The organism is Phaeobacter sp. QD34_24, assembly GCF_028890115.1.
Taxonomy (GTDB): domain Bacteria; phylum Pseudomonadota; class Alphaproteobacteria; order Rhodobacterales; family Rhodobacteraceae; genus Phycobacter.
Map to the genome: position 1 here is coordinate 54895 of NZ_JARCJD010000010.1, position 98438 is coordinate 153332.

Sequence of the window (98438 nt, forward strand, 5' to 3'; positions counted from 1 at the left end):
GTGAGCCGTGGCGCGCCATGGTCATTGCGCCGCCTGCTCTTTCGGAACTGACACGCCCTTGTGCAAGCAAGCAGTCTCAAAGGTCATGATGTCCTCAAGCCGGTAGATGACCCGCCCGCCGAGTTTAAGATAATCGGGACCTTCACCGGTCCAGCGCCACCGTTCCAGTGTGCGGTGAGAGATCGCCCAGCGTCGGGCCAGCTCTTTTTGGGTGAGGCAGAGTTTTGACTGCATCTTTGTCTCCTGTCTTGGTTACCAGGAGACAATGCGAAACGTCGACGTGGGATGTCGTCGGGATCGCGGTGGGATGCAGTGCCGGATGAAGACCCTGAGAAATTTCAAAGCTCTAAAATGAAGTGGGGGATGGGCATCCGGCACTCATCCCCCAGAAAATCCCACACCCATCCCACAGCGAGGACAAGGGTGCCGTATTCAATCGAAGCGCAAACGGTAGTTCCCACGGCCGTCAGATTGAATCAATTCGCGCCATTCGGGCTTTGACTTAAAGACATCCACCATCTTCAAGCTGCGAGATCCGGCTGCCGTCAAAAGGGTCTTGCCGTTTTGCCAAGGCTGACCAGCTTCGGCTGAGGCATGGAGCACACGCACGACTTCGGCCTGAATGGCACCAAGCTGGAAGCAAAACCCGCGGCTGCGCACTTCACGATAGCCAACAGTGTGGATGAACCCTTGCTCTGGCGTCTGCCCATCGCCCGTGTGAAATCCTGATTTGATTTCATAGCGATCACGTTCATGGCGGCGCATCAAAAGATCACCAATAACAACATATTGCGGTGAATGTGTTTCTGGAAACGCCGCATAACCGCAACGATCATGGCGAAACTCATTCAGATGAGCCTCCCCACAGCGGAAAAGGTGAAACACATCGCAGGCATGTAGATCAAGAAGGCCGCTGAACACGCGTTCTTCATAGGGCACCCGGAACCGTGCTCCATCGATGTCAGCATCATAGTCACCAAACTCTAGGAGTTGATTAAAGACCCGAATGGAAAGGCGGACGTGGTTGTTTTCGGCGAGGTAGATCAGATCGTCTTCCTCAATAGACCAGCGCCGGAGGATCTCTGACAGCGAATAATACTCCTTCTCAATCCGCATGACTGCCTCCGACTCTCACCTCGCATGTTCTGCTATTGTTCTATCGCCTTGACGATCCCATATCAATCATGTCTTATCCTATTATATCCACAATCGGATGGGGATAAGATGACCTCGCATCATAGTTTGGCCGACCGACTGCAGGCACGCGCTGACCAGCTTGGGCTCAGCCCCGCACATGTTGCGGAGATGGCTGGGGTCAACCGCTCCTTCGTCTATGACATCCTGCGAGGCCGCTCCTCTCGGCCAGGCCTAGATCGCTTGATGGAGGTCGCGCGCGTCCTAAAGGTCGAAGTGGATTGGCTGATCCACGGCATCGGGAGCATCGAGGGTCCCTCCCCTTTCTTGGAAAACCCTGACGAAACCTTCGTGCCGATCGCACAAGCCCCCGTGCGGCCCTCAATGGGCGGCGGGTCCGTGGCGATCGATGACTCTGACGAACCAGGCCGCGCGTATCACTTCCGGAAGTCTTGGATCAAACAAGGTCTAAAGGCTTCGCCCTCCCAACTCCGGATCATGAAGGTCGAGGGCGACAGCATGGAACCCACGCTCTTTGACGGCGACACTGTACTCGTGGACATGGACCGTAAGGCCCCAAACCCACCTGGGATTTTCGTTTTAGATGATGGTATCGGGCTCGTTGCCAAGCGGCTTCAACACGTCCCAAACAGCGATCCGCCCGCCGTCCGTGTAATCTCAGACAACAAACACTATCCGGAGTATGAGCGCACAGCAGATGAAATCGTCATCATCGGCCGCATTCGCTGGTTTGCCCGGGAGATTTGAGGTGATTGAATTCCGTCCCCTTGCTGATGACGAGCCAGCCCTCAGCTATTCGCCTTTGCTCAGAGGCTGTCTCAAGACCTTCACCTATCTTGCTGAACACGGCGGCATCGGCCTCACAGCATCCAAGGGTTTTAAGCGTAATTTCGTGCATTGGGCTGCGCGCGAGTTCGACTGGCCTGGCCACACAGAGGCGGACCTCTTTGCCGTCAACAAAGTCCTGAATGAACAGGATTTCATGCCGCTCGTAGATATTCACTTCTTGCTGACAACCCTCAAAATGGGGCGGCATTACAAAGGGCAATTCAAACTGATCAAGGCAGGCACAGAAGTCAGCCAGCATCCCGGGCAGCTCTTCGGGATCATCACCCCGTTCTATCTCTTTGAAGTCGACCACAGCGTCTGGACCCGGTTTCCAGACACCGAGATCATGTTGAACTGGAATGTTTTCTTAAACGTGATCAACGTAGAGGCTGAAAACGGCGCCCTTGGCGCCGACCTGCGTCGAACCTTCTACGGTGACCCAACGCCAGAGCATTTTCCGCACTATGATGTCGCGATGGCTAATCTTTACACGCAAGTCTTGCGGCCCTTGATTTGGACCGGCCTCCTTCAAGAAACACGCCCTGCAAAATCGTTCCGTTCGCAAGAGAGTGTTTTTACGAAGACACCGCTTTGGAAAGCATCCCTCAAGTTGGAAATCGATTCCCAGGTCAAGCGCGCCACGCGGCATTGATGCCCTTCAGCTTCGATCCCTAGCACATACTCTCGACCCCGCAGGCTTTCACCAACCGATTATTTTGACTTGATTATCAGGCGCCGCCAAGGCCCAAGTAGGTTCACCAACCCGAAAGGCGCTCCCATGCTCGATGAACGTGAAACCCCAATTTCGGGGCCCAATCCCCTATGCCCTGAACGCATGTCGCCTCAAGCCCGACGACAAGAGATCAGCCGCCTCTTGGCCACGGCCGTAGTTCGCCTCGCTGGACGCGATTGCGACGATCTATCCAAGAATGCTGGAGACAGTTCGCTACACTTCCCGCGCAAACAGAGCGGTACTGCAACTCCAACTCAGAGGAGATCTGCATGACCACACAAGACCCCATCCTGGCACGCTTGGCTGCCTTGAAAGCCATGTCTGTGAATGACCTGAAGACCGAGTGGCAGACGCTATTTAATGCGCCTGCCCCAAATAATAGTCGCACCTTCTTAGAAAGCCGCCTCGCTTATAGGATCCAAGAGCTGACTTATGGTGGCCCCGACAAACAAACCCGTCGCCTTCTGGATCTTCTGGCCGACGAAGTTGAGGGCACTCTGACGCGCAAGGCCCAGATTGCTGACCCGCGCAACCCCGTGGTGGGCACCAAACTCATTCGCGAATGGGATGGCACCGCCCATACGGTGACTGTGCTGAAAGACGGCTTCGATTGGGGCGGGCAGCGCTACAAATCGCTGTCGGCTGTTGCCCGCGCCATCACCGGCACACGCTGGAACGGTTATCGCTTCTTTGGGCTGCGCGAACGGAAGCGAGGTGAGGCATGAAGGACGTGGCTGCAAAACCCACCCGCCGCCTCCGGTGCGCCATCTATACCCGCAAGTCGACCGAAGAAGGTCTCGACATGGAGTTCAACACCCTCGACGCTCAACGAGAGGCCTGCGAGGCCTACATCGCCAGCCAGCGGTCCGAGGGTTGGGTTGCCACCCGCGATCGCTATGACGATGGCGGGTTCTCTGGCGGCAATCTCGAACGACCTGGTCTCAAGCAGCTTCTTACGGATATCGACGATGGTTTGATCGACGTGGTTGTGGTCTACAAGATCGACCGTCTGTCGCGGTCGTTGATGGATTTCTCCAAGCTGGTCGAGATCTTCGACCGCAATGGTGTCACCTTCGTGTCGGTCACCCAGTCTTTCAACACCACAACCTCGATGGGGCGGCTGACGTTGAACATTCTGCTCAGCTTTGCACAGTTTGAACGCGAGGTAATCGGCGAGCGGATCCGCGACAAGGTGGCCGCGTCGCGTAAGCGCGGGATCTGGATGGGCGGCTATGTTCCGCTGGGCTACGATGTACAGGATCGCAAGCTGGTGGTGAACGACGCAGAGGCCGCATCTGTCCGTCGCATCTTCGAGCGGTTTGTTGAACTCGGCTCCGCGACAGTTCTGGCACGCGAACTTCGCCGCGAGGGGTTCCGAAACAAGCAGGGCACGCTGATCGACAAAGGTTATCTCTACCGGCTCCTGAAGAACCGCGTCTACCGCGGTGAGGCAGTTCACAAGGGCACTGCGTATCCCGGAGAGCACGACGCCATCATCGACGACAACCTTTGGGATCGGGCCCATGCCATCCTGCAGGAAAGCCCCCGCAAACGCGCCAACAACAGCCGGTCGCGGACGCCCGCTCTTCTGAAGGGGCTGATATTCAGCGACACCGGTGCGGCCATGACGCCCACCAGCACCAAGAAGGGTGCGAAGCTTTACCGCTACTATGTGTCGATGGACGTCATCCGGAACCGCGAGACCGGGGAAGAGACCGCACCTATGCGGCTGGCGGCTGGAATGGTCGAGGATGCTGTCGTGACCGAGGTCCGCCGCATTCTTCAGACGCCAGAGGTCGTGACGCAGGTGATCGCTGCCCTGAAAAAGGAACAGGGGGCAGTTTCGGAAGCCGACGCCGTCGCGGCGCTGCATGAGTTCAGCGCGGTCTGGGCGCAACTATTTCCAGCCGAGCAGGCTCGGATCATCCAGCTTCTCGTCCGGCGCGTCACCGTCAGCGCAGCAGGGCTTGAGGTGGACATTCGGCGCGAAGGCATTGCCGGGGTCGTCCGCGAAATGGTTGCGCCGCGCAGGGTGGAGGCAGCGGAATGACCAAGCCCGACGACACGATCCGGATCCTGATCCCCTTGAAGGTGCGTAAAAAGAACGGGCGGCCCAAGATCCTGCCGCCTACCGACTATTTACCGAGTGAGGATCAGGCCCAAGATCCGCACATTCTGCGGGCCATCGGCCGGGCGTGGGGCTGGCGGCGGCGCATGGAAGCCGGTGAGTTCAGCACCATCCAGGAGCTGGCCGAAGCCGTCGGTTTGGCCGAACGGCATGTCAGCCGTCAGCTGCGGTTGGCCTATCTCGCGCCCGAGGTGATGAAGCAACTGGTCTACAAGCGTGAGGTAATAGCGGTGACGGTCATGCAGCTGACTGAATGCTCAGCCTTGCCGTGGCAGGACCAGGCGGGGGTGGTGTTTGGCAGTGCGCCAGATACCGCAAGGCATTACCAAGGCTAGATTTTTCTCGCCTTATCGGCCACCTTCGGATCATGAGCAGCAACCTATCCTTTCAACAGCTTGAGACCTACATTCGCGAACAGATGCGGATGTCGCATGTTTATCAGCCGGTCATGCTTCAGGTTCTGCTGGAAAAGGGTGGCACTGCCTCGACGGAAGACGTTGCGAAAGCACTACTTAGCTACGACCGCTCACAGGTAGAATACTATGAGATCCGCATCAAAAATATGGTGGGCAAGGTTCTCACGCAAAATGGTGTCATTGAGCCGATCAAGCATGGGCGGCGCATTGTTGGATACAAGCTTGCAACCGGCGATCTGTCTGAACAGGAAATCGTTGCGCTCATTGATCTCTGCCAGCAACGTCTTGCCGCATACATCAACCAACGTGGGGATGGAATTTGGGGGCACCGGGGGATTGCAGATGGCTATGTTCCCGGCTCTGTCAGGTATGAGGTGCTCAAGCGGGCCAAGCACCGTTGCGAGCTATGCGGCGCCCATGAAGAACAGGCAGCCCTGCATGTGGACCACATCGTGCCCCGCGCCAAAGGCGGCAACGACGAATTGAGCAATTTCCAGGCGCTCTGCATCACGTGCAATACGAACAAACGCGATCGGGATGACACTGATTTTCGTAGTATTCTGGCCTCGTACGACGTTCGAGAAACAGACTGCCTATTTTGTGGGATAGACAGCGAAAGGATCATCGCAGAAAACGAATTGTGTTACGCGATCCGTGACGGATTTCCCGTTACCCCAATGCACACGCTGGTCATCCCCAAGCGGCATGTGGCCGATTACTTCGACCTCTATCAGCCCGAATTGAACGCGATCCAGGCGTTGCTCAAGGAACAGCGCGAGAAAATTCTTGCGGCAGACCCCGCCGTCACCGGCTTCAATGTCGGGATCAACGCCGGAGCCGATGCCGGTCAAACCATCTTCCATGTGCACGTTCACCTGATCCCGCGTCGGAAGGGCGACGTTGCCAATCCCCGCGGAGGCGTGCGAGGGGTCATTCCTGAGAAGCAGAAGTATTAGGATGAACAGCGATCAGTTTACCCCGCGATTTCCATTCGCAGATTGGCCCAACCCTGACGTCCCTGCGGTCGCCGCAGGCGTCTATGCGATCTGGAAGGCTAACGAACTGATCTATTGCGGCATGTCCGGACGAGAGATCGACAGCAAAGTCAAGGCCGCGCCAAAGAAGTACGGCTTGGTGACCCGCCTCAACAGCCACGCTAGCGGCAGGCTGTCAGGCGACCAGTTCTGCGTCTACGTGGCAAACCGGTTCGTGATCCCGTCTCTCAAGGCCGAGGAACTGCCACTGTTTGAGAGCGGCAAGCTTACACTTGATGCCCGCACGAAGACCTTTATCCACGACCATCTGGACTATGCCTTCGCCCTGGTCGAAACGTCTGCCGCCGCTTATGAATTAGAGCGAGCCGCTCGGCGCGGGGATGTGTTTGGCGTCCAACCGTATTTGAACCCCTTATGATTGAGATATGGCCGACCTGGCGCCGGAGGTGCCGAACCGGCTGACCTGCGGGCGCGATGCGTCGGTGGTCAGTCTTTACGACCTGTGCTTTCTGGCTTCAGAACCGTGGGGGGAGCAACGGCAGCGTCTATTCCATCACTGGCGTTAGCTGTAGAGAACCTACATTTTTTCATCCGAATTACCGCTGAGCTTTCCACGAACCCAGCTGGTGGCTGACGTAATTCCTGCTAAAGGCATCACAGCCGCTCGCTTGATGGAACTGTAGGTTGAAATCTCCTGATCCAGCGCAGCGATTATGCGTTCAATCGCCATTTCTTCCCGTTCATCGAACTTTCCATCTGCTTCCGCAATCTCGGTTAGCAGCGCCTTAAGCCCGTTCTGTATCTTGGAGAAGTCGCAATCTGGATTGGTACGAGCAAACTCGGCGAGGGTAGCAGCCATTTCGCTGACCCGTTGTTCATCTGTCGTCTCCTCCAGCAAGTCTAGTGCGTGAGACGTGTAGTCGGGATCATAGCCCCACTCATCCACAAAATACTCACTGATCACGCGACGTTCAACTTGGTCAATGTTCCCATCAATGGCTGCCACCTTTACAGCTAGGCTGCCAACAAGGTCCATGAAAGATGCCCCAAGAACATCTATCGGGGTGTTGAGGAACCGCGGTATCTCCTCGACGCGACTTCCGTAGTAGGATCTGTAAAGCCGCGTAACTCCGTAGAACATGCCCGCCGAAGCGACGCTAGCTCCAACAATGTAAGGCACCGGAGAAAAGGGGTTAAAAAGAGTCAACAGCGCTGCCACCCCTTTAGGAGCCAGGGCGGATGCAATCAAAGAGCCACCGCCCGCACCTGCGCCAGCGAAGCCCCCTGTTTTGCTAAGATCACCAAGCAAGTCTGCCATCTTGAGAGACGTAAATACGCCCGCTCCTGCGCCGACCTTAGCCTTAAACCTGTCTTCGTTCTCAACTACGCGTTCAACAAGATCGAAGCTTTCAATACGATCCTCTATGGTCGTCATTCTTCCTTAGACCTTTGCTGTAAAAGGGGAAAATTCTGCCTCTACTTCGTCCATCGCCTGTTTCAATGCCCCTTGGCGTATGTCCATGACCGCACCTTGTGCGAGCCCGAGAAGGACCAAAAGCTTGCTAAGAAAGCCACCAATTAGAGGCCAAGCAGCGATGCCAAGCAGGGTCGCCAGCGCCACCGCCACGATCACACCAAGGGTCATGTTGGGGAATTTCTTAATCAGTCCCATGGCGATGTCCAACACCCTCCGGCCAATCGCCACCACCACCTCACCAACCTTAATGGTGAACTTCGCAATATCGTAGAGTAGAGCCTTCATGTCTGCCGATAGATCGGTACGATCAACGAAATCCTTCACCTTCCGCAACGGTGGTGAGGTCCGGACACGCTCCAAGGCTTCCTCCATTGTGAACATCTCTTGAGCGCCAGAACCATTTTCTTTGACCATCGCCTTTTTCTCCTATCGTCCGGATAATCCTTGAATCTGTTATTCACCGATTAGAACAATTTCGCCATTGATTTCGGTCAATTATGCGCCCCGACGCTGGTTGTCACTTTGGGCATCGCGCAGCCTTACGAAGTTTTGCGCTGTGCCACGCCGCCTTCGGGTGTCTCTGTTCGCTTCGATAGCAGCCGAACTCACCTCAACTGCGGCGCAATCATATTTCCCTAACTATCTGATATATAGACAACTTTTTAATCCGCCTCGATCTGAGTGAAGGGCGGGTGGAAAGAGACGCGGGGCGTTCAGAGACTGATTTCGGCTAAACGACCAGTCTCCGAAAGTCGGATGGCATCGCTAAACCCCTTTGAACCAAAAAGAAAAAAGGCCCCGCTAGGGACCTCATCTCGGGTTTGCGATGTGCAAGTGGCGGAGACGAAGGGATTCGAACCCTCGAGACGGTTTCCCGCCTACTCCCTTAGCAGGGGAGCGCCTTCGACCACTCGGCCACGTCTCCGTCGGCCGGTATATGGGCCAAGCCCAAGGGAAACAAGGCCGAAAATCGCGGTTCGGGGCATTTTTCAATCCGGCATCGAAAAACCGCCAGGATGCAACTGGCGGGCGTTTCACGTCGGGGCTCTCTGGCATGCCTGTTGCACAGCACAGAAAAACGCCCGCCAGAAAGCTCTGACGGGCGCCATGTTTCAGCTGAAGGCAGGGGTCAGGTGTTGAACAGGAAGTGCATCACATCGCCGTCCTGCACGATGTAGGATTTGCCCTCGGCGCGCATCTTGCCTGCTTCCTTGGCACCCTGTTCGCCATTGTTGGCGATGAAGTCCTCATAGGCGATGGTTTCGGCGCGGATGAAGCCTTTTTCGAAATCGCCGTGGATGACACCGGCCGCCTGGGGCGCCGAGGTGCCCTTGCGGATGGTCCAGGCGCGGGCCTCCTTGGGGCCGACGGTGAAATAGGTTTCCAGGTGCAACAACTCGTAACCGGCGCGGATCAGGCGGTCGAGACCGGCCTCGGTCAGGCCCATTTCCTCTAGGAACATCTGCGCCTCGTCCGCCTCCAGCTGGCTGATCTCTTCCTCGATCTGGGCCGAGATGATCACATGGGCATTGCCCTGGGCCGCCGCCATTTCGGCGACCTTGGCGGAGTGTTCATTGCCCTCGACGGATTCGGATTCGCCGACGTTGCAGACATAAAGTACCGGTTTGGTGGTCAGAAGCTGCAGCATGCGCCAGGCCTTGGCGTCTTCGGCGTCGACCTCCACCAGGCGAGCGGGCTTGCCGTCTTCCAGCATCGCCTGGGCATCGGCCAGAAGGCGATCCTGCTGCTGGGCTTCCTTGTCGTTGCCCTTCAGCTTGCGCACCAGGCCCGCGCGGCGCTTCTCGATGCTTTCGAGATCCGCCAGCATCAGCTCGGTCTCGATGGTTTCGGCATCGGCCACCGGATCGACGCGCCCCTCGACGTGGGTGACATCGCCATCCTCGAAACAGCGCAGCACATGGGCGATCGCGTCCACTTCGCGGATATTGGCCAGGAACTGGTTGCCGAGGCCCTCGCCCTTGGAGGCCCCTTTGACGAGACCCGCGATATCCACAAAGGTCATCCTGGTCGGGATGATCTGTTTCGAACCGGCGATGGCCGCAAGTTTGACGAGACGCGCATCGGGAACGCCGACTTCACCCACATTGGGTTCGATGGTGCAGAACGGAAAATTCGCCGCCTGTGCCGAGGCGGTTTTCGTCAACGCGTTGAACAGCGTCGATTTGCCAACATTGGGCAGACCGACGATTCCCATTTTAAAGCCCATACCGGCCTCCTGATGCCACTTGGCTGCGCTTCTAGGCAGCAATGGAGTATGGTGCAAGCGGTCATGGAAAAAAGGCGCTGCCGAGATCTTGCTCACGGGTTTTCACGGTTTCTATCATTTGCTTGATTTTTCTGTCGGAACGAGACTTAAATGCACATGTTGCGGTCACCAGACGCAAACAAGCCGAGATTGATCATGAAATACATTGCCGCCCTGACAGCCGTTCTCCTGAGTGCGCATGCCGCCCATGCCGAAGACCGTGAGATTTCTATCGGAATCGGATATTCCGACTATTCCCGCCCCGGGTCAGAGAATGGTGCGCTGGTGTCACTTGACTATCGGCACAGCCCGTTCTGGGAAAAGGGTAACTTTGCGGCCCGTTTTGGTGCCGCGCTGGATGTTCAGGAAACCGGAGATGTCTTCATTGGGGCCGGTGTGGCCGGGAGATGGGATCTGGGCCGGGCCTGGTTCATCGATGCCAGCATCCTGCCGGGGGCCTATTTCGAGAGCGTGGCGTTGAACGATCTGGGCTCGACCTTCGAAATACGAAGCGAGATCGGGGTCGGGCGCGGCTTTGCCAATGGAACCGCCGTATCGCTGGCGATCTCGCATAAATCCAATGCCTCCACCGCCAGTCTCAATCCCGGCGTGAATTCCGTGCACCTGCGCTGGCACATTCCGCTTTAGGCGGCTTTGCGCGCCGGGGTTGGGATTGATTTTAGCCCCAACATTCGGCACACCGGGGCGAACAGTAAACACAAGGCCCGACCATGACCCGCATCGATGCAAAATTCGCTGACCTCAAGGCAGCAGGGAAGAAAGCTTTCGTCTCTTACGTCATGGCCGGGGACCCGGATTACGAAACCTCCCTGCAGGTGGTCAAAGGCCTGCCCGCCGCCGGTGTCGACATCATCGAGCTGGGCCTGCCATTCACCGACCCGATGGCGGACGGGCCGACCATTCAACTGGCCGGTCAGCGGGCGCTGGATGCGGGCATGACGCTGGAGCTTACGCTCCAGCTGGCCACCGAGTTCCGCAAGGAAGACGACACCACGCCGATCGTGCTGATGGGCTATTACAACCCGATCTACAACCGCGGGGTCGACACCTTTCTGCAGGATGCCAAGGCCGCCGGGATCGACGGGCTGATCGTCGTGGACCTGCCCCCGGAGGAGGACGAGGAGCTCTGCATTCCGGCCCAGGCCGCAGGGCTGAATTTCATCCGTCTCGCCACCCCGACGACGGACGACAAGCGCCTGCCGCGGGTTCTGCAGAACACCTCGGGCTTTGTATATTATGTCTCCATCACCGGCATTACCGGTGCGGCCGAAGCCGAAGCGGGCGACGTGGGACCGGAAGTGGCCCGGATCAAATCCGCCACCGATCTTCCGGTGATCGTCGGTTTCGGGATCAACACCTCGGAAAAGGCGCAGAATATCGCTTCGGTCTCCGATGGTGCCGTGGTGGGCAGCGCCATCGTCAGTCAGATCGGCGCCGGGAAGTCGGTTGATGAGGTGCTGGCCTTCGTGAAGTCCCTGTCGGACGGCGCCCACGCAGCTTGACGCCACTGCGCCTGACGGTGCCGACATCCTGAGTGGTGCTGGCCGAGGCTTCGACCGAAACCGCCAAGGTCTTCAGGTCGTGGTCCCTTTGCAGGGCAGCCGGTCATGGGTGTCGCACAAGAGGCGCGCAATCGCCGGGAAAAGGTCTGCCTTTCGGGTCGGCTTTGCCACGTGATCCGACATGCCGTTCGCCATGTAGCCTTGGACCTGGTGCAACATCGCATTGGCAGAGATCGCGATGATCGGAACCGGTTGGCGTTCCTCTTGGCTCTCGACCTCGCGGATCTTGCAGGTTGCGGTCACCCCGTCCATCACCGGCATGTTCACATCCATCAGGATCAGGTCAGCCCCCTCCGCCTGCCAGAGATCGAAGAGTTCCGCCCCGTCAGACACGATGGTCAGATCCAGGTCGAACTCTTTCAGCAGGTGGCGCAGCACCAATTGATTGGTCAGGTTGTCTTCCGCCGCCAGCACCCGCCAGCGCCGATCCGCCAGGACGGCACGGCTCCAATCGTTTTCTTCCTGTGCCGTTTGCTTCGGTGGTTCTGCCGCCTCCAGCACGAGCGAGACATGGAATTCGCTGCCCTCTCCCTCGGCGCTGGTGAATTCGATGCCACCGCCCATTTCCTTGCAGATCTGCTGTGCCACCACGAGGCCCAGCCCGGTGCCACCATGGCGCCGGTTCACGCTGGCCTGAGCCTGGGTGAAAGGGTTGAACAGCTTGCCGTGCTGCTTTTCATGAATGCCGGTGCCGGTGTCGCGAATGTTGAAGTCGAGCAGGATCGTCTCCTCTCCCAGATGCGCTGCCGATACCGAGAAGGACAAGGCGCCCTCTGCGGTGAATTTCAGCGCATTCGACAACAGGTTCCCAAGTACCTGCCGCAATCGGGTCGGGTCCAGTTTGGCCCAGACTTCGCCCTTGACCATCAGCCCGCTTAGAACGGTGGTAAAGGACAGCCCCTTGGCCTCGATGCGGGGGCGGTACTGCTGGCACAGCGACATGAAAATCTCGTTCACGTTGCTCGGCAGGGTCTCCAGCTCCAGCTTGCCCGCCTCGACCTTGGAGAGATCCAGAATGTCATCGACGATGGTGAGCAGCAGGTTGCCACTGTCGGTTATGGTGTCGAGGATCTCTTGCTGATCTTCCCGCAGCCCGCTGTCGGCCAGGGCCTCTGCCATTCCGAGGACACCGTTCAGCGGTGTCCTGATCTCATGGCTCATGACCGCCAGAAAGGCGGATTTGGCCTGATTTGCGGCCTCGGCTTCCTTGCGGGCGGTTTGCTCCCGCTTGAAGGCCGCGCGCATGTCAGCCAAGCTGCCCGCCTCGGGAAATGAAGAATCGAATTCTGTTTCCACGTTTGACCCGGTTTACCCCTGAAATTCTGTCCGCTCCCACGACAGCCAGGCAATCGTCCCCGGCGCAAACGGCGCCACCCCGACCGGCTGTCAGGAGAATCCTAGCAATGGCAAGTGATAAATCTAACGTAAAATGCCGAAGGGGGACATTTTGTCCAAGCGCAAAGGCAATCATTGCGCTGGCGCCACACAATTGGTAAAGAATGTTGACCAACATTAGGCGAGGACTGAACCAGTGCCTGTAATTACCAATATCAATGACTTGAAGCGCATCTACGAACGCCGTGTTCCCCGGATGTTTTATGATTATGCCGAAAGCGGCAGCTGGACCGAGCAGACCTTCCGCGAGAACACCTCGGATTTCGAACAGATCCGCCTGCGTCAGCGTGTGGCCGTGGACATGTCGGGCCGCTCTACTGCCAGCCAGATGATTGGCCAGGATGTCGCCATGCCTGTCGCGCTGGCTCCTGTCGGGCTGACCGGCATGCAGCATGCCGATGGCGAGATCAAAGCCGCCCGCGCCGCCGAGGCATTCGGTGTCCCCTTCACCCTGTCGACCATGTCGATCAACTCGATCGAGGATGTCGCTGAGGCAACCAACAAACCCTTCTGGTTCCAGCTTTACACCATGAAGGACGAGGACTACGTGCGCCGCCTGATCGAGCGCGCCAAGGCGGCCAAATGTTCGGCCCTGGTGATCACGCTGGACCTGCAGATCCTGGGTCAGCGCCACAAGGACCTGAAGAACGGCCTGTCCGCTCCGCCGAAACTCACCCCCAAGACCATCGCCAACCTGATGACGAAATGGGCCTGGGGCATTGAAATGCTGGGCGCCAAGCGGCGCGAGTTCGGCAATATCGTCGGCCATGTGGAAGGCATCTCGGATGCCTCCTCGCTCGGCGCCTGGACGGCGGAGCAGTTCGATCCCTCGCTCGACTGGGGCAAGATCGAAAAGCTGAAAGAGATGTGGGGCGGCAAGGTGATCCTGAAGGGGATCCTGGACGCCGAAGACGCCAAGATGGCTGCCAAGGTGGGCGCCGATGCCATCACGGTCTCCAACCACGGCGGGCGGCAACTGGATGGTGCGCTCAGCTCGATCCGCATGCTACCGCAGATCATGGATGCCGTCGGCGATCAGGTCGAGGTCCATCTCGACAGCGGTATCCGCTCGGGCCAGGACGTCTTGAAGGCGCTGGCGCTGGGGGCCAAGGGCACCATGATTGGCCGCGCTTTCGTCTACGGGCTGGGTGCCATGGGGCAGAAGGGTGTCACCACCGCGCTGGAGGTGATCCAGAAGGAACTCGACACCACCATGGCCCTGTGCGGCGAGCGCAACGTGAAGGATCTGGGGCGTCACAACCTGCTGGTCCCCGAAGGTTTCGAGGGCGTCTGGCAGGGCTGATCCGCCTTTGGCTTTTTTGCGCTTTGCATCCGGGGGATTCTCGGCTATATGCGCGGCTTCACGCGGGGTGACAGCCTTGGAGGCATCCCGCCCTAACATATTGGAGAATTCAAATGGCTGGAGAGATTCCTGATCTCGTTTGCCAGGAACGTGCGGGGACGGGCAAGGGCGCCGCTCGCGCAGCGCGTCGCGCTGGCATGGTTCCTGGTGTTGTTTTTGGTGGTGACGCTGAGCCGATGGCGATTCAGATCCCCTTTAACGAGCTGTTCAAAAAGCTGAAGGCCGGTCGCTTCAAGTCGACCCTGTGGAACCTGAAGGTCGAAGGCCAGGAAGACGTCCGCGTCATCTGCCGCGACGTTCAGCGTGACGTGGTCAAGGACCTGCCGACCCACTTCGACCTGATGCGCCTGCGCCGCACCACCAAGATCAACCTGTTCATCCCGGTTGAATTCACTGGTGAAGATGTGGCCCCCGGCATCAAAAAAGGCGGCATGCTGTCCGTCGTACGCCCCGAGGTGGAACTGGTCGTGACCGCTGGCGATATCCCGGAAAAGCTGACCGTGGACATCTCCGAGCTGCAGATCGGTGACACCGTCACCATCTCTGCGGTTGAACTGCCCGGCGGCGCCAAGCCGACCATCGACCGCGACTTCGTGATTGCAAACATTGCAGCACCTGCCGGTCTGGCTTCCTCTGACAACGAGGAAGAAGGCGAAGCGGAAGCCGCAGAAGAATAAGATCCACGCCGCAGGCCGGATCATTGAGCGGAGCCCCTTCGGGCTCCGTTTTCTTTTGCCCCTACGGATGACGCACCTCTGGATTTTCACCGGCTGAGCGGGCATGTATCCCCGCAAGACGTCTGCAAACAGCGAGAGACCCCATGAAACTCTTTGTCGGCCTTGGTAACCCCGGCGCAAAATATGCGCATAACCGGCATAACATCGGCTTCATGGCGCTGGACCGGATCGCCGAGGATCACGGCTTTTCACCGTGGAAATCGAAATTTCAGGGCGAGATCAGCGAAGGCACCCTGGACGGGACCAAGGTGCTGCTGCTGAAACCTCAGACCTTCATGAACAACTCTGGCCAATCCGTGGGCGAGGCGATGCGGTTCTACAAGCTGACGCCTGCCGATGTGACCGTGCTGCATGACGAGCTGGATCTGGCGCCCGGCAAGGCGCGGGTGAAACAGGGCGGGGGGCATGCGGGGCACAACGGGTTGCGTTCGATCCATGCCCATATCGGTGCCGACTATGCCCGCGTGCGCCTTGGCATTGGCCATCCCGGCCACAAGGATGCGGTCGCGGGATATGTGCTGCGCGACTTTCCCAAGGCCGATGAAGCCTGGCTGGATGACCTGATGCGCGGGATTTCCGATGGGGCTGCCCAATTGGCCAAGGGCGATGGCGGCAAGTTCATGAATGCGGTTGCCCTGCGCACCGCACCGCCGCGCAGTTCCACCTCTGCCGGGGGCAAGGACAAGCTCGCAAAAGAGGCAAAGCCGGAGGCGGAACCCGCCAAACCCGAGGATGCCCGCTCCCCGCTGGAACGGCTGGTCGACAAGTTCCGCTAGGCTGCCTTCCGTCGGGTCCGCTTTGCGCGGGGTCCTCCCCGCGGCTAGGCTGATGGCCAAAGGGAGGAAAGATATGCGCAAGTTCATGCGGATCGCCGGGCGGATCCTGGCTGTTGCAGTTGTTGTCGCCGTTGCAGGTGGCCTGTGGAAACGGGAAGAGATCATGCGCCTCTGGGCGGTGAACTCTCTGTTTTCAGAGGAAAAGATCGTCGGAAACTTCTCCAACATGAATGCAGCCTTCCTGACCCGGCCCGTGCCGCGCGGGGCAGGGGCGGTCTCTGCGCTGCCTCAGGGGGCCGAGATGACCCTGCCGGATGGTACGGGCAGCTGGATCGAAGATCGTGCGGTGACCTCTCTTTTGGTGCTGAAGGACGGGCAGATCCGTCACGAAAGCTATCACCTTGGCACCGGTGAGGATGACCGCCGCATCTCCTGGTCGGTGGCCAAGAGTTACCTGTCGGCTTTGTTCGGGGTGCTGCTGGAAGAAGGCGCGATTGCCTCCATCGACGATCCCGTCACCAAATATGCGCCGCTCTTGAAAGGCAGCGCCTATGATGGCGCCAGCATCCGCAACGTGTTGAACATGGCCAGCGGTGTCACCTTTGACGAGGATTACCTGGACTATGATTCGGATATCAACCGCATGGGTCGCGAGGTTGCATTGGGCGGCACGCTGGATCAATTCGCGGCCGATCTGAAGGAAACCTTCGCCACGCCTGGTGCCACCTGGCAGTATGTCTCGATCGACACCCATGTGATCGGCATGGTGATCCGCGGTGCCACCGGGCGCAGCATTCCCGACCTTCTGTCGGAGAAGATCATCGCGCCCCTGGGGTTGGAGCAGGAGCCATACTACGTGACCGACGGTGAAAGCGTCGCCTTCGTCCTGGGCGGGCTCAACATCACCACGCGGGACTATGCCCGCTTTGGCCGGATGATCGAGCAGGACGGGCACTATGGCGGCCAGCAGATCGTTCCCGCCGCGTGGATCCAAGACTCGACCCGTGCCTCGGCGCCGACTGAGGCGGGCAAGATCGGTTATGGATACCAGTGGTGGATCCCCATCGGCGCCCATGCGGGTGAATTCATGGCACGCGGGGTCTATGGCCAATACATCTATATCGATCAGGCCCGCGATGTTGTCATTGTCAGCACCGCTGCCGACCGGAAATTCCGCGACAAGGGCGTAAACCGCGCTAATATCGAGATGTTCCGAAAGATCGCCCGCGCATTATAGGCCAAGCACCCATGGAAAAAGACGACAGTATCAATGTTCTGGGCAGCGCCCTTCAGCCCTGTTCCAATGATCCTTTGACCGGCTTTTTCCGCGATGGTGCCTGCAACACCTGCGCGGCCGATCAGGGCAGCCATACGGTCTGCGCGGTGATGACGGGGGAATTCCTCGCCTATTCGAAATATGTGGGCAATGACCTCAGCACTCCCAGGCCCGAGTTTCAGTTTCCCGGCCTGAAACCCGGCGACAGCTGGTGCCTGTGTGCCGCGCGCTTCCTGCAGGCCGCGGATGAAGGCTGTGCGCCACGGGTGAAGCTGGCCAGCACCCACAGGCGTGCGCTGGATCTGGTGCCGCTGGAGATCTTGCGCGCCCATAGTGCCCAATAGCAGCCCCTGCGCGTTCAGGTCTCACCCGCTCTGCATTGACCGGACCGGGATTTCTCAGATACTGAGACCTATCGCCAGCCCGGGTGCGTGCTCTTGCCCGCCTTCGCCAGCCTTATGCAACCGCAGAAGAGAGGGCCAAGGGCACCATGACCTTTATTGCCATGAACCGCTTCAAGATTCGTCCCGGACGGGAAGGGGATTTTGAAACCATCTGGAAAAACCGGGAAAGCCGCCTGAACGAGATGAAGGGGTTTCAGGAGTTCCGGCTGCTGAAGGGACCGAAAACCGAGGAATACAGCCTCTATTCCAGCCATGTGATCTGGGACAGCCAGGATGATTTCGAGGCCTGGACCAAGTCCGAGCAATTCCGCAATTCGCATCGCAACGCGCGGCAGAACGAAGGCGAAAGCCCCTTTATCGGCCATCCGCAGTTCGAAGGTTTTGAAACCGTTCTGGAGGAAGGCTGAGCCTCCCGTTGCGCTGTGTAAGCGCTAGCTGGACAATGAAAAAGGCGCCCCAAGGCGCCTTTTTTGCATTTTTTGACCGGGGCAGGGCTCAGTCGTCCAGGTCGCGCCCCTCTTCGGTGTCGGACATGTCAAAGCCCAGGTGCCGTGCCACGGTGAAGATATCCTTGTCGCCGCGGCCACACATGTTCATGACGATGATATGCTCTTTCGGCAGGGTCGGCGCGATCTTCATCACATGGGCCAGCGCATGGCTTGGCTCCAGTGCGGGGATGATCCCCTCCATCGCGCAGGACAGCTGGAAGGCCTCCAGCGCTTCCTTGTCGGTGATCGAGACATATTCGGCGCGACCCGTATCATGCAGCCAGGCGTGTTCGGGGCCGATGCCCGGGTAATCCAGACCGGCGGAGATCGAGAAGCCTTCGAGAATCTGACCGTCGTCATCCTGCAGCAGGTAGGTGCGGTTGCCGTGCAGCACGCCGGGCCGCCCGCCGGTGAGCGAGGCGCAATGCTGCATCTTCTCGTCAACGCCCTTGCCGCCGGCCTCGACGCCGATGATGTTCACGCTCTTGTCGTCCAGGAAGGGATAGAACAGCCCCATGGCGTTGGAGCCGCCACCGATGGCCGCAATCACCGTATCCGGCAGGCGGCCTTCGCCCTCTTGCTCGGCCAGCTGCCAGCGCACCTCCTTGCCGATCACCGATTGGAAATCGCGGACCATCGCCGGATAGGGGTGCGGGCCGGCCACGGTGCCGATGCAGTAGAAAGTGTCACGCACATTGGTCACCCAGTCGCGCAGCGCGTCGTTCATCGCATCCTTCAGCGTGCCACGACCCGAGGTCACCGGGATCACCTCGGCGCCCAGCAGGCGCATGCGGAAGACATTCGGGGCCTGACGTTTCACATCATGGGCGCCCATGTAGACCACGCATTTCAGACCGAACTTGGCGCAGACGGTGGCGGTGGCCACCCCATGCTGGCCGGCGCCGGTTTCAGCGATGATGCGGGTCTTGCCCATGCGGCGCGCCAGCAGGATCTGCCCCAGCACGTTGTTCACCTTGTGGGCGCCGGTGTGGTTCAGCTCGTCCCGCTTCATGTAGATCTTGGCGCCGCCCAGGTGCTCGGTCAGGCGATTGGCGAAATAGAGCGGGCTGGGACGGCCCACATAGTGCTTCCACAGATCGTCCATCTCGGCCCAGAACGTGGGATCGTCCTTGGCGCGGTCGTATTCCTCTTCCAGGCTCAGGATCAGCGGCATCAGCGTTTCGCTGACGAAACGCCCGCCGAAGATGCCAAAGCGGCCCTTTTCGTCGGGTCCGTTCATGAAGCTGTTGAAAAGATCTTCGGCCATGATTGTTCCTCTCTGCGCGGCACGGCTAATGACTATAGCGCGTCAGGCGAGGGGTAAAGAGAGCAAGGCGCAAAACCTCGCGGGTCGCGTCGATAGGACCGTGTCAGCCGCGTGCGGCGTGGGCGGCAGAGACGAAGGCGGCGATCTTCTCGGCGTCCTTCTGGCCCGGTGCAGATTCAACCCCGGAAGAGACATCCACCTGCCGCGCACCGGTCATGCGGATCGCCTCGGCCACGTTTTCAGGGGTGAGCCCGCCGGCCAGCATCCAGGGTTTGCGCCAGTATTTGCGCCTGGCCAGCAGGCGCCAGTCGAAGGCCAGCCCGTTGCCGCCGGGCAGATCGGCGCCTTTGGGCGGTTTGGCATCGATCAAAAGCTGGTCGGCCACATCCGAATAGATATCGATCTGCGCCAGGTCCGCCGCATCGGCGACGCCGATCGCCTTCATCACCGGCAGGCCGTAGCGGGATTTTACCGCGGCCACGCGTTCCGGCGTTTCCTTGCCGTGCAGCTGCAACATGTCCAAAGGCACCGCATCCACCAGCGCGTCCAGCTCCGCATCTGTGGCATTGACCGTCAGGGCGACCTTGCACAGGCCCACGGGAGCCTGGGCCGCCAGGCTGGCAGCGGTTTCAACGGAGACATTGCGCGGCGATTTCGGGAAGAACACGAAGCCCGCATAGGCTGCCCCTGCACGCGCGGCGCAATCCACGTCCTGCGGCGTGCTGAGGCCGCAGACCTTGACTCGGATATCCGATGTCATTGGATCAGACCGCGTCATCCAGCAGGGCGAGGACCTCGTCCTTGCCTTCGTGCTTCTGCTTTTTCAGCTTCTGCACTTCGCGGGAGAGTTTCTTGACCTCGCGGCTGTGCTGACCGGCTTCCCGGCGATGCTTGTGCTCGCGCAGCCATTCCCAGATGAAGCCAACCACCACACCAACGGCGACCCCACCCAGAACCACCACGAAGAGCGGCAGCGCGATGGTGGGGTTCCAGTCGACCAGTTCCGCAAGGGCGGTGGGCATCAGCTTCAGCTCTACGACAGAGCGATTCGCCAGGCACACGGAGATCAGGACAATCCCCAAGGCGCCCAGGATGGCATAACGAAGATAGCGCATTTAGGCCTTTCCGTTCAGACGGTCCCTCAAGAGCTTTCCGGTCTTGAAAAACGGCACATGTTTTTCCTCTACATGGACCGTTTCGCCGGTACGGGGATTGCGACCAACCCGCGCATCCCGCTTTTTCACCGAAAAAGCGCCAAAGCCGCGCAATTCGACCCGGTCACCCCGGGCCATCGCGTTGGTCACTTCCTCGAATACCGTGTTCACGATCCTCTCGACGTCCCGCTGATACAGGTGCGGGTTTTCGTCTGCAATCTTCTGAATCAGTTCAGAGCGGATCATCCTTCCTGCCCTCCCAAGCCAACGCAATCCTTCGCCAAAGTACTCATGACTATAACAAGGAAAACGACGCGCCGGGAACAAGAACCGCCGATGCCGATCTCCATATTCCGGAAGATTGCCTGAAATTGCCATGTAAAACCAGAGATTTGCTGCGCAGGGTGGCTTCGCGTCGCACTGTGGGTGGGATTTTGCCGATCACGCGGCCTGCATGCGGGTTTGATTCGCGTCCTGCCTGCCCTGGTGGCACCCTGCCCATGGCGGCCCCTGCCAATAGAAAACGGCCCCGCCAGAGGCAGGGCCGTTCCCAAGATTTTCAGCGAAAAGAAGCGGGCGATCAGTCGCCGGTCTTCAGTGCGGCGCCAAGGATATCGCCCAGCGATGCACCGGAGTCCGAGGAACCATACTGTTCCACGGCTTCTTTTTCTTCCGCGATCTCGCGCGCCTTGATCGACAGGCCCAGACGACGGGTCTTGCTGTCAACGTTGGTGACGCGCACGTCGATCTTGTCACCGACCGAGAAACGCTCGGGGCGCTGATCGGCACGGTCACGCGACAGGTCGGAGCGGCGGATGAAGGACTTCATGCCTTCGTATTCCACTTCGATACCGCCGTCTTCGATGGCGGTCACTTCGACAGTGATCACGGAGCCACGCTTCACGCCGCCCACGGCTTCGGCGAACTTGTCGCCGCCCAGGGCTTTGATCGACAGCGAGATACGCTCTTTCTCGACGTCCACTTCGGAGACAACGGCCGAAACCATGTCGCCTTTGCGGTAGTTCTGGATCGCATCCTCGCCACGCTCGTCCCAGGACAGATCGGAGAGGTGAACCATGCCGTCGATGTCGCCGTCGAGGCCGATGAACAGACCGAATTCGGTGATGTTCTTGACTTCGCCTTCGACCTCGGTGCCCTCGGGGTGAGTCTCGGCAAAGAGCTCCCAGGGGTTGCGCATGGTCTGCTTGAGGCCCAGGGACACGCGACGCTTGGCGCCGTCGATTTCCAGAACCATGACGTCGACTTCCTGCGAGGTCGACACGATCTTGCCGGGGTGCACGTTCTTCTTGGTCCAGGACATCTCGGAGACGTGGACCAGACCTTCGACACCGGGCTCCAGCTCAACAAATGCACCGTAATCGGTGATGTTGGTGACGCGACCCTTGTGCACCGAACCCAGCGGGAACTTGGCGCCAACCAGATCCCACGGATCTTCCTGCAGCTGCTTCATGCCGAGGGAGATACGGTGGGTGTCCTTGTTGATCTTGATGACCTGAACCTTGACGGTTTCGCCGATCGACAGGATCTCGGAGGGGTGGTTCACACGGCGCCATGCCATGTCGGTGACGTGCAGCAGGCCGTCAACGCCGCCGAGGTCAACAAATGCACCGTATTCGGTGATGTTCTTGACCACGCCGTCAACCGCATCGCCTTCGGACAGTTTGCCGATGACTTCTGCACGCTGTTCGGCACGCGATTCTTCCAGGATGGCGCGACGCGACACAACGATGTTGCCACGGCGACGGTCCATTTTAAGGATCTGGAACGGCTGCTTCAGACCCATCAGCGGGCCTGCGTCACGCACGGGGCGCACGTCAACTTGCGAGCCGGGCAGGAAGGCCACGGCGCCGCCGAGATCGACGGTGAAGCCACCTTTGACGCGGCCGAAGATCGCGCCTTCGACGCGGGCATCGTCTGCGTATGCTTTTTCCAGGCGGTCCCAGGCTTCTTCGCGGCGGGCCATCTCGCGGGAGATGACGGCTTCGCCACGGGCGTTTTCAGCCGAGCGCAGGAAGACTTCCACTTCATCGCCAACAGCGATTTCAGGAGCTTCGCCGGGATTTGCGAATTCTTTCAGATCAACGCGGCCTTCCATTTTGTAGCCGACGTCGATGATGGCCTGGCCTGCTTCAATTGCGATGACCTTGCCTTTGACAACGGAACCCTCGTCCGGGGTGTCCATTTCGAAGCTTTCGTTTAGGAGGGCTTCGAATTCCTCCATCGATGTGTTCTGAGCCATGTGGTCTCGGATTTCCTTTTCATACGTCTTTGCTGGCCATGCGGTTGTCTCCGCCGGTCTGAATGGGTTGGTCGGTCCGAGATCACGCAGTTGGACGCTCTGGAGCAAACAAACACAAAGGGCCGGAGGTTGCCCCGACCCTGCTCAGAGTGTCTTTCGTGCGTTTTCGCATCTCTGTCGACAGGCGCCGTATAGGGGGTTTGCGCCTTCCTGGCAAGGGGAAAGGGACTCTTTGCGTCGGGAGGCAGGGACTCCGGCGAACTATTCCTGCCAGCAAAACGGGTGTTCTCACTTTGAATTAAGTTGACGTGCCGATTTGGTCTATTTCGTACTTATGGAGGGCATTGAGAACCGCCTCGTGATTCAACATGTAGTTCGGTCCGTGCCCGTCAAGAACCACTAGACTATCTTCATGTTGGATACGCCTATCCGTTGGTTTCGAAGGCGGCACATTTAGAAGCTCCGGACAGTTACTTCTCACGAACTTCAAAGCAGCCGAATACTCGTGCTCGCCACCACTACTCTTAAACAGACGACTCATTAAGGTTTCTGCTCTCTCCCTAGTCAATCTAGAACGTGGCAGAGCATCTTCGAATATCTTCATGTCAAATAACGGCGCTCCGACTGCATCCCGAACTGCATCCCGAAAAGCCAGCCAAACAAGAAGCGCATAGTCCAACGGAAGATTCTTGTAGCAGCGGATAGCCAATTCCACCCGTAACTTCACCCGCTCGATCTGCCGCATCGTCAAACCACTCAACGGCGCCATTTCACCAGCCAGCCGGGCCGCCCGCGCGATGGTGAACTCCTCCCCCTCACCAAAAGGGGTGCCTTCGGGCAAGGTGTTGAACACGTCCTCTGCCGCATTGGATAGGGCCTTTTCCGTTTGTGGCAGTTTCAGGCGGATGTTGACGAATTTGTCCAGATACCGCTCTCCCGCCTCCCGTTTTCCGAACCGATGCTCGGCCAGACCATTGAGGTAAGCATCATCAACGAACAGGCAGAAAACGAACCCCTCGTGAGAGAACACCAGTTTCATCGCCTCAAGGAAGGCAATGGTATAATCCGGGTGGCAGCGGTCCAGCTCATCCACCAAAACCACCACACGCGGATTCGGATTTCCCTCTGTTAGAGCTTTACGCAGCGCCTCCATCTGCTCTTTTAACTCGACATTGCGCACCCGCTCGGCCGTGACTTGCGCTGCGATCAAGGCGCCTGCCGCTTTTGAAATACCGACCCCGAACTTTTCCACAGCGCCTTGCAGGTCTTCGTAGCCTTCCAAAGCCTCGCTAGCCTCTCCCGAGACAACATCCACGAGAGCCCCCATGCCCTGTTTCGCGGCAACTCCAGCCAAAGTTTTTCCCAAGACACCGACGATTTTCTTTCCGTTCTCAATCGCCTTGTCCCGCTTCGGGTTGGCACTTTCAGGCAAGGCCGCGATAAGTGCGCCAATAAACGTCAAGACTGGATCGCCCGAGTGATCGGACATGTGGGCGTCGATTTCGATCACCACTTCGCCTTCGGCCTTCAACTGTTTCGCCCAACGTTCCCGAAAGAATGTCTTGCCCTGCCCGTATCCGGCCTCAATCGAGATCACCTTGGTATCGGAAATGGACTTGATAAGGGTGGTGAAGGTATCCCCCACCTCGCTGTACCCTAGGCGATCCCCCTCCCAAGGGTTTGCACCAGTTCCGCTGTCACTATCCGTCATCTAAGCTCTCTGGAAACGTCTTTTCATTCATATCATTCATACTTCAATCCTGAGTTGTTCAGGCGGTATCGGCAACAAAAAACGCGAAACAGATGATTGCTTTGTTCCGGCTCAGCCCCGCCGATCCTTGATGGCCGCTTCTATGCTCAACCCGTTGGTGTCGATCATCGCCGAATCCTCCGCCACCTTGGAGGCCACCTGGGCTATACGCAGGCCACCGGCCTGCAGACCCTCGGCCACCAGGGACGGCATGTTTTCCCGGCGGCTCCCTTGAATATTCAAGATTGACTTCTACGGGCGGCTCAGTCTTTTTCGGTGCGACCTGGTTTGGATGGGATTCCATCCAGCAAAAAGGGAACGGGGTACGGCACCGGCTGTCAAATCCCCGACTGCCCCCGCAACTGTAGGCGGCGAGCGAATTCGGAAGATGCCACTGTCCCGGCAAAAGGGATGGGAAGGCCCGCATGAGCTATGACCCGCAAGTCAGGAGACCTGCCAGGTTGTTCACCCTGTCCGGACGCGGGGCGCGTCACGGACAACGGACCTTCCGGAGTGGTGGCATATGCTTCACCGTCTGCGGAGACAGCCTCTCCAAGGACAATCTAGAATGGACGGCCTGACAGGGGCCTGTTTTGGGGAGTCGCAAGACCGGCTTCCGCGAAGGATCGAAAATGAAAACCACTCTACTGCGCGCCACCAGTGCGTTCGCGCTCCTGGTTGCACACCCCGCCCTGGCGGAGGACATCGTATATCTGGACGACATCATCGTCAGCGGCGGTCTGACCCCGATCGCGGAATCGGAATACGGGCGCTCGGCCAGTGTCATTACCGCAGCAGAGATCGAGGAGCGTGGCATTCTCACCGTGCAGGACGCCCTGCGTGCGGTCCCCGGCGTTTCGGTGAGTGGCGCGGGCGACAGCTTTACCCAGGTGCGCATTCGCGGCGGCGAGGGCAACAACACTTTGATTCTGATCGACGGTGTTCCGGCGGCTGCGGGCAACGACGAGTATTTTTTCTCGGGCCTGGAGACTGCCAATATCGAACGGATCGAGGTTTTGCGTGGTCCGCAATCGGCCTTTTACGGCTCCAGCGCCTCGTCCGGGGTTGTCAGTATCATCACCAAGAAGGGCGACATTGGCCAGGAGGTCTTTGGCAAGATCGAGGGTGGAGATGCCAATTCCGTGTCGGCGCGCTACTCCACCCGGACGCAACGCGGCGGGCTGGCGCTTGGTCTCTCCTATCTTGATGACGAAGGCTATGACTTCTCCGGCAGTGGCGGCGAAAAGGATGGTATCCGGCGCAAGACCATCAACCTGACCGGTGACTACCTGCTGACGGATGATCTGAAGTTGGGTTTCACCTTCCGCCACTCCGATGAGGATTACGACACGGATACGCAGAACTACGCTGCAACCACGGTGCAGCAATCGGTGACCGATGATCCCACCGGCACCGTCGACCGGTCCGAACGTTTGGGCAGTGTCTATGCGGAATACCTGATGATGGGGGGCCGCATGAAGCACCGGCTGACCTTTGAAAACAGCGATTTCGAAAGCACCCCCGGCGGCGGAGCCACCTCGCAGGCGGACCGCAAGACCGGGCGCTACCTGCTCAGCTATGCGCTGGACGGTGCCATGCTGGAGGATGCGGATCACATCGTGAACGTGATCGCGGAACATACGCGAAAACGCTCGAACACAAATGCAGGCTATCGGCCGGATCGCGATTCCTACGCCGTGGAGTATCGCGGATCCCTTGCAAACGGTCTGAATCTGCAAGCGGGCCTGCGCCGGGACAACAACAGCACATTCGAGGACGACACCACCTGGAACATCAGCGGCGCCTATACCCTGGCCAACGGTGTGCGGTTGCATGGCTCTGCCGGGGAAGGCAGCGTCGATCCCTCGTTCTTTGAACTGTTCGGAAGCTCCTTTGGCACTTTTGGCAATCCCAACCTGACGCCTGAAAAGAACAGGAGCATCGATTTCGGGGTCGAAGTCCCCTTCCTTCAAGGGCGCGGTATTGTGGATGTCACGCTCTTTTCCGAAGAGCTGACCGACGAGATCGAATGGTATTTCGATGGGGCGCTTGGCTATAGCACCTATCGCAACCGGGCGGAGAAATCGAAACGCGAAGGGGTGGAGATCTCGGCAATCCTGGAGGCCACTGACAGCCTGGATCTGCGCCTTGCCTATACCTATCTGAACGCCTCAAACGCCAATGGATCGGTTGAGGTGCGCCGCCCGGAACACGAGCTGCTGCTGAGCGCACGCCAGGCGTTCCTGAACGGACGCGGCAGCGTGAATGCGGATCTGCGCTATGTGGCGGGCAACTATGATACGCAATCCTTCGGCACCTTTCCGGTGGTGCAGCTGCCCGATTACACGACCGTCGATGTCGCCGCACGCTATGCCCTGTCGGATCGCGTGACCCTGACCGGGCGCGTGACCAACCTGTTCGACAAGGACTATTCCGATGTCTGGGGCTTCGCCAAGCGCGGACGCGCCTTCTACGTTGGCCTGGAATCGACCTTCTGAGGTGCGCCGCGCTTTCTGGATAGCTTTTGCAGCGGCCCTGTCTTTGTGCGGGGCCGCTGTCGGGAAGGAGAGGCCGGTGCCACCTGCGCCGCCCGCCCGTGTGGTGTCGATGAACCTCTGCACCGATCAGCTGTCGATGTTGCTTGCGGGCGCGGATCAATTGGTGTCGGTCTCCTTTCTGGCGCGGGATCCACGCAGTTCGGCGATGAGCGAGGAGGCCGAGAGCTACATCATCAACCACGGGCGCGCGGAAGAGATCTACTTGCTTAAGCCCGACCTGGTGATTGCCAGCGCCCATAGTCGGCAAGCCACGGTCTCTATGCTGCGCCGGTTGGATATTCCGGTGGCTGTGGTGGAACCGGCGCGCTCCCTCGAAGAGGTCAGCGAGCGGATTGCCGAGGTCGGCGCCCTGCTGGGCCGCGAGGGGGCGGCGCAGGCGATGATCAGCCAGTATGAGCGCGACCTGGAGATCTTGCGTGCAACCGGCACCCGCAGCGTTCGAGGCGTTCTTTATGCAGCGCAGGGATGGACCGCTGGTGATGCAACGCTTGCAGGCCAGATCCTTCGGGCGGCCGGTCTGCAGAACGTGGCGGATGAGTTGGGCTATGACTATGGCGGCGCCCTGCCGTTGGAGCAGCTGGTCATGGTGGCCCCCGATATGATCGTGCCCTCCACCCCCTATGCCGGACATTCCCGCGCTGAGGAAATCCTGCTACACCCCGTGATCGACGCCTATCGTCACGGCGGCGCAAGTGCCGCCATGCGCGACGCCGACTGGGTTTGCGGAACGCCGCATGTGCTGCGCGCGGTGGCGCGTCTGAGCGACGATCGCAAACGGTTCGAAACGGGAGACAAGTGATGCGCCTGGAACTGGGCCTGCTGGGCGTGATGCTTGGGCTTTTTGCGCTTTCGCTCACGGTGGGGCCCGCCGATGTGACCGCCATCGACAGCCTGCGGGCACTGTTTGATGACAGCTATGGCCCGCTGACGCTGGTGATGCAGGAGATCCGCCTGCCGCGTGCCCTTCTGGCGATCATCATAGGGGCGGGGCTGGGGCTGGCCGGGGCGGCTATGCAGGGCTATCTGCGCAACCCCTTGGCGGAACCGGGGCTGATCGGGGTCTCCGGCTCGGCGGCGCTGGGGGCGGTGCTGGCGCTGGCAACCGGGTTTGCCGCCAGCCTGTCGCTGGGCCTGCCGATTGCGGCCCTGGCAGGCGCCTTGGTTGGCGTGTTCCTGGTGATGACATTGGCCGGGCCGCGTGGCGGATCGCTGACCCTGATCCTCGCGGGCATTGCGATTTCGGCGCTGGCGGCGGCTTTGACGTCCCTGGTGCTCAACCTGTCATCCAATCCCTTTGCCGCCAATGAGATCGTGTTCTGGATGATGGGATCCCTGTCGGATCGCTCGATGGTGCATGTCTGGCTGTGCCTGCCCTTTGTCCTGATCGGGGCTGCGGCCCTTGCGGTCACCGCGCGGGGGCTGGATGCGCTGACCCTGGGGGAGGACGCCGCTCAGACCATGGGGATAGACCTTGGCCGCCTGCGGCTGCTAGTGGTCTTTGGCACCGCGGCGATTGTTGGCGGATCAACGGCCGTGGCCGGGGCCATCGGCTTTGTCGGGCTGGTGGTGCCGCATATCCTGCGCCCGCTGGTGGGGGCGCGCCCGTCGCGGCTGTTGTGGAGCTCGGCTATTGGCGGGGCGATCATGGTGCAGCTGGCGGATATCACCGTGCGTCTAATCCTGCCCGAACGCGATCTGAAGCTGGGGGTGGTCACTGCCATCGTCGGCGCACCCTTGTTCCTGCACCTGATCTACAAGACCCGGAAGGAACTGCCATGAGCCTTCTTTCCGTAACAGACATGAGCGTGACCCTGCGCCAGCGCGAGGTGTTTAAGGGCCTCTCCTTTGACGTGGAGCCGGGTGAGGTGATTGGCCTGATCGGTGCGAATGGGGCAGGCAAAACCACCCTGATGCGGGCCTGCCTCGGGCTGTTGCCCCATACGGGCCGCAGTTCGCTGGCCGAACTTGGCGCAGGCGCGCGGGCCCGCGCGGTGGCCTGGATGCCGCAGGCGCGGGAAATCGCCTGGCCGATCTCTGTCGAACGCCTGGTGGCGCTGGGCCGTTTGCCGCATCTGGCGATGGGGCAGAAGATGCCGCCGCAGGATCAGGCCCATGTGGATGCAGCCATCGCTCGGCTGGATCTCGACGCCTTTCGCGAACGCGCCGCCTCGCGCCTGTCCGGTGGCGAGCAGGCCCGCGCCCTGATTGCCCGGGCCCTGGCGCAGGACACGCCGCTCCTGATGGCGGACGAGCCGATTGCGGGCCTCGATCCCGCGCATCAGATCGCGACCATGAAGGTCTTTGGCGACCTGGCGGCAGAGGGGCGGTCGGTGATGGTCTCGCTCCACGATCTGGGCCTTGCGGCGCGTCACTGTTCGCGGGTGATGCTCTTGGCAAAAGGCAGGCTTCTGGCGGACGGGGCGCCGCGGGATGTGCTGACCCCGCCGCTGATGGCAGAGGCCTTCGGGATCTCTGTCTGGCACCAGGATACCGATCAGGGACCGGTGTTTCAGGCCATGGAGGTGGTGTCTTGAGCGCGGTCCAGCTGGATGCGCCCTGGCTGAGTTTCGATCTTGGCGCCGAGATGCAGGTGCTGAGCTGGTCGATCAATGCACCGGGATTGACCCGCGCATCGCGGATCCTTTGGCGGGAGGTTCACAACAGCGACCTGCCGCCTGACCTGGATGTGGGGGAATGGGTCGACCGGGAGCTGGCCGCAAAAGGGGCGGCGCAGACCGTGCTCATGCTGACCTCGCGGGATGTGCGCCGTTTCGAACATCGGCGTCGGCAAGTGGGCGCGGTGACGGTAGAGGCCCTGGCCACGGTGGGCCTGGCCAATGCCGAACGGGTCGGCAGCCGGGTGGATTACGCGGGACGGGACTGGGGCACCATCAATATCGGCGTTCGCATTGATCAAGGGCTGACCCAGGCGGGCCTCTTGGAAGCCATGAGCATTGCCGTGCAGGCGCGCACCGCCGCAGTCATGGACGCGCGGGTGCAATTGCCCACGGGGATAGCGACCGGCACGGGCACCGATTGCGTGGCGATCGCCGCGCCCGAGGGCAGCGCCATGTATTCCGGTCTTCATACTGAGCTGGGCGAGGCTATCGGAGGTGCCGTCTATGATGCGGTTCTTGCCGGTGCCCAGGTCTGGATCCGCGAAAACCAGCACAGGCTGCTGGGCAGGGCGTGATCCCCTTGGCTCAGGCCTGGGTCAGCTCCCGGCGCGCCATTTTTCAAGGATGTGGCGGCTGGTCATCAGGTCGAGATGGGCGCCGCCGCCGTTCTTGAACAGGGTGATGGCGGCTGGATCATAGGCGGGGAAGGCGTCCAGCTTGTAGAAATCCGCCAGCACATCGCCGCGCTGGATGATGCCCTCGGCCAGCGGGATCTTGAATTCGCCGATGTGATCCAGCGTGGTGTCGAAACTGTCGCAGTAAAGGCGGGCACGGCACAGCGCCTCGTCATCGGTTTCGCGCATGTCGGGGCGGTAGGCGCCAATGAGGTTCAGGTGCTGGCCGGGCTTGAGCCAGGCGCCCTTGACCACCGGGGTCGAGGACATGGTGGAGGTCACGATGATATCGGCCGACCGGACCGCGCGCTCCAGATCGTGGGCGACTTCGATCTGCGGGTAGGGGACCTTCATGTCCTCTGCCTTGGACTGGGTGCGGTTCCAGACCCGGATCTGGGCGCTGGGGTAGGCGGCGCCGAAGGCCTCGACCAGGGATCCGGCAACCGTTCCGGCGCCCACGATCAGGATGTCGCGACTGTCCGGGTTCGCGAGCCGCATGGCACCAAGCAGGCTGTCGCCCGCCGTCTTCCACTTGGTCACCAGATGGAAATCCACCAGCGCATCCAGGGTGCCGTCCTGGTCGGAGTACAGACAGACCCCGCCGTTGACCATCGGCTTGCCCGCCTCTGGGTTGCCCGGAAAGATCGTTGCGGTTTTCACGGCCAGCCCCAAGCCATCAATCCAGGCCGAACGGCTGAGCAGCGTGTCGGGATCGCGGTAGAGGAAGGTATCGCCGATCTCGGCCTTGGGCAGGTCATGCCCCTTGGCCAGCGCTTCGGTGAAGTCGATCCAGTCCAGCAGGGCCTCGCCTTCGGCAAATCCGATGGATGGGATGGTCATGCGGCCTCCTTGGGCGTCAACAGCCCCTCTGCCACCAGGCGCTTGGCCCAGGTTTCGGGTGTGGTGAAAAGATGGGTGTGCCAACCGCGGTGGGCGGCGGCTTCGATGTTTTCCGGGCGATCGTCGGTGAACAGCAGCCGATCCGGTGCCACGCCGGTGTCGCGCTCCAGATGATCGTAGATCGCAGGCTCGGGCTTGATGGTGCGCAAATGTCCCGACACGAAGGCACGGTCGAATTCATCGAAGAAGGGATAGGTCTTGCGAGCAACCTCGAAGGTGCCGATGCCGAAATTCGTCAGGGCAAAGACAGGGGTGCCCCGCGCCTGCAGGGCACGCATCAGCCGCACCGAATGGGGGATCTCCGGAGAGGCCATCTTGATCCAGCTGTCGTGCCAGTGGCGGATCTCCTCGGCCCAGTCCGGGTGGCGCTCGGCCAAGGCATAGACCGAGGCGCGGAAATCATCGCCGCGATCCACGCCCAGGTTCATCTCGTGAAGATCCACCTCCGCGAACAGCTGCTTGCGTCGTTCCGGGCCAAGGCGGGTGTCGAAAAAGCCTTCGGGGTTCCATTCGATCAGCACGCGGCCAATGTCGAATACGACGGCGTCGATGGGCATCTTGTCGGTCCCTGTCCTGTCTTCGTTCACCCGGCCGAGCGGGGGCGCGGGCGGGGCACCGGGCGGCTGCGCCGGGTTTCCCGCCAGACTGAAACAAGGCCTGCGCCAATGATCAAGGCCGAACCGGCCCAGACCGGCACATCGGGCCATTCATCGAAGACAAGAACGCCCCAAAGCACCGCCATGGGCATGGCGACATATTCAAAGGGCGCGGCCAGACCCGCCTCGTTCAGCCGATAGGCCTGGCTGACCAGGTAGCCGCCGATGGATCCGGCAAGGCCGACGCCGACGAACAGCCCCCAATCCTGCGGCGCGGGCCAGACCCAGGCGCGCAGGATGTAGTCAACGGCTGCGCTGTCACCACTGGCAAAGCGCCCGTCGCCGGTGGTGAGGCCGACCAGCGCGCTGACCACCAGAAAGCCAAGCGTGGGATAGAAGGACAGGGTGGAAGCCTTCTCGGCGCCGCCTGCCCGCCGGGTCAGCACATGCAGCGTGGCATAACCGCAGGCCCCCAGAAAGGGCAGGATCGCGGCGGCCTGAAAACTGCCGGGGCCAGGGCGCATGATGATCAGAACTCCCAGGAACCCCGCCGCCACCGCGCCCCAGCGCCAGGGGCCGACGCGTTCCTTCAGCACCACCACCGACAGGGCGGTGACGATCAGCGGCGTGGCAAAGGCGATGGCGACCGCCTCGGCAATCGGCATGATGGCAAGGCCGGTGAAAAAGCAGATATTGGCAAAGAGCACCGCGCAGCAGCGCATCAGATGCAGTTTCGGCTGCCGCGTGCGCAGGATGTGAAAGCCGCCCTCCAGCGGGATGATCACAGCGCCCAGCACCACGAGGGCAACGATCGAGCGCACCATGACCACCTGATACAGCGGGTAATCGCCGGACAGGAACTTGAAGATCACGTCGATGACGGAGAAACAGACGGCAGACCCCGCAGCGGCCATCAGCCCCAGAACACTGACTTTGATTTCCTGGCTCATGGGCACCTCTTCACGCTTGCCCGATCAGTGACGTAGTTGCTCCGCTTTCGCAAGGCTCGGAGTGAGACAGAACTGCCCGAAGCGGATTGCGCTCAGGCCCGCTTTGCTGCCCTGATTTCCCGCTCCAGTGCATCCAGAAACCGCGAGCGGTCCGCCTTGGTGAAGCCCTTGCCGCTGCCACCTGCGCCAAGCGGGTTGGCGGCGCGCAGGTCGGCCATGAGGTCGCGCATGGCCAGTTGCTGGCCGATATTGGCCTCGGTGAAGCGTTCGCCATTGTGGCGCAGCACGCGGGCGCCCGCTTCGATGCATTTCGCGGCCAGCGGGATGTCGCCTGTCACCACCACATCGCCGACGCCGCAGCGCTCGGCGATCCACATATCCGCCACATCGGCCCCTTCGGAGACGATCACGGTTTCCACCAGCGGGTTCTGAGAGGGGCGCAGGCCGCCGTTCGAGACCACGAACATCTTGATCCCATGCCGGGTGGCGACCCGCTCGGCCTCGGCTTTGACCGGGCAGGCATCGGCATCGATGTAGAGCGCGCTCACTTCGCCGCCTTTTTCGTGTCAGGTTTTCGCGCCTTCTTTGCCGGGTGTTTCACCTTGAACTCTTCCGGAATTGGCATCCGGTTGAAGGCATCGAGACCTGCGATCTTATAGGCTTCGGCCAGGGTCGGGTAGTTGAAGGTGTTTTGCACGAAGTATTCCACCGTGCCTTTGAGGTTCAGCACCGCCTGTGCAATGTGAATGAGCTCGGTGGCGCCTTCGCCGACGATCTGCACGCCCAGCACCCGGCGGGTCTTGAGCGAGAACAGCATCTTCAGCATACCATGTTCCAGCCCCATGATGTGGCCGCGCGAGGTTTCGCGGAAGCGGGCGATGCCCACCTCGTAAGGTACGCCGCGTTCCTGCAGCTCCTCTTCGGACATGCCGCAGGTGGAGATTTCCGGAACCGAATAGATGCCATAGGGGAACCAGGGGCTTTCGGGCACGGTTGGTGTTTCCAGCGCGTGACAAGCGGCGACACGGCCCTGTTGCAGGGATGTGGAGGCTAGCGAGGGGTGCCCGATCACATCGCCGGTGGCATAGACGTGCGGCACGGCGGTTTGATAGGTCTTGCGCTCGACGCTGATGCGGCCGCGGTGATCGGTCTCAAGGCCCACGGCCTTGAGGTTCAGGCTGTCGGTATTGCCCATGCGCCCGGCGGCGAACAGCAGCATTTCCCCGCGCACGTGGCGGCCATTGGCCATGCTGACCTCGATATGGCTGCCTTCATCCTCGATCTTTTCAATGGCCGAACCCAGCCGCAGATCGACGCCGTTTTCGCGGATCTGGTGGGTGAAATCCTGGATGATGGTGCGGTCGATGAAATCGAGGAAGGTTTCGCGCGGCTCGATCAGGGTGACGCGCACATCCAGCGCCGAGAACATGGTGGCATATTCCACGCCGATCACACCGGCGCCCACCACGATCAGCGAGCGCGGGATTTCTTCCATTTCCAGGAATTCATCGCCATCCACCACGGTCTTGCCGTTGAAGGGCACGTCATCCGGGCGATAGGTGCGGGTGCCGGTGGCGATCAGGAATTTCTCGGCCGTCACGCGGGTGGTATCGCCCGCCTCGGTTGCGACCTCGACCTCGTTCGGGCCGGTGAAGCGCGCCAGCCCCGCCAGCCACTCCACGTGGTTGCGGTTGAACTGATGCTCCAGCACGTCGACCTCGTGATCCAGGGTCATATGCAGGCGCGCCTTCAGATCCTCGGCATCGATCTGGTCCTTCACCCGGTAGGCGCGGCCATAGAAACTGCGCTCGCGCCAGCCGGTGAGGTTCAGCACGGTTTCCCGCAGGGTTTTCGAGGGCACCGTGCCGGTATGCACCGAAACGCCGCCCAGCCGGTCCTTGCGGTCGATCACCAGCACGCGGCGCTTGAGCTTTCCGGCCTGGATGGCGGCGGTGCGCCCCGAGGGGCCGGATCCGATGATAACGAGGTCGTAATCGTACTGGCTCATGGTGGTTTGGTCCTTTCGGGATCAGTCGCGGTAGAGCGCCTCGGCGTGGAAGGAGACGTGATCTTCCATGAAGGTGGAGATGAAGAAATAGCTGTGATCATAGCCCGGCTGCAGGCGCAGGGTGGCCTGCTGGCGGCGCTCGTTCACGGCCTGTGCCAGCGCTTCGGGGCGCAGAAGGTCGATGAACTGGTCCGCAGTGCCGGTGTCCACCAGAACGGGGCCGTCAAAGCCTTTTTCGCGCATCATCAGCGTGGCGTCATGCTTGGCCCAGGTCGTTTCATCGCTGCCCAGATAGGCGGTCAGCTGCTTGCGGCCCCAGTCGCTGGCGGTCGGGTTGCAGATCGGCGCGAAGGCAGAGACCGAACGGAAGCGCCCCGGCAGGTTCATCGCCAGCGTCAGCGCGCCATGTCCGCCCATGGAGTGACCGCAGATCGCCTGCCGCTCCAGGTCCACGGCAAAGTTTTCGCCCAGAAAGGCGGGGAGTTCCTCGGCGATATAGCCCCACATCTGGTAGTGCGGCGCCCAAGGCGCTTCGGTGGCATTCACGTAAAACCCGGCACCCTTGCCAAGGTCGTAGTTGTCGTCGTCGGCCACATCATCGCCGCGCGGCGAGGTGTCGGGAAAGACGATCGCGATACCCTGTTCGGCGCACCAGGCCTGCGCACCCGCCTTGGTCATGGCGTTTTCATGGGTGCAGGTGAGGCCCGACAGGAACCACAAGAGCGGCACCGGGCCGTCCTTGGCCTCTTCCGGCAGGAACAGGCCAAAGGTCATCTCGCAATTTGTTGCGCTGCTCTTATGCCGGTAGACGCCCTGTACGCCGCCAAAGCATGTGTTCTCGGAAACGGTTTCCATGGTGAGGCTCCCTTTTTTGTGGTTGGCCTATCAGCTACCCGTCGGCGCAAGGCGGGTCCAGTGTTGCGGCGCCCTGTCGCAGCCTTTTTGCGCCAGAAGGCTTGAGAAATGGCAAATAGGGGCGGGATCGGGCTGGTCCCCGGCGCCGCGTTGTGGCGTGTCGGGGGTAGACTTGGCCTGCGAAACGGGGGACAGATTGCGCCACGACATGCAGCGAAGGACAGCCGATGACCACGTTCCAAAGACTGACACCCGAAGCCGCCGAACCAGAGATCGAGCGCCCCGATCCGGCAAAGGTCATTTCCGGTGACCCCGTCTTCACCACCTGGAATGCGGAAGAGGTGGACGGGCTCTACTGCGGGATCTGGCAGTCGACGCCCGGCAAGTGGCGGATTTCCTACGATGAATGGGAATACTGCCGGATCCTTGAAGGGCGTTCGGTGATCACTGCGGAGGATGGCACCGAATATCCGCTGGCGGCAGGCGACAGCTTCATCCTGCGCCCGGGCTTTTCCGGCACCTGGGAGGTGATCGAGACCACCCGCAAGGATTACGTGATCCGGCTCTAGGTTCAGGCCTCATTCATCCTGTGCCTAGGAAACCCAGGCGATCGCCAGCGGCACCGTCAGGATCGACACCGCGGTCGAGATCAGGATCGCGGCCGAGACGCGCTGCGGGGCGATGCCGTAATGCTGCGCCAGCATATAGACGTTGCCTGCCACCGGCAGCGAAGCCGCCGCAATCGCGACCGAGGCCGGGAAACTGGCAACCGGCACCAGCCACAGGACCCCGATGGCGACAAACAGCGGGTGCAGCACCAGCTTGGCAAAGCTGAGCCAGGCGGCCACTTCGATGCGCTCGGCGGATTTGGAGGCGAGCGAGGCGCCGATGGCGAACAGCGCGCCGGGCGTGGCCGCCCCGCCCAGGATCGACAGGAAGTCATTGACCGGCGCCGGGATCGGCTGCGTCGAGGCCGACCAGGCAAGCCCCGCCACGATGGCCACGATCATCGGGTTACGCAGCAGGCCGAGCGTAACCATTTTCAGGGTCTGCAGCCCCAATCCCGAACCACGCCCGGCGTTGATCAGGATGACGATGAGCGAGGAAAAGACCACGAGGTCCACGCTCAGCACCACCATCATCGGCCCGATCGAGGCTTCACCGAACAGGATCGCCATCATCGGCAGGCCGAGAAAGCCCACGTTGCCGATGGCCGCGCATTGCGCCTCGACCGCAGCTGTGGGCACATCCAGCCCCCTCAGCGCCGCGACCGCCGTGGCGACAAGGTAAACCGCCACGGTTCCGGCCAGGTAGCCGAGGATCAGGTTCGGATCAAAGACCTCCGCGAAGGAGAGGTTGGCCGCAAAACGGAAGATCATCGCCGAAAGCGGGAAGAAGAACACGAATTTCGTGAGATAGGCTGTCGCCTCATCGGTAAAGAACCGCGTGCGACCGGCCCAGTATCCTAGGCCGATGATTGCAAAGAAGGGCAGGGTTCTGAAGAAAATGTCAGCCATCGCAGGATTGGTAACCTGATTTGACCAAAACGAAAAGCCTGATTGCGCGGGGTTCTAGAAAGCGATGTCCTCCCGCCCGTCGCCGCTGCATGATACATGCAGGGCTCCCGTTGGGCCGGGCCGCGCTGGCGCGCGGCGGGCGCATGGCGCAGCCTTTCAGCTTTCCCTGCAGGCTGTGCCGAGTGGTTTCCAGCAGAATACAGGTTCTGGTTCTTGGAGGGGCCTCAGCAGAGAGGCCCAACGCCAAGCGCTATGCCGCTAAAGATCGCCCAGCATCTGAGACGCCTGAGTTTTAAGATGCTCAACCCGTTTCTGTGCCTGATCCGCATAGCCGCCCAGTTTCAGGATCTCTTCCCGAAGAACGGTCAAACGCTCACCACTTGCGGTGGGGAGTTCTTCTAGAAGGTCGAAAAGCAGGTTGCTGGCGAGCCGCGCTTCCTTCCTGCGGTTTTCCATTTCGCTTTCGGTGCCGACCAGCTGAATGACGGCTCGGAAGGCTTCGTAGTCGCTGCCCTCCAGAGGGATTTGCTCGGCGTCCGACATTGCGAACAGGGAATGCAGCGCGTCTTTGCGGCTGAGATGCTGCACGCTGTCATAAAGCGCCCGTGCCTTGGAGGAAGGGGCTGTCGCCACATCTCGATCCGAGGGGAGCCTGCTTGTTTGCGGGATCTCTGGTGCCGCGAGGTTTCGGGCCGCAGCGGCGGATTGCCCGACATTCTGTTGGGGGGAAATCATCTTGGCCTGGTCCTTTCTGGTTACAGGCGCAGTGTCGCACTGAGAGGTGTGTATTGCGTAAATACCCTCGCCTCGGCTGTCCTATCGCGCGCTAACGCTTTGTCCCCGCCGCGCGTCAGCGCGGCGCCAGGCCCAACGGGAGGGGGTGGTTCCTTGAACCGCCGCCGACGGGCGGGAGCGCTCCTAGTCACGGAACCCCGTCAAAGACGCAGAGATCAACCGCTGCCGATCAGGGCGCCGGCCCCCAGCACCAGCGCGCCGCCTAGGACCACCTGCAGCGTGGCGCGCCAGAAGGGCGTCTCCATGTATTTGTTCTGGATCCAGGCAATCGCCCAGAGCTCCACAAAGACGATGAGGAAGGCCAGCGTCGTCGCCGTCCAGAACTCAGGGATCAGATAGGGCAGCGCATGGCCCAGCCCGCCCAGCGTGGTCATCACCCCCGAGGCCACGCCCCGTTTCATCGGCGAGCCGCGCCCGGACAGTTCCCCGTCGTCCGAGGCGGCCTCGGTGAAGCCCATCGAGATCCCGGCGCCGACAGAGGCGGCGACGCCCACCAGGAAGGTGGTCCAGGTGTCCTGGGTGGCAAAGGCGGTGGCAAAGATCGGCGCCAGGGTCGACACGGACCCGTCCATCAGCCCCGCCAGCCCCGGCTGCACCCAGGTCAGCACGAACTGGCGATGGGCGGTGCGGTCTTCCTCGGATCGGGCATCGCCGGTCAGATGCGCCTCTTCCAGCTCGGCGGCGGTGTCGCGGTGGCCGGCCTCTGCGGCGGCGAGATCGCCCAGCAGCTTGCGGGTCTCGGCGTCCTTGGTGCGGGCGGCGGCGGCCAGGTAGAACCGTTCGGCATCCGCCTCCATCGCCTTGGCCTCTTCGCGGATACGCTCCAGGCTCAGGTTTTCCATCAGCCAGATCGGGCGGCGCGCATAATAGCCCGCCACATGTTCGCGCCGGATCAGCGGAATGGCGGGGCCAAAGCGTTTTTCATGCAGGGCGATCAGCCGGGCGCGATGGGTGTCTTCCTCGGCGGCCATACCGTCGAACATCGCGGCTGTCGCCGGGAAATCATCCTGCAGCCGCGCCGCATAGCCGCGATAGATGCGCGCATCGTCCTCTTCCGAGGAAATCGCCAGGGCCAGGATTTCCTGGCCTGTGAGATCGGAAAACCGTTTCCGCTGAGTGAGAAAGCGCATGTGGATTCCTACATATTTAGAATGGTTCTAAACTATACTCTTCGGGCAAAAGTGCAAGGCCATTGTCCATGGCAGCGACGGCAAGGGCCATAGCAGTTGTTGAATGCAGCGGCGGTAGGCTAGGGTGGCACGGTCATCCAGATAGCCAGCGCCATGAGGACGGATCATGAACCAGCAAGCCACTATCCTCAGGACCGGACGGAAGTTCGATCAGGTTCTGACGGGCGCACGCGAGGTGTTCATGGCGGATGGCTTCGAAGGCGCGAGCGTCGATGATATCGCCCGTGCGGCCGAGGTCTCCAAGGCGACGCTTTACAGCTATTTTCCGGACAAGCGGCTGTTGTTCCTGGAGGTGATCCGGAACGAATGCGCGCGACAAGCGGATGCGCCGATGGATCTGTCCGGGGCCTGCTGCACGCCGCGTGATGTGTTGACGGCAGCCGGTGGTCATATCCTGTCGGTCAGCCTGTCGGAATTTGGCCGCCGCATGTTCCGCATCTGCGTGGCAGAGGCGGACCGTTTCCCGGATCTCGGCCGCCAGTTCTATGAAAGTGGGCCCATGGTGGTGCGCGCTCGGCTGCGTGAGTATCTGCGGGACGCGGTCGGGCGGGGAGAGCTGCAAATCGAGGATTTCGATCTCGCGGCGGACCAGTTTGCTGAACTCTGCCGAGCGGATCTGGTGCCGCGCCTGGTGTTCAATATCGACACTGATTTTTCCCAGGAAGAGCGCGCGCGGGTGATCGCGGGGGCCGTGGAGATGTTCCTGGCCCGCTACGGTGTCTGATCCGGCGCGGCGGCAACGCGGGGCGCGAAGACGGGGTGCCCCAGCCTGCGCTCAATGGGTGATGAAGTCGTTGGGCGTGTCGCGATAGGTCTCGTGACAGCTGAGACAGGCCTGCATCATGTTGGGCACCGTGCGCAACAGGCCGTTCATCGTATGAGCGCTCAGCCCCTTGGCGGCATCTTTGGCCCGGGCGGCGCGGGTTTCGAAATCCCGCCACTGTTGCCAGATCAGTGGCCGCGCGTGTGAATTGGGGTCCATGCGCGGTTTCTTGAACCGCTTGCGGATGTCTCCGGTGCTTTTGATCAGGGTGCGCCGGGCCGCCTTGGCCTTGGACGCGTCAAACACGATGCGCCCGGCCATCATGTCGGCCAGGGTTGTGAGGGCCGCCTTTTGGGTCGCCATCAGTTCCACCCGCCGTTTGACATGCTTGTCTGCGATCGGAGCGGCGGCATCCAGCTGTGCGCCCACAAGGGCCAGGATCAGCACCAGAAGCGCGGGCAGAAGGCGCAGATGGCGCAAGGAGATCAGGGATGTCATGCGTGTGCTCCCGTCATGGACAGAGGTATGGCCAGAGATATGGACCGAGCCAGTGGCAGGGTCTGTGCGGGCAATAGGATTGACCGAATCGAAGAGTTGGAACAAATATAGAACATCGGTAGTGCTGGCTGCTGGTTTCCAAAAATTTTCAGGCCTTCGAATCGGATCGCGCCATGTCCCATCGCCGCATATTGTCGCTATGGTTTCCACGTCTGGGCGCGGAGCGGGTGATACGCGCGGGGCAGGGCAGCCTGTCCGAACCTCTGGCCATTGTGGAGGAAGTTTCCAACACGCAGGTTATTTCTGCGTTAAATACGGCGGCCGAGGATGCGGGACTTTTTGTCGGCCAGCCGCTGCGCGATGCGCATGTCCTTTGTGCCAATCTGGTGACCCGTGGTCGTAGCCCCCCGGCCGAGACCGCCTTTCTGGCGGCACTTGGGCGCTGGGCCGGGCAGTTCAGCCCTTGGGTCGCGCCCGAGCCGCCGGACAGCGTTACTCTGGACATGACCGGTTCGGCGCATCTGTTTGGCGGAGAAGAGGCGCTTTTGCAGCGGATCGAGGAGGAGTGCGCGCGGATGGGGCTCACCGTGCGGATGGGGCTGGCCGATACATTGGGCGCGGCCTGGGCGCTGGCGCGTTACGCGGGGGAGCAGGCGCAGCTGCCGCCCGTGCGCTCCGGCGATGCCATCGATCAGGAGGCCCGCGCCACCCGCGCCCGCGCGGCCCGAGTTCAGCAGAAGGGCCGCGCGGGGCGCAGGCACTGGACCCGGGGCGGCGCGGCGCCGCAGCCCATGAGCCCAGAGCGGGTTGCGGCGCGGATCGCAGCCGTGGGGCAGACCCGTGCGCTCTTGGCGCCTCTGCCGGTGGCCGCGCTGCGGCTGGAGCCAGGAACCGTGGCGCAACTGGGCCGTCTTGGCCTGCGGCAGATCGGGGATCTCCTGGAGCAGCCCCGCGCCAGCCTGGCGCGACGGTTCGGGCGCGGGCTGATACTGCGTCTGGATCAGGCCATGGGAAGCACGCCCGAGCCGGTCTCTCCCGCCGGGGAGGACGACCGTTTCGCAGTGCGCCTGACCCTGCCGGAGCCGATCGGATTGCTGGAGGATCTCATGGCTGGGATCGACCGGATGCTGCCCCGGCTTTGCGCCCGGCTGGAAGAGCGCGGCAAGGGCGCGCGGCTTTTGCGGCTGGAGACGCACCGGGTGGATCAGGCGGCGCAGAGCGTCAGTGTGGGTCTGGCCCGGGCCAGTCGCGACCCGGACCGCATGCGCCCGCTACTGGAAATGAAGCTGGAAGGGATCGATGCCGGTTTCGGGATCGAGATGCTGCGCCTTGAGGTGCTTCGGGCGGAACCGATCCATGCCCGCACCCAGGCCGGGCATCTGGAGGCCAGCACTGCGGCCCGCGCCCGGCAGGCGGGGGGGCAGAATGTGGTCCTGGAGGATCTGATCGGGCGGATCGGTGCCCGCATCGGCCTAGAGGCAATCACCCGGCGCCACCCGGTCGACACCCATATCCCGGAAAAGACGGCCAAGGTGCTGGCGGCGGCCTGGTCGGATGCGGCGCGGGATTGGCCGCCCGCGCCGCATCCGCGCCCCTTGCTGATGTGGCGGCCCGAACTGGTGACGGCGCCGGATGTCCCCAGCGTGCCGGAACGGTTCCGCTGGCGGGGCCGCGACTGGCAGCTGGCCGAGGCCGAAGGCCCCGAACGCATTGCCCCGGAATGGTGGCTGGAGGATCCCAATTGGCGCAGCGGGGTGCGTGATTACTGGGTGGTGGTCACCGACTGCGGCGCGCGGCTGTGGCTGTTCTTTGCCCATGGCGCGGCGCTGTCGCGGGGCTGGTTCTGCCATGGCAGCTTTGCGTGACGCCCATGCCGGAGGCAGAAGAAACCCTTCGGCCTATGGCGAAGTCTTTACACTATGGGGCGCAGCCCACAGGGCCTAGGATTGACATATGACCGTATCTCACTCCCACGGACCGCCCTGCACCCCGCGCTTTGACATTCTGGGCCAGGCTATCGGCGATGCCAGCCGCACCCGCATGCTGTGCGAATTGATGGAGGGGCGTGCCTATACCAACAAGGAACTTGCCTCGGCTGCCGGGATCACACCGCAGACCGCCACCGCGCATCTGCGCCTGTTGTACGATGCCGGGATGGTTGTGGCCGAAAAGCGCGGGCGCTGCGTCTATCACCGATTGGCGGGCTCGGAGGTGGCGCAGGCGCTGGAACAACTGGCGGCGATTGCGCCCATGGACAGTCTTTACCTGGCGCAGCGTCGCAAGGCGGGCGGGCTGGCCGAGGTGCGCAGCTGCTATGATCACCTGGCGGGCCCCCTGGCTGTGGCGATGACGGATGCCTTTGTGCAAAAGGGCATGCTGGTCGAGCGCGACGGCGGCTTTCACGCGACCCCGTCCGATCAGTGGCAAAAGTTGGGCGTTCGCCTGCCCGACCTCGGCACACCGAGCCGACAGCCCTTTGCGCGCCCCTGCCTGGATTGGACCGAACGGCGCCTGCATGTGGCGGGCCCGATGGGGCGGCAGCTGCTGACCCACGCGTTGGAGCGCGGCTGGATGCAGCGCCGCCAGCACAAACGCGGCCTGACCCTGACTGCACCGGGGCGCAGGGCACTGGAGCAGATCCTGGGGCTGGAGATCTCGCGCATCACACAGGAGACAGATCATGCCTGAAACAGCTTCCCCTCGATATACCACCCAAGCCGGTACCCGGCTGCTGATCCAGGTGCCCCAGACCGAGGCCGACAGGGTGCTGGCGGCGATCCTGTCCGTCACGTCTCTGCCCTGGGGCGATTACGACCAGGTGGCCTTTTGGACAGCCCCCGGTGTGCAGCAGTTTCGCTCCTGCCCCGGCGGGGTCAATCGGGCCAGCGAGAGGGCGGTGGAGGTTCCTTGTGTCGAACTGCAGGTCTTTATCGGCGCCAGCGCCGAGGACCTTGATCCCGTTTTGGATCCCGTTTTGCGCGCGATCTACGACAGCCACCCCTATGAGGAACCGGTGATCCAGATGATCCCGGCGGTTCGCAGCCTGCATATCCGGGGGCTGGACGAGGACAATCCAAACCGCTTCTGGAACAGGCCCGCCGCAGATTGGGTGCCGACCATCCATCGGGACTCTGCGGGCACGGGAAGCGAAACCGCTTGATTCGCGCGCGGTTTGGCGCGAACCTTGATCCATGACATTCCAGAACTCCGCGTCTTTCCCCGGCTCCGGCATTCCCGAACAGGTCTCCTTCCATCGCACGGAGCTGTCGGTGATCCTGTCCCTATACGGTCGCATGGTGGCGGCGGGGGAATGGCGGGACTACGGGATCTCCTCCCTGCGGGATATGGCGGTTTTCTCGGTCTTTCGCCGCACCGCCGAACATCCGCTCTACCGGATCGAAAAAAACCCCAAGCTGCGCAACCGGCAGGGGCAGTATTCGGTTGTCGGCATGGACGGGCAGATCCTCAAGCGCGGGCACGATCTGAAGACCGTGCTGCGGGTGCTGGAGCGCAAGCTGATCCGCGCGGTGGAGTGAGCGCCCGCGCCTAGCCCAGCCTTTTGTGTGCGGTGACCGGGCCATCGCCTTGTTCGAGAATACGGAGAATGGCGGCTTCCAACGGCTCGATTGCCACGGCCATGTCATGGGCATTGGCATGGATGATGTGGTCTGGATCACGGACCAGCGCCACATGGCCCTTCCAGAACAGAAGATCGCCGCGCTCATAGCCGCTGGCTGCGGGCAGGGCGGTGCCGAGCTCCCGTTCCTGCGGGCCGCTGTCGCCGGGGCAGGGAATGCCGCAGGCCAGAAGTGCGGCCTGTACCAGTCCCGAACAATCGATGCCAAAGCGGCTGTTGCCCCCCCACAGGTAGGGCGTGCCCAGGAATTTCTCGGCAACGGTCACCGGATCGTTCAAGCCTGTGCCGATGGGGGAGAGATGCACCTTCGGGATATGGCCCAACTCGGTTTCGGCAAAGCGACCCGTTTGCGCGCTGACCTGCAGCCGACTGCCAAAGCTGAGCGCGCAAAGGTCGCGCGATTTGAAATCGGCGGCCTCATAGGCGTGGGTGGCAGGCGCGCTGACCCAATGGGTGGCCTCCAGCGGTGCGGCCAGCGCTTGCGTCGCAACATGGCCGGTGTAGCCGTCCTTGCTGGCGCGGATCTCTGCCCAGTCCGAATCGCGGCTCAGAACCGCGACGCTCTCTCCGTAAAGAAGCTGTCGCTCCCGCGTGCCGCCCGGCGCGCGCAGCAAGTCCACGACGGGATGAGCGATCCGTGCGGCCCCGCTCATAGGTCCAGCAGCCCTGGCAGGGCGGCAAAGATCGCACGCGCGCCCTGGCCGACGCCGCCCTTGGGCCGGGCAGGGGCGGCATTGGGCGTCCAGCCGTAGATGTCGAAATGCATGTAGCGGGTCTCGCCCGCGAACCGGCGCAGGAACAGCGCGGCGGTGATCGAGCCCGCAAAGCCGCCCGAGGGCGCATTGTCGAGATCAGCGATACCGGGTTCGATCATCTCCTCGTAGGGGGCGTGGAAGGGCATGCGCCAGACTGGATCCGCCATCCGGGCCGCGCCGCCCGCGATTGCGGCGGCATCCGCATCGGAGCCAGCATAGAAGGGCGCCAGATCCGGCCCCACCGCCACCCGCGCCGCCCCGGTGAGGGTCGCCATGGAGATCAGGAGGTCCGGGTCGTCCTCGCTCGCCAACGTCAGCGCATCGGCCAGCACCAGGCGTCCCTCGGCATCAGTATTGTTGATCTCCACCGTCAGCCCCTTGCGCGAGGTCAGGATATCGCCGGGACGGAAGGCATTGCCGGAGACCGCATTTTCCACCGCCGGGATCAACACGCGCAGCTGCACCGGCAGACCTGCGGCCATGATCATCCGCGCCAGACCCAGCACCGTGGCCGAGCCGCCCATGTCCTTTTTCATCAGCCCCATGCTGGCGCCGGGTTTGAGGTTCAGCCCGCCGGTATCAAAGCAGACACCCTTGCCCACCAGGGTCAGCTTCGGCCCGGTGTCGCCCCAGCGCATGTCGATCAGCCGCGGGCGTGCCGCGGCGGCGCGTCCCACCGCGTGGATCATCGGAAAGTTCCCGGACAGAAGCGCCTCGTCCAGCGTCACCTCGGTGCGAGCGCCGAAGTCTTGCGCCAGCCCCTCGGCGGCAGCCTGCAGCTGATCCGGGCCCATGTCGGCGGCGGGCGTGTTGATCAGATCGCGGGTCAGGCATTCGGCCGCGACCAGCGATTCGATGGCCGTCGCATCAATGCCTTCGGGGGCGATCAAGGCCGCGCCGGAGCCTTTGACCTCCTTGTAGCGGTCAAAGCGATAGTCGCTCATCAGCCAGCCGAAACACTCCTGTGCCAGCTGATCTTGGGGAATGGTGTTTTCGCCGGTCTGCCCTGCCAGCCGGTAGGTGCCTTCGGGCAGTTTCTCGGCGGCGGCAGCCAGCACAAAGCGCCGACGCGCGCGTTGCAGAGCCGTGCCGTATCCTGCCAGCGCCATGGCCGGTGCCGCCGTGTCTTCGCCGGGCACGATCAAGACCTGACCGATGGCGCCCCTGAACCCATTTGCCTGCGCCCATTGCGCCACCCTGGCAGGCTGGCTTTGCAGCCAGTCGGCGCAGCTGTCCTGATCGACAATGTGAAGGGAAAGCGCAAGATCACAGGGCGCAGCAAAAACGGGGGGCATCGGGATACTCCGGCAAATGGGGCGTCTTCAGCCACCAGAGTATCCACCCCCACGTTGCCTGCAAGCCCTGTGTGAAGCAGAAAAAAGTCAGATCGCGGATGCGGGATCCTCAGCAGGATCCTGCGTGTGGTCCAGGCCCGGATCAGATGGACAGATCCTGCTGCTCCCAGACGGCAGTCAGAGAACGTTCGCCAACCCGCAACAGGCGGAACACGGTCGCTGCCACGGCGGGAGCGTCCTCGCTGTCCACCGCGCCGGTCACATCCTGTGCGATGGAGGCCATCGCGGTCATGCCGATCTGATCGGAGATCGCGATCAGTGAGCGCGCGTTCTTGCGCAGGTTTTCCATATCGTTCTGGCGCCACAATCGCTCACAATGCGACAGGCGGACCGCCAGTTCCTCAATTGCACGGCAGACGACATCTTCGGCTCCGGTCTCGCCCAGCTGCGAATACAGCTCGGACAATTTCCCCGGGTCGAGATGCACGTTTTCCTTATGCATGACAGTGATTATATTCGTCACCACATTCACCCCAAAATTCTTCATGCCCCCACGGCACGCTGCCCAATTTGCACCGCACTGGTTGTCAAAAGGTTTCCACGCCTGTGGTCAAATCACTCGAATTTACTGACAATGCAGGGTATCAGCTTTGCCAAGAACAAATCAGGGATCGCATGAATGGAATACGCCAAGCCGCTGCCAGGGTATCTGGTGAAACGTTACCACGGATGGAAAGCAACGTCTTATCAGGAAAACCAGGGCTGGTACCGACGTCTGGCCAGTGAAGGGCAGCGCCCGCGCGCCATGGTGATTTCCTGCTGTGACAGCCGCGTGCATGTCACCTCGATCTTCGGTGCGGACCAGGGCGAATTCTTCATTCACCGCAATATCGCCAATCTGGTGCCGCCCTATGCGCCGGATGGCGATCACCACGGCACCAGTGCCACCATTGAATATGCGGTGACCGTCCTGAAGGTGTCGCATCTGATCGTTCTGGGCCATTCGCAATGCGGCGGAGTGCAGGGCTGCATCGACATGTGCAAGGGCGAGGCCCCCGCATTGGAGGAAAAAAGCAGCTTTGTCGGGCGGTGGATGGATATTCTGAAGCCCAAGTTCACATCGGTGGCGGATATCGAGGATCCGGACGCCCAGGCGCGCCAGTTCGAACGCCATGCGGTGGTGGCTTCGCTCGAAAACCTGATGACCTTCCCCTTCATCGAGAGCGCCGTGAAGGAAGGCGCGCTCAGCCTGCATGGGTTGTGGACGGATATCGGCGAAGGCGGATTGGAATGTTTCGACGCCAAGACCGGGGCGTTCCAGCAGGTCTGAGCCTGGAGCGCTAGACTACAGCTTCTATCAACGCGAATCGCTCGCGGTAATAGAAGCTGTTGTGCCGGTCTATCAAATATGCATATGCATGAGTGGAGGGGCGTGCCACCCGCCGAGGGTGGCGCGATATCTGGGGGACGATCATGCAGTTGGGATTGATCCTGCTGTGCTTGGCCTATGTGCTCAGCCAGTTTTTTCGCGCGTTTCTGGCGGTTCTTTCCGGCGTTCTGGCGACGGATGTCGGGGCCGGGCCGGACGATCTCGCGCTGGCGTCGGGGATGTGGTTCCTGGCCTTTGCCGCCATGCAATTGCCGGTGGGCTGGGCGCTGGATCACATCGGGCCTCGGCGCAGTGCTGCGCTGTTGCTGCTGGCGGGCGGTGGCGGCGGTGCGCTGGTCTTTGCCCTGGCAAGCAGCCCTGTTCACATTACGATTGCGATGCTTCTGATCGGGGTGGGCTGTTCGCCTGTTCTGATGGCCTCTTACTATATCTTCGCGCGGCAATACCCGCCGACACGTTTTGCTACCCTAGCGGCGCTGATGCTTGGGGTGGGATCGCTGGGCAACCTGGTTGCCTCCTATCCCACGGCGCTAGCGGTGGAACTGGTCGGCTGGCGGATGACCCTGGTGGGGCTTGCCGCGATATCGGCAGCGGTGGCGGTTGGGATCTGGCTGACGGTCAGGGATCCGGCGCCGGTTGTCGGCGAGCAGAAGGGATCGGTACTCGACCTTCTGAGGATGCCGCTCCTGTGGGCGATCTTTCCGATCATGCTGGTGAGCTATGCGCCGGTTGCGGCCATCCGCGGCCTGTGGATCGGACCCTATTTCAGCGATGTGCATGGTTTGGACACGGGCCAGATTGGCCTTGTGACCCTGGCCATGGGGGCGGCGATGATTCTCGGCACCTTTGCCTACGGGCCGCTGGACCGGATCCTTGGCACCCGCAAATGGCTGATCTGGGGCGGCAGCATGGCGGTGGTTGTGGCGCTGATCGCTCTGATCCTGCTTCCGGGCGCGCCGGTCTGGGTGCCAATCGCCCTGATGGCGGTGATCGGCTTCTTCGGAGCCTCTTTCCCGGTGCTGATTGCCCATGGGCGCGCCTTTGTGCCGCCGCATCTGGTGGGGCGCGGGGTAACGCTGTTGAATTTCTTCGGTATTGGCGGCGTTGGTCTGATGCAGTTTGCCAGCGGTCGCATCCACGCGGCACTGACCCAAGGCACGGCGGCGCCGGATCCCACGGCCCCCTATCTGGCCCTGTTCGGCTTCTTTGCCGGCGCACTGCTTCTGGGCTGCGTGATCTATCTGTTCAGCCGCGACAGCATGGATTGAGTGGCGCGGGGCGCATCGGCGCCCTTTGACGACAGGAACCCTTTAAATCCTTCGCTATTGCCTATAAGACACCGCAGCCGGCCACGAGGCCGGGCCAACTGGAGAAACGATTATGGGTTATCGCGTCGTCGTCGCAGGCGCCACGGGCAATGTGGGCCGCGAAATGCTGAACATCCTGGCTGAACGCCAGTTCCCTGCGGATGAGGTTGCCGTTCTGGCCAGCCGTAAATCCCTGGGCACCGAGGTCACATTCGGCGACAAGACCCTCACCACCCAGGACCTGGACACCTTCGATTTCACCGGCTGGGACATGGCGCTGTTTGCCATCGGCTCGGACGCGACCAAGAAATATGCGCCCAAGGCGGCCGCAGCGGGTTGCGTGGTGATCGATAACTCCTCGCTTTATCGCTACGATCCGGAGATCCCGCTGATCGTGCCGGAGGTGAACCCCGAGGCGGTGCATGGCTATGCCAAGAAGAACATCATCGCCAACCCGAACTGCTCGACCGCGCAGATGGTCGTCGCGCTGAAGCCGCTGCATGATCGCGCCAAGATCAAGCGCGTCGTGGTCTCGACCTATCAGTCGGTGTCGGGCTCCGGCAAGGAGGCCATCGACGAGCTGTGGGATCAGACCAAGGCAGTCTACAACCCCACCCAGGATGTGCCGCCGAAGGTCTACACCAAGCAGATCGCCTTCAACGTCATTCCCCATATCGACGTCTTCATGGAAGACGGTTCGACCAAGGAAGAGTGGAAGATGGTCGCCGAGACCAAGAAGATCGTCGATCCCGCCATCAAGGTCACCGCGACCTGCGTGCGCGTGCCGGTCTTCGTCGGCCACTCGGAATCGCTCAACATCGAGTTCGAAGACCACCTGGACGAAGACGAGGCCCGCGACATCCTGCGCGAGGCGCCGGGCATCATGGTGATCGACAAGCGCGAAGACGGTGGCTACGTGACGCCGGTGGAATGCGTCGGCGATTATGCCACCTTCATCAGCCGGATCCGTCAGGACAGCACCATCGACAACGGTCTGAACCTGTGGTGCGTCAGCGACAACCTGCGCAAGGGCGCCGCGCTGAACGCCGTTCAGATCGCCGAACTCCTGGGCCGTGAGGTCTTGAAGAAAGGGTAAGTTGCCGCGCAACTTGCACCAAATGCCAATAAAACTGGGGCCATTTCGCAAGAAGTGGCCCCATTTGCGTCTCCTGAGGCCCCATTCTGGTCACAAACAAGCTCATGCTGAGACGGGTCAGAGATATCGAGGAACGCTGCCATGTACTCCCATGATTTTGAACGCGAAACAATGACAACCGGCGATGCGGCCATGGCCCAGACCGCCTGGTCCAGCGCCTGCGACCAAAGCAGGCTGGACACGGAAATGGTGATCCAGCTGCGCATCTCCCTGATCCCGATCTTTGAAACGGCCACCTGCTGGTCCGATCTGCGCAGCGCCTTGCAGGCCAAGGGGTTCTACATGAAACGCGCCAAGGGCCATATGCATCTTTACGATGGCCACAGCCATGTGAAGATCTGCACCTGCAGCTCCCTGGGTTACCCCTCGGAAGAGCTGGAACAACGATTCAAGAAGTCGGCGCCCACCCGCAAGGTGCGCAAGCTGCCGGTACGCAACTGATTTCACCCGGATCTAGCACGGATCGATGCCGGGCACCTCGCACGACGGGGTGCCCGGTTTGCTTTTTGCAGACCGGCGGCAACCGAGGGGGGCAAGTATCCTTTTGGTCAGATCAAAGCGGAAAAGATCTGCTGTTCAGTCCCTTCGGGCAGATAGGCAGCAACGATTTGGAACGGTAACTTAGTCCTACTCCAGAGGGATCGTGTGATCCCCACCTGTCCAAGAAGCCGCTGCCCTCCGGGTCAGCTTCCGCAAGATCCGTATGTTGCTGTCCCCCCCCCTGGCAATCGCGGATCGCCCATCCCTACTCTGGATCGGGCGGCAGCGGCTTCGCAGGCAGACGGACTTGGAATTTGCAAGTTTGAAACAGGGTGCCGCTCTCTCTCGGCACCCTGTTGTCGTTTCAGGATGGCGGTGGGCGCATGATTGATCCGTGCCGGGTGTTTTGCCGGGCGCGGGATCCATGCCGCTGGGGAAGGTGCTCCCGCCCGAAGGTGCCGGATCAAAGATCCATCCCCTTCGGTTGGGCGTGGCGCCGCTGACGCGGCGCAGGGGACGCTGAGAGGCGCCTTGAGGGGCATGTCTGCCTCCTCAAGACGCCAGATCAATTGTGAGTCTTCTTTCGTGTAAAGGGCAAGCCGCACCAAAGGTGCGGCGGCTGCGCCGCCCTTGACACGAGGTTGCTATTGAAGAGGCAGCGCCGCGTCAGCGGCGCCGGGCCCAAGGCCGTTGCGGGTGTGGTGGCGCAGCCACCGCATTAGGCGGGCGCGGGAGGGTCTCCCCTCCCTTGCAGGCGCTCCTATCCGCTGTTGCGCAGGCGACCCACGATGCCGGTCGGGAAGAAATAGACGCTGAGGATGAACAGGACGCCAAGCCACAGCAGCCAGCGATCCGCATTGAGCAGCTCTGGCAGCAACGGCAGGGCGCTGGTCAGCTCGGCTGCGGCGCCCATCAGGTTCTGCAGGTAGTTCTGCGCCAGCACGAACAGCGTCGCGCCGATCACCGCGCCATACATGGTCCCCATGCCGCCGATCACCACCATCAAGAGGATGTCGATCATGATCTCCATCGACAGCGATGTATCGGGGCCGACATAGCGCAGCCAGACCGCATAAAGCGACCCGGCCAGGGCGGCGATAGCCGCCGACAGGCAGGTGGCGGCAACGCGGTAGTAGACCACCCGGTAGCCGATCGCCTCGGCCCGGAAATCGTTTTCGCGGATCGCTTGCAAAACCCGGCCAAAGGGAGAGTTCACCACCCGCAGCAGGCCAAGGAACAGCACCAGCGCCCCGAGGAAGACAAAGTAATAGGCCAGGAGTTTGCCGTTCAGCTTCACGCCGAAAAGCGTGCCGTCAAAGGCCTCCTTGCCGAACTTGAAGGCCGGACCCAACTCGCGCGGGGTCTTGAACGTCAGACCGTCCTCGCCGCCGGTCAGGCCCGACAGCTGGCTGACCAGGACCGCCACGGCAGAGGCGACGGCAAGCGTGATCATGGCAAAGAAGATTGCCCGCACCCTGAGAGAGAAGAGACCGATCACCAGCGCCAGGGCAGCAGCCAGCAGGGCGCCCGCCACGGCGCCAAACGCGATGGCATCGAACCCGCGCCCCATATGGGTCGAGGCCAGGGCCACACCATAGGCGCCGATGCCGAAGAACATCGTATGGGCAAAGCTGACGATGCCGCCATAGCCCAAGAGCAGGTCATAGCTCGCCACCAGCACGATGAAGACGCAGATCCGCGCCGCCGTATCCACCGTGCGTACGCCGGGAAACAGGAAGGGGGCGAGCGCAAGGCAGATCAGGATCCCGCCAAGGAGCAGCGCCAGCGGCAGGGAACGGGGCGTATCGCCCGAAAGAAGGGAGCGTATCATTTTGCTTTTACCACCGGAATCATGCCCATGGGGCGCCACATCAGGATCGTGACCATCAGGGCGATGTTGGAAATCAGCGCGGCCTTGGGCTCGATGAAGGCGATGTAATTCTGCAAGAGCCCCACCAGAAGCGCGCCGATGAAGCAGCCTTCGACCGAGCCGAGCCCGCCGATGATCACCACGATGAAGATCAGGATCATCGCGTGATTGCCCATATGGGCGGTGATTACCTCCTGGTAGAGACCCCACATCACCCCGCCGAGGCCCGCAAGGGCGGAGCCTGCGATGAAGACGCCGACGAAGACCAGCCGCAGCCGATAGCCAAGCGCCTGCACCATCTCGCCGTTCTCGACCCCGGCCCGCACGATCAGGCCGATCTTGGTGCGCCGCAGCACCCAGCGCATCGCCAGGAAGACCACAAGGCCGACGCCCACCGCCACTAGGCGGTACTTCTCGATGGCGGCACCGGCAAAGGTGATCGCGCCCTTCAGGGCCTCGGGGCGCAGGATGTAGATCTCCTCTGGCCCCCACAGGACGATGATCAGCTGTTCCACGACGATCAGCCCGCCCATGGTGACAAGGATCTGTTTCAGGTGATGGCCATAGACAGGTTCAACGATCACCTTTTCAAAGGCCCAGCCCATCAGACCGGTGGCCAGCATGGCGCCGATCACGGCGAGCAAGATGGCGCCGAGGTTCAGCATCAAGGAGGGCGCTTCGGTCATATGGCCCAGCAGCATCAGCACCGAGATGCCGATAAAGGCCCCGACCGAGACAAAGGCACCATGGCCGAAATTGATCACATCCATCAGGCCAAAGACCAGCGTCAGGCCCGAGGCCATGATGAAGATCATCATCCCCATGGCAAGGCCGGATACCGTCAGCGTCAGCCAGCTGGAGGGGTTCTGGATGGCGATGAACCCGGCAATGGCGATGAGCGGGACCAGCAGGATCGGCATATGCGGCGCGATACGGTCGCGAAAGGTGACCTCTGCCATCTTGGGGGCGTGTTCAGGTGCGGCAGTCATCTTGGGCCTCACGAAGTCAGTCATCTTGGGCCTCACGAAGTGCGGTTGCGGGCAGGGCAGAAGGAATGCCCTCAGCAATTGGGAATGTCGTCATCAATGCGCCTCCAGACTGAGGCCCATCAGGCGTTCCTGCAGGGCGGCATCGGTCGCCAGCTCCTGCATCTGGCCGGACCAGATCATCCGTCCGTCGTCCATCACATTGGCGCTGTCTCCCAGCGCCTTGGCGACGGCAAAGTTCTGTTCCACCAGCAGCACCGAGGCGCCCTGATCCTTCAGGTCCTTCAGCGCGCGGGCCATGGTGGAGATGATCGCGGGCGCCAGCCCCTTGGTCGGTTCGTCGATGAGGTAGAGCTTGCGTTCCTCGACCATGGCGCGGGCAATCGACAGCATCTGTTTCTGTCCGCCCGACAGGGTGCCTGCATCCGATTTCCAGAAGGTCTTCAAGGGCGGGAAGGCGGCGAAGATCCAGTCGAGCCGGGCCGAGTTGATGGGGCCCGACGCGGCGGCCAGGACCATGTTTTCCTCGACCGTGAGATCGGCAAAGATGCCCATATCCTCGGGCACAAATCCCAGCCCCATGCGTGCAATCGCCGGGGTGGGCATCTTCGTGATGTCCTCGCCATCAAACAGGATTTTGCCCTGATGGGCGCGCCAGTGGCCGATCACCGTGCGCAGGGTCGTGGTCTTGCCCACGCCATTGCGCCCCAGAAGCATGGTCACGGCACCGCGGGGCACCTCAAGGTCGACCCCTTGCAGGATGTGGTACTGGGCGATGTTGGTGTAGACACCTTCGAGTTTCAGGATCGCATCAGACATCTGCCAGCACTCCTTCCAGGCCGCGGCCCATATAGGCCTCTTGCACAACGTCCGAGGCCATCACTTCGGCAGGCGGACCATCGGCGGCCAGCGCGCCGTTGTGCAGCACGATGATGCGGTCGGCGAGGGTGCGGATCACGTCCATCTTGTGTTCCACCAGAAGGATCGTGCGGTCGCGTTGGTCCTTCAGTTCCTCGATCAGATCCAGCACCACGGGCGCCTCATCGACGCTCATGCCGGCGGTGGGTTCATCGAACATGTAGACGGCAGGATCCAGCGCGATCAGCAGGGCCACCTCCAGCTTGCGCTGGTTGCCGTGGGAAAGTTCCGAGACCACCTGATGGCGCTGCTCTAACAGGCGCACCCGGCGCAGGATCGCCTCGGCCTGATCGGTCAGGTCCTGATGGCGCGAAACCATGGACCAGAGGTTGAAGCTGCGCCCGGATTTGGCCTGCACCACAAGGCGCACGTTCTCCAGTACCGAAAGGTTGGGGAAAAGATTGGTGAGCTGGAAGGCGCGGCCGATCCCGGCGCGGGTGCGGGCGGAAACCGACATACCGCCGATATCGCGCCCTTTGAGAAAGACGCGCCCGGCGCTGGCGGGGATCTGGCCTGAGATCAGGTTGAAATAGGTCGTCTTGCCCGCGCCATTGGGGCCGACGATGGCAGTGAGTTCCCCTGCGCTGAAATCGCAGGTCACCGCATCGACGGCTACATGGCCGCCGAACCGAACCGTCAGGTTCTCGGTGCTGAGGATGGGAGAGGTGGTCATGTCAGTCTCTGGTCTGTCCGCGTGCAGGATAATCCCTGTATCGCGGAAATGGGCCATCTCGGGATGGCCAGGCCGAACAGGAACGGCCCGAGGGAATGCCCCGGACCGCCCGTAATCTCAGGAGCTTAGTTGCGGACCGGGATCGGCAGATCTTCGATCTTCAACTCACGCACCAGTTCCGGGATCGCCCAGTCGACACCGTCTTCGACCTTGATCTTGAAGTGGTACATGGGCTGCAGCGCCTGGTGGTCTTCGGCGCGGAACGTCATGGTGCCCTTGGGGCTTTCCCAGGACATGCCTTCCATGGCGCTGATCAGCTCTTCGGTGTCTGTCGATCCTGCTTTCTTGATCGCCTCGACCGCTGCGATACCGGCTGTCATGCCGCCTGCGGTGAAGAAATCGGGCGGAGTGCCAAAGCGGGCCTGGTGTTCCTTCACCAGCCAGTCGTTCACCGGGTTCTGCGGGATTTCATAGTAGTAATAGGTGGCGCCTTCCATGCCGGGGAATTCCTTGTAGCCCTTCATGGCTGCCAGGATGTTGCCGCCGGTTGCCAGTTCGATGCCGAACCGGCTGGGGTCCATGGCGTTGATCTTGCTCATCGGGTTGCCGCCGCCGGCCCAGATCACAAAGAGCTTCTTCTCGCCGTCCAGATCCTTCATCGCGTTGAAGATCCGCTCGGCCGCCGCGGTGAAGTCGGTGGTGTCGGTGGGCACGTATTCCTCGTGGGTGACACCGCTGCCGACGCTTTCCAGCGCTTCCTTGAAGGCGGCGATACCGTCGCGGCCAAAGGCGTAATCCTGCGCCAATGTGGCGATATGCACGTTCTCACCGGCCAGGGCGATGGCGTTCGACACCGCGTCCTGGGACGAGTTGCGCGAGGTGCGGAAGATGTAGCGGTTCCAGTTCGAGCCGGTGATGCTGTCGGCCACGGCAGGCTCGACGATCAGCAGCTTTTCGTATTCCTCGGCCACCGGCAGCATCGCCAGCGCCACGCCCGAGCTGACCGGGCCGATCGCCAGATCCACCTCGTCGTCGCCATAGGCCTCTTCCAAGAGGGCCTTGCCGTTTTCCGGCTTCAGCTGGGTGTCCTTTTCGATCACGACGATCTTTTCGCCGTTGATCTCCATGGTGCCGCCGGTGGCATATTCCAGCCCCAGCATCAGCCCGTCATGGGATTGTTTTGCATAGGCCTCGAAGGGGCCGGTTTTGCCGTAGATATGGGCAATCTTGATGTCTGCCGCCGCGGCCGAAGCCAAGGCAAGCGCTGACACCATACCCGCAAGAATTGCGCGTTTCATCGCTGTCCTCCCTGATGCCGCGCCGGTCTGTTCCGGGGTCTCCCTAAGGACCGTTTGCGCGGGGTCACTCCTGTGCGCTCAAGCTATCGGGGAGGGGTGAATTCGGTCAATTGCAGGGAAATACGTATCGCCCCGCGCCGCCCATATGGCAGCGGCGCAGGGCGGTTTCCGGTGCGTCAGCGCGCCTTCCAGTCGGCGGCCAGCTTGCGGGCGTTCTGGGCCAGGATCAGCACGTCCAGACCCACGGCGAGGAACTGTGCCCCCATGTCGAAATAGGCCTGTGTAGCCTCTTCGGTGACGCCCAGGATGCCCGGTGCCTTGCCTGCGGCGCGGATGTGTTCCAGCGCGCCCTTGATCACCGCGCGCACCTCGGGGTGGGCGGCATTGCCCTGATGGCCCATGTCGGTCGAAAGGTCCGCCGGGCCGATGAAGACGCCGTCGATGCCCTCGACCTTGAGGATGTCATCCAGCGCCGCGATACCGGCGCGGTTTTCCACCTGCACCAGCAGGCAGATCTCCTGATCCGCGGTCTGGATGTAGTCGCTGACCGAGCCGAACCGGCTGGCCCGCGCGCCCGCAGCCCCCACACCGCGGGTGCCATGCGGCGGGTATTTGCAGGCGCGCACCAGCTCCTCGGCCTGTTCGGCGCTTTCGACGATGGGCACCAGCACGGTCTGCGCGCCCGCATCCAGCACCTGCTTGATGATCCAGGTCTCGCCAATCGGCACGCGCACGACCGGGTGGCTGTCCGAGGCTTCGAGCGCGATCAGTTGGTCCCGGATCGAGCGGATGTCGTTGGGGGCATGTTCGCCGTCGACCACCAGCCAGTCAAAGCCGCAGCTGCCCATGATCTCGGCCACGGCGGGTTCGGCAAAGCTCATCCAGCAGCCGATCTGGCGTTTGCCGTCAGCGAGGGCCTGTTTGAAGCTGTTCTTGGGTGCGGGCATGGGAAACCTCGTTTGTCAGGTAGGGTGGTCAGGCAAAGGCGATGGCGACCTGGCCGAAGGGGCCGAAATCGGCGGTGATCTCGCTGCCGGATGGGCATTCGATGGGCCGGATGAACGAGCCCGACAGGACGATATCCCCGGCTTCGATCTGTTGTCCATATTCCGCCATGCGCCGCGCCAGCCACAGCACGGATGTGACGGGATCGTTCAGCACCCCGGCACCCAGACCTGTTTCCTCGACCGTGCCGTCGCGGGCGACGATGGCACCAACCCAGCGCAGATCCTGCGCGTCGATGGCATGGCGCTCGGTCCCCAATACGACGCCCGCATTGGCGGCATTGTCGCTGATGGTGTCGGTGATGATGCGAGCCTGCCCGGTGGCGGGATCTGCGCGCAGGATGCGGGTGTCGAGGATCTCAAGCGAGGGCGCCACATAGTCGGTGGCGGCGATCACGTCTTCGCGCGTGCAGTCGGCACCTGCGAGCGGCGCTTTCATCACAAATGCGATCTCCGCCTCGACGCGGGGCTGGATGAAGCGCCCGGCGGGCACGGTGCTGCCCGTCTCAAAGGCCATATCATCGAGCAGCACGCCGCTGTCGGGGGTGGTGATGTTCAGCGCCTGCTGCATGGCGCGGCTGGTCAGGCCGATCTTCCAGCCGATCTTGCGGCGCCCCGCGGCCAGCTTTTGCGCCACCAACGCCTTTTGCACCGCGTAGGCATCCTCCAGCGTCATGCCCGGATAGGCGAGGGACAGTAGCCCGCATTGCTGGCCGGTTTCTTCGGCCTTCAGCAGGGTTGCTGCGGCCTCTGCGTGTTGGTCGGGGGTCATGCCTCGTCCTCGACGCTGTTGGTCAACTTGCCGATACCTTCGGCCTCGACCTCGATCACGTCACCGGGTTTCAGGAAGCGGGGCGGATCAAAGCGCGCGCCGGCGCCGGTGGGGGTGCCGGTGACGATCACATCGCCGGGCACCAGCGTGGTGAAGGTGGAGATGTATTCGATCTGGCGGCGGATCGGGAAGAGCATGCGGCTGGTGCGGTCGTCCTGGCGCAGCTCTCCGTTCACATGGGTGGTCAGGCGCACATCATCCAGCTGCGCCGCTGCGGTAAAGGGCACCAGCCACGGCCCCATGGCGCCGGAATTGTCCCAGTTCTTGCCTTGCGTCACGTTGAACTTCGCATGGCGCACCCAGTCGCGCAGGGTGCCCTCGTTACACAGGGTGACGGCGGCGATGTGATCATAGGCGTCCTCGGCCTTGATGCGGCGGCCACCCTTGCCGATGACGATGGCGATCTCTCCCTCGTAGTCCAGCTGCGGGGTTTCCGGCGGGCGGATCAGCGGCTGCCCCTGCCCGGTAAAGGAACGCGGAAAGCGGATGAACAGCGACATGTTCGGTGGCGCGTCCTGCCCGTCCTTGTATTCGGCATTTCGGTCGGGAAAGTTGACGCCGACGCAGATGATCTTTTCCGGGTTTGGCACCGGGATCTGGTAGGTGAATGTGCCGGTTGGATGCGTCACCGGATGGTTCCTGGCCGCCACCGCCAGATCGTGCAGCCCATCGGCGGCGATCACATCGCGTAAGGTAGGCCAATGGGGGAAGCCGGGCGACAGGGCGGCCATGCCTTCGTCGGTGACGGCGCCATAGTAGGTCTCGCCATTGGCGGAATAGGTGGCAAAGCGCATCAGTTGGCTCCTTCTGTCTGGCCGGTTTTCAGGCTGGCGGCGATTTCTGTGATGACATCATAGGCCATCATCACGTCACCCTCGGTGGTTTCGAACTGCCCCGCCTGGAAGCGGATCACCAGATCGCCATCGACGCGTGTCTGCGTAAGGTAGATCCGCCCATCATCATTGATCGCATTCACCAGCGCGAGGTTCAGCGCGTCCAGATCCGTGGCGCCTGCGGGCGCATAGCGGAAGGTCCAGAGCGACCACATCGGCGGGGTCACGATCTCAAAATTCGGGGTCGCGGCGAGCTTGTCATGCAGCTGGTTTGACCAGTTGACATGGTTGCGCAGGCGGGTGCGCAGCCCTTCAAGGCCGTAGGTGCGGATCAGGAACCAGATCTTCAGCGCGCGGAAGCGGCGGCCCAAGGGAACCGACCATTCGGAATAGTTGATGATGCCGTCCTTGCCGTGGGTCTTCAGATACTCGGGGCTGATCGCCAGCGTCTGCACTAGATCGTCGGGGTTCTTCAGGAAGTGGGCCGAGCAGTCGAACTGCGCACCCAGCCATTTGTGCGGATTGAAGACGATGCTGTCGGCGCGCTCGATGCCGGGCCAGTAGTGGCGATACTCGGGGCATATCATCGCCGATCCCGCCCAGGCCGCATCCACATGGGTATAAAGCCCGTATTTCACGGCCACATCCATCACCCGGTCCACGGGATCGGTGGCGCCGGTGCCGGTGCCGCCGACGCAGAGGATCACGCCCGCAGGCTGGAGGCCCGCCTCGATATCGGCCTTGATCGCGGTCTCTAGCGCCTCGGGGTCCATGCCGCGCCAATCGCCCTTGATCGGCACCCGCACCAGGTTCTGCTGGCCGATACCGGCAACCCAGATGGCGCGGTCGATGGAGGTATGCACCTCGGAAGAGCAATAGACCCGCAGGGGCTTCTGGCTGAACAGACCGTCCTGATTGCCTTTCCAGTTCAGCGCCTTTTCCCGCATGGTCAGCACCGCGGCAAGGGTGGCTGAAGAGGCGCTGTCCTGAATGACGCCCTGAAACGGCTCGGGCAGGTCCAGCGCCTGGCGCAGCCAGTCCATCATCCGGGTTTCCATTTCGGTCGCCGCCGGAGAGGTCTGCCAGAGCATGCATTGCGGCGCGATGGCCGAGGTCAGGAACTCCGCCAGTACGGAAGGTGCTGCGGCATTCGAGGTGAAATAGGCAAAGAAACGCGGGTGTTGCCAATGGGTGATGCCGGGCATCACGATCTCTTCGAAATCGGCAAAGATCGCCTCCATGCCGGTCCCGGTCTCGGGTGGAGCGCTGGGCAGGGCGTTCAACACCTCGCCCGGTTCGGTGCGGGCGCGCACGGGGCGTTCGCCCACGGTCAGGTGATAGTCCTGCGCCCAGTCGGCGACCTTGCGGCCCCAGTCTGAGAATTCATCCCATTTCATGTTTCAATATCCTTCGTTCGGGCTTGTGCCCGGACAGCGCCTGACCTTCCCCCCGGGAAGGCGCTTCTCGCCTCCCCAAGGTCAGGCGCCGTCCTCATGTTGTGTCACGGTGCAATGATCGGCTGCGCGGTGAGCGCACTGGGCTGCGGCTCGACCCCTTCAAAGGTTGAGCCTTCCTCGAACCAGCTGCGCGGGGCTGCGGCGCCCCAAAGGGTCTGGCGTTGCGGATCGGTGAGCGACCATTTGATCGGCTCCAGATCCGGATCGCAGGTCTGGTAGTCCGAGCAGTAGATCTCGATCCGGTGCCCATCCGGGTCGCGCACATAAAGGAAAAACGCATTGGAAATCCCGTGCCGTCCGGGGCCGCGCTCGATATTGTCCACGTAGCCGGTGGTGGACATCAGATCCAAGAGATCGATGATGTTGAGCGGGGTCGGCACCCAGAAGGCGGTGTGGTGCAGACGCGGACCCAGACCATTGGTAAAGGCCACATCATGCACGCCGCCCTTGCGGTGCATCCAGGCGGCCCAGACTTTGCCGCTGTCGTCATCTTCGGTGTATTCGGTGACGCGGAACCCGATCTCGTTATAGAAGGCGACGCTGGCGTCCACATCGGCCGAGAACATGTTGAAATGGTCGATGCGGAGCGGTTTCACCCCGTTATAGAGCCTGTATTTCTGGTGGATCGGCTCCAGCCGCTCCATCTTGACGTAGAACTCCAGCGGGATGCCCCAGGGATCACGGGTGCGCAGGGTGCGCCCCATATGCGGGCGCTCGACCCATTCTACCGGCAGCCCCTTGGCGGCAAAGAAGTCGGCGGCCTTGTCGAGGTCGGGTTCGTCGAACAGCTTGAAGCCAAGGACCGCCACCGACGGCGCGTCTGCCTGCACCAGCACGATGCAATGATGGCCGCGTTCCTCCATCGCGCGCAGATAGATGCGGGTCTCGTCCTCATGGGTGGCCTGCAGGCCGAGCGTGTCCACGTAAAAGGCGCGGCTGGCGGCAAGGTCCGTCACCGCATATTCCACATGACTGAGGCGGAGGATGTTGAAGGGCGGATAGAGTACGGGGGCGGGAACGGGCATTGGTGCCTCCTTGTTTGAACCGGTGCCTAGACCGGGAAAATCACGTTTGTCTGGCCGGTGCCGGAGCTGGGGAAATAGGGTGTCACCACCTCGCATTTGCCATCATAGGCATCCCATCCCAGCGCGCCATAAAGCATCGCCGTATCATGCATCGACCCTTCGCCGCAGCAGAACTGGGCATATTCGCTGAGCATTTTCAGGAAGGTGGCGTGATCGCCGTTCTTCCACATTTCCAGCACATGCAGGTCCATCTGGCGGTTGAATTCGGAACTGATGGTGAAGGTGCCGTTGTTGGCGGCGTAATCCTTGTTGGCCCAGATCTTATGGGACAAGGATCCCGAGGCGACCAGCAGCACCTTGCTGTCCGAAGCCTCCACCGCGGCGCGGATCGCCTCGCCCACGATACGGCTTTCGTCATGGCCATGCACCGTGGCCCAGGCCGCGACAGAGACGACCTTCATATCGTGCTCGCGGCTCATGAAGCGCATCGGCACCAGGGTTCCGTATTCCAGTTCCAGACTGTCCAGATGATGCGCCAGCGTATAGGCGCCCCGGTCCGAGGCCTCCTTGGCAATGGCGTCGCCCAGTTCCGGGTTGCCGTCATAGCCGTAGGGCAGATCCTGGATGAACTGCGGGAACTCGTTCGAGGTGAACAGCCCCTCGAAACGTTTATTGGCGTTGATGTGAAAGCCCGCGTTGATCACCCAATGGGTGTCGCAGATCACCACGGTATCGGCACCCAGCGCCTTGGCCCGGCGGGCGATTTCACGGTGCCCGTCGATGGCGGGCTGGCGGGTGCCCTTGATGGGCCCCTCCTGCTCGGACATCAGCATGGTGGGCACGTGGGTCATCTTGGCGGCGAGAACGATCTCTCCCATGTCTCTTTCCTCCCGAAAGGGTCTATTGCGCGTTTCCGAAAGGGGATCAGGCGCCCAGGCGCGTGATCTTGTGCGGGCCGGTGGCAAAGCCGACGTGTTTCTGCTCCATGTAGAACTCGAAACTCCAATCGCCGCCGTCGCGGCCGATGCCGGAGGCCTTGACCCCGCCAAAGGGTGTGGGTAGGTGGCGCACGTTTTCGCTGTTCACCCAGATCATCCCCGCCTCCAAGCGGTCGGTAAAGCGCAGCGCGCGGGTCAGATCATTGGTCCAGACATAGCCGGTCAGACCGTAGGGCGTGTCATTGGCGATCTCCAGCGCCTCTTCCTCGGTCGCAAAGGGGATCGAGGTCAGCACCGGGCCAAAGATTTCCTCCCGTGCGATGCGCATCTGGTTGCTGGCGCCGGTGAACAGGGTGGGGCGCACGAAATAGCCCTCATCCCCGACAGTCTCACCCCCCGCAGCCACGGTGGCGCCATCTTCCCGGGCGATGTCGAAATAGGAGGTCACCTTGTCAAAATGGTCCTTGCTGATCAGCGGGCCGATCTCGCTGGTGGGATCCAGCGGGTGGCCGACCTTGATGCGGTTCACACGCTCGACCAGCTTGGCCTCGAATTCCTCGCGTATGCTGTCCTGCACCAGCAGGCGCGAGGAGGAGGTGCAGCGCTCGCCGTTGATCGAGTAGATCATGAAGATCACCGCATCCAGCGCCCGGTCCAGGTCGGCATCGTCAAAGACGATCACCGGGTTCTTGCCGCCTAGTTCCAGATGCACTCGCTTCAGCGTATCGGCGCCCTGTTTGGTGATGAGAGACCCAGTGCGGCTTTCCCCGACAAAGGCGATGGCCTTGATGTCGGGATGTTCTGTCAGGCGCTTGCCCGCGTCCTCGCCATAGCCGTTGACGGTATTGAGAACACCCGGCGGCAGGCCTGCCTCTTCGGCGATCTCGACCAGAAGGCGCGCGGTCAGGGGCGAATCCTCGGCCGGTTTGTGCACCACGGTGCAGCCCGCCGCCAGCGCCGGAGCGATCTTCCAGGTGGACAGCATGAAGGGCGTGTTCCAGGGCGTGATCACCCCCACCGGGCCGATCGGCACGCGGGTGGTGATGTTCATCAGGGTGGGCGATTTCAGGTGCTGGCCATCGCGCGCCTGTACCACCTGGTCTGCGAAATAGCGGAAATTTTCGGCGCCGCGCAGGGCCGCCTTGGACATGAAGCGCAGGGTCTGGCCGGTGTCCCAGCATTCACACAGGGCGATTTCCTCGGCCCGGGCCTCGATCGCATCGGCAATGCGGATCAGGATCTTGCGCCGCTCGGTGGCGGGCATGTCGCGCCAGGCCGGGAAGGCGGCCTTGGCCGCGGCGGCTGCGCTATCCACGTCGGTCTCGGTGCCGCGCGCCACATCGCAGATCACGCTCTTGTCCACCGGAGAGGTCGATTGGAACACACCGCCGGATCCGGCCACGTCCTGCCCTGCGATGCGGTTTTGGATACCGGTGTCCTTGAACCGCGCCAGAAAGCCGCTGAGTTTCTCGATATTGCTGGCCAGATCGCTCATCACTGCTCTGCCTTCTTCATGTGGTCGCGGATGGTGCCGCATTTGGGGGAAAGGTCGGGATCGATGTCGCGCATCTCAAACGACAGCGCGAGGGAGTGTGTCTGCATCGCGGGTTCCAGGTACCGCCGCGCGGCCTCGAAGATTTCAGCCGTGGCGCGCTTGCGGGTGTCCAGATCCCGGCCACCGCGCAGCCGCACGGCGATATCCACATATCCGTGCTGAGGATCTCCATCGGCAATCGAGACATGGGTGGCCGCAAAGGCGCGCACGCGGATGCCTGCCAGCGGCAGCACGCCGGTTTTGGCTGCCGCCACGCGCAAGACGTTGCACAGGCCCGCGATATCGGCATAGCCTTCGACATTCGGTGAGTAGTCCACCGTGATATGGGGCATCGGATGTGCTCCTCCTCATTTCATTAACATGTGTACCAAATGAGGCGGCAGGCGTCAATACGCGGGGCTTGTGCATTCCAATTGCGTTTTATGCGTGTTTAAGGTGATAAACGCGCATGACAAAATCACTGCCATCCACCGACCGTTCACTGCCGATTGCCCTGTTGCGGGCGCGTGAACGTGTCATGGGTCCGATTCGAGCGCTCTTGACCGATGCCAACCTGACCGAACAGCAATGGCGCGTGTTGCGCGTTGTGCAGGAAAGCGGGCCGACGGATCCGACCCAGATATCGGAAGAGGCCTGCCTTCTGTTGCCCAGCTTGACCCGCATCCTGCAAAAGCTGGAAGAGAAAGAGCTGATCAGTCGCAGCCGGGATCAGGTCGACCGGCGCCGTCAGGTGGTGACGATCACCCCGGCAGGGGAAAAGATCATCGATGACAATATCGATGCCAGCATGGCGCTGGTCGAGCGGACTCGCCAGAAGATGGGCGAAGAGCGCTACGAGGCGCTGCTGGACCTGCTGAACGATCTGGACAGGATCGAACTTTAATCCGGTTTGCGCAGGAAGACCTGCACATCGGCCACATTGGTGCCGGTGCCCCCGGTCATCACCAGGGCATCCGCAGCCTTCAGGGCGGCGTAGCTGTCGTTATTGGCCAGTAGCGCCTCGGGATCCTGCCCGGCGTCGCTGATTGCGGCCCAGGTTTCAGGGGAGACGATTCCGCCTGCCGCATCGGTCGGGCCATCGCGCCCGTCGGTGCCACCCGACAGGAAGACCCAATCCCCGGTCAGGCGCTCAGTGCCAAGCTGTGCCACCCGCAAGGCCAATTCCTGATTGCGCCCGCCAAGGCCAGTGCCGGTCAGCCGCACGGTGGTTTCGCCGCCAAAGATCAGCGCCACGGGTCGATCCGACGGGGCCTTGTGTGCGGCCCCGATCACCGCTTGGGCGGCCTCTGCCACATCGCCGGTCAGGTGGTCGCTGACAATCTGCGCTTCCCATTCAGCTGCGGCCTCTGTCATGGCGGCAAGGCTGTGGCGGTTCGACCCGATCAGGATGTTCTGCGCCTTTGGCAGGCGGACTTCGCTATCCGGAGCAGAGAGATGCGCCTTGACCGCCTCGGGGGCTGTCTCCCAGATCCGTGCCCGCTGCATCACCGCGCGGGCCTCGGCGCGGGTGCCGATGGGGGAGACCGTGGGCCCCGAGGCGATGGCTCGCAGGTCGTCGCCGATCACATCAGACAACAGATAGGCGGTGACCGGTGCCGGTGCTGCATGGCGCAACAGCCCGCCACCCTTCAGATCCGACAGCTGCTGGCGGATCAGGTTCATCTCGTTGATTTCAAGCCCCGAGGCCAGCAGTAGCCGCCCCACCTCGGCCTTGTCCTCTAGTGTCAGCCCCGATGCAGGCGCGACCATCAGCGCCGATCCCCCACCCGAGATCAGCGCGATCACCCGGTCCTGCGCTGTGGCGCCCGCCAGGAAGTCGACCACGGCCCGTCCGGCGGCGGCGCTGGCCTCGTCCGGGACGGGATGGCTGCCTGCGATCACCTGCGCTCCGGGAAGGGTGCAGAGGTTTTCCGGGTTGGTCACCACAAGGGCCGCGCGCGGCTCGGGGATCTGAGCCAAGGCTTCGCGCATCATCGGGATGGCGGCCTTGCCCACCGCAAGGATCAGGCTGCGGCCGCCTTCGGGCAGGGGCGCAAGGGGCGCCTCGGCAAGCTGACGGCGCAGCGCAAGGGCTGGATCTGCGCGCTCCACGGCGGCGGCAAACAGCGCAAGCGCGGTTTTGCGAAGGTCACTCATGTCTCTTTCCCCCGGCTGGCAGCGTGACCCGATCAATGCCGGGATGTTATCGCTAAACTTGGTGGGTCTTCTGCCTGAAAGACGCGGGCAAGGTCAACCGCCGGGGCGGGGGCGGAGATACCTTTGCGGTCCTCCGGTGGTGATCTGATCCAGCGACAGGGTGTGATCGGCGTTCTTCATCCGGTGGCGCAGCATGGTGCGTGTGAGGCGGGCAAGATCTGCCTGCAGGGCGGGATCACCGGCCACATTCGCCATCTCCCCGGCACCGTGATGATCGAACAGCAGGGGCGGCAGGTTGGCGGCGAATTCCACCAGGGTGAAGCGATCATCGCGCAGGATCGCGAGCGAGGAATTCGACAGATCAAGGCCAGGCATATCGCCCGGCGCATCGGGCTGGGCGAAATCGAGTTCGGAATAGGCATGGCTGCGCCAGCCATCAGGTGTTTCGCCGCGCAACAGCGGCAGCAGCGAGGCGCCGTCCATCGCATTGGGGATCTCCTGCCCGACCCAGTCCAGAATGGTGGGGGTAAGATCAATGGATTCGGTGAAGGCATCGACCTGGGATCCGGCGCGTGCGGCGTTGCCAGGCAGGCGGATCATCAGCGGCGTGCGATAGGCCGCATCATAGACCGAGAACTTGCCCCAGCTGTGCCGGTCGCCCAGCATCTCGCCGTGGTCGGCGCTGATGATGACGAGCGTGTCGTCCTCCTGGCCGCTGTCCTTCAGGAACTGAAGAACACGTCCGATGTGGGTATCGATCTCAGATACAAGGCCCAGATAGATCGCGCGCAGGCTCTGGACCACGTCGTCGCTGGCCTCCAGATCCGGGAAGCCCATCACGGTAGAGGCGGGCGTGACCGCGTCCATCATCGGGCCAAAGAACGGGTGCATTGCGCGTTCGGCCTGCGGCTGCTCCAGGCGGCTGGGCAAGGGCAGGGCGGCGGGATCATACATATCGTTATAGGGCGCAGGCGCCACCAGCGGCGGATGCGGGCGAATATAGGTGAGATGGGCAAACCAGCTTTGATCGGCGTAGGCGGGCATGGTGGCCAGGAACCGATCAGTCAGGAAGGCGGTGTCGCTGTCCTCGGCCCGGTAGGGGGCAGGATCGTTGAGGCGGGCGGGGCCGCCGGTGGGAGAGACCGGCCTGTAGAGATCCCAGTAGTCCTCGAAGGCATAGCCCTTGCTCATCAGGTACGAGCGCCACGGGTAGGACATCTCCAGCCGCATCTCCAGCATCTCGTGGAAATCGGCCATGTGGTATTCATAGGTCTGCACCGCCGGATCATTGGGGTGGTGCACGCGCGGATCTCGGGAGGTGTCGGTATAGCCGAACAGCATCGGCAGGTAGCCGCATTTGCGCATCTCGCCCGCCAGGGTCGGGGCATCATGGCGCAGGGGCGTGCCATTGCGCACCGATCGGTGGTTCATCGCATATTGCCCGGTCAGGATCGAGGCGCGCGAGGGCCCGCAGGGGTTCACCACCGTGTAATTGCGGTCAAACGTTACGGCGGTTTCCATGAAGCGGCGCAGGTTGGGCAGCTCCACATGCGCCGCCAGCGCGCCGCTCAGGCAATCGGCTCTCAACTGATCGATGAGGATGAACAGAACGTTCTTGCGGGGGCGGGGGGATGAGGCCATGGCGCGTCTCGTTTTGACTGTCTGTCGCCAGATAATCTTGCCGCGTCGGCTTTGGGAAGGGTTTTCTCGACCACACAATCCTGTGAGATGTGACCGGTTATCTGTGGGTTTTTGTGGAATTGTGTGGAGTATTCTCCCATATTGAAGCATCAAACCCGTTTGCTTGCCCTGTCGAGTTGTCCTGTCGAGGTCGAATTCCGTGTCGTCCACTCCCCGATTGTCCCGCCGCGAAGGTGAGCTTGTCGAAGCCCTGCAACGCCTTGGCGGATCGGGGCGCAGCGCCGAATTGGCGCGGGTGCTGGATGTCTCCGAGGAGACGGTGCGCCGCACGGTCAAATCCCTGGCCAAGGCGGGGCTGGTCGAGCGCGTGCATGGCGGTGCTCATCTGACCGGCGGCCAGGCGGGGCAGAGCTTCTTTCGCCGCATTGGGGAAAACCGGGCAGAAAAGCAGCGCATCGCGCAGGCGGCGATCGGTCGGATCAGGGATGGCATGACGGTCTTTCTGGACGTCGGCTCCACCACTGCCTTTGTGGCAGAGGCGCTGCGGCAAAGGCGGGACCTGACGGTGGTGACCAATTCCATCGGCGTGGCGCAGACACTGGCAAGCCACAATGGCAACCGGGTGCATCTCCTGGGCGGGGAAATGCAGAGCGACGAGCGCGGAACCTTCGGCCCCGTGGCCGAACAGCAGGCGGGGCGGTTTGCCTTTGATGTGGCGGTGCTTTCTGCCGATGCGCTGTCGGCCAAACACGGGGTTCTCTACCACAGCGCGCCCGAGGCACATCTGGCTCGGGTGATCGCCGAGGGGGCCGAGGAGGTGCTGCTGGTGTCGACCCAGGGCAAGGTCGGCAGGACCGCCCCGCATCGCGGACCTGCGCCGCAGATGCTGGATCTGCTGCTGATCGATCAGCCCCCGGGCAAGAAGCTGGCAAAATCCCTGGCCGATTGGGGGGTCGCGACAGAGATCGCCCCTGAGGCAGATCAACAGACCCCATAAAGGAAGGCAGAGATGGCGATATTGACCTTTCTGATCAGCCTCGCGGGGGCGACCATGCTGCTGCTTTTTGCGGTGCGTATGGTGCGCACAGGGATCGAGCGCAGTTACGGTGCCTCCTTCCAGCGGCTCCTGACCGGGGCGCGCAGCCCTGTTCAGGCGGGCGCGGCGGGCGTTGGCCTGGCGCTGGTGCTGCAAAGTTCGACTGCGGTGGCGCTTTTGGTGACCGGGTTTGCCGCCAGCGGCTATCTGACCTTTCCGACCGGTCTGGCCATCGTGCTGGGCGGTGATCTTGGGTCGGCGCTGATCGTGCTGCTCTTGTCCTTCCGGCTGGATTGGCTGGTGCCGGTGCTTCTGGCGGTGGGCGGCTACCTTTTCGTCAAGACAGAGGCGAAGAAGCCGCGCCAGTTGGGGCGCATCCTGTTGGGCGTTGCCTTCATCCTGATTTCACTGCGGTTCCTGCGCGAGGCGATGGACCCGATCCGCGACAGCGCCTTCCTGCCCGCGATCGCCGGGTATCTGGCGCGCGATTACATCACCGCCTTCCTGGTGGGGGGCGCGCTGGCCTTTGTGATGCATTCCTCGGTGGCGGCGATCCTGATGTGCGTCACATTGGTGCAGATCGGAGCGCTGCCCTTTGCCGCCGGCCTGTCGCTGGTGCTGGGCGCCAATTTCGGATCTGCCTTCATTCCCGTCTGGCTCAGCCGGGGCATGGCAATCGGCGCCCGTCGCATTCCCTTTGCCAACCTGTTCCTGCGTGGCAGCTGGGCGGTGGTCTGCCTCTTTTCCTCCCATGCCGTCATGGGAGCTGGTCTGCTGGGCGATCCGCAAGGGGGGCAGATGCTGGTCTATACCCATCTGGCCTTCAATGCATCGCTTCTGATCGCGGCACTGCCTGTCTACCGGCCGGTGCAGGCCATGATGGCGCGCCTGTTGCCGGAACCCGCAGCGCCGGAGACGGAGGGACCTGGGCGTCCGGCCTCTGCACTGGTGCCGGGGGATTATGCCTCTCCCACCCTGGCGCTGGCCAATCTCAAACGAGAGCTGCTGCGCATGATCGATCTGATCGACACCATGTTCCGCCCCCTGCCGGATCTTTACCGCAGCGGTGATGCGGCGCAGATCAAGGCGGTTCAGGCGCTGGACCAAGAGGTGAACGCCTGCCTCTCCGGCATCCGTGCCTATGTGGCGGGCATCCCGGAAGACGCGTTTTCGCGCGCCCAGCTGAAGACAGCGCGGGACCTGGTGGAATATGCGATCCGCCTCGAGACCGCCGGTGATGTGGCCGCCGCGCGACTGTCGGCGCTCGCCGGGGAGCTTAACAAGAAGGGGCTCAGGTTCTCGAAGGATGGCTGGTCAGAGATCGTCTGCCTGCACGAGGCGATCGCAGACAACCTGCGGCTGGCCTCCAACGTGCTGATTTCGGACGATCTGGAAAGCGCGCGCCTGTTGAATCTGGAAAAGACCGAGGTGAAACGCATGGAGCGCGACAGCCGCAAACGCCATCTCAAGCGCTTGCAACGGGGGGTGAGCGAGAGTTTCGAGTCCTCCGATATCCATCTCGAAACCCTGCGGGCGCTCAGAGAGTTCAACAGCCATATTGCGGCGGTCTCCTATCCGGTGCTTTATCAAAACGGCCAGCTGTTGGAGACACGGCTGATCGAAAAGATGAAGCCGGAACCGGTGAGCTGATCCGAATGGCCGCAACGCCCGCTTTTGGATTCCCGTTCCGCCCCATCGTCCTGAAAGGCATTGAACCGCAGTGAGCCCCTTTGTCATTGTCATCGTTCTCATGGCGGCGACGCTGCACGCGGTGTGGAACGCCATCGTCAAAACCGCCGAGGACCGCACCACCATGCTGGGGCTGGTGGCGCTGGGCCATGTGATCCCGGGCGCGGTCATGGTCGCCCTGCTGCCACTGCCCGCAGTGGAAAGCCTGCCCTATGTGGCGGCCTCCACCCTGGTGCATTTCGGCTATTTCTACATGCTGGGGCGCGCCTATGCCCATGGCGATCTCAGCGTGGTCTACCCCATTGCCCGGGGCATCGTGCCGGCATTGGTGGCGCTATGGGCGATGCTATTTGCAGGGGAGGTTCTGCCGACCCAGGCCTGGGGCGGGATTGCGCTCATTGCCTGTGGTATCCAGCTCAGCAGTTGGCAGGCGCTGAGATCCGGTGTGGGGCGGGCAGCGCTGGGCTATGCTGTGGGGACCGGGATCTGCATCTCGGCCTATTCGCTGATCGATGGGCTTGGCGTGCGCCTGTCCGGGAATACCCTCAGCTATTGGGCCTGGGGCGCGTTTCTTGACTTGTTTGTGGCTTCGTTCATCGGGCTGCGCAAAAAGGCCAGTCTGGGTGCAGTGCGCCCGCGCAGCTGGATTATTGGTATCGGCGGCGGGTTCGTGTCGATGACGGCCTATGGGCTGGTTCTATACGCCAAGACCTTTGCTCCCCTGGGGGCGGTCTCGGCCTTGCGCGAAACATCGGTCATCTTCGCAGCCCTGATTGGATTCGTTTTCCTGAAAGAGGGCCACTGGATGCGCCGCCTGGGCGCGGCGGTGCTGATGGCAGGTGGGGTGGCTCTGATCGGAACGTCTTTGTGATGGGCATCACGGCACCATCAATGCCTAATCTGTGGGCAGGGGCGTTGACGCAGGCCAGAGCGGCGCGCAAACTGCTGGCTGTCACGGGTCTGCCGTGGCGAATTCAAATCAAGGTAAACTTGGGCTTTCGGGAGATTTTGGACCGATCCGGCCGCCGTGGTGCGGCATTCTGGCCTTATCAAAATTTGAAACTGTCACTGTCGGCCAAGATAGACCGACCGCAAGCTTTTGTTACGTAAGACAACGAAAATAAAAACACGATCAATAACCCCATAGGGAGAACCATACCATGACTGCAAAACAAAACGTTACCCGGCGTTCCGTGCTGAAGACGGCGGGCGCCGCCGCGCTGGCCGCGCCGCTCTATTCCAAAAGCGCGCTGGCCTCGTCGGGTGAAGTCAACATCCTGATGTGGTCGGACTACCTGCCGCCCTCTTTCCTTGAGGCCTTTGAGGCCGAGACCGGCATCAAGGTGAATTACACCGGTATCGGCTCGAACGAGGAAATCATCAACAAGATGAAGGCGACCAAGGGGCAGGGGTTCGACATCGTGTCTCCCACCAACAACCGCTCGCTGCAGTGGGGTCCGCTGGAGCTGTTGCAGCCCTTCGATATGAGCAAGGTCAACATCGACGCCGTGAACCCGGCAATGGCCAAGATCGGCACCGACGCCTGGAACTTTGCTGGCAAGGGGTCGCACTGGCTGCCGCATATCTGGGGCACCGAAGGTATCGCTTACCGCACCGACAAATGGCTGCCCGCGGGCGATGCGCCCTCTTATGGCGATGTCTGGAGCGAAGAGAACGCCGGCAAGACCATGGGCCGTGCCCATTCGATGATGCTCGGCGCCGGTCTTTACATGGAAGCCTCGGGCGAGATGGAGCCGGGCTCGGTCTGGGCCGCCTATGAGAACGAAGAGACCATGCGCAAGGTCTGGGGCCAGATCACCGACTGGTGCGTGGCGCGCAAGGACCGGATCAAGCTGATCTGGAACGATGCCGACACTCAGAAGAACGGTCTGCTGAACGAAGGCGTCGTGGTTGGTCAGACCTGGGACGGCCCGCCGCTGGCGCTGAAATCCGCAGGTGAGCCGGTGCACTATCAGGCGCCCGTCGAAGGTGCCATGGCCTGGGTCGACGGCATGTCGATGCCGGTTGGTGCGCAGAACGTCGAGCAGGTCTATGCCTTCATCGAGTTCGCCTACCGCAAGGAACCCGCGGGCGTTGCCATCGACAGCCACGGCTACAACTCGCCGGTTCTGGGCGCCGATGCCTATTCGGGCGACACCTACAAGAAGAACTTCGCCGAAGCCTATCCCGGCGACAGCCTGGCCAATCTGAACCCCTGGCCGGCCGAGGCGCCCTGGTACGCAGACGTGCGCACCGAGTTCGTCAACAAGTTCAAGAGCGCCTGATCCGCGCGCCTGACACCGAACTGGCTTCCCGGTGACACCGGGGAGCCAGCCACGCGCCTCAGCGGCGCAGGATGCAAACATCAATTGAACGGGTGCAGCGGGCACCGGCCAGTGGCATGCCACCGGGCTGGGGAATTGCGCCCCGGGGAGTGACCACATGACTGCTGGGGTCGGCGTAGATCTGGAAAACCTCTGGATCCGATTTGGGGATTTCGTCGCGGTGCGCGACGCGAACGTAAAGATCAACGGGGGCGATTTCTTCTCCTTTCTCGGCCCCTCGGGCTGCGGCAAGACCACGATCCTGCGGGCGGTCTCGGGGTTTCTTGACCCCAGCGAGGGCCGTGTGCTGATCGGCGGCAACGACATGAAGGGCATCGGCCCCAACAAGCGCCCCACGGCGCTGATCTTTCAGAACCTTGCGCTGTTCCCGCTGATGAAGGTCTGGGAGAACATCACCTTCTCGATGGAGATCAAGGGCGCCTCTGCCCGTGAACGCCGCAAGCGCGCCGATGAGCTCCTGGACATGATCGCGCTGCCGGGGCAGGGGGACAAGCTGCCGTCGGAACTCTCGGGCGGTCAACGCCAGCGGGTCGCGATTGCCCGTGCCCTATGCGCCGAGCCGGACGTGCTGCTGCTGGACGAACCCCTGTCGGCGCTGGATCTGAAGCTGCGCCAACACATGCGCACCGAGCTGCGCGAGATCCAGCAACGGGTCGGCATTACCTTCATCTACATCACCCACGATCAGGGCGAGGCGCTGACCATGTCCGACAATATTGCGGTAATGCGTGCGGGCGTCATTGACCAGATCGGCGATGGCAAGACCGTCTACAACGATCCCTCCACCGCCTTTGCCGCATCGTTCGTGGGGGAAAACAACGTCTTTCGCGGCAAGGTCAAGCAGGTCTCGGGTGACACCGCCCTGATCGCCACCAACCGTTCGGGCGAGCTGTTGGCGCGGATTTCCACCGCCAATCAGGGCAAGATGCAGCCCGGTGACGATGCCATGCTGTTCATCCGCCCCGAGGCCTTTGCCCTGGCGCCTGCGGGCACCACCGGCGATCATTTTGTCACCGCCACCGTCACCAACGAGGAATTCGAAGGCAATGTCTTCAACATCTTCATGGAGGGCGAAGGCGGCAAAGAGCTGAAGGTGTCCCTGCCTAATCTTGGCCAGTCTTTCGACAGCCACAAGGGCCAGCCGATGACCCTGCAATACGATGTCCAGAACGCCGTGGCCCTGCCCGCAGGCGAACTGGCGACGGAATAGGGGGCGGATGTCATGCCTCGTTTCCTGAGGGAATTCTTCAATCGCAACGGCGTCGGCATGGGGTCTTTTATGCTGGGGCTGGTCCTGTTCTGGACCATTGGCCTGATCATCCTGCCGCAACTGTCGATGCTCGACTTCTCGTTTAGGCCCAACCTGCCGCCGCCAGAGATTGGCGGGCCAAAGGATGTCTACACGGTCGAGAACTACAAATACCTGATCTTCGGGCCCGAGGGCGGCAGCCAGGACTATAACGCGGTCGATCTGCGGGTGTTCTACCGGACCCTGATCGCAGCGGTGTTTGTGACGCTGTTCAACCTGATCCTATGCTACCCGATCGCCTATTACCTGGCGCAGACCAAGGGCAATCACATCCGCATCTTTGCGCTGATGCTGATCATCCCCTACTGGATCAACGAGATCCTGCGCGCCTTTGCCCTGCGGATCATCTTTGGCGAAACCGGGGTTCTGAACAACGCATTGGTGGGCCTCGGGATCTTCGACACGCCCTTTGACTTCATCCGCAACGACATCGCGCTCTATGCGGGGCTTGGCTATGCCTACATCCTGTTGATGATCTTCCCGATCTACAACGTGATCGAAAGCCTGGATCGCAACCAGATCGAAGCGGCGCGCGACATGGGTGCAAGCTGGCCGATGATCCACCGCCGCGTGGTTATTCCCTATGCCAAACCCGGTATCAGCTCGGGCTGCACCATGGTCTTCATGCTGTCGGCCGGGGCGCTGGCGGCGCCGCAGATCCTGGGCGGTCCGTCCTCCTTGTGGTTCACGCAGCTGATCTATCAGCAGTTCAATGACAACAGCGACTGGCCGCAGGGTGCAGCCTATGCGGTGGTGCTTTTGGTGACCTGTATCCTCTTGGTTCTGGCGGTGATGCGCCTCTTCAAGGTGAACATGGGGGATATCGGCAAATGACCTCCTTCTCCTTCATGCGCGTCAGCATCTGGGTCTATCTGGCGATCTTCTTTGCCTATCTCCTGGGTCCCCTGGTGATCATGTCGATCACCGCCTTCAACAGCCCCGAGTTCCCCCGCGCCACCCCGTGGGAGTGCCTGACCTTCGAGTGGTTCTCGGCGCTGTTTCAGGACGAGCGGATCCTGAACGGGATCAAGAACTCGATCCTGGTCGGGGCGGGCACGGTGGTGCTGTCGGTGGCAATGGGTCTGGCGGGGGCGCTGATGCTCACCCAGATCTGGCCGAAACTGCGCGCGACCTATTACACCATCATCATCGCGCCGATCCTGATCCCCGGCGTGGTCATCGGTATTTCGACGCTGGTGTTCTGGGACCGCATCAACCGGATGGTGGGCCTGGGGGCTGACAGCTTCCTGTCGAACGGGCTGTTCCTGACGGTGATCGGCCAGTCCACCTTCATCGCCAGCTATTGCATGCTGGTGCTGGTGGCACGTCTGCAGCGCTATGACACGGCGCTGACCGAGGCGGCGCTGGACCTGGGTGCCACCCATGCGCAGGCCTTCCGCAAGGTGCTGCTGCCGTTCATGAAACCGGCGATTGCCTCGGCCGCGGTTCTGGCCTTCCTTGCCAGTTTCGAGAACTACAACACCACCACCTTTACCTTTGGCGAATACCCGACCCTGACCATCGAGCTGGCGCAGAAGGTCCGCTATGGCATCACGCCCGCGATCTCGGCTCTGGCCTTCATCATCGTGGTGCTGACCGTCTTTGCCGCGCTGTTCAACGAGGCGAACCTGCGCCGCAAGGATCTGGTCGCGGCAGCCCGCAAGGACGCTACGGTCGAGGAACTCGAAAGCGGCAAGTTCCGCGTTCCGGGCTTCCTCAGCTCCAACTGGGCGGCGGTCGCGCTGGTGGTGATGGGGTGCGCCACGGTTGTGGTTGTGGGCACCGCCACGGTCTACAGCCCCGCGCAGTGCATCGCCAACGTGCAGGAGCAAAAGCGCATCGAGACCGAGTTGCGCATCCAGGAGCTGCGCCAGCGCCGCGCCGAGGAAGCCGCCCGCAAGGCTGCGGAAGAGGCCGAAACCGCGCCGAAACCGCAGGCAGCACCTTCGGGCAACAACTCCGGCTTTGGCGGGGTCTTCAGCCCCAACGCCCTGACCGGTGGCAGCGAGGCAGAAGAGGACAGCAAGGCGCCCGAGGCGGAGGACAAGAGCAACTCCGGCTTTGGCAATGTCTTTGCCCCCAGCAGCCTGAGCGGTGATTGATCCCGGGTTATGAGGCTGGAACAAGGCGGCCCATCTGGGCCGCCTTTTCATATGCAGATCCCAGTCAGTGTCCGTGCTACAGGCTGATGGCAGTCCCAAAAAGGAGCGCTTGCCATGATTGCCTATGTGACCGTCGGTGCCGATGACATTGCGCGCGCCAAACGGTTCTACTCTGCTGTCCTGCCAGCCCTTGGCTATATCTTGAAGGAGGGGCCGGAGGGATTGAGCTATGCGCTGCCCGTCGCGCCGGGCCAATCGCCGACCTTGCCTGATTTCTATGTCAAACCGCCCTTCGACGGCAGACCGGCCTCGGCTGGCAACGGCTCTATGGTTGCCTTTGAGGCAGAGAGCCAGCAACAGGTGCGCGCCCTCCACGCCGCGGCCCTAGCTGCAGGTGGCTCTGACGAGGGTCAGCCAGGTTTTCGCGCATCCTATGGCCCTCGGTTCTATGTCGGCTACCTGCGCGATCCGCAGGGCAACAAGATCGCGTTGTTTTCCAGCAACCCGGCTGAGCCCGGGCGGGATGGCAAGTGAATCTCTGCGGGCGCCACCGAGGACATGCGCTTCCGCGTGATCTCTGCGCCCTCCACCCGGGGAGATCGGGACGACGTCCGGGGCGCGATATATGTCAGAACAGGGGAACGGAGGGTGCCCGATCGGCACGCTCCGCCCATGACTACGTGTCTCAGCTCAGGAACTCGTCCAAGCCGCCGACGACCAGCGTGACTGTCGCCTCTGATGTGGCGCCTTCGGCGTCGGTGATGCTGTAGACGAAACTATCCTCCAGCACATCCCCATCGTTCAGCGCCTGGATGTCCGCCGCTGCGGTGGGATCATAGGTGATCAGCCCGGTGTCGGCGTCATAGGACAGGCTGGCGCCATTGGCGCTGACGGCTCCGTCGAGTGAGAAGACAAAGCTATCGCCATCAAAACCCGTGTCATTCGACAGAAGGTCCGATATCTTGATCGTGGCTATGCTGTCCTCTGTCGCATAGGGGTGATTGCCCCCAAAGATCTGAGCTTTGATGCCAATAGTTCTGTCTTCATTGCTGTACCAGCTAATGATGAAGCGTCCATCATTGAGAGGAGCAATAGAACTATAGATTTGATGGTAGTGTTCGCTTTCGTTAACGAGAACGCTTTCTGTCGCGGGGGTTCCGTCTGCATTGTAGACTTGGGCGTAGGTACCCCCTCTTGATGAGTCTGGCGCCGACCAAGTCACCACAAACTGTTCCGCAGACACCCAGGTTACATCGCCATTGTCGGCGTAGTCTGTTGTGCCTGCAACAACAGGTCTATAGAACGTAAATTCTTCTGAAGCTGCGGAGCCATCGGGGTTGAAAACCCTTCCAACCATCCGTGCTTCAATGCCTGCATCGGTGGAGATTTCTCGCCAAGTGACAACAAAAGATCCGTTTTCATTGGCGGAAACCTGGACATTGGACAGGGCTCCCAGATTCGCATCTATTGTTCGAGTGGTAAGTTCGAGATTGGTTACGACTTCCTGACCGCTATTGTCGAAGATTTCGGCCTGAACAACGGTTGTTGATCGTCCTGCTCCGATAGTACCCGTAGCCCATAGTGTTATGAATCCACCGGTCTCAAGCGCTTCAACAGAGACGCCCTGCAGAGCTCCTTGGCCTGGAAAGTCATCAAGATCCATTGCGAATGACTGTCCCAAAATATCGCCATTTGGGCTGTAGATCCTGCCGTCAAATCCAGAACGCGTCTCGTGGGCACCTGATGGGTAAGTAGTGCCAATAGAGGTGACCAAGATATTGCCGTTGCTCAATCCGGTGACCCTGAAGCTGGCAAAATCATCCCCCTCAGAGTTGACCAAGGAGATTTCACCGGTTCGGGGAGATCCGTCTGCGTTGAAGATCCGCATTGTTGAACGGGTATCCACATCGGGGTTATTGGAGCCGTTCGTTCGCCAGACCAACGCAAAGCCGCCATCTTCAAGTTCGGTCAACTCGAATTCATCCAGTCTCCCACCTGCGTCCTCATTGGCGAGGAACAGCGATCTGACATCGTTCCCTTCTGCATCCACGACACGGACAGCGACGCCAGTTTGGCCGCCACTATTGGCTTTCCAGGCGGAAACAAAGCCGCCGTCTTTACGCGCGACAACCTGTGGGTGAGGCGAGGTGGCAACCCCGATCCCAGACAGCGTGAACTCACCTTCTCCCTCAATAGCTTGTAAATTTGAGGGAGCCCCGGTCAGGCGATCATCGATTGCATTGGGGACGGTGATAGGAACTCCATCTGTTCCACCGACCGTCAAAGTAACCGTTGCGGTGGATGTGTTCCCATTCGCATCCGTCAGTGTGTAAGTGAATGTGTCCTCCAGGGTCTCGCCCGTCCCAAGGGCCTGCACCTCGGCGGAGGCGGTCGGGTCATAGAGAACCTCGCCGGTTTCCGCGTTGAAGGTGATTTCGGCGCCAAAGGCGCTGGTGGCGGACACATCCGTCACGGTCAGCTCGGCACCCTCGGCACCGGTGTCATTGGCAAGCAGCTGGTCAATCGAAATCAGCGAAGCGGTGTTTTGATCCGTAAAGGCTCTTTCGGCCAATTCGCCATTCCCGTCGAAGATGCGAATGGTTGTGTCATGGTCACCGGTCTCTGGATTGAGGTCTTGTGAGATGATGGCGAAACCACCCTCCGGCAACGCAACGATTTCAATCTCTCTATGGTGCCCGCGCTCACCGTCCGGGTCGATTGCGATCTTGTCCGTCAGCGGCTGCCCCTCGGCATCAAAGATGATCACATAGGGAAAGCTGATGTACTCGTAGGTTCCCGGCACCTTTTCCGCTTCATTCCAGATCACAGCGAAACGCCCATCATCAAGCCATACCTGTTGCAGATCCTTGAAGTAATTGTGTTCAAGATGTCCCGTCAGAGCCTCTTCTGGCATGGTGTCGACGATCCAGCGATCGACTAAAGTATTGCCGTCCAAGTCCAAGATCTGCGACATCAGGCGCCCGCCATTGTCGATCCATGTCAGCGCGATCAGGCCTGCATCATTGACCTCAGCTTCAAGGTGGTAGGGCCTATGTTCAAAACCAGCGGTAACAACCGTTTGGGACAGCTCGTTTCCAGTCTCATCATAAAACGTCATGAAAGTATGCGCATACGAGCCGTCTTGATGCACGACTGCGAACTGGCCGTCCGGCAGCGCGATAGGAACGTAGAAATATCCGACGTCAGGAACCGCTGATGATGCAATAACCGACCCGTCTTGGCCCACGACCGAAAACCGCCACTCATCAATAGAGTCAACAAGGCGCCCGTCGCTGCCGAATACTGGGTCCTGACTTACCTGTGAAATCACAAAGTTGCCGTTGTCGAGGGCCTCGATCCACGGCCCTCTTAGGCCATCGGGGCGATTTCCATCAATCTCCAATGGCTCGAACAAGGGTGTCCCGCTTGGGTCAAACACCTGCACCCAAGAAGAGAATGGAGCATAGCTATTCGGGCCAGCTATTATGTTGTAACGCCCATAAGTCCAGGAAACAGCCAGGTTCCCATTTTCAAGAGTGGTGACATTGAGGTCATCAATTCCGACTCCCGTCTCCGCGGTGAACAATTCAATACCACGCTCAACCACAGAGCCAGAGGCGTCAAACACGTGCAATCTGATCTGACTCGCAGCGAGAGGATTACCCCGTTCGTCCCTCTCTTCGGTTTCAAAGTGTGACACATAGGCCAAAGCGAACCCGCCGTCGTCCATCCGGGTTGCCCGGTGCTGCCAGGCATATGGACTGTCCGTATGGTATTCAGCGATCAGAAAATCTGAACCGACCAGCCTGTCATCCGCGGCCTCTGCCGTACCACCTTGCCCTGTGACGGTCACGTTGACGGTTGCGGTGTCGCTGTTGCCGTTGGCGTCGGTCACCGTGTAGGTGAAACTATCCGTGAAGACCTCTCCATCCGTCAGATGCCGCAGGGCATCTTCACTGTTGTAGGTGATATTCGTCCCGTCAAAGCTGATCGCCACGCCCGATGCGCTGGTTGCGGAGACCTGGTAGGTCGCGGTGCCAAAGCCCATGGAGGTGTCATTGGCCAGAAGGCTCGCCAGCGAGATCTGGAGAGGGTCTTCGGAGGCGGTTGCGACCCGGTCATCCGACAGAACAATCTCATAGAGCCTTTCAACGACCGAGCGATCGCTGATGTCCAGGGTGACCCCATCTCCCGCAAAGTAGAGGAACTCGATATTGCGCAACTGGTCGATGCCGAAGTCGGACACGTCCGTCGAAACAGCGCTCACCTGGACGGTGCTGCCGTTGACTGCCTTGATGTAGTAATCTGAAAAGCTGCCGCTGAAGGCGGCCCAATCCGTTCCCGTGCGGCCGTCCAGCCGGTCGTTGCCCGCGCCGCCGACAATGTAGTCAGAGGCTGTGCCGCCATAGACCTGATCATCGCCCGCTCCGGCATGGACCGTCGCGTCTCCGCTGCCGAGGCGGATGGTGTCCCTGCCAGCACCGCTGTCGATTACAGCGGTGCCGTCCCCCGCTACGATGCTGTCATTGCCTGCGCCGGTGGTCACGGTGCTGTTGAACTCTTCGCCGCCTCTGCTCAGGCGAATGGTATTGCGACCGTCGCCAGTCAGAATGGTCACCTCGCCCTCACCGGTCACGATACGGTTGTTGCCATCTCCGACCTCGACCAGGGCCGTCCCCTCGCCGACAGTGATCCGGTTGTTGCCGTCTCCAGCGGCGACGCTGGCACTGCCATCGCCTGTGTCGACCCGGTTGTCACCATCGCCCAGGGAAACCGTGACCTCGCCGTCGTCGGTCTTGATCTGGTTGTTCCCATCCCCGGCGGTGATCACATGGATGCCCTCGCTGGCGGTTACCCTGTTGCGGCCTTCGCCAACGGAGATTTCGCTGCTGCCGTCGCCCAGGCGAATATCGTCGTCACCGCCAAGGGCAGACAGGACAAGATCGCCATTGCCCAGGGACACCCGGTTCGTGCCGGCTCCGGCGAAGATCGTATAGGTGCCGTCGCGCAGGGTGATGGAATCGTTGCCATCTCCGACGGCAATCTCGAAGATGCCATGTCCTGCAGTGATCCGGTTCTGACCCGCCCCGGCATCGACGACCATGGTCCCATCGCCAAGACGGATGTTGTCAGTCCCATCGCCGGTGACGATACTCATGTCACCCGATCCAGCGGTGATGCGGTTGTTGCCCCCCAGGGAGGAAAAGTCGAGCGTGCCATCCGAAACGGTAATCTGATCGTTTCCGGTTCCCGATGTTATAGTGAACGTGCCGGCGCCCAGCGTTGCGCGATTGTTGCCGTCGCCAAGATGCAACTCGGCCTCGGCGTCGCCGATACGGAGTTGATCATTTCCGCTGCCTGTGGTGACAAGAAACTGGCCGTCACCCGTTGTAATGCGGTTGCTGCCATCGCCTGCGTCGATTTGGCTGGTACCGTCTCCGATCTTGATCTGATCGTCGCCCTCTTCGGCGGTGATGACAAAGTCGCCATCTCCCGCGGTGATCTGGTTCTTCCCGCCACCGGCATCGATCCGGCCCGTGCCATCGCCCATCTTGATCTGGTCGGCTCCGCCGCCGGCGGTCACCACAAGGTTGCCGTCGCCAGCATATATCCGATTGCTGCCTTCCCCGGCTGAAACGGTGCTGTTTCCATTCCCCAACCGAACGGAATCATTGTCCTTGCCCACCGCAATCTCGTAGGAGCCATCCCCGGCCCTGATCATGTTGCGACCGTCCCCGGCCAGGATCGTACCGCTGCCGTCGCCCAAGGTTATACTGTCGTGCCCGTCGCCAGAGGTTATCTCGACCTCGCCATCGCCAACGGTGATCTTGTTGTTTCCCGCTCCGGCATTGATGCTGTGCTGGCCGTCGCTCAGCCTGATCTGGTCATCCTGATCCCCGGTTTCGATGTCGGTGTTGCCGAGCGCGGTAATCCGGTTGCGCCCACCCCCTGCGCGGATCAGATTGAAGCCAGCGCCAACGGAGATATTGTCATCGTGCGCGCCGCTCTCGATCTGGTTGTCACCATCGCCGACAGTGATCCTGTTCTTGCCGTCGCCTGCGGTGATGATGTTGTTGCCATCGGCCACCGAGATCGTATTGCCGCCATCCCCGGTGGTGATGTCATTGTCGCCGGAGCCAGCCCTGACCTGGTTGCGACCATCGCCAAGCACGACCTGGTTGGCGCCATCGCCGAGGCTGACACGGTTGTTGCCGTCCCCGGCCTGCACAAGATTGTCGCCATCGCCAACCGTGACCACATTGTTGCCATCCAGGGCAGAAATGTCGTGATCGTCATCTCCCAGCACAATCCTGTCGCCGCGAGCCGTGCCCAAGATAATCGTCTTGTCCGCCATTTCTAAATCCCAACCTCAAAACACATCCCTGAATTGAATGGGCTGGGCTGTCGGCAATCTCAAGATTTACCTCTTTAAAATACAGGCAAAATCAATTTCTTAACGATGGCAGCTGCAGGGGTGGCGCAGGCCAGCTCCAAGGAAAAAGGCTCTTTATGAGCCTATTTTCGCGCTTTGCCCTGCGATACCCGCAGCTCCTGCTGCCCCTGAACGCAATCTGTAGAATTGAGTGCGTTCCTGCCTTAAAACCGTGGGTGCCAACGGAGTGATGTCGCCACAGTCGTCGTGGTCCGGCACTCAGGTTGTCGCGCACGCCATAGGTCGTCGGCGGATGATGCGCCGGTTTGATGGGCACTGCGATGGGCCTAGGCCACACGCTCTTATTCAAGAGTTGCTTCAGTTCATGCCATCACGATAGTCTCCGACCATGGCGGCACGAGACCCCCAACCACAGACGGGGACGCTTGTCCTTTTGTCCTGCCTGATGACGGTGGCGCAGCTGGACCGACAGATCCTGTCGCTGCAACTCGACCAAATCGGGCAGGAGTTCGCTTTGTCGGACACGCAGCTTGGCTTGCTGTCCGGCTTTGCCTTTGCCGTCGTCTTCGTGCTCTGCGGTTTTCCGGTGGCGCGGCTGGCGGCGACCGGGTCGCGGCGCGGGCTGATCGCGGTCGCCGCGGCGGTCTGGAGCCTGTTTACCATCGTCACCGCCATGGCACAGGGCTTTGGCCATCTCTTGCTGGCGCGGATTGGCGTGGCCGCCGGAGAAAGCGGGTCCATCGCGCCGGCCCATTCGGTGATCTCGGACAGGTTCAGCGAGGAGCGGCGCAGTTCGGCCATGGCGGCCTTTGCCGCAGGCGCGAACCTTGGTGTCCTGCTGGCCTTTCTGATCGGCGGGGTCGTGGGGCAGATCTATGGCTGGCGCATGGCCTTTGTCTGCGCAGGGCTGCCCGGGCTGGGTCTGGCACTGGTCTTCTGGCGATACGGCCCGCGCGATACCCCCGGGGTCGAGGTCTCCTCCACGCCTGTCCTGATCTTTGAAACCTGGACCACACTGCGGGCGCATGCCGGTCTGTGGCACGCCATGTGGGGGATGGCGGCAACCGGGATTGCGACCTTCGGCTCGTTGAGCTGGACGCCCACCATCATCCTTCGCAATCATGACTTGAACCAGGCGCAGGTGGGGGTGTTTCTGGCCGTCACCGCCGGGATCATCGGTGGCCTGGGCACGTTTTTCAGCGGGCGGCTGGCCGATCGGCTGGGGCGGCAGAGGCCCTGGCTGCGGATCGGTGTGGTTCTGGGTGCGATCCTGCTGGCCAAGCCCATGGTCATGGTGTTTCTGCTGGCGGCTGACCGGGCGGTGGCGCTGACCGCGCTGGTCGGCAGCACCAGCCTTGCCGCCGCCTTCTGGGGCCCGACCTTTGCCTATGCGCATGCCCAGGTGCCCTCGCATATGCGGCCGATGGTGACGGCGATGTTCCTGTTCCTGTTCAATCTCGTGGGGCTGGGCCTCGGGCCGACGCTGGTTGGTGTGGTCTCGGACCTGCTGGCAGAGCGGGGCGTTGCCCGGCCGCTGGCGGGGTCACTGATCGGCGTGCATCTGCTTGGGCTATGGGGCGCGTGGCACTATTGGCGGGTGATCCGGTTCATCCGGGCCAGGGGCTATGCCGTTCCGCTTAGTGCGCCGCCTTCAGCCGCGCTGAATCTTCCGGGTCGTTGAAGTTGATCCGTGACGGCTGGTGATCGACCGCCTCCAGAAGTCTTGGGTTCATCACGTGAAACCACACCGGCGGCACCAGCATCATGCAGAACAGGCCCGGAATACCGGCGGGAAGCTGCGGTGTGCCCTCGATATGCGACAGGGTCTGAAACGGGCGCTGCGCGTTGGCGTGGTGATCCGAATGGCGCTGCAGATTGAAGAACAGCAGGTTCGAGAAGAGATAGCTGGAACTCCAGGAATGTTTGGGCTGGCAGGGTTCGCGCCGTCCGCCGATCATTTCGCGCAGCAGTCCGTAATGGGCGGTGTAGTTGGCCATGGTGATCGAGAACCAGGCCACTACACTGTGCAGCAGGAAGAACGGCACCGCCTTGGCGCCAAACGCCGCCACCAATCCCGCCAACAGGATCAGAGACAGCGCCCAGCTGCGCAGCAAATCGTTGCGCAGGCTCAGCCAGGGCAGACCGCGCCTGCGCAGCCGGTTGCCCTCTTTTTCCAGGGCGCCGAGAAAGACCCCGGGCATTTCACGCAGGGCAAAGCGGTAGATGCTCTCGTTGTAGCGTGCGCTGGCAGGGTCTTCAGGGGTGGCGACCTTCTTGTGGTGGCCGACATTGTGCTCCACCCCGAAATGACCATAGGCCAGCAGGGCCAGCGCCAAATGGGCCATCCGCTGATCTATCTGCGCGCGAGCGTGGCCCAGCTCATGCGCGACCAGGACCAGCAGCGAATGCACGAACCCCATGCCGACGGTAAATAGGAGCCACTGCAGCGGGCCGAAATCCGCCCGCGTGGCAAGCGCGGTCGCGGCGACCACGCCCAAGGCATAGCTCGGTACGATCAGATGCATCAGCCGCCGATAGAAGGGATCGCTCTCCAGTGCCGCGACTGCCTCGGGCGGCACATTGCGGGTGTCGCGCCCGATCAGGTGGTCGGCCACCGGCGCCACTCCGAACAGCAGCGCCAGCGGGATGATGGCGAGGCCCCAGACCGGCAAGCCAAGCGCCTGCAGCCCCAGCAACAGAGGGGCTACCATCGGCGGCAGAAAACCGACCATCCACAAGGCGCGGCGCGGGTCGGCATGGGCCTCGGGTGGTCTTGTCATGGTATCTCCTTTGCCAGCGGTGTTGACCGCGACGGCGCCGGGCGGCGCGCGTAGAAGGCCGCGAAGGCCAGCATCGCGACGCTGAGCCAGGGTGCAAATGCGCCCCCGATCAGGAACCCCAGCGTATAGCATGGGGCCAGCACCGAAGCCGCCAGGGCCGCCTGGCGGGTCGGGCCAAGGATCAGCAGCACCGGAAACAGGGCTCCGATCACAAAGACAAAGCCGCGATAGATCAACTCTCCGATGAGGCGCAGCGCCTCGGGAGAGATCGCCAGCGCGCCAAGGTGCAGCGCCGCGATGGCGGCCACCGCGCCAAGGCCAAGGATCTGCCGGTGCGATAGCCGCCAGGTCACCATGTCAAGCTCGACCAGATGCGCCGCGGTGGTGAAGCCGGTCTGCACCATCACCAGCAACGCGACGGCGGCGACCGCCGGATGCGACAGCCCGCCTGCCGACAGAAGCCCGACGAAGGCATCCATGCCCAGATAGACGCCGCACAGAAGCGCTGTGAACAGGAGCATGAAACCGATCAGAAAGGCCCGCTTCGGACTTGCGGCCCGGGCAAATGCGCGGTGAAAGGTCAGATCGAAATAGGGCGCCAACAGGAACCCCAGCGCCAGCGGTGCGATCTGGTGGACAAAGGGGCGCAATGGCGCGGTGGCGACCGGCTCCGGCACAGGAGGTAGCACAGGATCCAGCCCGATAAAGACAAACAGCGCGGCGCTCAGCGCCAGGACGCCCCCCGACAGCGTGATCAGACGCCCGCGCAGCACAAGGCACAGCGCTGTCATCAGCACAAATCCCGCCAGCGGACGCGGATCCTCCAGCATCAGCGACAGCCAGATCGCAAAGACCACATGATAGCCTGCCACGAGCGCCGAGAACCCGCGTGCCCAGCCGTGAAACCGCTGCAAGAAGGCCTGCCGCGCCTCTTCACGCCAGGCAAAGCCGAACAGCGTCGCGCCCAGGACGTTGAAGACCAGGAAAACCCAAAAACTGACCGCGCCGAACTCCAGATAGAGCAGCACCGGGAAGAAGCCTCCGATGCACCAGAACCATGCACAGGCGAGAAACGCCGCCGTCCCAAGATCGCGCATCATGCGTCCTGGGCCACGGGCCAGAGGTGAAAGCGCAGTTCGCCTCGGCCAATGCGCCGGTCGGTCTCACCCTGGCGGCTGCCGCGTGAATAGACATTGACCTTGACCGTCGCGTTGAAGGGCGTGCCGCTGGCGATCAGCGCATCCAGATCGGGATCGAGCGAGTCCACCTTCAGGTGCAGCCCGTTGGTCGAGGGCAGCATGAAGCGATAGCTGACATTGCGGCAGACGATCCGGTGCCCGCCATCGCTGCGCATGAACAGATAGGTTCCGGCGGCAAGTTCGAGATTGGCCAGCAGCGCGGCGCCGCCGACGGTGCCATAGGCATTGCGGTTCATCCGGCTATGCGGCGTCTCCACATAGAAATCGTCGTCTGAATAATTGATCCGCAAGCCCAGCCGCCAGACGATTGGCAGGAATGCCATTGCCAGAAGGCGGCGCAGCAGCGGCGAGCGGATCGTGGCCCGGTTCAAGGCCTGTTCCAGCCGCGCCCCGGCCCATTGAAAACCCGTTGCAGGCGGGCGATAGCCACGTTGCCGCCGTTCCATCTGGATATTCTGCATGGGTTCGCCCCCCGACAATCACGCGCTGAAATGAAGGCCGAGCGGCATGGCTCAATACCCTGTGACTTGCCCGGCTTTGCCGTGAAAGCTATGTAATTTCCCAAGTTTCCAGAAGCGCATAAACCTCAATATCCTGATATCGGAATTTTCAATGAACGACCGGCCATCCCCCGATGCCGCCTTTGGGCAGGCGCTGCGCCAGCTGGAGATCAAGCATCTCATGGCGTTTGAGGCGATCTATTCGACGCGCAACATTTCCCGTGCCGGACAGGCGCTGGGGTTTTCGCAGCCGACCATGTCGAACCTTCTGGCAACGCTGCGCGCTGTCCTGGACGACAGGCTGTTCCAGCGCCAGCCGCGCGGGGTGCAGCCCACCAGCCGCGCCGACGAGCTGATCGGTCCGGTTCGCAAGGCCTTGCAGGAGATCGAGCGGATCACCAAGCCCCGCGCCTCTTTCGATCCGGCGCAGGACACGCGCGAATTCAAGATCCACGCGCTTGATATCTTTGAGACACTGCTGATCCCCAGCCTGGTGAACCGGGTGGCGGGCAATCTCGGGATCACCTTCAAGCTGCTGCTGGCCCCCAAGATTCCCATCGTCGAGGCGCTGGAAAGCGGCGATGCCGATATCGCACTGGGGCTGTTGCCGCCGAACCAGCCCGACCTGCGCTGGCAGGATATCCTGTCGGTCGACCTGATGGTGATCGCGCGGCGCGGCCATCCGCGCATCAAGGGACAGGTGACCCTGCAGGATCTGGCCGAGCTGGGGCATGTGGCGATGGACATGGCGCCGGGCGCACTGGCCAATGCGCATCTCTTCTCGCTCAAGAACCGGCCCGCGCGCCGCGATGTGGTCCGGGTGACGCGGCCTTCGTCGATCATCGAGATCGTCGCCCAGACCGATCTTGTCGGCTATGCCAACCGCCACCAGTTGAACGCATCGCCCTGGCGCAACCGGATACAGGTGCTGGAACCGCCGATGCCGTTATCGACGCAGGATTTCCAGATGTCCTGGCACCTGAGGAACCAGGACGATCCGGGCCTTGTTTGGCTGCGCGAGGAAATCCGGCAGATCCTGGGCCAGGCCGAGGGGTCGGAAACATAGCGAACTGATGACGCTCGCTGTGCGGGCGACTGGCAGAGTGGAAGAGTTTGACCGGATAGGTCTGTCCAAGGGCTGCTGCAGGATGAATGGGGAGCGCCCGCGGGCGCCCCTCACATATCCTGGTAGGTCACCTGGCCATCCATGAGCGTCAGCACCGCGCCTGCCTCCAGAAGCGCACTGGTCGGCAGTTTTTGCAGATCGTGGCTCATCACGACGATGTCGGCGTCCATCCCCGCGCTCAGAGTCCCGCGTGCCTCTTCGTTGAAGCCGACCCAGGCATTGTCACGGGTGTAGCTGGCCAGCGTGTCCAGAAGGCTCTGGCGCTGTTCCGGCCAGTCCGGGCCAAGATCGAGCGGGTCCACCGCGGCGCGGATGGAGGGCATCACATCGACCGGAATCACCGGCCAATCGGTCGAGAAGACAACCCGCGCGCCGGTGTCGCGGATGGTTTGCCAGGCGTAGGCACCTTCGATCTGGTCGGGATGCAGGTATTGGCCGACCCCATCCGGGGGAAACACATGGCCGCGCGGCGCATGCGCCGGTTGCAGCGACGCGACGATGCCCAGCTCGGCGAGGCGCGGAACGTCGTCGCGGTGAATAACCTCGATATGTTCGATACGGTGGCGGGCGTCGCGGCGGCCATTGGCCTTCTGCGCGGCCTCCAGCGCATCGATCGTCCGCCGCACACCGGAATCTCCGATGGCATGGACCGCGATCTGAAATCCCAACCGGTCTGCCTCGATGCAGCTGGCCTCGAAATGGGCCTGGGTGAATACCTCGTCCCCGGTATTGCCATCCGCACCCAAAGTGCCTGGATAGGGTCGCAGCATCAGCGCAGTGCCGCTTTCGATCACGCCGTCGATGAACATCTTGACGTGGGAACAGCGCACCTTGTCGCCCTGGAAATCTTCGCGCATCGCGGGAGCCTCGCGCGTCATCCGCTCGACCGGATCGGTGCCCTTCATGTGAAACGGCACGTGGCAGCGGCACAGCAGCCGCCCCTCGGCTTCGAGTTCGGACAACAGCTCCATCTGGTAGCGGTTGCCGTCCATCAGGTGCAGCCCGGTGATCCCCTGTGCGGCACAATGCGCAAGGCCGCGTTCAATCACGTCCTTATCCATCTCGCGCTGGGCTTTTGTCGCCGGTGGCTCGGGGTCTTTTCCGGTGGTCAGCCCAAGCATTTCGCGCCCGCCATATCGTGTAAGGGACAGGATCGGACTATATGCGCCCGGTTCAAGAAGTTCGCCGCTCGCCAGCCCGTCTTCTCCCATTACGATCTCGGAGCCGGCATCGACTTCACCGCCCTGCAACAGCCCCGTGGCTTCAAGTGCTGCGGTATTTGCCCAGATGGTGTGGTGGTCCGGCGCGAACATCGCCAGGGGGCGGTCTTTCAGGATAGCGTCAAGATCCTGCCGCGTCGGCGTCTTTCCGGTGCCGAGGATCCCGTAGTCCGCCATCACGCAGAAGACGAGCGTATCGTCGGGATTGGCCTGCGCATAGGGCACGATCCGCTCTCGCATCGCGTCAAGCCCGCTGACGCCATAGAGGCTGAGGCAGTCGAGCTCCACCGATCCGCCGAACAGGTGCACATGGCTGTCGATGAAGCCGGGCAGCACGGTGCCGCCCTTTGCATCGATCACCTGCGTGTCCGGCCCGGCCAGCGGCAGGATGTCATCATTGCGCCCGACATGGGTGATCTTGCCGTTGGCGATGGCCAGGGCCTCAGCCGCCGGTGTTGCGGGGTCGAAGGTGATCAGCGCGCCGTTGTGGATGATGATATCGCAAGCCATGGATGTTCTTTCAAGAAAGGCGCGGCCCCACCGCAGGGGTGGAGCCGCAGGGTTGATGATCTTATTTCTGAAGCTCGGTCCAAATGGCGGTGTAGAGCTTCTGTGCCTCGGGCGGGCAGGTCTTGGCGATATAGGCCGCCCCCTTCAGCTCTTCCGGCACGACCACTTCGGGTGCGGTCTTCATGTCTTCCGGCATGAAGGCCTCGGAGCCCTTGATGCCGTTGGCATAGCGCGCGAACGAGGACAGCATCGCGGCGTTTTCAGGCGCCATGATGAAGTTGAGGAAGGTCTTTGCCTCTTCGACGTTCTGCGCATCGGCAAGGATCGCGGCGTTGTCCATCCAGACCGGGAAACCTTCCTGCGGATAGCCGAAGGCGATGTCGGCATTCTGGTTGCGGGCGCGGAAGGACGCGCCGTTCCAGTTCACCCCCGCGGCAAGGTCGCCCTTGGCGTATTTCTCGATATTGCCGTAGTCCATCGACAGCCAATGCGGCTTGGCGGCTTGCAGGATGTCGCGGACCTTCTTCAGCACTTCCTTGTCGGCGGTGCATTGTTCGCCCTTGGCATAGTGGATTGCCATGCCCATCACGTCGTTCATTTCCGGCACGACGTTGATCTTCCCCTTCAGTTCGTCGGGGGGATCAAAGATCACAGCGGCGGTGTTGATGTTCCCGCCATAGACCGAGGTATTCACGGTAATGCCCACGGTGCCCCATTGCCACGGCACGGTGTAGTTGCGGCCCGGATCGAACTCCACATCGACCCACTGGGGATCCATGTGCTTGAAATTCTCCATCTCGTTGGGCTTGCTTTCCAGCAGCAGCCCTTCGCCGACAAAGATCGGGATGTAGGTCCCCGAGGGCACGACGATGTCAAAGCCATGACCGCCTGCCTTGATCTTGGCCAGCGCGGTATCGTTGCTGTCGTAATCGGTGATGGTCACCTTGATGCCGGTTTCGGCCTCGAACTTCTCGATCATCTCGGGGCTGGTGTAGTTGCCCCAGTTGTAGATGTTGAGCTCACCCTCGGCGAGGGCAGGCCCCGCCAGAATGAGGCTTAGCGCCGTCAATGTCTTTTTCATGTCAGTCTCTCCTGTTGGCTGGGGATTAGTTTCTTACTTTGCTTAATAGCGTGTAGGCGATCACCATGGTGACCGAGATGCCCAGCAGGGCGGTTGAAATGGCGTTGATCTCAGGCGTCACGACACGGCGGAGTTGGCCCAGCATATAGGTGGGCAGGGTGTCCTGTCCTGCCGATTTGACGAACTCGGTGATGACCACGTCATCCAGCGAGATCACAAAGGCCAGCATCGCACCGGCCAGGATGCCGGGCCAAAGCTGCGGCAGGGTCACGCGCCGGAAGACCTGGAAGGGCGTCGCATATAGATCGGCGGCAGCCTGTTCGAGGGTCAGGTCCATGCCCTGCAGCCGGGCGCGGATCGGAAGATAGGCAAACGGAATGCAGAAGGCCGAATGCGCGATGATCAGATAGGCCAGCCCATTGTAGCCGGTTGCCACCTTGATCATGGCAAAGAAGATCAGCAGCGCCACCGCGGTGACGATCTCGGGCACCATCAGCGGCTGGTGGATCACCGCGAATACTGCCGTCTGACCCTTGAAGGATCGCGTGCGCGTCGTTGCCAGCGCGGCCAGAACCGCAACACTTGTCGAAAGGGCCGAGGCCCAGAAGGCGATGATCAAGGATCGGATCGTCGCCTCCTGCACTAGGTCGTTTTCCCAGGCGGAGGCGTACCAGCGCCATGAAAACCCTTCCCAGATTGCAATCGATGTGCCTGCGTTGAAGGAATAGACCACCAGCAGGATGATCGGCATGTAGAGCATCAGGAAGCAGGCGATCGCGATCCCGGTGAACCCGGTCTGGCGGCGGATATCGAAGGCACGTTTAGCCATGCTGCACCTCTTCCTTTCCGGCCACGCGGACATAGGCCAGCAGCGCCACCATGACGATGGCCAGGAGCGTGATCGACAGGGCCGCGCCCAAGGGCCAATTGCGCCCCTGTCCGAACTGCAGCTCGATCAGATTGCCGATCATCAACTGATTGCCGCCGCCCATGACGCGCGGTGTCACGTAAGCGCCCAGAGACGGCACGAAGACAAGGATGGATCCGGCGATCACCCCCGGTTTCACCAGCGGCAGGATAACCCTGCGCAGAACCTGGAACCGGGTGGCATAGAGATCGTATCCCGCCTCGACCAGCCGGAAATCCAGCCGCTCCATCGAGGCATAGATCGGCAGCACCATCAGCGGCAGGTAGACGTAGACCATGCCAAGGATGATCGAGAACTCGGTGAACAGCATCTGGATCGGTTCGTCGATAATCCCCAGCGCGATGAGGATCGTATTGATCGTGCCCTCGTTGCGGATCAGTTCGAGGATCGCAAAGGTGCGGATCAGCAGGTTGGTCCAGAACGGGATGATGATCAGCAGCATCCACAGGTCCCGATGCTGCTTCGGCCGGGTGGCGATGAAATAGGCGGTGGGAAAACCGAAGACCAGGCAGGCCAGCGTTGTCAGCAGCGAAAGCTTGACCGATCGCCAGAAGATCGACAGATGCGCGTCCGACCAGCCCAGCGTATCGTCGAAGATGTCACGCTGCAGGAAGACGTTGAACCAGGCGTCGGTCGAGAAGTCCCACACCACACCGCCGTAATCTCCGGGCGTCAGGAAGGAATAGACCAGCGTGATCAGGAGCGGTCCGCTGGCCGCAAAGGCCAGGATGATCAAGGCCGGCGCCAGCAGCATCCAGCGGGTTTTTATGGCGCGGCGCGCGGCGTTTTGCGACAGGTCGGTCATGGGCTAGTCCCTCAGAACCTGTGCCGCGGCGGGCGGGAAGGTGATGCCGACCGTGCTGCCCGCGGTCGCGTTTGCCGGCATGTCGGGGCTGTTCTGCTGGCGCAGGACGAATGTGGTGCCGTCACCGAGGTCCACATGCAAATGCGTGTCGGTGCCGAAATAGACGACCTCTCGCAACTGCCCCGTCAGAAGACCCTCGTCCGATGTCGCCAGTTGCGCGTGTTCCGGTCTGACGGCCAGTGTCACCCGTCCGGTCGCATCGTCGTGGGCGCTGGCCGTGATCGTCTTGCCCGAGGTCAGGCGCAGGGCCGTCAGATCCCCATCCTTGCCGACGACATCGGCGTCAAGGAAATTGGTGTCACCGATGAAATCGGCGACAAAGCGGTCGGCGGGGTGGTCGTAGATGTCACGCGGGCCGCCGATCTGGCGGATCGCCCCGTTGGACATCACGGCGATCCGGTCGGACATCGTCAGCGCTTCTTCCTGGTCATGGGTGACGAAGATGAAGGTGATGCCGGTTTCGGTCTGCAGCCGCTTCAACTCCAGCTGCATGCTCTTGCGCAGTTTGAAGTCGAGGGCGCTCAGCGGTTCGTCGAGCAACAGGATCCGGGGACGCGGCGCCAGAGCACGGGCAAGCGCCACGCGCTGTTGCTGCCCGCCCGAGATCTGGCTGGTCTGCCGATCCGCCATCTCGCTCATCTGCACCAGGTCCATCATCTCGTCGACGGTGGCCTTGATTTCGGATTTCGGCTTGCCCAGCATCTCCATGCCGAAGCCGATGTTCTCGGCCACGGTCATATGGGGAAAAAGCGCGTAGTTCTGAAAGACCGTGTTGATCTGGCGTTTGTACGGCGGCAGGTCCTGCAGGGGTTCGCCGAACATCTCGAGGCGGCCCGATGTCGGATGTTCGAACCCGGCAATCAGGCGCAGCAGAGTGGTCTTTCCGCACCCCGACGGCCCGAGCAGGGTGAAGAATTCGTTGTCCTCAATCTCGATATCCACGCTGCCAAGCGCTTCGACCGGCGGATTGCCGTTATATACTTTTCGCAACGACTGCGCCTTGATGGCCTTCGTCATTTGCTCCCCCTGCCTGGTCTGCGCGACACCGTTGATCGGAGCCGCTGTTGGAAGGATTGCCGTTCTGGACTGCTCCGAATATACCCCTTTTGGGGTAGTATTTGCCTCTGTTTTTGAATTTGGGGGGTAGATTGGCCGAGAATTTGTCGAGTTCCGATGTCGCAGGGCTGCGTCGTGCCATGCATGCCAAGGGCTCAGAGGGGTTCTTTTCGGCCTATCGCTCTGTTTTTGAAGCGCGAATGCCGTTTGGGACCTTCCTGATCATGCGTTTCGATCCGGATCAGCCCCCCGTTCTGCTGGACCACTGGCTGGCTGCTGAAAAAATACGCAACAGCGCTTTGGGGGAGTATCTGGAAAACACCTACGCGTTCGATCCCTTCTATCAATTCCGCAACCTGCCGGAAGAGGGAGGAGTCTATCGCCTGGCAGAGATCGTGCCGGACCGCTTCTTTTTCAGCGAGTATTATCTGCAGTACTATCGCCGCGCGGGATTGTGTGACGAAATCGGGCTGCTGGCGCCGATGCCCTCTGGCGCGACTGCACATCTTTCGCTCAGCCGTTTGGATCGCCAAGGCCCCTTCAGGCGCCGTGAGATCCGCTTTATCCGTCACTTTGCCCCGCTCCTGCTGGAGCTTCTCGTGGAACATTGTTCCCTGGTGTCGCCGGTCCCGTCAAAAGACGCGGTTGCCACCGTGCCGCCTCTTTCGGAACTGATCCGTGCCCAGGCCATCGATGGCAATTCCATCGCGGTGACTCGCCGGGAGGCACAGATCGCCGCGCTGGTCCTGCAGGGGCATTCGAATGGCTCGGCTGCGCTGGTGCTGGATATCGCGACGGAGACCTGCAAGGTCCATCGCCGCAATCTTTATCGCAAGCTGGGCATCTCTTCGCAGCGTGATCTGTTCGGGTTGTTCAAACATCTTCTTTGACCCTCGGGTGTTTCCCTTGCCGCGTGCCTGGGCAATCGCCCGTGCAGCGACCGTCATCCTTGGGTCTGTGTCCTTGAGCCTAGCTCGGCAGGTCGCGCCAGACCTTCGGGTCGATGCTGGCCGCGGCGAAGATCCCGCCCCAAAGGGCGCCGGGAACGCCCGGGGTCAGTACGTCCTGGCCTGCGAGGATCAGGCCCGGCACCGAGGTTTTGGCCTGGAGCGCATTGCTGAGCATGCGTCCGGGCGTGACGTCGATACCGTAAAACCCGCCATGGTGATGCCCGGTGATCGCTTCGGTGGAAAGCGGTGTCGAAAGGCTGCGAAACACCACCAGCTTGGCGAGCTCCGGGAAATACTCCTGGAACCGGGCGAAAAGGATCTCCTCGACCTTTTCCTTGAAGTCCCGATAGTCCGCGCCGCGCGCGCCAGGCTTCAGATGAGCCCATTTCTCCACCACTGACCAGTCGGTCCAGGCCACGATCTCCCCGGCGAATTTGCGGGACGGGCCTGGCTTGTGCGCGCTGTCCTTCAGCGAGGCGAAGGACACGAACATGCCTGCGGGTGGGGTGTTGGGCGCATCGGTCCAGACCACGTCGACCTTGCCCTCGGGGTATATCCAGTGGTTCGACCGGGTTGCACCGGCCGCCTCGATATCACCCTCAAAGCCCATGAACAGGCTGAAGTGCGCGATTGAATGGGGAAGGGCATTGATCTCGTCGACCCAGTCCTGATGACCGCAGTCTGCAGGCAAAAGCGCATTCACCGTCTCGCGTGCTCCTATGTCGGAGATCACGAACTTGGCGCGGATTTCCTCTCCCTCTGCCGTGCGCACCCCGACGACCCGCTCATTCTCGATGACAAGCGTCTCGACCCTGGTGCTTGCTCGCGCCTCGCCTCCGGCTTTCGTGATCGTCGGCAGGATGTGGCGGGCAATGGCCGCGCCGCCGCCAACCGGGTACCAGGCACCACTTTCAAGGTAGGAGCCGGTGATCAGGGCATGCATTGCAAAGCTGGCCTTGCTGGGCCTGCCGCCATGATCGAACCATTGCGCGGCAAGGGCTGCGGCGAGGTCGGGATTGTTGGTGATCTCGTCGATGACCTCCTGCGTGGTGCGCCTGCACCAGCGATTGATGGCATGGCCGTGCCACCACTTCGTCGCCGATCCGATGATCTCGGGCATCGCCCGGGTCGACGTGATGTTGTAGCACGCCTGCTTGCCGTCCTTCAGGGCCGCGATCCAGGCCTCTATGGCCTTTGTCTCGTCCGGGAACCGATCCTTGAGATCACGCTCCTGCGCCTCGAAGGGGCGCGACAGGGATAACGGCGGGGCGTCTCCGATATGCAGGGTGTCATAGATCGACCCCATGGAGGTGAACGCGATCGGCGTATCGGAAAGCCAGTCAAACATGCGGCGCTCGCGGTCGTCCGGGGCAACGCAGTTCAGGTAATGGATGCCTGCATCCCAGGAGAACCCCTCCATGGAAAAGCTGTGGGTCAGCCCGCCAAGCGTATGGTACTGCTCCAACAACAGCACCCGGTGGCCAAGCTTTGACAATGCGGCAGCGGCGGACAGGCCCCCCATCCCGGAGCCGATGACAATGGCATCCCAGTCCTGTCGGATCACGTCGGTCAAACCTCGTCTCCTCCGCTTCAAAATGGATCAGGTAAATCTATCTGCATCTGCATCTAGCAGTTGATCGCAGAATCCGCCTTGATCGCGATCAAGGCAGCAGCGGGGTACAGCAGCACATTGCCTCAGAACGATGTTGAGGTTCGGCCCCGTGCAAAGCTCCGGATCAGGAGGTCTGAAAACCCATCTGCAATGAGGGTTCGCGCAAAATCCTGCGTCGGCACGGTTTCATCCGCAAGCATCTTTTGATGCCAGGCCGGTGATGTCAGGCCGGATCGGCAAGCATGTCCGTGGACATGTTGTTTCGCGCTAGCGCTGTGGCAGGACCAAGCGCGGAATAACGCGCAGGGGGGCCCTTCGCAACGAAACGGCAGATCAGTTTTCCATTGCTCGAGTTGGGCCAGGAAACACTGTCCCGTCCATCAATTTGCGCGCAGTGCGGATGATCTCGGCGCGGGCGACTGTACCGTCTTTGATATGGCCGATCACCGCCATTTGCCCGGTTGGGTGTTCGATGGACAGGGATTTGGCAGAGCCTTCCGGGATATGTGCCAGATCATGCCCCACCGCTCCAGGCACCAGGCAGGCTGTTGCGACGCTCACCGCGCCCAACACGCCGATAGAGCTGTGACAGCGATGCGGGATGAAGGTGCGGGTCATCACCGTGCCACCCGCCGTTGCGGGGCTGAGCAAACACATCTTGGGGACGGATTTCTGTGACACATCGCCCAGGTTCATGCGGGGGCCTGCCGCCAGTCGGATCGTCTCCAGCCGGGCACGCAAGGCTGCGTTGGCTTCCAGCTCTGCCGGTGTTTCCTGCCCGCTGAGGCCAAGCGCATCGGCGTGCAGCAGCACGCAGGGCATGCCGTTGTCGATCATCGTCACGGTGATGCCATCCAGCTGGTCCGTGACATTGCCCGTGGGCAACAGGGCACCGCAGGCCGATCCTGCCGTGTCGCGGAATTCGATGGGGATGGCGGCGGCCGTGCCGGGGGCGCCGTCAATCCGGGTTCTGCCCTCATAGGTGACCTGCCTGCCCGGCGTTGCCACCCGCGCCACCGCGATCTGGCCGGTGTTCTCCATGTAGATCGTCACCGGCGTTTCACCGTCCTGTGCGGCGACCAGGCCGCGTTCGATCGCGAAGGGGCCGACTCCGGCCAGGATATTGCCACAGTTCTGAGCATCGCTCACCAGTGCGCGATCCACGAAGACCTGCAGGAACAGGTAATCGACATCGACGCCGGGACGCACCGAGCGCCGCACCACTGCCACCTTCGAGGTCAGCGGATCCGCGCCGCCGATCCCGTCGATCTGGCGCGGATCGGGGCTACCCATGACACCCAACAGCAGCGCATCCCGCGCAGAAAGAGCAGAGGAGGGGGCAGGGCAGGATCCGCCGGGCAGATCCTCTGCCAAAAGGTACAGGCCCTTGGAGGTGCCCCCGCGCATCCACATGGCGCGCAGACCGTCACTCATAGGTGAGACCCTTATCTGCCAGCCGAGGGCGCATGTTGTAGATGTCGAGGCCAAGTTCCCCCGCTTCCAGCCGCTGGCGTTTGGCCTCTTCGGCGTCAAGGCGCTGTTGTGCGGCCTGCAGGACGGCTTCGGCCCGCGCCTGCGGCACCACGCAGACCCCGTCGTCATCTGCAATGATGACATCACCTGGATGGACTTGCGCCCCGGCGCAGACGACGGGAACGTTCACCGATCCCAGCGTCTCCTTCACAGTGCCCTGGGCCGAGACCGCCCTGGACCAGACGTGAAACCCCATTGCGCGCAGATCGCGGGTGTCGCGCACGCCCGCATCGATCACCAGGGCCCGGCAGCCCCGGGCCATGGCCGATGTCGCCAACAGGTCGCCGAAATATCCCATGTCGCAAGGCGCGGTGGGGGCGAGCACCATGATGTCGCCTTCCTGCAGCTGTTCGATGGCGACATGGATCATCCAGTTGTCGCCCGGCGGCGCCGAAATGGTGACCGCGCTGCCCGCGATGGCGACATCCTGCTGGATCGGGCGCATCTGCGCCGCCATCAGCCCGGTGCGGCCCTGCGCTTCGTGCACGGTGGCAACCCCGGCCTGCCCAAGCTGGGCGATGACCTGCGCGTCTGCGCGGGCAATCTTGGTGACGACCTTGCCCATGTCCTAGGGTCAGGACCCATTGATTTCCGTCCAGCGGCGTGATTCACGGTTCGAAAATCGAGCGGTAACATGTCTGATC

Annotated in this window: 96 protein-coding genes, 1 tRNA gene and 1 riboswitch (1 of these 98 running past the window's edge); of the genes, 42 read left to right on the forward strand and 55 right to left on the reverse strand. The window is 61.8% G+C overall.

From position 1 onward, the window contains the following. The 3 genes from PXK07_RS09820 to PXK07_RS09830 form a co-directional block, all read right to left on the reverse strand. Positions 1–25: the beginning of a hypothetical protein gene (locus PXK07_RS09820; RefSeq protein ID WP_274848055.1), read on the reverse strand. It extends 341 nt beyond the left edge of the window; 25 of the gene's 366 nt are visible here — the first part of the coding sequence; it begins with the start codon at positions 23–25; the stop codon falls past the left edge of the window. Beyond that, entirely contained in the window at positions 22–234 is a 213-nt protein-coding gene (locus PXK07_RS09825) for a helix-turn-helix transcriptional regulator (protein WP_274848056.1), read from the reverse strand. Before PXK07_RS09825 ends, PXK07_RS09820 begins: the two co-directional genes overlap by 4 nt. A 198-nt stretch (positions 235–432) precedes the next feature. Next, positions 433–1116 (reverse strand): hypothetical protein, encoded by a 684-nt coding sequence (locus PXK07_RS09830; protein WP_274848057.1) that lies wholly within the window; start codon positions 1114–1116, stop codon positions 433–435. A 108-nt stretch (positions 1117–1224) separates the two neighbouring features. On the opposite strand from PXK07_RS09830, the gene PXK07_RS09835 reads away from it, so the two are divergent. The 7 genes from PXK07_RS09835 to PXK07_RS09865 all read left to right on the forward strand — a co-directional run bounded on the left by PXK07_RS09835 (position 1225) and on the right by PXK07_RS09865 (position 6673). Then, positions 1225–1902 carry an XRE family transcriptional regulator gene (locus tag PXK07_RS09835; protein WP_274848058.1) on the forward strand — a complete coding sequence of 226 codons (678 nt, stop codon included), beginning with the start codon at positions 1225–1227 and terminating at the stop codon, positions 1900–1902. A 1-nt stretch (position 1903) separates the two neighbouring features. Next, the gene (locus PXK07_RS09840) at positions 1904–2635 is read left to right on the forward strand and encodes a hypothetical protein (RefSeq protein WP_274848059.1); all 732 of its coding nucleotides are present in this window, start codon (positions 1904–1906) and stop codon (positions 2633–2635) included. A gap of 350 nt (positions 2636–2985) precedes the next feature. Further along, positions 2986–3441: a DUF2924 domain-containing protein gene (locus PXK07_RS09845; RefSeq protein ID WP_274848060.1), complete on the forward strand. Its 456-nt coding sequence runs from the start codon at positions 2986–2988 to the stop codon at positions 3439–3441. Further along, positions 3438–4766, forward strand: coding sequence for a recombinase family protein (locus PXK07_RS09850; protein WP_274848061.1), 1329 nt, complete (start codon positions 3438–3440; stop codon positions 4764–4766). Before PXK07_RS09845 ends, PXK07_RS09850 begins: the two co-directional genes overlap by 4 nt. Further along, positions 4763–5179, forward strand: a complete 417-nt coding sequence (locus PXK07_RS09855; RefSeq protein WP_274848062.1) for a hypothetical protein — start codon at positions 4763–4765, stop codon at positions 5177–5179. The genes PXK07_RS09850 and PXK07_RS09855 overlap by 4 nt, the downstream gene beginning before the upstream one ends. Before the next feature lie 32 nt (positions 5180–5211). Continuing rightward, positions 5212–6216 carry an HIT domain-containing protein gene (locus PXK07_RS09860; protein WP_274848063.1) on the forward strand — a complete coding sequence of 335 codons (1005 nt, stop codon included), beginning with the start codon at positions 5212–5214 and terminating at the stop codon, positions 6214–6216. Position 6217: 1 nt separating this feature from the next. Continuing rightward, entirely contained in the window at positions 6218–6673 is a 456-nt protein-coding gene (locus PXK07_RS09865; protein ID WP_274848064.1) for a hypothetical protein, read from the forward strand. A gap of 159 nt (positions 6674–6832) precedes the next feature. Here PXK07_RS09865 and PXK07_RS09870 read toward each other — a convergent pair whose 3' ends face one another. The 4 genes from PXK07_RS09870 to ychF form a co-directional block, all read right to left on the reverse strand. Beyond that, positions 6833–7690, reverse strand: a complete 858-nt coding sequence (locus PXK07_RS09870; RefSeq protein ID WP_274848065.1) for a TerB family tellurite resistance protein — start codon at positions 7688–7690, stop codon at positions 6833–6835. A gap of 6 nt (positions 7691–7696) precedes the next feature. Further along, positions 7697–8146, reverse strand: a complete 450-nt coding sequence (locus tag PXK07_RS09875) for a hypothetical protein (protein WP_242654750.1) — start codon at positions 8144–8146, stop codon at positions 7697–7699. A 421-nt stretch (positions 8147–8567) separates the two neighbouring features. Continuing rightward, a tRNA-Ser gene (locus tag PXK07_RS09880) sits at positions 8568–8657 on the reverse strand. A gap of 204 nt (positions 8658–8861) precedes the next feature. Continuing rightward, a complete protein-coding gene (ychF, locus tag PXK07_RS09885) occupies positions 8862–9959 on the reverse strand; it encodes a redox-regulated ATPase YchF (RefSeq protein WP_274848066.1) in 1098 nt (365 codons plus the stop codon). A gap of 195 nt (positions 9960–10154) precedes the next feature. Here ychF and PXK07_RS09890 point away from each other — a divergent pair, with 195 nt between their 5' ends. Beyond that, positions 10155–10646 (forward strand): acyloxyacyl hydrolase, encoded by a 492-nt coding sequence (locus PXK07_RS09890; protein ID WP_274848067.1) that lies wholly within the window; start codon positions 10155–10157, stop codon positions 10644–10646. An 83-nt stretch (positions 10647–10729) separates the two neighbouring features. Next, complete coding sequence (gene trpA, locus PXK07_RS09895) at positions 10730–11521, forward strand: tryptophan synthase subunit alpha (protein ID WP_274848068.1); 792 nt, start codon at positions 10730–10732, stop codon at positions 11519–11521. Positions 11522–11593: 72 nt separating this feature from the next. On the opposite strand, the gene PXK07_RS09900 is transcribed toward trpA, so the two are convergent. Next, positions 11594–12826, reverse strand: coding sequence for an ATP-binding protein (locus PXK07_RS09900; RefSeq protein WP_274848145.1), 1233 nt, complete (start codon positions 12824–12826; stop codon positions 11594–11596). Between the two features lie 286 nt (positions 12827–13112). Between PXK07_RS09900 and PXK07_RS09905 the strand changes: the two genes are divergently transcribed. From PXK07_RS09905 to PXK07_RS09930, 6 genes are all read left to right on the forward strand, one after another. Beyond that, on the forward strand, positions 13113–14279 hold the full coding sequence (locus PXK07_RS09905; RefSeq protein WP_274848069.1) for an alpha-hydroxy acid oxidase: 1167 nt from the start codon (positions 13113–13115) through the stop codon (positions 14277–14279). Positions 14280–14392: 113 nt separating this feature from the next. Then, positions 14393–15016, forward strand: coding sequence for a 50S ribosomal protein L25/general stress protein Ctc (locus PXK07_RS09910; RefSeq protein WP_274848070.1), 624 nt, complete (start codon positions 14393–14395; stop codon positions 15014–15016). 143 nt (positions 15017–15159) lie between these two features. Next, the gene (gene pth, locus PXK07_RS09915; protein ID WP_274848071.1) at positions 15160–15852 is read left to right on the forward strand and encodes an aminoacyl-tRNA hydrolase; all 693 of its coding nucleotides are present in this window, start codon (positions 15160–15162) and stop codon (positions 15850–15852) included. A 73-nt stretch (positions 15853–15925) separates the two neighbouring features. Further along, on the forward strand, positions 15926–17089 hold the full coding sequence (locus PXK07_RS09920) for a serine hydrolase domain-containing protein (RefSeq protein WP_274848072.1): 1164 nt from the start codon (positions 15926–15928) through the stop codon (positions 17087–17089). Positions 17090–17100: 11 nt separating this feature from the next. Further along, entirely contained in the window at positions 17101–17472 is a 372-nt protein-coding gene (locus tag PXK07_RS09925; RefSeq protein WP_274848073.1) for a DUF2237 family protein, read from the forward strand. A gap of 146 nt (positions 17473–17618) precedes the next feature. Then, positions 17619–17939: an antibiotic biosynthesis monooxygenase family protein gene (locus PXK07_RS09930; protein ID WP_274848074.1), complete on the forward strand. Its 321-nt coding sequence runs from the start codon at positions 17619–17621 to the stop codon at positions 17937–17939. An 88-nt stretch (positions 17940–18027) separates the two neighbouring features. Here PXK07_RS09930 and trpB read toward each other — a convergent pair whose 3' ends face one another. The 7 genes from trpB to PXK07_RS09965 all read right to left on the reverse strand — a co-directional run bounded on the left by trpB (position 18028) and on the right by PXK07_RS09965 (position 24664). After that, entirely contained in the window at positions 18028–19287 is a 1260-nt protein-coding gene (gene trpB, locus PXK07_RS09935) for a tryptophan synthase subunit beta (RefSeq protein ID WP_274848075.1), read from the reverse strand. Between the two features lie 103 nt (positions 19288–19390). Beyond that, entirely contained in the window at positions 19391–20047 is a 657-nt protein-coding gene (locus PXK07_RS09940) for a phosphoribosylanthranilate isomerase (RefSeq protein WP_274848076.1), read from the reverse strand. Between the two features lie 4 nt (positions 20048–20051). Continuing rightward, on the reverse strand, positions 20052–20402 hold the full coding sequence (locus PXK07_RS09945; protein ID WP_274848077.1) for a lipopolysaccharide assembly protein LapA domain-containing protein: 351 nt from the start codon (positions 20400–20402) through the stop codon (positions 20052–20054). Then, positions 20403–20687, reverse strand: a complete 285-nt coding sequence (gene ihfB, locus PXK07_RS09950; protein WP_192964471.1) for an integration host factor subunit beta — start codon at positions 20685–20687, stop codon at positions 20403–20405. A gap of 334 nt (positions 20688–21021) precedes the next feature. Beyond that, positions 21022–22713: a 30S ribosomal protein S1 gene (gene rpsA, locus PXK07_RS09955; RefSeq protein ID WP_274848146.1), complete on the reverse strand. Its 1692-nt coding sequence runs from the start codon at positions 22711–22713 to the stop codon at positions 21022–21024. 286 nt (positions 22714–22999) lie between these two features. After that, positions 23000–24412: a KAP family P-loop NTPase fold protein gene (locus PXK07_RS09960; RefSeq protein ID WP_274848078.1), complete on the reverse strand. Its 1413-nt coding sequence runs from the start codon at positions 24410–24412 to the stop codon at positions 23000–23002. Between the two features lie 111 nt (positions 24413–24523). Beyond that, entirely contained in the window at positions 24524–24664 is a 141-nt protein-coding gene (locus PXK07_RS09965) for a hypothetical protein (protein WP_274848079.1), read from the reverse strand. A gap of 54 nt (positions 24665–24718) precedes the next feature. Further along, a riboswitch (cobalamin riboswitch) is annotated at positions 24719–24926 on the forward strand. Positions 24927–25083: 157 nt separating this feature from the next. Here PXK07_RS09965 and PXK07_RS09970 point away from each other — a divergent pair. The 5 genes from PXK07_RS09970 to PXK07_RS09990 all read left to right on the forward strand — a co-directional run bounded on the left by PXK07_RS09970 (position 25084) and on the right by PXK07_RS09990 (position 30202). Next, on the forward strand, positions 25084–26949 hold the full coding sequence (locus tag PXK07_RS09970) for a TonB-dependent receptor plug domain-containing protein (protein ID WP_274848080.1): 1866 nt from the start codon (positions 25084–25086) through the stop codon (positions 26947–26949). Positions 26950–27025: 76 nt separating this feature from the next. Further along, positions 27026–27808 (forward strand): ABC transporter substrate-binding protein, encoded by a 783-nt coding sequence (locus PXK07_RS09975; RefSeq protein WP_274848081.1) that lies wholly within the window; start codon positions 27026–27028, stop codon positions 27806–27808. Then, on the forward strand, positions 27808–28788 hold the full coding sequence (locus tag PXK07_RS09980) for a FecCD family ABC transporter permease (RefSeq protein ID WP_274848082.1): 981 nt from the start codon (positions 27808–27810) through the stop codon (positions 28786–28788). Before PXK07_RS09975 ends, PXK07_RS09980 begins: the two co-directional genes overlap by 1 nt. Next, positions 28785–29543 (forward strand): ABC transporter ATP-binding protein, encoded by a 759-nt coding sequence (locus PXK07_RS09985; protein WP_274848083.1) that lies wholly within the window; start codon positions 28785–28787, stop codon positions 29541–29543. Before PXK07_RS09980 ends, PXK07_RS09985 begins: the two co-directional genes overlap by 4 nt. Then, positions 29540–30202: an adenosylcobinamide amidohydrolase gene (locus tag PXK07_RS09990; protein ID WP_274848084.1), complete on the forward strand. Its 663-nt coding sequence runs from the start codon at positions 29540–29542 to the stop codon at positions 30200–30202. Before PXK07_RS09985 ends, PXK07_RS09990 begins: the two co-directional genes overlap by 4 nt. 21 nt (positions 30203–30223) lie before the next feature. Here the strand turns inward: PXK07_RS09990 and PXK07_RS09995 are convergent, their stop codons facing one another. From PXK07_RS09995 to fghA, 6 genes are all read right to left on the reverse strand, one after another. Then, on the reverse strand, positions 30224–31141 hold the full coding sequence (locus PXK07_RS09995; RefSeq protein WP_274848085.1) for an ornithine cyclodeaminase family protein: 918 nt from the start codon (positions 31139–31141) through the stop codon (positions 30224–30226). Further along, positions 31138–31758 (reverse strand): HAD family hydrolase, encoded by a 621-nt coding sequence (locus PXK07_RS10000; protein ID WP_274848086.1) that lies wholly within the window; start codon positions 31756–31758, stop codon positions 31138–31140. The genes PXK07_RS09995 and PXK07_RS10000 overlap by 4 nt, the downstream gene beginning before the upstream one ends. A gap of 26 nt (positions 31759–31784) precedes the next feature. After that, positions 31785–32747 (reverse strand): DMT family transporter, encoded by a 963-nt coding sequence (locus tag PXK07_RS10005; RefSeq protein WP_274848087.1) that lies wholly within the window; start codon positions 32745–32747, stop codon positions 31785–31787. 92 nt (positions 32748–32839) lie between these two features. Beyond that, positions 32840–33295 (reverse strand): YaiI/YqxD family protein, encoded by a 456-nt coding sequence (locus PXK07_RS10010; RefSeq protein WP_274848088.1) that lies wholly within the window; start codon positions 33293–33295, stop codon positions 32840–32842. Beyond that, entirely contained in the window at positions 33292–34755 is a 1464-nt protein-coding gene (gene sthA / locus PXK07_RS10015) for a Si-specific NAD(P)(+) transhydrogenase (RefSeq protein ID WP_274848089.1), read from the reverse strand. The genes PXK07_RS10010 and sthA overlap by 4 nt, the downstream gene beginning before the upstream one ends. A 21-nt stretch (positions 34756–34776) precedes the next feature. Then, a complete protein-coding gene (fghA, locus tag PXK07_RS10020) occupies positions 34777–35610 on the reverse strand; it encodes an S-formylglutathione hydrolase (RefSeq protein WP_274848090.1) in 834 nt (277 codons plus the stop codon). A 227-nt stretch (positions 35611–35837) separates the two neighbouring features. On the opposite strand from fghA, the gene PXK07_RS10025 reads away from it, so the two are divergent. Beyond that, positions 35838–36179 carry a cupin domain-containing protein gene (locus tag PXK07_RS10025; RefSeq protein ID WP_274848091.1) on the forward strand — a complete coding sequence of 114 codons (342 nt, stop codon included), beginning with the start codon at positions 35838–35840 and terminating at the stop codon, positions 36177–36179. Positions 36180–36203: 24 nt separating this feature from the next. Here PXK07_RS10025 and PXK07_RS10030 read toward each other — a convergent pair whose 3' ends face one another. The 3 genes from PXK07_RS10030 to mbfA all read right to left on the reverse strand — a co-directional run bounded on the left by PXK07_RS10030 (position 36204) and on the right by mbfA (position 39052). Further along, positions 36204–37127, reverse strand: a complete 924-nt coding sequence (locus PXK07_RS10030; RefSeq protein WP_274848092.1) for an AEC family transporter — start codon at positions 37125–37127, stop codon at positions 36204–36206. A gap of 258 nt (positions 37128–37385) precedes the next feature. Further along, positions 37386–37760 (reverse strand): hypothetical protein, encoded by a 375-nt coding sequence (locus PXK07_RS10035; RefSeq protein WP_274848093.1) that lies wholly within the window; start codon positions 37758–37760, stop codon positions 37386–37388. A gap of 317 nt (positions 37761–38077) precedes the next feature. Further along, positions 38078–39052 carry an iron exporter MbfA gene (gene mbfA, locus PXK07_RS10040; protein WP_274848094.1) on the reverse strand — a complete coding sequence of 325 codons (975 nt, stop codon included), beginning with the start codon at positions 39050–39052 and terminating at the stop codon, positions 38078–38080. Positions 39053–39218: 166 nt separating this feature from the next. Here mbfA and PXK07_RS10045 point away from each other — a divergent pair, with 166 nt between their 5' ends. Then, positions 39219–39836: a TetR/AcrR family transcriptional regulator gene (locus PXK07_RS10045; RefSeq protein ID WP_274848095.1), complete on the forward strand. Its 618-nt coding sequence runs from the start codon at positions 39219–39221 to the stop codon at positions 39834–39836. Between the two features lie 51 nt (positions 39837–39887). Here the strand turns inward: PXK07_RS10045 and PXK07_RS10050 are convergent, their stop codons facing one another. Further along, positions 39888–40373, reverse strand: a complete 486-nt coding sequence (locus PXK07_RS10050) for a c-type cytochrome (RefSeq protein ID WP_274848096.1) — start codon at positions 40371–40373, stop codon at positions 39888–39890. Between the two features lie 173 nt (positions 40374–40546). Here PXK07_RS10050 and PXK07_RS10055 point away from each other — a divergent pair, with 173 nt between their 5' ends. The 4 genes from PXK07_RS10055 (at position 40547) to PXK07_RS10070 (ending at position 43909) form a co-directional block, all read left to right on the forward strand. Further along, positions 40547–42238: a Y-family DNA polymerase gene (locus PXK07_RS10055; RefSeq protein WP_274848097.1), complete on the forward strand. Its 1692-nt coding sequence runs from the start codon at positions 40547–40549 to the stop codon at positions 42236–42238. Positions 42239–42326: 88 nt separating this feature from the next. Beyond that, on the forward strand, positions 42327–43061 hold the full coding sequence (locus PXK07_RS10060; RefSeq protein ID WP_274848098.1) for an ArsR/SmtB family transcription factor: 735 nt from the start codon (positions 42327–42329) through the stop codon (positions 43059–43061). After that, the gene (locus PXK07_RS10065; protein ID WP_274848099.1) at positions 43054–43533 is read left to right on the forward strand and encodes a hypothetical protein; all 480 of its coding nucleotides are present in this window, start codon (positions 43054–43056) and stop codon (positions 43531–43533) included. Before PXK07_RS10060 ends, PXK07_RS10065 begins: the two co-directional genes overlap by 8 nt. 31 nt (positions 43534–43564) lie before the next feature. Then, positions 43565–43909 carry a DUF2794 domain-containing protein gene (locus tag PXK07_RS10070; protein ID WP_274848100.1) on the forward strand — a complete coding sequence of 115 codons (345 nt, stop codon included), beginning with the start codon at positions 43565–43567 and terminating at the stop codon, positions 43907–43909. Between the two features lie 10 nt (positions 43910–43919). Here PXK07_RS10070 and PXK07_RS10075 read toward each other — a convergent pair whose 3' ends face one another. From PXK07_RS10075 to PXK07_RS10085, 3 genes are all read right to left on the reverse strand, one after another. After that, on the reverse strand, positions 43920–44663 hold the full coding sequence (locus PXK07_RS10075; RefSeq protein ID WP_274848101.1) for a C40 family peptidase: 744 nt from the start codon (positions 44661–44663) through the stop codon (positions 43920–43922). After that, on the reverse strand, positions 44660–46060 hold the full coding sequence (locus PXK07_RS10080) for a leucyl aminopeptidase family protein (protein ID WP_274848102.1): 1401 nt from the start codon (positions 46058–46060) through the stop codon (positions 44660–44662). The genes PXK07_RS10075 and PXK07_RS10080 overlap by 4 nt, the downstream gene beginning before the upstream one ends. Positions 46061–46202: 142 nt before the next feature. Then, positions 46203–46562 carry a hypothetical protein gene (locus tag PXK07_RS10085; protein WP_274848147.1) on the reverse strand — a complete coding sequence of 120 codons (360 nt, stop codon included), beginning with the start codon at positions 46560–46562 and terminating at the stop codon, positions 46203–46205. 177 nt (positions 46563–46739) lie between these two features. Between PXK07_RS10085 and PXK07_RS10090 the strand changes: the two genes are divergently transcribed. The 4 genes from PXK07_RS10090 (at position 46740) to PXK07_RS10105 (ending at position 50354) form a co-directional block, all read left to right on the forward strand. Continuing rightward, entirely contained in the window at positions 46740–47390 is a 651-nt protein-coding gene (locus PXK07_RS10090; RefSeq protein ID WP_274848103.1) for a carbonic anhydrase, read from the forward strand. Positions 47391–47533: 143 nt separating this feature from the next. Further along, the gene (locus PXK07_RS10095; RefSeq protein WP_274848104.1) at positions 47534–48718 is read left to right on the forward strand and encodes an MFS transporter; all 1185 of its coding nucleotides are present in this window, start codon (positions 47534–47536) and stop codon (positions 48716–48718) included. 112 nt (positions 48719–48830) lie between these two features. Further along, a complete protein-coding gene (locus PXK07_RS10100; RefSeq protein WP_274848105.1) occupies positions 48831–49853 on the forward strand; it encodes an aspartate-semialdehyde dehydrogenase in 1023 nt (340 codons plus the stop codon). Positions 49854–49994: 141 nt separating this feature from the next. Next, the gene (locus PXK07_RS10105) at positions 49995–50354 is read left to right on the forward strand and encodes an aspartate-semialdehyde dehydrogenase (protein ID WP_274848106.1); all 360 of its coding nucleotides are present in this window, start codon (positions 49995–49997) and stop codon (positions 50352–50354) included. Between the two features lie 799 nt (positions 50355–51153). Here the strand turns inward: PXK07_RS10105 and PXK07_RS10110 are convergent. The 13 genes from PXK07_RS10110 to PXK07_RS10170 form a co-directional block, all read right to left on the reverse strand. Further along, positions 51154–52224 carry a branched-chain amino acid ABC transporter permease gene (locus tag PXK07_RS10110; RefSeq protein WP_274848107.1) on the reverse strand — a complete coding sequence of 357 codons (1071 nt, stop codon included), beginning with the start codon at positions 52222–52224 and terminating at the stop codon, positions 51154–51156. After that, positions 52221–53252 (reverse strand): branched-chain amino acid ABC transporter permease, encoded by a 1032-nt coding sequence (locus tag PXK07_RS10115; protein WP_274848148.1) that lies wholly within the window; start codon positions 53250–53252, stop codon positions 52221–52223. Before PXK07_RS10115 ends, PXK07_RS10110 begins: the two co-directional genes overlap by 4 nt. Before the next feature lie 93 nt (positions 53253–53345). Continuing rightward, positions 53346–54068 (reverse strand): ABC transporter ATP-binding protein, encoded by a 723-nt coding sequence (locus tag PXK07_RS10120; RefSeq protein WP_274848108.1) that lies wholly within the window; start codon positions 54066–54068, stop codon positions 53346–53348. Continuing rightward, positions 54061–54840: an ABC transporter ATP-binding protein gene (locus PXK07_RS10125; protein WP_274848109.1), complete on the reverse strand. Its 780-nt coding sequence runs from the start codon at positions 54838–54840 to the stop codon at positions 54061–54063. The genes PXK07_RS10120 and PXK07_RS10125 overlap by 8 nt, the downstream gene beginning before the upstream one ends. A gap of 125 nt (positions 54841–54965) precedes the next feature. Further along, positions 54966–56138, reverse strand: a complete 1173-nt coding sequence (locus PXK07_RS10130; protein ID WP_274848110.1) for a substrate-binding domain-containing protein — start codon at positions 56136–56138, stop codon at positions 54966–54968. Positions 56139–56314: 176 nt separating this feature from the next. After that, entirely contained in the window at positions 56315–57085 is a 771-nt protein-coding gene (locus PXK07_RS10135) for an HpcH/HpaI aldolase family protein (protein WP_274848111.1), read from the reverse strand. 28 nt (positions 57086–57113) lie between these two features. Then, the gene (hpaH, locus tag PXK07_RS10140; protein ID WP_274848112.1) at positions 57114–57914 is read right to left on the reverse strand and encodes a 2-oxo-hept-4-ene-1,7-dioate hydratase; all 801 of its coding nucleotides are present in this window, start codon (positions 57912–57914) and stop codon (positions 57114–57116) included. Next, entirely contained in the window at positions 57911–58768 is an 858-nt protein-coding gene (locus PXK07_RS10145; RefSeq protein WP_274848113.1) for a fumarylacetoacetate hydrolase family protein, read from the reverse strand. Before PXK07_RS10145 ends, hpaH begins: the two co-directional genes overlap by 4 nt. Further along, positions 58768–60204 carry a pyridoxal phosphate-dependent decarboxylase family protein gene (locus tag PXK07_RS10150; RefSeq protein ID WP_274848114.1) on the reverse strand — a complete coding sequence of 479 codons (1437 nt, stop codon included), beginning with the start codon at positions 60202–60204 and terminating at the stop codon, positions 58768–58770. Before PXK07_RS10150 ends, PXK07_RS10145 begins: the two co-directional genes overlap by 1 nt. A 104-nt stretch (positions 60205–60308) precedes the next feature. Continuing rightward, positions 60309–61289: a 3,4-dihydroxyphenylacetate 2,3-dioxygenase gene (gene hpaD, locus PXK07_RS10155; protein WP_274848115.1), complete on the reverse strand. Its 981-nt coding sequence runs from the start codon at positions 61287–61289 to the stop codon at positions 60309–60311. A 26-nt stretch (positions 61290–61315) separates the two neighbouring features. Then, positions 61316–62167: a 3,4-dihydroxyphenylacetate 2,3-dioxygenase gene (gene hpaD / locus PXK07_RS10160; protein ID WP_274848116.1), complete on the reverse strand. Its 852-nt coding sequence runs from the start codon at positions 62165–62167 to the stop codon at positions 61316–61318. A 46-nt stretch (positions 62168–62213) separates the two neighbouring features. Next, positions 62214–63722 carry a 5-carboxymethyl-2-hydroxymuconate semialdehyde dehydrogenase gene (hpaE, locus tag PXK07_RS10165; RefSeq protein WP_274848117.1) on the reverse strand — a complete coding sequence of 503 codons (1509 nt, stop codon included), beginning with the start codon at positions 63720–63722 and terminating at the stop codon, positions 62214–62216. Further along, positions 63722–64114: a 5-carboxymethyl-2-hydroxymuconate isomerase gene (locus tag PXK07_RS10170; protein WP_274848118.1), complete on the reverse strand. Its 393-nt coding sequence runs from the start codon at positions 64112–64114 to the stop codon at positions 63722–63724. The genes hpaE and PXK07_RS10170 overlap by 1 nt, the downstream gene beginning before the upstream one ends. Positions 64115–64230: 116 nt before the next feature. Here PXK07_RS10170 and hpaR point away from each other — a divergent pair, with 116 nt between their 5' ends. Then, positions 64231–64665 carry a homoprotocatechuate degradation operon regulator HpaR gene (gene hpaR / locus PXK07_RS10175; RefSeq protein WP_274848119.1) on the forward strand — a complete coding sequence of 145 codons (435 nt, stop codon included), beginning with the start codon at positions 64231–64233 and terminating at the stop codon, positions 64663–64665. On the opposite strand, the gene PXK07_RS10180 is transcribed toward hpaR, so the two are convergent. Then, positions 64662–65918, reverse strand: coding sequence for a glycerate kinase type-2 family protein (locus tag PXK07_RS10180; protein WP_274848120.1), 1257 nt, complete (start codon positions 65916–65918; stop codon positions 64662–64664). The two genes, hpaR and PXK07_RS10180, sit on opposite strands and share 4 nt — an antisense overlap. Positions 65919–66011: 93 nt before the next feature. Then, entirely contained in the window at positions 66012–67559 is a 1548-nt protein-coding gene (locus PXK07_RS10185; protein ID WP_274848121.1) for a sulfatase-like hydrolase/transferase, read from the reverse strand. A gap of 199 nt (positions 67560–67758) precedes the next feature. Here PXK07_RS10185 and PXK07_RS10190 point away from each other — a divergent pair, with 199 nt between their 5' ends. From PXK07_RS10190 to PXK07_RS10225, 8 genes are all read left to right on the forward strand, one after another. Then, complete coding sequence (locus PXK07_RS10190; RefSeq protein WP_274848122.1) at positions 67759–68556, forward strand: DeoR/GlpR family DNA-binding transcription regulator; 798 nt, start codon at positions 67759–67761, stop codon at positions 68554–68556. Positions 68557–68568: 12 nt separating this feature from the next. Further along, positions 68569–70245: a Na/Pi cotransporter family protein gene (locus PXK07_RS10195; RefSeq protein WP_274848123.1), complete on the forward strand. Its 1677-nt coding sequence runs from the start codon at positions 68569–68571 to the stop codon at positions 70243–70245. Positions 70246–70315: 70 nt separating this feature from the next. Beyond that, positions 70316–71155, forward strand: a complete 840-nt coding sequence (locus PXK07_RS10200) for a DMT family transporter (RefSeq protein WP_274848124.1) — start codon at positions 70316–70318, stop codon at positions 71153–71155. Positions 71156–71444: 289 nt separating this feature from the next. Then, on the forward strand, positions 71445–72569 hold the full coding sequence (locus tag PXK07_RS10205) for an extracellular solute-binding protein (protein WP_274848125.1): 1125 nt from the start codon (positions 71445–71447) through the stop codon (positions 72567–72569). A 157-nt stretch (positions 72570–72726) separates the two neighbouring features. Then, on the forward strand, positions 72727–73839 hold the full coding sequence (locus PXK07_RS10210; RefSeq protein WP_274848126.1) for an ABC transporter ATP-binding protein: 1113 nt from the start codon (positions 72727–72729) through the stop codon (positions 73837–73839). Between the two features lie 12 nt (positions 73840–73851). After that, a complete protein-coding gene (locus PXK07_RS10215) occupies positions 73852–74772 on the forward strand; it encodes an ABC transporter permease (protein WP_274848127.1) in 921 nt (306 codons plus the stop codon). After that, positions 74769–76040, forward strand: a complete 1272-nt coding sequence (locus PXK07_RS10220; protein WP_274848128.1) for an ABC transporter permease — start codon at positions 74769–74771, stop codon at positions 76038–76040. The genes PXK07_RS10215 and PXK07_RS10220 overlap by 4 nt, the downstream gene beginning before the upstream one ends. A 114-nt stretch (positions 76041–76154) precedes the next feature. Further along, the gene (locus tag PXK07_RS10225) at positions 76155–76574 is read left to right on the forward strand and encodes a VOC family protein (RefSeq protein WP_274848129.1); all 420 of its coding nucleotides are present in this window, start codon (positions 76155–76157) and stop codon (positions 76572–76574) included. Positions 76575–76725: 151 nt separating this feature from the next. Here the strand turns inward: PXK07_RS10225 and PXK07_RS10230 are convergent, their stop codons facing one another. Next, entirely contained in the window at positions 76726–82395 is a 5670-nt protein-coding gene (locus PXK07_RS10230; RefSeq protein ID WP_274848130.1) for an Ig-like domain-containing protein, read from the reverse strand. Between the two features lie 472 nt (positions 82396–82867). Between PXK07_RS10230 and PXK07_RS10235 the strand changes: the two genes are divergently transcribed. Then, positions 82868–84115 carry an MFS transporter gene (locus PXK07_RS10235; protein WP_274848131.1) on the forward strand — a complete coding sequence of 416 codons (1248 nt, stop codon included), beginning with the start codon at positions 82868–82870 and terminating at the stop codon, positions 84113–84115. Here PXK07_RS10235 and PXK07_RS10240 read toward each other — a convergent pair. From PXK07_RS10240 to PXK07_RS10250, 3 genes are read right to left on the reverse strand one after another with little or no spacing between them, the layout of a single operon-like run. Continuing rightward, positions 84072–85214, reverse strand: a complete 1143-nt coding sequence (locus PXK07_RS10240; protein ID WP_274848132.1) for an alkane 1-monooxygenase — start codon at positions 85212–85214, stop codon at positions 84072–84074. The genes PXK07_RS10235 and PXK07_RS10240 overlap by 44 nt on opposite strands. After that, the gene (locus tag PXK07_RS10245) at positions 85211–86311 is read right to left on the reverse strand and encodes a hypothetical protein (RefSeq protein WP_274848133.1); all 1101 of its coding nucleotides are present in this window, start codon (positions 86309–86311) and stop codon (positions 85211–85213) included. Before PXK07_RS10245 ends, PXK07_RS10240 begins: the two co-directional genes overlap by 4 nt. After that, positions 86311–86874, reverse strand: a complete 564-nt coding sequence (locus PXK07_RS10250; RefSeq protein WP_274848134.1) for a hypothetical protein — start codon at positions 86872–86874, stop codon at positions 86311–86313. The genes PXK07_RS10245 and PXK07_RS10250 overlap by 1 nt, the downstream gene beginning before the upstream one ends. A 151-nt stretch (positions 86875–87025) precedes the next feature. On the opposite strand from PXK07_RS10250, the gene PXK07_RS10255 reads away from it, so the two are divergent. Continuing rightward, on the forward strand, positions 87026–87979 hold the full coding sequence (locus tag PXK07_RS10255; RefSeq protein ID WP_274848135.1) for a LysR substrate-binding domain-containing protein: 954 nt from the start codon (positions 87026–87028) through the stop codon (positions 87977–87979). Between the two features lie 110 nt (positions 87980–88089). Here PXK07_RS10255 and PXK07_RS10260 read toward each other — a convergent pair whose 3' ends face one another. From PXK07_RS10260 to PXK07_RS10280, 5 genes are all read right to left on the reverse strand, one after another. Next, positions 88090–89769 (reverse strand): amidohydrolase, encoded by a 1680-nt coding sequence (locus PXK07_RS10260; protein ID WP_274848136.1) that lies wholly within the window; start codon positions 89767–89769, stop codon positions 88090–88092. A 61-nt stretch (positions 89770–89830) separates the two neighbouring features. Next, a complete protein-coding gene (locus tag PXK07_RS10265; RefSeq protein ID WP_274848137.1) occupies positions 89831–90850 on the reverse strand; it encodes an ABC transporter substrate-binding protein in 1020 nt (339 codons plus the stop codon). 25 nt (positions 90851–90875) lie between these two features. Next, on the reverse strand, positions 90876–91679 hold the full coding sequence (locus tag PXK07_RS10270) for an ABC transporter permease (protein WP_274848138.1): 804 nt from the start codon (positions 91677–91679) through the stop codon (positions 90876–90878). Beyond that, positions 91672–92583 carry an ABC transporter permease gene (locus tag PXK07_RS10275; protein WP_274848139.1) on the reverse strand — a complete coding sequence of 304 codons (912 nt, stop codon included), beginning with the start codon at positions 92581–92583 and terminating at the stop codon, positions 91672–91674. The genes PXK07_RS10270 and PXK07_RS10275 overlap by 8 nt, the downstream gene beginning before the upstream one ends. Positions 92584–92586: 3 nt before the next feature. Then, positions 92587–93660, reverse strand: coding sequence for an ABC transporter ATP-binding protein (locus PXK07_RS10280; protein ID WP_274848140.1), 1074 nt, complete (start codon positions 93658–93660; stop codon positions 92587–92589). Positions 93661–93761: 101 nt separating this feature from the next. Here PXK07_RS10280 and PXK07_RS10285 point away from each other — a divergent pair, with 101 nt between their 5' ends. Then, positions 93762–94589, forward strand: a complete 828-nt coding sequence (locus tag PXK07_RS10285; RefSeq protein WP_274848141.1) for a helix-turn-helix transcriptional regulator — start codon at positions 93762–93764, stop codon at positions 94587–94589. 79 nt (positions 94590–94668) lie between these two features. On the opposite strand, the gene PXK07_RS10290 is transcribed toward PXK07_RS10285, so the two are convergent. From PXK07_RS10290 to PXK07_RS10300, 3 genes are all read right to left on the reverse strand, one after another. Continuing rightward, positions 94669–96213, reverse strand: a complete 1545-nt coding sequence (locus PXK07_RS10290; protein WP_274848149.1) for a phytoene desaturase family protein — start codon at positions 96211–96213, stop codon at positions 94669–94671. Positions 96214–96594: 381 nt separating this feature from the next. Next, positions 96595–97695, reverse strand: coding sequence for a 4-oxalomesaconate tautomerase (locus tag PXK07_RS10295; protein ID WP_274848142.1), 1101 nt, complete (start codon positions 97693–97695; stop codon positions 96595–96597). Next, complete coding sequence (locus PXK07_RS10300; protein ID WP_274848143.1) at positions 97688–98359, reverse strand: 4-carboxy-4-hydroxy-2-oxoadipate aldolase/oxaloacetate decarboxylase; 672 nt, start codon at positions 98357–98359, stop codon at positions 97688–97690. The genes PXK07_RS10295 and PXK07_RS10300 overlap by 8 nt, the downstream gene beginning before the upstream one ends. Positions 98360–98438 lie beyond the last annotated feature (79 nt).

Bases quoted from the DNA above. Each gene is read 5' to 3' on its own strand.
- PXK07_RS09890 (WP_274848067.1), top strand. From the start codon at position 10,155: ATGAAATACATTGCCGCCCTGACAGCCGTTCTCCTGAGTGCGCATGCC.
- PXK07_RS09960 (WP_274848078.1), bottom strand. From the start codon at position 24,412: ATGACGGATAGTGACAGCGGAACTGGTGCAAACCCTTGGGAGGGGGAT.
- PXK07_RS09925 (WP_274848073.1), top strand. From the start codon at position 17,101: ATGGAAAAAGACGACAGTATCAATGTTCTGGGCAGCGCCCTTCAGCCC.
- PXK07_RS10295 (WP_274848142.1), bottom strand. From the start codon at position 97,695: ATGAGTGACGGTCTGCGCGCCATGTGGATGCGCGGGGGCACCTCCAAG.
- PXK07_RS10250 (WP_274848134.1), bottom strand. From the start codon at position 86,874: ATGCAGAATATCCAGATGGAACGGCGGCAACGTGGCTATCGCCCGCCT.
- PXK07_RS10135 (WP_274848111.1), bottom strand. From the start codon at position 57,085: ATGCCCGCACCCAAGAACAGCTTCAAACAGGCCCTCGCTGACGGCAAA.
- PXK07_RS10300 (WP_274848143.1), bottom strand. From the start codon at position 98,359: ATGGGCAAGGTCGTCACCAAGATTGCCCGCGCAGACGCGCAGGTCATC.
- PXK07_RS09835 (WP_274848058.1), top strand. From the start codon at position 1,225: ATGACCTCGCATCATAGTTTGGCCGACCGACTGCAGGCACGCGCTGAC.
- PXK07_RS09940 (WP_274848076.1), bottom strand. From the start codon at position 20,047: ATGACATCGGATATCCGAGTCAAGGTCTGCGGCCTCAGCACGCCGCAG.
- PXK07_RS09865 (WP_274848064.1), top strand. From the start codon at position 6,218: ATGAACAGCGATCAGTTTACCCCGCGATTTCCATTCGCAGATTGGCCC.
- PXK07_RS10005 (WP_274848087.1), bottom strand. From the start codon at position 32,747: ATGAGCCAGGAAATCAAAGTCAGTGTTCTGGGGCTGATGGCCGCTGCG.
- PXK07_RS10110 (WP_274848107.1), bottom strand. From the start codon at position 52,224: ATGATACGCTCCCTTCTTTCGGGCGATACGCCCCGTTCCCTGCCGCTG.
- PXK07_RS10220 (WP_274848128.1), top strand. From the start codon at position 74,769: ATGACCTCCTTCTCCTTCATGCGCGTCAGCATCTGGGTCTATCTGGCG.
- ychF (WP_274848066.1), bottom strand. From the start codon at position 9,959: ATGGGCTTTAAAATGGGAATCGTCGGTCTGCCCAATGTTGGCAAATCG.
- trpA (WP_274848068.1), top strand. From the start codon at position 10,730: ATGACCCGCATCGATGCAAAATTCGCTGACCTCAAGGCAGCAGGGAAG.
- fghA (WP_274848090.1), bottom strand. From the start codon at position 35,610: ATGGAAACCGTTTCCGAGAACACATGCTTTGGCGGCGTACAGGGCGTC.
- PXK07_RS10145 (WP_274848113.1), bottom strand. From the start codon at position 58,768: ATGCGCTTTGCCACCTATTCCGCCAATGGCGAGACCTACTATGGCGCC.
- mbfA (WP_274848094.1), bottom strand. From the start codon at position 39,052: ATGCGCTTTCTCACTCAGCGGAAACGGTTTTCCGATCTCACAGGCCAG.
- PXK07_RS10100 (WP_274848105.1), top strand. From the start codon at position 48,831: ATGGGTTATCGCGTCGTCGTCGCAGGCGCCACGGGCAATGTGGGCCGC.
- PXK07_RS10205 (WP_274848125.1), top strand. From the start codon at position 71,445: ATGACTGCAAAACAAAACGTTACCCGGCGTTCCGTGCTGAAGACGGCG.
- PXK07_RS10055 (WP_274848097.1), top strand. From the start codon at position 40,547: ATGTCCCATCGCCGCATATTGTCGCTATGGTTTCCACGTCTGGGCGCG.
- PXK07_RS10225 (WP_274848129.1), top strand. From the start codon at position 76,155: ATGATTGCCTATGTGACCGTCGGTGCCGATGACATTGCGCGCGCCAAA.
- hpaE (WP_274848117.1), bottom strand. From the start codon at position 63,722: ATGAGCGATCTGGCCAGCAATATCGAGAAACTCAGCGGCTTTCTGGCG.
- PXK07_RS10245 (WP_274848133.1), bottom strand. From the start codon at position 86,311: ATGCGCGATCTTGGGACGGCGGCGTTTCTCGCCTGTGCATGGTTCTGG.
- hpaR (WP_274848119.1), top strand. From the start codon at position 64,231: ATGACAAAATCACTGCCATCCACCGACCGTTCACTGCCGATTGCCCTG.
- PXK07_RS10240 (WP_274848132.1), bottom strand. From the start codon at position 85,214: ATGACAAGACCACCCGAGGCCCATGCCGACCCGCGCCGCGCCTTGTGG.
- PXK07_RS09920 (WP_274848072.1), top strand. From the start codon at position 15,926: ATGCGCAAGTTCATGCGGATCGCCGGGCGGATCCTGGCTGTTGCAGTT.
- PXK07_RS10255 (WP_274848135.1), top strand. From the start codon at position 87,026: ATGAACGACCGGCCATCCCCCGATGCCGCCTTTGGGCAGGCGCTGCGC.
- PXK07_RS10265 (WP_274848137.1), bottom strand. From the start codon at position 90,850: ATGAAAAAGACATTGACGGCGCTAAGCCTCATTCTGGCGGGGCCTGCC.
- PXK07_RS09995 (WP_274848085.1), bottom strand. From the start codon at position 31,141: ATGACCATCCCATCCATCGGATTTGCCGAAGGCGAGGCCCTGCTGGAC.
- PXK07_RS10000 (WP_274848086.1), bottom strand. From the start codon at position 31,758: ATGCCCATCGACGCCGTCGTATTCGACATTGGCCGCGTGCTGATCGAA.
- PXK07_RS10070 (WP_274848100.1), top strand. From the start codon at position 43,565: ATGACATTCCAGAACTCCGCGTCTTTCCCCGGCTCCGGCATTCCCGAA.
- PXK07_RS09900 (WP_274848145.1), bottom strand. From the start codon at position 12,826: ATGCGCGCGGCCTTCAAGCGGGAGCAAACCGCCCGCAAGGAAGCCGAG.
- PXK07_RS10025 (WP_274848091.1), top strand. From the start codon at position 35,838: ATGACCACGTTCCAAAGACTGACACCCGAAGCCGCCGAACCAGAGATC.
- PXK07_RS10120 (WP_274848108.1), bottom strand. From the start codon at position 54,068: ATGTCTGATGCGATCCTGAAACTCGAAGGTGTCTACACCAACATCGCC.
- PXK07_RS09945 (WP_274848077.1), bottom strand. From the start codon at position 20,402: ATGCGCTATCTTCGTTATGCCATCCTGGGCGCCTTGGGGATTGTCCTG.
- PXK07_RS10270 (WP_274848138.1), bottom strand. From the start codon at position 91,679: ATGGCTAAACGTGCCTTCGATATCCGCCGCCAGACCGGGTTCACCGGG.
- PXK07_RS10215 (WP_274848127.1), top strand. From the start codon at position 73,852: ATGCCTCGTTTCCTGAGGGAATTCTTCAATCGCAACGGCGTCGGCATG.
- PXK07_RS10210 (WP_274848126.1), top strand. From the start codon at position 72,727: ATGACTGCTGGGGTCGGCGTAGATCTGGAAAACCTCTGGATCCGATTT.
- PXK07_RS09845 (WP_274848060.1), top strand. From the start codon at position 2,986: ATGACCACACAAGACCCCATCCTGGCACGCTTGGCTGCCTTGAAAGCC.
- PXK07_RS09875 (WP_242654750.1), bottom strand. From the start codon at position 8,146: ATGGTCAAAGAAAATGGTTCTGGCGCTCAAGAGATGTTCACAATGGAG.
- PXK07_RS09870 (WP_274848065.1), bottom strand. From the start codon at position 7,690: ATGACGACCATAGAGGATCGTATTGAAAGCTTCGATCTTGTTGAACGC.
- PXK07_RS09910 (WP_274848070.1), top strand. From the start codon at position 14,393: ATGGCTGGAGAGATTCCTGATCTCGTTTGCCAGGAACGTGCGGGGACG.
- PXK07_RS10230 (WP_274848130.1), bottom strand. From the start codon at position 82,395: ATGGCGGACAAGACGATTATCTTGGGCACGGCTCGCGGCGACAGGATT.
- PXK07_RS10170 (WP_274848118.1), bottom strand. From the start codon at position 64,114: ATGCCCCATATCACGGTGGACTACTCACCGAATGTCGAAGGCTATGCC.
- PXK07_RS10030 (WP_274848092.1), bottom strand. From the start codon at position 37,127: ATGGCTGACATTTTCTTCAGAACCCTGCCCTTCTTTGCAATCATCGGC.
- PXK07_RS10130 (WP_274848110.1), bottom strand. From the start codon at position 56,138: ATGAAACGCGCAATTCTTGCGGGTATGGTGTCAGCGCTTGCCTTGGCT.
- hpaD (WP_274848116.1), bottom strand. From the start codon at position 62,167: ATGGGAGAGATCGTTCTCGCCGCCAAGATGACCCACGTGCCCACCATG.
- hpaH (WP_274848112.1), bottom strand. From the start codon at position 57,914: ATGACCCCCGACCAACACGCAGAGGCCGCAGCAACCCTGCTGAAGGCC.
- PXK07_RS09970 (WP_274848080.1), top strand. From the start codon at position 25,084: ATGAAAACCACTCTACTGCGCGCCACCAGTGCGTTCGCGCTCCTGGTT.
- PXK07_RS10185 (WP_274848121.1), bottom strand. From the start codon at position 67,559: ATGGCCTCATCCCCCCGCCCCCGCAAGAACGTTCTGTTCATCCTCATC.
- PXK07_RS10050 (WP_274848096.1), bottom strand. From the start codon at position 40,373: ATGACATCCCTGATCTCCTTGCGCCATCTGCGCCTTCTGCCCGCGCTT.
- sthA (WP_274848089.1), bottom strand. From the start codon at position 34,755: ATGAGCCAGTACGATTACGACCTCGTTATCATCGGATCCGGCCCCTCG.
- PXK07_RS10060 (WP_274848098.1), top strand. From the start codon at position 42,327: ATGACCGTATCTCACTCCCACGGACCGCCCTGCACCCCGCGCTTTGAC.
- PXK07_RS10125 (WP_274848109.1), bottom strand. From the start codon at position 54,840: ATGACCACCTCTCCCATCCTCAGCACCGAGAACCTGACGGTTCGGTTC.
- PXK07_RS10080 (WP_274848102.1), bottom strand. From the start codon at position 46,060: ATGCCCCCCGTTTTTGCTGCGCCCTGTGATCTTGCGCTTTCCCTTCAC.
- PXK07_RS10095 (WP_274848104.1), top strand. From the start codon at position 47,534: ATGCAGTTGGGATTGATCCTGCTGTGCTTGGCCTATGTGCTCAGCCAG.
- PXK07_RS10045 (WP_274848095.1), top strand. From the start codon at position 39,219: ATGAACCAGCAAGCCACTATCCTCAGGACCGGACGGAAGTTCGATCAG.
- PXK07_RS10280 (WP_274848140.1), bottom strand. From the start codon at position 93,660: ATGACGAAGGCCATCAAGGCGCAGTCGTTGCGAAAAGTATATAACGGC.
- PXK07_RS10115 (WP_274848148.1), bottom strand. From the start codon at position 53,252: ATGACTGCCGCACCTGAACACGCCCCCAAGATGGCAGAGGTCACCTTT.
- PXK07_RS10075 (WP_274848101.1), bottom strand. From the start codon at position 44,663: ATGAGCGGGGCCGCACGGATCGCTCATCCCGTCGTGGACTTGCTGCGC.
- PXK07_RS10105 (WP_274848106.1), top strand. From the start codon at position 49,995: ATGTACTCCCATGATTTTGAACGCGAAACAATGACAACCGGCGATGCG.
- PXK07_RS10260 (WP_274848136.1), bottom strand. From the start codon at position 89,769: ATGGCTTGCGATATCATCATCCACAACGGCGCGCTGATCACCTTCGAC.
- PXK07_RS09830 (WP_274848057.1), bottom strand. From the start codon at position 1,116: ATGCGGATTGAGAAGGAGTATTATTCGCTGTCAGAGATCCTCCGGCGC.
- PXK07_RS10085 (WP_274848147.1), bottom strand. From the start codon at position 46,562: ATGCATAAGGAAAACGTGCATCTCGACCCGGGGAAATTGTCCGAGCTG.
- PXK07_RS10275 (WP_274848139.1), bottom strand. From the start codon at position 92,583: ATGACCGACCTGTCGCAAAACGCCGCGCGCCGCGCCATAAAAACCCGC.
- PXK07_RS09980 (WP_274848082.1), top strand. From the start codon at position 27,808: ATGCGCCTGGAACTGGGCCTGCTGGGCGTGATGCTTGGGCTTTTTGCG.
- PXK07_RS09860 (WP_274848063.1), top strand. From the start codon at position 5,212: ATGAGCAGCAACCTATCCTTTCAACAGCTTGAGACCTACATTCGCGAA.
- ihfB (WP_192964471.1), bottom strand. From the start codon at position 20,687: ATGATCCGCTCTGAACTGATTCAGAAGATTGCAGACGAAAACCCGCAC.
- PXK07_RS09855 (WP_274848062.1), top strand. From the start codon at position 4,763: ATGACCAAGCCCGACGACACGATCCGGATCCTGATCCCCTTGAAGGTG.
- pth (WP_274848071.1), top strand. From the start codon at position 15,160: ATGAAACTCTTTGTCGGCCTTGGTAACCCCGGCGCAAAATATGCGCAT.
- PXK07_RS09985 (WP_274848083.1), top strand. From the start codon at position 28,785: ATGAGCCTTCTTTCCGTAACAGACATGAGCGTGACCCTGCGCCAGCGC.
- PXK07_RS09965 (WP_274848079.1), bottom strand. From the start codon at position 24,664: ATGCCGTCCCTGGTGGCCGAGGGTCTGCAGGCCGGTGGCCTGCGTATA.
- trpB (WP_274848075.1), bottom strand. From the start codon at position 19,287: ATGGCCGAAGATCTTTTCAACAGCTTCATGAACGGACCCGACGAAAAG.
- PXK07_RS10150 (WP_274848114.1), bottom strand. From the start codon at position 60,204: ATGAAATGGGATGAATTCTCAGACTGGGGCCGCAAGGTCGCCGACTGG.
- PXK07_RS09825 (WP_274848056.1), bottom strand. From the start codon at position 234: ATGCAGTCAAAACTCTGCCTCACCCAAAAAGAGCTGGCCCGACGCTGG.
- PXK07_RS10065 (WP_274848099.1), top strand. From the start codon at position 43,054: ATGCCTGAAACAGCTTCCCCTCGATATACCACCCAAGCCGGTACCCGG.
- hpaD (WP_274848115.1), bottom strand. From the start codon at position 61,289: ATGCCCGTTCCCGCCCCCGTACTCTATCCGCCCTTCAACATCCTCCGC.
- PXK07_RS10195 (WP_274848123.1), top strand. From the start codon at position 68,569: ATGGCGATATTGACCTTTCTGATCAGCCTCGCGGGGGCGACCATGCTG.
- PXK07_RS10180 (WP_274848120.1), bottom strand. From the start codon at position 65,918: ATGAGTGACCTTCGCAAAACCGCGCTTGCGCTGTTTGCCGCCGCCGTG.
- PXK07_RS09930 (WP_274848074.1), top strand. From the start codon at position 17,619: ATGACCTTTATTGCCATGAACCGCTTCAAGATTCGTCCCGGACGGGAA.
- PXK07_RS09850 (WP_274848061.1), top strand. From the start codon at position 3,438: ATGAAGGACGTGGCTGCAAAACCCACCCGCCGCCTCCGGTGCGCCATC.
- PXK07_RS10090 (WP_274848103.1), top strand. From the start codon at position 46,740: ATGGAATACGCCAAGCCGCTGCCAGGGTATCTGGTGAAACGTTACCAC.